118 protein-coding genes, 1 tRNA gene, 1 other RNA gene and 2 pseudogenes (2 of these 122 cut by a window edge) are annotated in these 111,358 nt (G+C 64.9%); 77 read left to right on the forward strand and 45 right to left on the reverse strand.

All coding sequences use genetic code 11. The features are described from left to right. From IC762_RS04940 to IC762_RS04985, 10 genes are all read left to right on the forward strand, one after another. Positions 1-1,872, forward strand: partial view of a xanthine dehydrogenase family protein molybdopterin-binding subunit gene (locus tag IC762_RS04940; RefSeq protein WP_195787509.1) — the 3' portion only. It extends 387 nt beyond the left edge of the window; the window shows 1,872 of its 2,259 coding nt (coding positions 388-2,259); the start codon falls outside the window, past its left edge; its stop codon occupies positions 1,870-1,872. A gap of 4 nt (positions 1,873-1,876) precedes the next feature. Beyond that, positions 1,877-2,326, forward strand: coding sequence for a CoxG family protein (locus IC762_RS04945; RefSeq protein WP_195787510.1), 450 nt, complete (start codon positions 1,877-1,879; stop codon positions 2,324-2,326). A 2-nt stretch (positions 2,327-2,328) separates the two neighbouring features. Beyond that, positions 2,329-3,198, forward strand: a complete 870-nt coding sequence (locus tag IC762_RS04950; protein WP_195787511.1) for an FAD binding domain-containing protein — start codon at positions 2,329-2,331, stop codon at positions 3,196-3,198. Between the two features lies 1 nt (position 3,199). Beyond that, the gene (locus tag IC762_RS04955) at positions 3,200-3,703 is read left to right on the forward strand and encodes a (2Fe-2S)-binding protein (RefSeq protein ID WP_195787512.1); all 504 of its coding nucleotides are present in this window, start codon (positions 3,200-3,202) and stop codon (positions 3,701-3,703) included. Between the two features lie 23 nt (positions 3,704-3,726). Further along, a complete protein-coding gene (locus IC762_RS04960; protein WP_195787513.1) occupies positions 3,727-4,938 on the forward strand; it encodes an FAD-dependent monooxygenase in 1,212 nt (403 codons plus the stop codon). A 33-nt stretch (positions 4,939-4,971) separates the two neighbouring features. After that, on the forward strand, positions 4,972-5,688 hold the full coding sequence (locus IC762_RS04965; RefSeq protein WP_195787514.1) for an isochorismatase family protein: 717 nt from the start codon (positions 4,972-4,974) through the stop codon (positions 5,686-5,688). After that, a complete protein-coding gene (locus IC762_RS04970) occupies positions 5,685-6,554 on the forward strand; it encodes an alpha/beta fold hydrolase (protein ID WP_195787515.1) in 870 nt (289 codons plus the stop codon). Before IC762_RS04965 ends, IC762_RS04970 begins: the two co-directional genes overlap by 4 nt. Position 6,555: 1 nt before the next feature. After that, the gene (locus IC762_RS04975) at positions 6,556-7,608 is read left to right on the forward strand and encodes a leucyl aminopeptidase (RefSeq protein ID WP_195787516.1); all 1,053 of its coding nucleotides are present in this window, start codon (positions 6,556-6,558) and stop codon (positions 7,606-7,608) included. 180 nt (positions 7,609-7,788) lie between these two features. Beyond that, a complete protein-coding gene (locus tag IC762_RS04980) occupies positions 7,789-9,069 on the forward strand; it encodes an MFS transporter (protein WP_246801427.1) in 1,281 nt (426 codons plus the stop codon). Positions 9,070-9,354: 285 nt separating this feature from the next. Continuing rightward, on the forward strand, positions 9,355-10,983 hold the full coding sequence (locus IC762_RS04985; protein WP_195790000.1) for a methyl-accepting chemotaxis protein: 1,629 nt from the start codon (positions 9,355-9,357) through the stop codon (positions 10,981-10,983). 618 nt (positions 10,984-11,601) lie between these two features. Here IC762_RS04985 and IC762_RS04990 read toward each other — a convergent pair. Together IC762_RS04990 and IC762_RS04995 are read right to left on the reverse strand one after the other, a co-directional pair. Then, a complete protein-coding gene (locus tag IC762_RS04990) occupies positions 11,602-12,972 on the reverse strand; it encodes a tyrosine-type recombinase/integrase (RefSeq protein WP_195787518.1) in 1,371 nt (456 codons plus the stop codon). Positions 12,973-13,183: 211 nt separating this feature from the next. Further along, positions 13,184-13,268: transfer RNA gene (locus IC762_RS04995), tRNA-Leu, on the reverse strand. Between the two features lie 192 nt (positions 13,269-13,460). On the opposite strand from IC762_RS04995, the gene IC762_RS05000 reads away from it, so the two are divergent. Further along, complete coding sequence (locus tag IC762_RS05000) at positions 13,461-13,997, forward strand: disulfide bond formation protein B (RefSeq protein ID WP_195787519.1); 537 nt, start codon at positions 13,461-13,463, stop codon at positions 13,995-13,997. Between the two features lie 16 nt (positions 13,998-14,013). On the opposite strand, the gene IC762_RS05005 is transcribed toward IC762_RS05000, so the two are convergent. Both IC762_RS05005 and IC762_RS05010 read right to left on the reverse strand, forming a co-directional pair. Beyond that, positions 14,014-15,099, reverse strand: coding sequence for an AbrB family transcriptional regulator (locus IC762_RS05005; protein ID WP_433995874.1), 1,086 nt, complete (start codon positions 15,097-15,099; stop codon positions 14,014-14,016). 238 nt (positions 15,100-15,337) lie between these two features. After that, positions 15,338-15,613 (reverse strand): PsiF family protein, encoded by a 276-nt coding sequence (locus IC762_RS05010; protein WP_195787520.1) that lies wholly within the window; start codon positions 15,611-15,613, stop codon positions 15,338-15,340. 177 nt (positions 15,614-15,790) lie between these two features. Between IC762_RS05010 and IC762_RS05015 the strand changes: the two genes are divergently transcribed. After that, positions 15,791-16,282 (forward strand): hypothetical protein, encoded by a 492-nt coding sequence (locus IC762_RS05015; protein WP_195787521.1) that lies wholly within the window; start codon positions 15,791-15,793, stop codon positions 16,280-16,282. A gap of 50 nt (positions 16,283-16,332) precedes the next feature. Here the strand turns inward: IC762_RS05015 and IC762_RS05020 are convergent, their stop codons facing one another. Next, positions 16,333-16,890 carry a TetR/AcrR family transcriptional regulator gene (locus IC762_RS05020; protein ID WP_195787522.1) on the reverse strand — a complete coding sequence of 186 codons (558 nt, stop codon included), beginning with the start codon at positions 16,888-16,890 and terminating at the stop codon, positions 16,333-16,335. Positions 16,891-16,997: 107 nt separating this feature from the next. Here IC762_RS05020 and IC762_RS05025 point away from each other — a divergent pair, with 107 nt between their 5' ends. The 6 genes from IC762_RS05025 (at position 16,998) to IC762_RS05050 (ending at position 20,797) form a co-directional block, all read left to right on the forward strand. Next, on the forward strand, positions 16,998-17,429 hold the full coding sequence (locus IC762_RS05025) for an acyl-CoA thioesterase (protein ID WP_195787523.1): 432 nt from the start codon (positions 16,998-17,000) through the stop codon (positions 17,427-17,429). Positions 17,430-17,434: 5 nt separating this feature from the next. Next, a complete protein-coding gene (locus IC762_RS05030) occupies positions 17,435-17,878 on the forward strand; it encodes a PaaI family thioesterase (protein WP_195787524.1) in 444 nt (147 codons plus the stop codon). Positions 17,879-18,102: 224 nt separating this feature from the next. Continuing rightward, positions 18,103-18,489: a CidA/LrgA family protein gene (locus IC762_RS05035; protein ID WP_195787525.1), complete on the forward strand. Its 387-nt coding sequence runs from the start codon at positions 18,103-18,105 to the stop codon at positions 18,487-18,489. After that, positions 18,486-19,208: an LrgB family protein gene (locus tag IC762_RS05040; protein WP_195787526.1), complete on the forward strand. Its 723-nt coding sequence runs from the start codon at positions 18,486-18,488 to the stop codon at positions 19,206-19,208. Before IC762_RS05035 ends, IC762_RS05040 begins: the two co-directional genes overlap by 4 nt. Positions 19,209-19,302: 94 nt before the next feature. Next, positions 19,303-20,082 carry a sulfite exporter TauE/SafE family protein gene (locus IC762_RS05045; protein ID WP_195790002.1) on the forward strand — a complete coding sequence of 260 codons (780 nt, stop codon included), beginning with the start codon at positions 19,303-19,305 and terminating at the stop codon, positions 20,080-20,082. A 37-nt stretch (positions 20,083-20,119) separates the two neighbouring features. Beyond that, positions 20,120-20,797: a DsbA family protein gene (locus IC762_RS05050; RefSeq protein WP_195787527.1), complete on the forward strand. Its 678-nt coding sequence runs from the start codon at positions 20,120-20,122 to the stop codon at positions 20,795-20,797. A gap of 3 nt (positions 20,798-20,800) precedes the next feature. Here IC762_RS05050 and IC762_RS05055 read toward each other — a convergent pair whose 3' ends face one another. Then, a complete protein-coding gene (locus tag IC762_RS05055; RefSeq protein ID WP_195787528.1) occupies positions 20,801-21,403 on the reverse strand; it encodes a CGNR zinc finger domain-containing protein in 603 nt (200 codons plus the stop codon). Positions 21,404-21,477: 74 nt separating this feature from the next. On the opposite strand from IC762_RS05055, the gene IC762_RS05060 reads away from it, so the two are divergent. Both IC762_RS05060 and IC762_RS05065 read left to right on the forward strand, forming a co-directional pair. Next, the gene (locus IC762_RS05060) at positions 21,478-22,155 is read left to right on the forward strand and encodes an AzlC family ABC transporter permease (protein WP_195787529.1); all 678 of its coding nucleotides are present in this window, start codon (positions 21,478-21,480) and stop codon (positions 22,153-22,155) included. Continuing rightward, positions 22,148-22,453 carry an AzlD domain-containing protein gene (locus IC762_RS05065; RefSeq protein WP_195787530.1) on the forward strand — a complete coding sequence of 102 codons (306 nt, stop codon included), beginning with the start codon at positions 22,148-22,150 and terminating at the stop codon, positions 22,451-22,453. The genes IC762_RS05060 and IC762_RS05065 overlap by 8 nt, the downstream gene beginning before the upstream one ends. A 14-nt stretch (positions 22,454-22,467) precedes the next feature. Here IC762_RS05065 and IC762_RS05070 read toward each other — a convergent pair whose 3' ends face one another. Together IC762_RS05070 and IC762_RS05075 are read right to left on the reverse strand one after the other, a co-directional pair. After that, positions 22,468-22,665: a hypothetical protein gene (locus IC762_RS05070; RefSeq protein ID WP_195787531.1), complete on the reverse strand. Its 198-nt coding sequence runs from the start codon at positions 22,663-22,665 to the stop codon at positions 22,468-22,470. 61 nt (positions 22,666-22,726) lie between these two features. After that, positions 22,727-23,614 (reverse strand): LysR family transcriptional regulator, encoded by an 888-nt coding sequence (locus tag IC762_RS05075; protein WP_195787532.1) that lies wholly within the window; start codon positions 23,612-23,614, stop codon positions 22,727-22,729. A 119-nt stretch (positions 23,615-23,733) separates the two neighbouring features. On the opposite strand from IC762_RS05075, the gene IC762_RS05080 reads away from it, so the two are divergent. Continuing rightward, positions 23,734-24,474, forward strand: coding sequence for an SDR family oxidoreductase (locus IC762_RS05080; protein WP_195787533.1), 741 nt, complete (start codon positions 23,734-23,736; stop codon positions 24,472-24,474). 58 nt (positions 24,475-24,532) lie between these two features. Then, positions 24,533-25,432, forward strand: coding sequence for an SDR family oxidoreductase (locus IC762_RS05085; protein WP_195787534.1), 900 nt, complete (start codon positions 24,533-24,535; stop codon positions 25,430-25,432). 264 nt (positions 25,433-25,696) lie between these two features. On the opposite strand, the gene IC762_RS05090 is transcribed toward IC762_RS05085, so the two are convergent. From IC762_RS05090 to IC762_RS05100, 3 genes are all read right to left on the reverse strand, one after another. Next, the gene (locus tag IC762_RS05090; protein WP_195787535.1) at positions 25,697-26,779 is read right to left on the reverse strand and encodes a phospholipase; all 1,083 of its coding nucleotides are present in this window, start codon (positions 26,777-26,779) and stop codon (positions 25,697-25,699) included. A gap of 21 nt (positions 26,780-26,800) precedes the next feature. Next, on the reverse strand, positions 26,801-27,772 hold the full coding sequence (locus IC762_RS05095) for a S1C family serine protease (protein ID WP_195787536.1): 972 nt from the start codon (positions 27,770-27,772) through the stop codon (positions 26,801-26,803). Between the two features lie 195 nt (positions 27,773-27,967). Beyond that, positions 27,968-29,485, reverse strand: coding sequence for an AMP-binding protein (locus tag IC762_RS05100; RefSeq protein WP_195787537.1), 1,518 nt, complete (start codon positions 29,483-29,485; stop codon positions 27,968-27,970). A 304-nt stretch (positions 29,486-29,789) separates the two neighbouring features. On the opposite strand from IC762_RS05100, the gene IC762_RS05105 reads away from it, so the two are divergent. After that, the gene (locus tag IC762_RS05105) at positions 29,790-30,110 is read left to right on the forward strand and encodes a PilZ domain-containing protein (RefSeq protein ID WP_195787538.1); all 321 of its coding nucleotides are present in this window, start codon (positions 29,790-29,792) and stop codon (positions 30,108-30,110) included. A gap of 26 nt (positions 30,111-30,136) precedes the next feature. Here IC762_RS05105 and IC762_RS05110 read toward each other — a convergent pair whose 3' ends face one another. Next, positions 30,137-30,388, reverse strand: a complete 252-nt coding sequence (locus tag IC762_RS05110) for a hypothetical protein (protein ID WP_195787539.1) — start codon at positions 30,386-30,388, stop codon at positions 30,137-30,139. 296 nt (positions 30,389-30,684) lie between these two features. Here IC762_RS05110 and IC762_RS05115 point away from each other — a divergent pair, with 296 nt between their 5' ends. Then, on the forward strand, positions 30,685-30,891 hold the full coding sequence (locus IC762_RS05115; protein WP_195787540.1) for a hypothetical protein: 207 nt from the start codon (positions 30,685-30,687) through the stop codon (positions 30,889-30,891). Between the two features lie 187 nt (positions 30,892-31,078). Here IC762_RS05115 and IC762_RS05120 read toward each other — a convergent pair whose 3' ends face one another. From IC762_RS05120 to IC762_RS05135, 4 genes are read right to left on the reverse strand one after another with little or no spacing between them, the layout of a single operon-like run. Continuing rightward, the gene (locus tag IC762_RS05120) at positions 31,079-31,570 is read right to left on the reverse strand and encodes a GNAT family N-acetyltransferase (protein WP_195787541.1); all 492 of its coding nucleotides are present in this window, start codon (positions 31,568-31,570) and stop codon (positions 31,079-31,081) included. Then, positions 31,571-32,599, reverse strand: coding sequence for a peptidoglycan -binding protein (locus IC762_RS05125; protein WP_195787542.1), 1,029 nt, complete (start codon positions 32,597-32,599; stop codon positions 31,571-31,573). Positions 32,600-32,611: 12 nt separating this feature from the next. Next, a complete protein-coding gene (locus IC762_RS05130) occupies positions 32,612-32,983 on the reverse strand; it encodes a VOC family protein (protein ID WP_195787543.1) in 372 nt (123 codons plus the stop codon). Between the two features lie 15 nt (positions 32,984-32,998). Next, entirely contained in the window at positions 32,999-33,997 is a 999-nt protein-coding gene (locus IC762_RS05135) for a flagellar motor protein MotA (protein WP_246801431.1), read from the reverse strand. A gap of 476 nt (positions 33,998-34,473) precedes the next feature. Here IC762_RS05135 and IC762_RS05140 point away from each other — a divergent pair, with 476 nt between their 5' ends. The 5 genes and pseudogenes from IC762_RS05140 (at position 34,474) to IC762_RS05160 (ending at position 41,845) form a co-directional block, all read left to right on the forward strand. Then, positions 34,474-35,676 carry an efflux RND transporter periplasmic adaptor subunit gene (locus IC762_RS05140; protein WP_195787544.1) on the forward strand — a complete coding sequence of 401 codons (1,203 nt, stop codon included), beginning with the start codon at positions 34,474-34,476 and terminating at the stop codon, positions 35,674-35,676. Positions 35,677-35,682: 6 nt separating this feature from the next. After that, positions 35,683-38,835, forward strand: a complete 3,153-nt coding sequence (locus IC762_RS05145; RefSeq protein ID WP_195787545.1) for a multidrug efflux RND transporter permease subunit — start codon at positions 35,683-35,685, stop codon at positions 38,833-38,835. Positions 38,836-38,875: 40 nt separating this feature from the next. Next, a pseudogene (locus tag IC762_RS05150) lies at positions 38,876-39,108 on the forward strand (AAA family ATPase); the annotation flags it as partial. Between the two features lie 155 nt (positions 39,109-39,263). Then, positions 39,264-40,226, forward strand: a complete 963-nt coding sequence (locus IC762_RS05155; RefSeq protein ID WP_195787546.1) for a glycosyltransferase family 2 protein — start codon at positions 39,264-39,266, stop codon at positions 40,224-40,226. Continuing rightward, positions 40,226-41,845, forward strand: a complete 1,620-nt coding sequence (locus tag IC762_RS05160; RefSeq protein WP_195787547.1) for a hypothetical protein — start codon at positions 40,226-40,228, stop codon at positions 41,843-41,845. The genes IC762_RS05155 and IC762_RS05160 overlap by 1 nt, the downstream gene beginning before the upstream one ends. 12 nt (positions 41,846-41,857) lie before the next feature. Here IC762_RS05160 and IC762_RS05165 read toward each other — a convergent pair whose 3' ends face one another. From IC762_RS05165 to tkt, 8 genes are all read right to left on the reverse strand, one after another. After that, positions 41,858-42,652, reverse strand: a complete 795-nt coding sequence (locus IC762_RS05165; protein ID WP_195787548.1) for an inositol monophosphatase family protein — start codon at positions 42,650-42,652, stop codon at positions 41,858-41,860. A 220-nt stretch (positions 42,653-42,872) separates the two neighbouring features. Then, on the reverse strand, positions 42,873-43,955 hold the full coding sequence (locus IC762_RS05170; RefSeq protein WP_195787549.1) for a tetratricopeptide repeat protein: 1,083 nt from the start codon (positions 43,953-43,955) through the stop codon (positions 42,873-42,875). Between the two features lie 7 nt (positions 43,956-43,962). After that, positions 43,963-44,640: a thiamine phosphate synthase gene (locus tag IC762_RS05175; RefSeq protein ID WP_195787550.1), complete on the reverse strand. Its 678-nt coding sequence runs from the start codon at positions 44,638-44,640 to the stop codon at positions 43,963-43,965. After that, a complete protein-coding gene (locus IC762_RS05180) occupies positions 44,641-45,666 on the reverse strand; it encodes a class I fructose-bisphosphate aldolase (protein ID WP_195787551.1) in 1,026 nt (341 codons plus the stop codon). 177 nt (positions 45,667-45,843) lie between these two features. Continuing rightward, the gene (gene fba / locus IC762_RS05185) at positions 45,844-46,911 is read right to left on the reverse strand and encodes a class II fructose-bisphosphate aldolase (protein WP_195787552.1); all 1,068 of its coding nucleotides are present in this window, start codon (positions 46,909-46,911) and stop codon (positions 45,844-45,846) included. A 48-nt stretch (positions 46,912-46,959) separates the two neighbouring features. After that, positions 46,960-48,156 carry a phosphoglycerate kinase gene (locus IC762_RS05190; protein WP_195787553.1) on the reverse strand — a complete coding sequence of 399 codons (1,197 nt, stop codon included), beginning with the start codon at positions 48,154-48,156 and terminating at the stop codon, positions 46,960-46,962. A 128-nt stretch (positions 48,157-48,284) separates the two neighbouring features. Then, positions 48,285-49,292, reverse strand: coding sequence for a type I glyceraldehyde-3-phosphate dehydrogenase (gene gap / locus IC762_RS05195; protein ID WP_195787554.1), 1,008 nt, complete (start codon positions 49,290-49,292; stop codon positions 48,285-48,287). 162 nt (positions 49,293-49,454) lie between these two features. Next, complete coding sequence (gene tkt / locus IC762_RS05200) at positions 49,455-51,437, reverse strand: transketolase (RefSeq protein WP_195787555.1); 1,983 nt, start codon at positions 51,435-51,437, stop codon at positions 49,455-49,457. A gap of 333 nt (positions 51,438-51,770) precedes the next feature. Here tkt and IC762_RS05205 point away from each other — a divergent pair, with 333 nt between their 5' ends. The 7 genes and pseudogenes from IC762_RS05205 to IC762_RS05235 all read left to right on the forward strand — a co-directional run bounded on the left by IC762_RS05205 (position 51,771) and on the right by IC762_RS05235 (position 56,603). Next, the gene (locus IC762_RS05205) at positions 51,771-52,091 is read left to right on the forward strand and encodes a DUF4164 domain-containing protein (protein WP_195787556.1); all 321 of its coding nucleotides are present in this window, start codon (positions 51,771-51,773) and stop codon (positions 52,089-52,091) included. Beyond that, on the forward strand, positions 52,088-52,471 hold the full coding sequence (locus tag IC762_RS05210) for a cell division protein ZapA (protein ID WP_195787557.1): 384 nt from the start codon (positions 52,088-52,090) through the stop codon (positions 52,469-52,471). Before IC762_RS05205 ends, IC762_RS05210 begins: the two co-directional genes overlap by 4 nt. A gap of 173 nt (positions 52,472-52,644) precedes the next feature. Continuing rightward, positions 52,645-52,806, forward strand: a non-coding RNA gene (gene ssrS, locus IC762_RS05215) — 6S RNA. Between the two features lie 164 nt (positions 52,807-52,970). Further along, positions 52,971-53,610 (forward strand): annotated as a pseudogene (locus tag IC762_RS05220) (5-formyltetrahydrofolate cyclo-ligase). Continuing rightward, positions 53,552-54,379 (forward strand): TIGR00282 family metallophosphoesterase, encoded by an 828-nt coding sequence (locus IC762_RS05225; RefSeq protein WP_195787559.1) that lies wholly within the window; start codon positions 53,552-53,554, stop codon positions 54,377-54,379. The pseudogene IC762_RS05220 and the gene IC762_RS05225 overlap by 59 nt, the downstream one beginning before the upstream one ends. A gap of 73 nt (positions 54,380-54,452) precedes the next feature. Further along, positions 54,453-56,195: an adenylate/guanylate cyclase domain-containing protein gene (locus IC762_RS05230; protein WP_246801432.1), complete on the forward strand. Its 1,743-nt coding sequence runs from the start codon at positions 54,453-54,455 to the stop codon at positions 56,193-56,195. A gap of 18 nt (positions 56,196-56,213) precedes the next feature. Further along, positions 56,214-56,603 (forward strand): ester cyclase, encoded by a 390-nt coding sequence (locus IC762_RS05235; RefSeq protein ID WP_195787560.1) that lies wholly within the window; start codon positions 56,214-56,216, stop codon positions 56,601-56,603. A 364-nt stretch (positions 56,604-56,967) separates the two neighbouring features. Here the strand turns inward: IC762_RS05235 and IC762_RS35650 are convergent, their stop codons facing one another. From IC762_RS35650 to IC762_RS05270, 7 genes are all read right to left on the reverse strand, one after another. After that, positions 56,968-57,174 (reverse strand): hypothetical protein, encoded by a 207-nt coding sequence (locus IC762_RS35650; RefSeq protein ID WP_195787561.1) that lies wholly within the window; start codon positions 57,172-57,174, stop codon positions 56,968-56,970. 6 nt (positions 57,175-57,180) lie between these two features. Continuing rightward, positions 57,181-57,453, reverse strand: coding sequence for a hypothetical protein (locus tag IC762_RS35655; RefSeq protein ID WP_195787562.1), 273 nt, complete (start codon positions 57,451-57,453; stop codon positions 57,181-57,183). A 208-nt stretch (positions 57,454-57,661) separates the two neighbouring features. Continuing rightward, positions 57,662-59,005: a cytochrome c gene (locus IC762_RS05250; RefSeq protein WP_195787563.1), complete on the reverse strand. Its 1,344-nt coding sequence runs from the start codon at positions 59,003-59,005 to the stop codon at positions 57,662-57,664. After that, complete coding sequence (locus tag IC762_RS05255; RefSeq protein WP_195787564.1) at positions 59,002-61,197, reverse strand: xanthine dehydrogenase family protein molybdopterin-binding subunit; 2,196 nt, start codon at positions 61,195-61,197, stop codon at positions 59,002-59,004. The genes IC762_RS05250 and IC762_RS05255 overlap by 4 nt, the downstream gene beginning before the upstream one ends. 9 nt (positions 61,198-61,206) lie before the next feature. Continuing rightward, a complete protein-coding gene (locus IC762_RS05260; protein WP_195787565.1) occupies positions 61,207-61,671 on the reverse strand; it encodes a (2Fe-2S)-binding protein in 465 nt (154 codons plus the stop codon). A gap of 247 nt (positions 61,672-61,918) precedes the next feature. Continuing rightward, a complete protein-coding gene (locus IC762_RS05265; protein ID WP_195787566.1) occupies positions 61,919-63,343 on the reverse strand; it encodes a methyl-accepting chemotaxis protein in 1,425 nt (474 codons plus the stop codon). Between the two features lie 150 nt (positions 63,344-63,493). After that, positions 63,494-65,251, reverse strand: a complete 1,758-nt coding sequence (locus tag IC762_RS05270) for a methyl-accepting chemotaxis protein (RefSeq protein WP_195787567.1) — start codon at positions 65,249-65,251, stop codon at positions 63,494-63,496. 210 nt (positions 65,252-65,461) lie between these two features. Here IC762_RS05270 and IC762_RS05275 point away from each other — a divergent pair, with 210 nt between their 5' ends. The 4 genes from IC762_RS05275 to ruvB all read left to right on the forward strand — a co-directional run bounded on the left by IC762_RS05275 (position 65,462) and on the right by ruvB (position 68,868). Continuing rightward, complete coding sequence (locus IC762_RS05275) at positions 65,462-66,208, forward strand: YebC/PmpR family DNA-binding transcriptional regulator (RefSeq protein WP_195787568.1); 747 nt, start codon at positions 65,462-65,464, stop codon at positions 66,206-66,208. A 207-nt stretch (positions 66,209-66,415) separates the two neighbouring features. Beyond that, positions 66,416-66,943: a crossover junction endodeoxyribonuclease RuvC gene (gene ruvC / locus IC762_RS05280; RefSeq protein WP_195787569.1), complete on the forward strand. Its 528-nt coding sequence runs from the start codon at positions 66,416-66,418 to the stop codon at positions 66,941-66,943. A 136-nt stretch (positions 66,944-67,079) separates the two neighbouring features. Beyond that, a complete protein-coding gene (ruvA, locus tag IC762_RS05285) occupies positions 67,080-67,697 on the forward strand; it encodes a Holliday junction branch migration protein RuvA (protein WP_195787570.1) in 618 nt (205 codons plus the stop codon). A 118-nt stretch (positions 67,698-67,815) separates the two neighbouring features. Beyond that, complete coding sequence (gene ruvB / locus IC762_RS05290) at positions 67,816-68,868, forward strand: Holliday junction branch migration DNA helicase RuvB (protein ID WP_195787571.1); 1,053 nt, start codon at positions 67,816-67,818, stop codon at positions 68,866-68,868. A 3-nt stretch (positions 68,869-68,871) separates the two neighbouring features. Here the strand turns inward: ruvB and IC762_RS05295 are convergent, their stop codons facing one another. Continuing rightward, the gene (locus IC762_RS05295; protein WP_195787572.1) at positions 68,872-69,390 is read right to left on the reverse strand and encodes a hypothetical protein; all 519 of its coding nucleotides are present in this window, start codon (positions 69,388-69,390) and stop codon (positions 68,872-68,874) included. Positions 69,391-69,725: 335 nt separating this feature from the next. Between IC762_RS05295 and IC762_RS05300 the strand changes: the two genes are divergently transcribed. The 3 genes from IC762_RS05300 to IC762_RS05310 all read left to right on the forward strand — a co-directional run bounded on the left by IC762_RS05300 (position 69,726) and on the right by IC762_RS05310 (position 71,714). Beyond that, the gene (locus tag IC762_RS05300; protein WP_195787573.1) at positions 69,726-70,643 is read left to right on the forward strand and encodes a metallophosphoesterase; all 918 of its coding nucleotides are present in this window, start codon (positions 69,726-69,728) and stop codon (positions 70,641-70,643) included. Positions 70,644-70,713: 70 nt separating this feature from the next. Next, positions 70,714-71,163, forward strand: coding sequence for a tol-pal system-associated acyl-CoA thioesterase (gene ybgC, locus IC762_RS05305; RefSeq protein WP_246801434.1), 450 nt, complete (start codon positions 70,714-70,716; stop codon positions 71,161-71,163). Between the two features lie 83 nt (positions 71,164-71,246). Further along, positions 71,247-71,714, forward strand: coding sequence for a DUF1348 family protein (locus tag IC762_RS05310; RefSeq protein ID WP_195787574.1), 468 nt, complete (start codon positions 71,247-71,249; stop codon positions 71,712-71,714). Between the two features lie 149 nt (positions 71,715-71,863). Here the strand turns inward: IC762_RS05310 and IC762_RS05315 are convergent, their stop codons facing one another. Continuing rightward, positions 71,864-72,508 (reverse strand): glutathione binding-like protein, encoded by a 645-nt coding sequence (locus IC762_RS05315; RefSeq protein WP_195787575.1) that lies wholly within the window; start codon positions 72,506-72,508, stop codon positions 71,864-71,866. Positions 72,509-72,605: 97 nt separating this feature from the next. Here IC762_RS05315 and IC762_RS05320 point away from each other — a divergent pair, with 97 nt between their 5' ends. From IC762_RS05320 to IC762_RS05335, 4 genes are all read left to right on the forward strand, one after another. Next, positions 72,606-73,262: a TetR/AcrR family transcriptional regulator gene (locus IC762_RS05320; RefSeq protein WP_195787576.1), complete on the forward strand. Its 657-nt coding sequence runs from the start codon at positions 72,606-72,608 to the stop codon at positions 73,260-73,262. Between the two features lie 89 nt (positions 73,263-73,351). Then, positions 73,352-74,005 carry a dihydrofolate reductase family protein gene (locus IC762_RS05325; protein ID WP_195787577.1) on the forward strand — a complete coding sequence of 218 codons (654 nt, stop codon included), beginning with the start codon at positions 73,352-73,354 and terminating at the stop codon, positions 74,003-74,005. 103 nt (positions 74,006-74,108) lie between these two features. Then, positions 74,109-74,513 carry an ArsR/SmtB family transcription factor gene (locus IC762_RS05330; RefSeq protein WP_246801598.1) on the forward strand — a complete coding sequence of 135 codons (405 nt, stop codon included), beginning with the start codon at positions 74,109-74,111 and terminating at the stop codon, positions 74,511-74,513. Continuing rightward, positions 74,506-74,985 (forward strand): SRPBCC family protein, encoded by a 480-nt coding sequence (locus tag IC762_RS05335; RefSeq protein WP_195787579.1) that lies wholly within the window; start codon positions 74,506-74,508, stop codon positions 74,983-74,985. The genes IC762_RS05330 and IC762_RS05335 overlap by 8 nt, the downstream gene beginning before the upstream one ends. 194 nt (positions 74,986-75,179) lie before the next feature. Here the strand turns inward: IC762_RS05335 and IC762_RS05340 are convergent, their stop codons facing one another. Next, positions 75,180-76,145 (reverse strand): 2-hydroxyacid dehydrogenase, encoded by a 966-nt coding sequence (locus IC762_RS05340; RefSeq protein ID WP_195787580.1) that lies wholly within the window; start codon positions 76,143-76,145, stop codon positions 75,180-75,182. 366 nt (positions 76,146-76,511) lie between these two features. On the opposite strand from IC762_RS05340, the gene IC762_RS05345 reads away from it, so the two are divergent. The 5 genes from IC762_RS05345 to IC762_RS05365 all read left to right on the forward strand — a co-directional run bounded on the left by IC762_RS05345 (position 76,512) and on the right by IC762_RS05365 (position 79,902). Beyond that, a complete protein-coding gene (locus IC762_RS05345) occupies positions 76,512-76,880 on the forward strand; it encodes a YciI family protein (RefSeq protein ID WP_195787581.1) in 369 nt (122 codons plus the stop codon). Beyond that, positions 76,877-78,154 carry an RNA polymerase sigma factor gene (locus IC762_RS05350; protein ID WP_195787582.1) on the forward strand — a complete coding sequence of 426 codons (1,278 nt, stop codon included), beginning with the start codon at positions 76,877-76,879 and terminating at the stop codon, positions 78,152-78,154. The genes IC762_RS05345 and IC762_RS05350 overlap by 4 nt, the downstream gene beginning before the upstream one ends. 337 nt (positions 78,155-78,491) lie before the next feature. After that, positions 78,492-78,902: a DoxX family protein gene (locus IC762_RS05355; RefSeq protein ID WP_195787583.1), complete on the forward strand. Its 411-nt coding sequence runs from the start codon at positions 78,492-78,494 to the stop codon at positions 78,900-78,902. A 33-nt stretch (positions 78,903-78,935) separates the two neighbouring features. Beyond that, positions 78,936-79,472, forward strand: a complete 537-nt coding sequence (locus IC762_RS05360; RefSeq protein WP_195787584.1) for an SRPBCC family protein — start codon at positions 78,936-78,938, stop codon at positions 79,470-79,472. Between the two features lie 19 nt (positions 79,473-79,491). Further along, complete coding sequence (locus tag IC762_RS05365) at positions 79,492-79,902, forward strand: VOC family protein (protein WP_195787585.1); 411 nt, start codon at positions 79,492-79,494, stop codon at positions 79,900-79,902. A gap of 108 nt (positions 79,903-80,010) precedes the next feature. Here the strand turns inward: IC762_RS05365 and IC762_RS05370 are convergent, their stop codons facing one another. From IC762_RS05370 to cobT, 3 genes are all read right to left on the reverse strand, one after another. Then, the gene (locus tag IC762_RS05370) at positions 80,011-80,433 is read right to left on the reverse strand and encodes a hypothetical protein (protein ID WP_195787586.1); all 423 of its coding nucleotides are present in this window, start codon (positions 80,431-80,433) and stop codon (positions 80,011-80,013) included. A 112-nt stretch (positions 80,434-80,545) separates the two neighbouring features. After that, positions 80,546-80,836: a hypothetical protein gene (locus IC762_RS05375; RefSeq protein WP_195787587.1), complete on the reverse strand. Its 291-nt coding sequence runs from the start codon at positions 80,834-80,836 to the stop codon at positions 80,546-80,548. 168 nt (positions 80,837-81,004) lie between these two features. Further along, complete coding sequence (cobT, locus tag IC762_RS05380; RefSeq protein ID WP_195787588.1) at positions 81,005-82,018, reverse strand: nicotinate-nucleotide--dimethylbenzimidazole phosphoribosyltransferase; 1,014 nt, start codon at positions 82,016-82,018, stop codon at positions 81,005-81,007. Positions 82,019-82,171: 153 nt separating this feature from the next. On the opposite strand from cobT, the gene cobS reads away from it, so the two are divergent. The 3 genes from cobS (at position 82,172) to IC762_RS05395 (ending at position 83,878) form a co-directional block, all read left to right on the forward strand. After that, the gene (gene cobS, locus IC762_RS05385; RefSeq protein WP_195787589.1) at positions 82,172-82,924 is read left to right on the forward strand and encodes an adenosylcobinamide-GDP ribazoletransferase; all 753 of its coding nucleotides are present in this window, start codon (positions 82,172-82,174) and stop codon (positions 82,922-82,924) included. A gap of 3 nt (positions 82,925-82,927) precedes the next feature. Beyond that, positions 82,928-83,497, forward strand: a complete 570-nt coding sequence (locus IC762_RS05390; RefSeq protein ID WP_195787590.1) for a histidine phosphatase family protein — start codon at positions 82,928-82,930, stop codon at positions 83,495-83,497. Between the two features lie 81 nt (positions 83,498-83,578). Next, positions 83,579-83,878: a DUF3551 domain-containing protein gene (locus tag IC762_RS05395; protein ID WP_246801435.1), complete on the forward strand. Its 300-nt coding sequence runs from the start codon at positions 83,579-83,581 to the stop codon at positions 83,876-83,878. Between the two features lie 97 nt (positions 83,879-83,975). Here the strand turns inward: IC762_RS05395 and IC762_RS05400 are convergent, their stop codons facing one another. Further along, a complete protein-coding gene (locus IC762_RS05400) occupies positions 83,976-84,761 on the reverse strand; it encodes an SDR family NAD(P)-dependent oxidoreductase (RefSeq protein WP_195787591.1) in 786 nt (261 codons plus the stop codon). Between the two features lie 541 nt (positions 84,762-85,302). Further along, complete coding sequence (locus tag IC762_RS05405) at positions 85,303-86,970, reverse strand: methyl-accepting chemotaxis protein (protein ID WP_195787592.1); 1,668 nt, start codon at positions 86,968-86,970, stop codon at positions 85,303-85,305. 449 nt (positions 86,971-87,419) lie between these two features. Between IC762_RS05405 and IC762_RS05410 the strand changes: the two genes are divergently transcribed. The 18 genes from IC762_RS05410 (at position 87,420) to IC762_RS05495 (ending at position 101,540) form a co-directional block, all read left to right on the forward strand. Then, positions 87,420-88,073, forward strand: coding sequence for a glutathione S-transferase family protein (locus tag IC762_RS05410; protein WP_195787593.1), 654 nt, complete (start codon positions 87,420-87,422; stop codon positions 88,071-88,073). 126 nt (positions 88,074-88,199) lie between these two features. Then, entirely contained in the window at positions 88,200-88,571 is a 372-nt protein-coding gene (locus tag IC762_RS05415) for a nuclear transport factor 2 family protein (RefSeq protein WP_195787594.1), read from the forward strand. Positions 88,572-88,695: 124 nt separating this feature from the next. Continuing rightward, entirely contained in the window at positions 88,696-89,112 is a 417-nt protein-coding gene (locus IC762_RS05420; RefSeq protein WP_195787595.1) for a YciI family protein, read from the forward strand. A 24-nt stretch (positions 89,113-89,136) separates the two neighbouring features. Next, complete coding sequence (locus IC762_RS05425) at positions 89,137-89,562, forward strand: YciI family protein (protein ID WP_195787596.1); 426 nt, start codon at positions 89,137-89,139, stop codon at positions 89,560-89,562. A 37-nt stretch (positions 89,563-89,599) separates the two neighbouring features. Continuing rightward, positions 89,600-89,965, forward strand: a complete 366-nt coding sequence (locus IC762_RS05430; RefSeq protein ID WP_195787597.1) for a YciI family protein — start codon at positions 89,600-89,602, stop codon at positions 89,963-89,965. Between the two features lie 221 nt (positions 89,966-90,186). Continuing rightward, positions 90,187-90,918, forward strand: coding sequence for a TetR/AcrR family transcriptional regulator (locus IC762_RS05435; RefSeq protein ID WP_195787598.1), 732 nt, complete (start codon positions 90,187-90,189; stop codon positions 90,916-90,918). Between the two features lie 130 nt (positions 90,919-91,048). Beyond that, the gene (locus IC762_RS05440) at positions 91,049-91,546 is read left to right on the forward strand and encodes a DUF2852 domain-containing protein (RefSeq protein WP_195787599.1); all 498 of its coding nucleotides are present in this window, start codon (positions 91,049-91,051) and stop codon (positions 91,544-91,546) included. A 314-nt stretch (positions 91,547-91,860) separates the two neighbouring features. Further along, complete coding sequence (locus IC762_RS05445; protein WP_210338395.1) at positions 91,861-93,153, forward strand: IS4 family transposase; 1,293 nt, start codon at positions 91,861-91,863, stop codon at positions 93,151-93,153. 242 nt (positions 93,154-93,395) lie between these two features. Beyond that, positions 93,396-94,157 (forward strand): serine O-acetyltransferase, encoded by a 762-nt coding sequence (locus IC762_RS05450; RefSeq protein ID WP_195787600.1) that lies wholly within the window; start codon positions 93,396-93,398, stop codon positions 94,155-94,157. Positions 94,158-94,652: 495 nt separating this feature from the next. Further along, positions 94,653-94,838, forward strand: coding sequence for a hypothetical protein (locus tag IC762_RS05455; protein ID WP_195787601.1), 186 nt, complete (start codon positions 94,653-94,655; stop codon positions 94,836-94,838). A 3-nt stretch (positions 94,839-94,841) separates the two neighbouring features. Next, positions 94,842-95,597, forward strand: coding sequence for a metal ABC transporter ATP-binding protein (locus IC762_RS05460; RefSeq protein WP_195787602.1), 756 nt, complete (start codon positions 94,842-94,844; stop codon positions 95,595-95,597). A 5-nt stretch (positions 95,598-95,602) separates the two neighbouring features. After that, a complete protein-coding gene (locus IC762_RS05465) occupies positions 95,603-96,472 on the forward strand; it encodes a metal ABC transporter permease (protein WP_195787603.1) in 870 nt (289 codons plus the stop codon). Positions 96,473-96,474: 2 nt separating this feature from the next. Then, positions 96,475-97,347 carry a metal ABC transporter substrate-binding protein gene (locus IC762_RS05470; protein ID WP_195787604.1) on the forward strand — a complete coding sequence of 291 codons (873 nt, stop codon included), beginning with the start codon at positions 96,475-96,477 and terminating at the stop codon, positions 97,345-97,347. A 56-nt stretch (positions 97,348-97,403) separates the two neighbouring features. Then, positions 97,404-98,450, forward strand: a complete 1,047-nt coding sequence (locus tag IC762_RS05475; protein ID WP_195787605.1) for a CobW family GTP-binding protein — start codon at positions 97,404-97,406, stop codon at positions 98,448-98,450. Then, positions 98,450-99,466, forward strand: coding sequence for a WD40 repeat domain-containing protein (locus IC762_RS05480; protein WP_195790007.1), 1,017 nt, complete (start codon positions 98,450-98,452; stop codon positions 99,464-99,466). Before IC762_RS05475 ends, IC762_RS05480 begins: the two co-directional genes overlap by 1 nt. An 86-nt stretch (positions 99,467-99,552) precedes the next feature. Further along, positions 99,553-100,269, forward strand: a complete 717-nt coding sequence (locus IC762_RS05485; RefSeq protein ID WP_195787606.1) for an MgtC/SapB family protein — start codon at positions 99,553-99,555, stop codon at positions 100,267-100,269. Positions 100,270-100,351: 82 nt separating this feature from the next. Continuing rightward, positions 100,352-100,684 carry a hypothetical protein gene (locus IC762_RS05490; protein WP_195787607.1) on the forward strand — a complete coding sequence of 111 codons (333 nt, stop codon included), beginning with the start codon at positions 100,352-100,354 and terminating at the stop codon, positions 100,682-100,684. A 115-nt stretch (positions 100,685-100,799) separates the two neighbouring features. Then, positions 100,800-101,540, forward strand: coding sequence for an acetoacetate decarboxylase (locus IC762_RS05495; protein WP_195787608.1), 741 nt, complete (start codon positions 100,800-100,802; stop codon positions 101,538-101,540). A gap of 168 nt (positions 101,541-101,708) precedes the next feature. Here IC762_RS05495 and IC762_RS05500 read toward each other — a convergent pair whose 3' ends face one another. From IC762_RS05500 to IC762_RS05525, 6 genes are all read right to left on the reverse strand, one after another. After that, positions 101,709-103,151 carry a homospermidine synthase gene (locus IC762_RS05500; RefSeq protein WP_195787609.1) on the reverse strand — a complete coding sequence of 481 codons (1,443 nt, stop codon included), beginning with the start codon at positions 103,149-103,151 and terminating at the stop codon, positions 101,709-101,711. Positions 103,152-103,196: 45 nt separating this feature from the next. After that, positions 103,197-103,586 (reverse strand): RidA family protein, encoded by a 390-nt coding sequence (locus IC762_RS05505; RefSeq protein WP_195787610.1) that lies wholly within the window; start codon positions 103,584-103,586, stop codon positions 103,197-103,199. A 95-nt stretch (positions 103,587-103,681) separates the two neighbouring features. After that, positions 103,682-103,849 (reverse strand): hypothetical protein, encoded by a 168-nt coding sequence (locus IC762_RS05510; protein WP_195787611.1) that lies wholly within the window; start codon positions 103,847-103,849, stop codon positions 103,682-103,684. 10 nt (positions 103,850-103,859) lie between these two features. After that, the gene (locus tag IC762_RS05515; protein ID WP_195787612.1) at positions 103,860-104,462 is read right to left on the reverse strand and encodes a GNAT family N-acetyltransferase; all 603 of its coding nucleotides are present in this window, start codon (positions 104,460-104,462) and stop codon (positions 103,860-103,862) included. Positions 104,463-104,592: 130 nt separating this feature from the next. Then, positions 104,593-105,735 (reverse strand): type III PLP-dependent enzyme, encoded by a 1,143-nt coding sequence (locus tag IC762_RS05520; RefSeq protein ID WP_195787613.1) that lies wholly within the window; start codon positions 105,733-105,735, stop codon positions 104,593-104,595. Between the two features lie 667 nt (positions 105,736-106,402). Then, the gene (locus IC762_RS05525; protein WP_195787614.1) at positions 106,403-106,663 is read right to left on the reverse strand and encodes a hypothetical protein; all 261 of its coding nucleotides are present in this window, start codon (positions 106,661-106,663) and stop codon (positions 106,403-106,405) included. A gap of 130 nt (positions 106,664-106,793) precedes the next feature. On the opposite strand from IC762_RS05525, the gene IC762_RS05530 reads away from it, so the two are divergent. From IC762_RS05530 to IC762_RS05545, 4 genes are all read left to right on the forward strand, one after another. Further along, the gene (locus tag IC762_RS05530; RefSeq protein ID WP_195787615.1) at positions 106,794-108,881 is read left to right on the forward strand and encodes a M3 family metallopeptidase; all 2,088 of its coding nucleotides are present in this window, start codon (positions 106,794-106,796) and stop codon (positions 108,879-108,881) included. Next, complete coding sequence (locus IC762_RS05535; protein ID WP_433995875.1) at positions 108,878-109,528, forward strand: DUF1007 family protein; 651 nt, start codon at positions 108,878-108,880, stop codon at positions 109,526-109,528. The genes IC762_RS05530 and IC762_RS05535 overlap by 4 nt, the downstream gene beginning before the upstream one ends. After that, on the forward strand, positions 109,525-110,652 hold the full coding sequence (locus tag IC762_RS05540) for a nickel/cobalt transporter (protein WP_195787616.1): 1,128 nt from the start codon (positions 109,525-109,527) through the stop codon (positions 110,650-110,652). The genes IC762_RS05535 and IC762_RS05540 overlap by 4 nt, the downstream gene beginning before the upstream one ends. A 449-nt stretch (positions 110,653-111,101) precedes the next feature. After that, positions 111,102-111,358, forward strand: the start of a protein-coding gene (locus tag IC762_RS05545; protein WP_195787617.1) for a hypothetical protein. 2,986 nt of this gene lie beyond the right edge of the window; 257 of the gene's 3,243 nt are visible here — the first part of the coding sequence; it begins with the start codon at positions 111,102-111,104; its stop codon lies beyond the right edge, outside the window.

Genomic DNA, 111,358 nt, shown 5'->3' on the forward strand with positions numbered 1-111,358 from the left:
ATCCAGGAAGCCCTGGCGAAAGATGCGCCGCTCATCCACGAGCGCCACGAAAACCTCGAAGACTTTTACTTCAGGGGTGGGGCACGGCCGACCGAGAGCAGCAACGTATTCCATACTTACCGGAGCAACGTCGGGGACGTCGACGCTGCTGAGGCAGCCGCGGCTTTTATCCACGAAGACCATTTCACCTTCCCGGCCATTTCTCACTTCGCAATGGAGCCGCATGCGGTCATTGCTGATTTCCAGGGCGGTTCCCTCACGGTCTGGGCGGGCGCACAAACGCCGAGCGCTGTTCAGAAGGTGCTCTCGCGCCTCTTCGGACTGCAGTTGGCCAAGGTCCGGGTGATCGTTCCATTTGTCGGCGGAGGGTTTGGCGGCAAGGCCTCGGTGAAGATCGAGCCTTTGGTTGCCGCTGCTTCGTGGAAGGTGCAACGCCCAGTCCGCGTTGCCCAATCCATAGTTGAATCGATGCTCACGTGTCGAAGGTTGGGCGCCGACATTACGATTCGAACCGCCGTGGACGCTGAGGGACGGATTCTCGCCAACAGCGCCAAACTGCTGCTCGATGGCGGGGCATATTCCGACACAGGCTCGGCCGTCGCCACTAAAGCGGCAAATCGCATCATGGGCCCCTACGCGGTGCCCAATCTGCGTCTCGAGGCCTGCGCGGTCTACACGAACACCGTTCCAGGTGCAGCATTCCGCTCGATCGGGGGACCGCAAGCTGTTTGGGCCAAGGAATCGCACATGGATAATGTCGCCGCGGCAATCGGCATGGATCCGGCGGAGTTTCGGTTGCTGAATTTGGCGTCCCGCGGTGAGCGCATCCGCCCCGATTTGCGGGCGCTCGATATGGATATGAGCGAGCTGATAGGCCGGGTGACCCAGTCGTTCGCATCGGAGGTGAAGGCCTCCAACCGGCAGGCGTGTGGACTGGCAGTCGCCGCAACCGATCCGGCCAATACGCCGATCAGCAACGCGATCGTACGTCTTAAGATCGATGGGTCGATCCTAGTTTCGGTCTCCAGCATTGAAGTCGGCCAGGGCGCGCACGCGGCCATGGCGCGCATCGCATCGCAGACCTTGAAGCAGCCGGCCTCCGCGGTAACCGTCTTGCGCACCGATACGGCCGTCGCCCCTTACGACTGGGGCACAGGCGCAAGCCGATCGACCGTGGTCGTGGGCCTTTCCGTCGAGAATGCCGCAATCGACGCAGCCGATCAGATCCTCGAAATGGTTGCTGATGTTTGGGAGCTTCCCCGGGAGAACCTGTCACTTGTTGAGGGGGGTGTCTCTACCGGATCAGAGGTTCTCACTTTCCATCAGATTTTTCACCGCACGCTGGGTGTCGACTCGGGAGAGGTCATCGGCCGCGGCGCGATTACGCCGCGCTCGAAGAAGGGCGCCCTGGCCGAGTCCCCTCTGTTCTGGGAGACTTCCGCGGGCCTTGCTGAAATCGTTGTCGATGAAGGCACCGGCGAGATCCGTGTCCCCCGATATGCCAGCGCCGCTGACGTCGGCCGCGTGATCAATCGCGTCGCCGCGGAAGGGCAGGATGAGGGGGCTGCCGTCATGGGTCTCGGACACGCGCTTTATGAAGTGTTGGAGTTCGAGGATGGGCAGCCGATCAACGCGACGCCTATCGATTATTGGATCCCGCGCATCTCTGACGTCCCCGCCGTGTTTGACACCATTCTTGTCGAAAACGGCGACGGTCCTGGCCCAGGCGGCGCCAAGGGTATGGGCGAGGGAGCAATCCTTCCCGTTGCGCCAGCAATCGCCAACGCACTGTTCTCCACCTACGGCATTCGGATCACCGATCTGCCGATGACGCCAGAAAAAGTGTGGCGAGCCCTGCAGAAGAGGAACTGAATTCATGGAATTCAATATGTCGATGGTAGTGCCAGCGACGCCGGCTGAGCTTTGGAGCACGCTGCTCGACGTCCCTCGCATATCGAGCTGCATCCCCGGCTGCGAAAACGTCGAGGAAATCGAGCGGCTTGCGACTTACAAAGCGACGGTCAAACAGAAGATCGGTCCTTTCAAGGTCGAAGTCCCGGCCGAGATCCTTGTCGAGGCGGTGACGGAGCCGTCTCACGTCCGCACCCGCGCCACGGGACGAGACAAACTCACCGGGACAAGGCTCGCCGTTATCCTCGACGTGTCTGTGACGCCGGAAGGCGCGGGGTCTACATTCGCTGTCGACGCGAAGGTCGACGTGCAAGGCCGCCTCGCAACTATGGGGTTCGGCGTCATCAAGCGTCGCGTCGATCAGAATTTCGAGGAGTTCGAGAGGCGGCTCAGAGAAATGTTGGGCGCGGCCTGATCATGTTGCCTTCACCTTTTGTATTCGCGAGACCTTCGACGATCGTCGACGCCGTGCGTGCGGTCGGGGAAACCGACGATGGCATGTTCTACTCCGGCGGAACCGAACTGTTGCTGGCAATGAAGATGCGTGTCATCCATACGGACCGGCTTATCGACATCAAGGGAATCCCCGGGCTTGACCGCATTGTCCTGAACGATGCGAATGACATCGAAATTGGTGCGCGCTGTACGCACAACAAGATCGCCAGTGATCCTGTTATCCGCGAGTACGTGCCAGCGCTGTCCTCGCTCAGTGCAAACGTCGCGAACATCAGGGTCCGCAGCGTCGGAACGATCGGAGGCAATCTGTGCTTCGGAGAGGCTCACGCCGATCCGCCGACTATGCTCGCGGCCTTGGGAGCACGGCTGGTGCTTAATCGCCCCAGCGGTACGCGTGTCGTAAACGCCGACGATTTCATCCGGAGCGAACTGGAAACGGTGCGGGCGCCGGACGAGCTACTAACGGTCATTGCGTTTCCCCGCCCTACCGGACCAGTGACCTATCGGCGGTTCAAGCATGGCGAGAGGCCCTCGGTGAACGTCGCGATGGCCTGGTCGCTGGGCGTCGGCGGAAGGACGATCACAAGCGCACGTGTGCGGGTCGGAGCGCTAGGTTCGCGACCTCAGCCCTTGAAGGCTGTTGAAGACGCCCTCAAGGGCATATGCGTCGCCGAAGTTCGCCCGGCTATTGAGGCGGTGCTCCCGACGGCGCTGGATGAGCTTGAAGTCAATGAAGATAGGCATGGTGGGGCCGACTATAAGCGCCACCTTGCAGGTGTTTTACTTCTGCGAAACGCCGAAGAGGCAATCGCAGCAGGCGGGAGCGCATGAAATGACACATGTGATGCCTATTTCATTCTCGTTGAACGGTCAGGCGATCGCCATAGACGTTCCAACCCATACCCTATTGATCGACCTTATACGGGATCACCTTGGCTTAAAGGGAACGAAGCGATCCTGTGACATGGAGGTGTGCGGCGCCTGCACTGTTCTGCTCGACGGTGAGCCGATCTCAAGTTGCACCACACTCGCCGTCGATGTCGATCAGCGAGAGATCACTACAATTGAGGGCGTTACGCCGCCCGACGGCCTGTCGCGGATTCAAAAGGCGTTCGTCCTTCATGGTGGCCTTCAGTGCGGCTTCTGCACGCCGGGCTTCATCATGGCGGTCACAGCGTTGCTGAAGGCGACAGCGCATCCGACCGACGAACAAATCCGTCACTACCTGCACGGCAACCTCTGCCGTTGCACCGGATACACCAAGATTTTCGAGGCCGTAAGGAGTCTTGCCGCAGAGCAAGTCTCCGAAGGAGCCGCCGAACCCCTTGCGACATAGCGTAATTATCGTTTGGAGATGTCATGAGCGTTGAACAGGTCGGTAAATCAAGCGTCCTCATTGCCGGCGCCGGTATTGGCGGCTTGGCGATGGCACTATCGCTGCTTCGTCGAGGCATCGACTGTGACGTGTTTGAGCAAGCGTCCGAGTTGCGGGAGGTGGGAGCGGGTCTTTGGATCTCCATGAACGGCGTGCGCGTTCTTCGGGATCTCGGCCTCACCGAACAGGTTGAGCAGAACTGCATCGCGGCGGAGCGCCGCTCGATCCGTCTCTGGAACACCGGTGATAGGTGGCCCCTCTATAACCGCAGCTCCGACGCGGCGCGCAATCAGCCCTATTTGCTGCTGCGTGCTCACCTGCTGAAGATCCTCGTTGACGGCGTACGCCAGTTGAAGCCGAGCGCCATCCATCTGAACGCCCACGTTGTCGGGTTCAGTCAAAACGACGAAAGGGTTCGGGCAAAGCTCGCTGACGGCTCCGAAGTCGAAGGGCGCGCCCTGATCGGCGCCGACGGTGCTCATTCGAAGGTCCGGCTTGGCCTCGTCGGCAACATCGATAGCCAGTATACGAAGGCCATCGCCTGGCGTGGTCTCGTGCCGGTCGACCGCCTTGCGCCGCATCAGCGCGAACCCGAAGTGGCAACCTGGATCGGGCCCACCGCGCATGTCACGGCCTATCCGGTGCGTTGGCAGGACACGGTCATGATGACCTTTTCGGGCCAGGTCGACCATGACGACTGGCTGCTCGAATCCTGGTCGGAGAAGGGCTCGGTCGAGGAATGCCTGAAGGACTTCGAGGGCTGGCATCCCGACATCATCGAACTGGTCCAGAACGTGGATACTTTGAACAAGTGGGGCCTGTTCGTGCGGCCGTCGTTGGGTACGTGGTCGAATGGACGCATTACCCTGCTCGGCGATGCCTGCCATTCGATGCTGCCCTACCTCGGGCAGGGTGTGAACATGGCCCTGGAGGATGCATCCGTCCTCGCCCGCTGCTTCGGGAAGAATCCCGATGACATCCCGGCGGCATTCAAGACGTATCAGGGTCTGCGGCTCGATCGCACCACCAAGGTCGTGAAGTCCGCGGCCGGCATGCTGCCGATTTTCCATAATCAGGCGCTGTGCAAGCCGGAGACGGCGGGTGGCTACATCAAGACCCAATGGGCACCGGAAGCGACGGCTGTGCGATACGATTGGATCTACCAATACGACGCGACCGCCGTCCCGCTTCACTGACATGTTCACGATTGTGACCGCTGGAGCGCAACAGTGACTGGCAGTAAGCAACCCTGGGACGATGTGATACCGCTGGACGAGCGCGAGACCTATGCCCTTGCCGGGCTGGGTGGCGCGGCGGGATTCGGCACACGACCGGCATTGCTGGTCATCGACGTGCAATATCGTTCGGTCGGCAGCCGGCCGATGCCGATCCGCCAAGCGATCAAGGAATACCCCACCAGTTGTGGCGAGGCCGGTTGGCATGCTATCGCACAAATCGCCGAATTGGTGTGGCTGTTTCGCGAGAAAATGTGGCCGGTGATCTTCCCGCATGTTGCGCCGAAGATAGGCCAGGACCAGGGCGCGTTCTCCGCGAAGATCCCGGGTATCATGCGGATCCCGCCCGAGGGCTATGACTTCGTTCGCGAGGTGGCTCCGGCGCCCGGCGAGTTGGTCCTGCCGAAGACGCAGGCGAGCGCGTTCTTCGGCACTCCGCTTGCGACGTATCTGATCGGTGCCGGCGTCGACTCGCTGGCGGTGACCGGCTGCACGACCAGCGGCTGCGTGCGGGCCTCGGTCGTGGATGCGTGCGCGTTGAACTTCAAATCAATTGTGCCAAGCGACGCGGTCTACGACCGCTCGCCCACGTCGCATGCCGTTAACCTGTTCGATATTGCGAGCAAATACGCGGATGTCATGCCGACGGAGGCCGCCATTGAGCGGCTTCGCGCGCTGTCGGATGACCACATCAAGGATCAGCAGACGTGAGCAGTGCCGCGACATCCGGATTGCTTTACGGCGCCAATGTGCGAGCCAACGGCATTCGGCAGCATTACCTGCGGTTCGGCGGAGCCGGGCCGGCGATCATCATTGTCCCCGGCATCTCGACGACTGCGGCGCAATGGGCCTTCATCGCAGAGCGTCTGTGCTCCGGACACGACGTTTTTGTGCTCGATGTCCGCGGTCGCGGCCTTTCCGAAAGCGGCCCGCATCTCGACTACTCGCTCGACGCATGCGCATCCGACCTCATCGGGTTCGCTGAAGCGCTCGGAATGGGTCCTTATACGCTGATGGGCCACTCGATGGGTGGCCGCATCGGGATCCGCGCCTCGCGTTGGCGGCCGTCGTCCATGGACCAATTGATACTGGTCGACCCGCCAGTTTCCGGTCCTGGACGTCGCGCCTATCCGATTCCGGTCGAACCGCTTCTCAAATTGCTGCAAAGCGCGAAGCGCGGAGAAGCGGACGCGGCGCTACGGAGCCCCTCTGCTCCACGGTGGCCCGAGCAGCACATCCGCACCCGGGCCGAGTGGATGCACACCTGCGACGAGCGAGCGCTCATCGAGAGCCACAAGGGGTTTCATCACGATGATATTCACCGCGACCTCGCCCATCTCAGCGTTCCGACTGCATTGATCGTTGCAGGACGCGGAGGGGTCATTCGGCCCGAAGATGAAGAAGAATTTCGCAGATTGCTGCCGTCGATCGCGACCAGGACGCTGGAAAGCGCGGGTCACCAAATGCAAGTCGACGATACCGAGGGTTTCCTTTCAATCGTTGAAGAGCTTCTAGCGCGACCGCTCGATCGGTTCGACGATCGCGTGTCTACGTTCGGCAAACAGGAGGTCAGTTAAGATGTCCCGACAAATCGTTGATGTTGAAATGCTCGAACTCTTCAAGGCCGAACTGACGCTCTGCAAGGTGAAGAAGGACGAGGTCGTTGCGGTCCTGAGTGGCGGCGAGGATCAGCAGGAATATGCTCACGCTTTCATGCTGGCCGCGCGGAGCCTGGGCGCAACAACCTTTCATCTGAATGTGCCGAAGTACGGCCAGGGCAAGGTCGCGGGCTTGCAGGGCCGGCATGCGCTCACGGGCAACCAGCCGGCGATCGATACGCTCAAGCGCGTGGATATGGTGATCGATCTCCTCGGGTTGCTATTCTCTCGTGAGCAAGCCGAAATTCAGGAAGCTGGCACGCGCATCTTGCGCGTGATGGAGCCATTCCACATCCTCAAGAAGATGTTCCCGACTGAAGATCTGCGTCGGCGAACCGAGCTCTCTCGAACCCTTCTCCAGTCAGCCAGAAAAATGCGGATCACGTCGCCGGGCGGAACGGACGTAACTTATGGCCTGAAGCAATACCCGGTCATTTCCGAATACGGATACACGGATGAGCCCGGGCGCTGGGATCACTTCCCGTCAGGCTTTGCCTTCACTCAGGCGACCGACGGCGAGGTTAACGGCACGGTGGTGCTGATGCCAGGTGATATCCTCTGCGCGTTTAAGCGTTATATCCAGTCGCCGGTCACCTTGACCGTAAAGGACGGTTACATCGTCGATCTCAAGGGCGAGGGGACCGACGCGGTCCTCATAAAAAGCTATATCGACAGTTTCGGCGATCCGCGCGGTTGGGCGATCTCTCATATCGGCTGGGGATCGAACGAGCGTGCCACCTGGCACCACATCGCGGCCTCCCAGGAACTCGCGTCGGAGCACATCATGAATGCGCTTTCGTTCTACGGGAACGTCCTGTTCTCGACGGGTCCGAACACGGAGCTCGGCGGCACGAATGACACGCCGTGTCATTTGGACATCCCGCTTCGCGGCTGCAGCCTGTGGCTCGACGATATCCACATCCTCGACAAAGGCGATTTTGCTTATCCGGAATTGAGAGCGCTGGGCCGCTAGGCCTAGCTCATCAAAATCTGTGCCCGGAGCCGCATTTGCGACTCCCAATGACGCGGAAAGCGCTCGGTAACGACCATCACTTGTCCAGTTTCTTTTCGGGAAGCGCACCACATGTCTACGACTATCAGAACTGCGGAAGATTACACGGCGAGGCAACGGTATTCGATTATGATCTCAGCGATGCTGGGCTACATTCTCGACTTCTACGACGTTCTGATCTTTCCGTTCCTTTTGCCCGCGATCCAACGGTCGATGTCGCTATCGCTCGCCGAGATCGGTTCACTGCAGGCTCTCACATTGTTCGGATCGGCCATTGGCGGCGCTTTATTCGGCGTCATCGGCGACCGACTTGGCCGAAAGACCTCGCTTCAGCTCACGATCGCATTGTTTTCCGTTGCCGCGATTGTTTCCGCATTCGCATGGAATTACTGGTCGCTTGCCGTGCTGCGGTTGATCACGGGCATCGGTCTTGGCGGCGAGTATGGCGTAGGCATGGTGCTCTTCAACGAGGCTTGGAAAAAGAGCAGCCGAGGTTTGGGCGCGGCCGCGCTCCAAGGCTGTGCCGTGATCGCGTCATCCACGGCTTCAATCGTTGGCATCTGGCTGATTGCGACGTTCAGCGACGAGTGGAGCTGGCGCATCGGCCTACTGAGTGGCGGTGTGCCCATCCTGCTGATCATCTTCATTCGTTTCTTTATGCCTGAATCCAAGATCTGGCTGGAGTATGAGGCGCAACGCAAGGCCGGTCAGGTCACCGCAGAAGCCCGCACACTTCCCCTTGCGGATCTCTTCCGCAATGGGCTGGCACGGCAGACCGTCATCGCCTTCGTATGGCTGATGAGCTACATGCTCTGCTACTACAGCGTAGTCTCCTTTATTCCAACACTGCTGCTGCGCGATATGCATACGCCAGGTGATGTCGTTCGCACGACAGCCGTTCTGCTCTCGGTGGTCAGCGGCATTTGCTACCTCGCGAACGGCTTTTTCAACGACAGGGCTGGCCGCCGCTTCGGAGCCCTCGTGCCCGCGCTGTTCTGGGTCGGGTCTTTGGTCGGTATGGCTGTGTGGGGGAGCCAGCTCTACGTGGGATCGAAGACTGAGTGGCCGATGTTCTGGCTCTACATCGGCTTCGGCATTGGCAACGTCGCGCTGGGTGTGACGGGCGTCTGGATCTCGGAGCTCTATCCGGTCAACCTGCGTGCGACAGCGGTGTCTACATTCTATATGGGAGGTCGCGGGCTCGGCAGCATAGCCCCTGTGATCGTGCCACTTGCGGCCGCCCATTTCGGCGGAAGCCTTCTCAACGGCATGGTTGCGGTGGCCCTTCCCGCTGCGGCCGTCTTCATTCTCGCCTCTCTTTTGCTGCCCGAGACCCTCGGCCGGGATTTGTCCGCGAAGGGCTTCAAGGTCGACACGGAAACGGAGGCCACGATGAAGGCTGCGTCGGTGTCGAGCGTTTGACGCTGGTGGAAGGGCTTGACCGGCGAGATGAGGGTTGTCGACCTGCTCATCTCGTCGATGCATGCGCAGTGGAAAGGAGTTGGCACTCCGTCATCCTATCCTGGTCAACATGGCGCAAGTGTTGGCCGACTTGTAGCGGCTGTAACAAAACCTAAACCGATCACTTGTATACAAGCAATAATCTATGCGCCTGAGCCCGCCGGGCAGTTGCCTTGGAGACGTTCCTTGAAATCACTCAATAACCTGCCGATCACTCCCAAGATCAGCATTCTAGTTGCGATCTCGATGCTGGGCCTCTTCTCAGCTGGATTGCTTGCGGGCTATTTGATGCAGAAGGAAATGATCAATTCGCGTGTCGAACAGACCCGCGCCATCGTCGAGATCGCCAAGAACTTTGCATTAGGCTTGCAGAAGCAAGTCGAGGCAGGCCAACTCACCAAAGAGGCGGCAATTGCTGAATTCTCCCGCCGTGCTCAGACGATGACGTATGACAAGGGCGCGGGCTATATTTTCGCAAATACGATGGAAGGTGTCGCGGTCGCCTCTCAGGATCCAAAGACAATTGGGGTCAATCGTCTTGACGGCAAGACCAACGGACGTGCGCTGATCCGCGAACTGCGGGACGGCGTGGCGGCGAACGGCGATGTCGTGCTGCGTTACGAGTTTATGAGGCCCGGCGAAAAGGAGCCGATCAGGAAGCTGTCCTACGCGGTAGGGATTCCCGGATGGGACATGTTCGTCGGTTCCGGTGCGTATCTGGATGATCTTGATGCCAAGCTGCAACCGATCATGTGGTCGCTCGGGGGTGCCATCATCGTGATCGGACTGGTCTCGGGTGTCATCGCCTGGTTCCTCGGCCGCAGCATCACTAAACCGTTGGCAGTACTTGGCACGTGCATGAGGCGGCTCGCCGACGGCGAACTCGAACAGGACATTCCAGGTGTAGGTCGGAAAGATGAGATCGGCGCAATGGCCGCGACCGTCCAAGTGTTCAAGGACAACGCGATTCGCATTCGGGGGCTGGAGCAGGTCGAGGCCGAAGCTCAACGACGCACGGCTGCCGAGCGCCGTGCCACCTTGGAGAGCATTGCGAATGATTTTGAGCAAAGCGTCGATGGCATCGTTCGTGCGGTCGCCGCTTCAGCCGCCGATATGCAGGGCACAGCGGATATTATGACCACGACCGCCAGCGATGCTAGTCTGCGCGCATCCACCGTCGACGCTGCGTCAGAAAAAGCGTCCGGGAACGTCGAAATGGTAGCCGCCGCCGCCGAAGAATTAACTGCGTCGGTAAGGGAGATATCGCAACAGGTGTTGCAGTCGACTGAGGTCGCGCGCCAAGCTGTTGGTGACGCTGAGCGCACAGACGCTACGGTGCAGGTCTTGGCAAGCGGAGCCGAAAAGATCGGCGAAGTCGTCCAGCTCATCCATAGTATCGCCACGCAGACCAATCTCCTGGCCCTCAACGCGACGATCGAAGCGGCGCGTGCCGGCGACGCCGGACGCGGATTTGCTGTCGTGGCAGCCGAGGTTAAAGCGCTTGCCAATCAGACGGCAAAGGCAACGGAGGAGATCTCCGCGCAGATTGAGACCATGCAGGCAACTACAAACGACGCAGTTCTCGCCATTAACGGAATTACGCAAACGATCGCCAGGATGAGTGACATCACGCTGAGCATTTCCTCCGCGGTCGAGGAGCAGAGTGCTGCGACAAGCGAAATTGCGCGCAACATCCAGTCCGTTGCCGCGGGTTCCAGCGAAATCAGAGGCCATATAGGCAGCGTCAGCACCGCAGCGGCCGCCACCGGTACAGCAGCCCGCGACGTTCTCACTAACGCGCGCGGGTTGGAGAATCAGTCGGATATGCTGCGTACGGCGGTAGACCAATTTCTGACCAAAATGCGAGCCGCCTGACCGGACGTTCCTGCCAGCGGCGCATCGCTCGTGGGCACTTGAGACGTCCGCGCCCAACGCGAGGCAACTCCGCCTTTCACATGGCGGTTGGGTGGGAAGTTCTTACGTGATGATCACGCGACCATTGGATGTTTTGATGCGTTGGGTCGCCATTTTTAAGAGAATGTTTCTTTTTCCCTGTCGAGGTTGACAGTTTTATCTTGTGCTCCATAGGAATGCCCGGTTGCAGGTGCCATCCCGCCCCAACGGGTCGCGGTCTCAAGAACGTCGCAACGAATTGGTGAAACGACCGTGAACAAAGCGTGACGGAAACGCCTATTGCTATCAGTGAAATCAATAGCTTAGAGGATGGCCACTGCGTTCGAAAGGCGGGGGGCTCGGTCAGATCGCAACTTGAACCGAATGTCGGTATCGGTGGTTGCGCCTCGGCGATTTGACCTACAATTTGAATTCTGATGAGGGCACCGCGCGCCTTACGGTACGATTGGCATCCCGCTCTCGATCTTCCGCAACAGAGGTCGTTTTTGCGTCCGGCAGCGCGGGCCTTTCAACATTCCACTTTGTGAGCCCAAGGCTGCACTTCCGCCGAGAGGCGCAACCAAGCCTGAAGACAGTGATTCAGGTTTGCGTGTCGCGCTTTATCGGCGTCACCTTCTTGGGATCGAGCCAGTCGTCGATCCGATCAGCCCAATGCTGCATCAGCTTCGTACGCGAGCCGATCAGCGCGAGCGGTCCGTGCCTTTTGTACAGACCTTCCACGGTGGAGTTATCTAGATGCGCAAGCTGCAACTCGACGACATCGCCATCCCATGCCTTGGCGTCCTTGATCTCTTCGTGGTGAGACAAGGTCGAAAAGGTGGTCCGGAATCCGTGGGCACAATGATCAGTCTTCGTGTCAATGCCAAGCAGCCGCAAGCGTTTGTTGAGCGTGTTGTTTGATAGCGGCGCATCCTTCGAGCAGGAAAACGCGTAGCGGCGATGGCCGGTCAGCTTCTGAACGCTGCGCAAGATTGCAAGTGCCTGCCTTGACAAGGGCACGACATGGTCCCAACCGGTCTTCATCTTGGCGGCTGGAACAGTCCAGCGTTGTGTATTCCAATCGACCTCGCTCCACTCCATTTCATTGACCATGCCAGGGCGGGGAATGGTCAGTGCATCGAAGCGCAAGGCAAGGCCAACAACGTCTCCAAACCTCGCTCTCGTCCACGGTGCGCTAATGAGCTTGAAGACGCGCGTCACATCACGTGGTTCGGTGACACCGGGACGCGGGGTCGAAATGTTGGCAATCATCTGCCCATTCAGGTTACGGAATGGATTGTAGCCATCGCCTTCAACATCGGCATAATCGCAGATTTGCTCCCCGATGCTGCGCACGCGGTCGCGGGTTTCCAGCTTTCCCTCGGCTTCATATGAACGCATGAAAGCGAGCACGTCCGGACGCTTGATGTCCTGTCTGCTGAGTTTACCGAAGCGCGCCTTGACGTAGCCGACGCGCAGTTCGAGCACCTCGATGGTCTTGGGGTCCCGCACCGCGACGATCCTGCCGCGTTTGACTTTCTCGACCTTCTTCTTCGCCAGCCACTCATCGGCCCATTGCCCGAAAGGCCGGGCGGCGGCCTGCCTGTGCTTGTCGAGCTGCTTCTCGATGCTCGGGTCTTTGCCTTCCTTGAGCAGGTCTTTGGCCTTGTCGCGCTCGCGCCGCGCGTCTGCGAGCGAGAACGTGCCATCCTTGCCGTTGCCGTAGGGGCCGATGGAGTAGGTTTTCTGCCGGCCGTGCAAACGGTAGTCCATCCGCCAGAGCTTGGAGGCAGCGTTGCCAGGCCTGCTCACGTCCGGCGTGACGAATAGATAGAGCCAGCCGCCGGTCACGTCGGAAATCTTGGCGGGTCTCCACGCGCCATTGTCGAATTTCGGTCGGGCGGCGCGGCAATCGACGTCGGTCCTGATCTGCTTGGGGTTGGCGCACGCGCCGTCGTTCTTGCCGGCCATCTGCTCAATTCCTTCGTTCGGAAAAGCGAAGGTCACCGTGAACGTTTGTTCTCCCGATACCAGCAAAAATACCAGCAAATCCGGCGGCTGAGATCGGACGAGAACAAACGGTGACGAACACCGATGTACGCGCAAGAGCCTATTTTTCAAGGGCTTCCGAGCACTGTACGGACGGTTGCGAACGATTTGGAACGGGCTTGAACAGCCTAGTTGGTGCCCCTGGCCGGAATCGAACCAGCACTCCTTGCGGAACTCGATTTTGAGTCGAGCGCGTCTACCAGTTCCGCCACAGGGGCCTTCGTGGCCCGGGCCAGCGAAAATGGCCGAGGTTGCGAAGCGCGGCGGACTATAGCGGCCGGTCCGTCACGGTCAACCCGCGCGGAAGTGATTGTCCCGCGCCTCGACAGCGGTATTTTCGCGCGATACGACCCGCTTCGAGCTCGGAATAAGACGATGGCCGTTCCGATCATGTGCGCAGGAGGATCACCGTGACCGTTGCCGCCGCCCAGCCGTCGCATGTCCACACGGCCGGCAGCCCCGCGCTGACCGCGTCAGCGGCGGTTGCCGTGATCGCAGCCGCGACGCTCGCCGGCGCCTGGTTCTTCCAGCTGGTGCTGGAGATCCTGCCCTGTCCGCTCTGCCTCGAGCAGCGCTATGCCTATTATCTCGCGGTCCCGCTCGGCGCCGTGGTGGCGTTGGCGGCCGCCCGCGGCGCGCCGCGCCCGGTGCTGCTCGCGGGGCTTGCGCTGCTCGGCCTCGCCGCGCTCGCCAATGCCGGGCTCGGGACCTACCACGCCGGTGTCGAATGGGGGTTCTGGCCGGGGCCGACCGATTGCACCGGTCCGATGGTGGATTTCGGCAAGGCCGGTTCGCTCTTGGATCAGCTCGACAAGGTCAAGGTGGTCCGCTGCGACGAGGTGCAGTTTCGCTTCCTCGGCATCTCGCTCGCCGGCTACAACGTGCTGATCTCGCTCGTGATGGCCGCGATCGCGGCGTGGGGCGTGGTGAAGACCGCGAGGGCGTGACCCCTGATCGTCGACGTCAATCGTCGACGTCGTCCTGCGGCCGTCCGAACAGATGGATGATGCCCGGCGTCGAGACCGTGACGAAGACGAAGCGCGAGAGATGATGCGCGCCGACGAAGATCGGGTCGATGTGCAGGGTCAGCGCCAGCGCCAGCATGGCGTCCATCGCGCCGGGCGCGAAGGCGACCACGACGTCGGCCAGCCGCACGCTGGTCGTGAGGCCGATCACCCCGACGAAGGCGGCCGAGATCAGGATCGCGATCGCGAACGAGCCGAGCCCGGCATTGATGTGGCTGAGCAGGGTCGAGGTCTTCATCCGCGCGAATCGGGTGCCGATCAGCGCGCCGATGCCGACCAGCGCCACGTTACGGACCCAGGGTGGCAGGCCGCCATCGACCCAGCCCGCGCCGTGCAGCAGGCTCGAGGCAAGCATCGCGCCGAACATCCAGCTCGCCGGAAATTTCACCCAGCGCAGCAACAGCGAGGCGGCGATCGACGCGCCGATCAAGGCGGCGAGGCCAAGCGGCGTGGCGGCCGTCGTCAGTTGCGGCAGCGGTGCGGCATGCGTCATGCCGGTCAGCGCCAGCACCAGCGGCAGGGCCGCGGTCAGGATGATCACGCGGATGGTCTGCACCACCGCGATCGCCGCGACGTCGGCGCCCTTCTCGGCGGCCAGGATGGTGATCTGCGATAGCGCGCCGGGGCTGCCGGCGAGGAAGGCCGAGGTCTGGTCCCAGCCGTGGACGCGCTGCAGATAGTAGCTCGAGCCGAAGGTCGAGCAGAAGGTGGCGAGCGCCAGCAGGGCGATCGTGATCGGATAGGAGCTCATATGCTGAAGCAATTGCTGCGACATCAGCGAGCCCAGCGAGATGCCGAGCAGCAGCAGCACCGATTGCGTCAGCACCGGCGGCACCGCCAGCGGCCGGCCCGCGAGCGCTGCGATTGCGACCGCGGCCATCGCACCCGAGATCAGGCCGCCCGGCAACTCCGCCCACAGAAACAGCAGGCCGCCGGCGGCGCCGATGACTGATGTCTCGAGCCCGTTCAGGACTTTGCTGCGGTCGGGAATGGCCGGTGCCATCGAAGCGCGGATCGGGGTCACGCCGCCTTATGGCAAATTCGCACCCGCGGGACAATTGCATCTCGCGATTGCAGCAATGCGCGCCGGCACTCGGCCGGCGCACAATGTTTCGCATCCCCGCCTCGTCATGCCCGGGCTTGACCCGGGCATCCACGTCCTGGCTTTCGCGTCGAGGAAGACGTGGATGGCCGGGACAAGCCCGGCCATGACGGTGCTAGAGGTCGGCGGGAAGGGCGAAGGACGTCAATGTGTCCGAGTATTACTTCGCAGCCGGGGCGGCGCCGCCGCTCATCTTTCCCTTCTTGCATTCGGAGCGGAATTTCTTGCGCTCCTTGCCGTGCAGGCCCTTGGCGTCGGCTTCCTTCGAGCACTCGATCGACTCGGCGCTGTGCGGCTTCTTGTCCGCCGGCGCCTTGGTCGCGGCCGCCGGGGCGGCGTCCTTGGCGGCGGGCGCCGTGGTTTGCGCGAAGGCTCCGCCCATCAGCAGGAAGGAGGCAACGGCGGTTGCGGTCGCAAGTGAGGAAATCTTCGTCATGGTGCACCTCGTAGGGAAGGGAGCGGAACCGTTGCGCGGCGATGCTGAACCGTGGATGAACATGCGGCACTCCACCCGCCACAATATTTTGACAGGACAGCACGCCCGCGCGTTGTCGCAAGTGCGGGTTGCGCTAGGATAATGATCTTACGCCATTTCCCCCAAGGGAGACCAAGGATGACGATCCAGACCAGATTGTTCTGCGCAGTTGCGCTGTCGGGCTTTGCAGCCATTGCGCTGAGCGCGCCGGCGCAGGCCCTGACCTCACAGGAGTGCAGCGCCAAGTATCAGGCCGCCAAGTCGGCCGGCACCCTGAACGGCCAGAAGTGGAATGATTTCCGCAAGGCGCAATGCGGCGCCGACGCCACCCCGGCCGCTGCACCCGCTGCGCCGCCGCCCGCTGCCGCCGCACCCGCCCCGGCTGCGCCGAAGGAGGCCAAGCAGGCGCCGGCACCGGCTCCGATGGCGCCGGCCGCCACCGGCAACGCCGTATTCCCGAACGCGGTCGATCCCAAATACGCCCAGGAATCCGCCGGCAAGCAGCGCATGCATACCTGCGACGACCAGTACAAGGCCAACAAGGCCACCGGCGGCAATGGCGGCCTGAAGTGGATCCAGAAGGGCGGCGGTTACTGGAGCGAATGCAACAAGCACCTGAAGGGCGCCTGAGCCCCTCGACGTGAATTTCCCGAGCGGCCGGCGCTGAGCCGGCCGCTTTTCTATTGGCTCTCCGCGATCAGCTTGTCCGCCGACTGCGACAGCAGTTGCGCGCGCTTGCGCGGGCCGCGGTCGGGAAACAGCAGGCTCTGGCCGAACAGGAAGCCGTAGAACAGGAACGCCTGCGCATCCGCTTGCTCGGCCGACAGCCCGGTGGCGCGGTAGAGCTGGCCGACATTTTTCAGCCGCGCGGCGTCGACGCCGGCGACGGCGCCCGCCGCCGCCTCATCGCCGCGCGCCCACTGCCGGATCGCAAGCTCGATCGCCATCGCCTCGGCATTCATGCGTTCGGTGTACAGCGTGATGATCGCCCGTAGCCGCTCGCGCGCGGTCGCGCCGTCGAGCGCCGTCTGCTTCTCGATCGCGGCAATGCGGCCGTCGCGCCAGCGCGTCAGCATCGCCTCCAGCAGCGCGGCGCGATCGCGGAAGCGGCGGTAGAAGCCGCCCTTGGTGACGCCGAGATTCTTCGCCAGCACCTCGACCCGCACGCCGTCGATGCCGGAATGCGCGAGCTCGGCAAAGCCGGCCGCGACCCAGACGTCACCCTTGCTCTCGGTCATCCAGTCTTTCATGCACCCTCGATACGGTACCGTATTGCTAGCCTGCTTGCCTGGTGATACGCTACCGTATCGCAAATGAAAATCAGACGAGAAACAGGAGCGGCACGATGGAGGAGGCGACCTATCGCGGCACGGTCTACCCCTGGCATTGCGACCACATCGGCCACATGAACGTGATGTGGTATGTCGGCAAGTTCGACGAGGCGAGTTGGAACATGTTCGCGCGCCTCGGGCTGACGCCAAGCTATCTGCGCGAGTCCGGCCGCGGCATGGCCGCCGTGCAGCAGAACATCTCCTACAAGCGCGAGCTGTTGGCCGGTGACCTCGTCGAGGTCAGGAGCAGCCTTGCCGAATTTCGCGACAAGTCGATCCGCGTCCTGCATGAGATGCGCAATGCGGAGACCGGCGACCTCGCCGCGACCTGCGAGATCACGGCCGTGCATATCGACCGCGCCGCGCGCAAATCGACGCCGTTCGCGCCGGCGATCCGCTACGCGGCGATGCCGCACCTCGTGCCTGCCGAACCCGCAACCGTGTGACCGCCATGCCCCGTTTCGAGCCGAAGAATCCCGATTACCGCGCCGCTGCGAACGCAATGTTCGAGCGCCAGCGCGCGATGCAGACGTTCGGCGTCTCGGTCGCGCGGATGGAGCCGGGCGAGGCCGATCTCGCGATGCCCTATGCGGCCGAGTTCTGCCAGCAGCACGGCTTCGTCCATGCCGGCGTCATCACCGCGGGCCTCGATAACGCCTGCGGCATGGCCGCCTTCACGCTGATGCCTGAACGCACCGACATCCTCACCGTGGAGTTCAAGACCAATCTGCTGGCGCCGGCCAAGGGCGAGCGTTTCGTGTTCCGCGCCGTCGTGGTCAAGCCCGGCCGCACGCTGACCGTCTGCGACGCCCAGGCCTTTGCTGTGCAGGACGGCGCGGAGACGCTGGTCGCCACCATGACCGGCACGCTGATGGCGCTGCAGCGGCGGGAGTAGAAGAGGGGTACGCGCAACTCTATCCCCGTCATCCTGAGGTGGCCGCTCCTTCAGCGGCCCTCGAAGGATGAATCGGCCCGGCTGGTGGCCGTCGATCCTTCGAGGCTCGCTCCGCTCGCACCTCAGGATGACGGGGCTGGCGGCGGCGCGCCGATAGCGACGAGCATTGACAAGCCTCACGCGCGCCGACCTGATAGGCGCATGCCCCACGCGCCCGCCTCATCATGATCGCCAGCCTCAGCCTGATCCTGCTCTGCCAGCTCGTCGGCGAGGTCATCGTGCGCGCGCTTGCCGTGCCGGTGCCCGGCCCGGTGGTCGGGTTGGTCCTGCTGCTCGTCCTGTTGCTGGCGCGCGACCGCTTTCCGCTGCTGGCACGCGGGCCGCTCGGCAATGACGGCGTCGAGAGCGCCAGCCGCGGCATGCTGGCCAATCTCTCGCTGCTGTTCATCCCCGCCGGCGTCGGCGTGGTGCAGAAGCTCGATCTGATCGCCGCGCACGGCATCGCCATCGTCGCGGTGCTCGCGATCTCGGTCGTCATCACGCTATTGGTGACGGTCGCGACCTTCGCGGTGGTGAGCCGCGTGCTCGCGCGCCGGGACGAGACGCCGTGAGCGACAATCCGTTCTCGCTCTGGGTCTATCTCTCGCAGTCGCCGCTGCTCTGGCTGACGGTGACGCTGTCGACCTATGCGGTCGCCGACGCGGTGTCGCTCAAGACCGAACGCCATCCGCTCGCCAATCCGGTGCTGCATTCGGTGTGGATCATCGGCATGTTCCTGCTCGCGACCAAAACCTCCTACACCACCTATTTTGCCGGGGCACAGTTCGTGCATTTCCTGCTCGGACCGGCAACGGTTGCGCTCGCGGTACCGCTCTACGAGAACCGCAAGATGGTTGCGGCGGCGATCCTGCCGATGCTGATCGCGCTGGTGATCGGCTCACTCGCCGCGATCGTCTCGGTGGTGCTGCTGGCCGAGGCCTTCGGCCTGCCGCGCGACGTGGTGCTGTCGCTGGCGCCGAAGTCGGTTACCGCCGGTGTCGCGATGGGGATCAGCGAATCCCTGCACGCCGATCCGTCGTTGACCGCGGTGTCGGTGATCCTGACCGGCATCATGGGCGCCATCATCGTCACGCCGCTGATGAACCGGTTCGGCATCACCGATTTCCGCGCCCGCGGCTTTGCCGCCGGCATCGCCGCGCACGGCATCGGCACCGCCCGCGCCTTCCAGGTCGACGAGATCGCCGGTGTCTTCGCCGGCATCGCGATGGGCCTGAATGCGCTGGTCACCGCGCTGCTGGTGCCGCTCGCCGTGACATTTTTGGTGCGTTGACGTCCAGTTGCAGTGCAGTTTTGTGCTGTGAGCATGGCATCCGGCAGCAAATTCTTCTAGGGTCGCGGCCTCAAACGCGAGTCTGTTCCCCTTGATCTTCTCCGCAACGCAGAGTGTGCTTGGACTGGCATCGGGCATGCTGGTCGGATTTTCGCTGGGCCTGGTCGGCGGCGGCGGGTCGATCCTGGCCGTGCCGCTGATGGTCTATGTGGTCGGTGTGCCCGAACCGCATGTCGCGATCGGCACCTCGGCGATCGCGGTCGCGGCCAATGCCGCGATCAACCTTTCCAACCATGCCCGCGGCGGCACCGTGATCTGGTCCTGCGCGCTGGTGTTCGCGCTGTCGGGCATCTGCGGCGCGTTCGGCGGCTCGATCCTCGGCAAGATGCTGGAGGGCCAAAAGCTGCTGGCGCTGTTCTCGCTGGTGATGCTGGTGATCGCCGCCCTGATGCTGAAGACCCGGGCGCGGGTCGGGCTTACCGATGTCAAGATCTCGATGGCCAACATGCCGGCGATCATCGGCCTCGGGCTCGCCACCGGCACCATGTCCGGCTTCTTCGGCATCGGCGGCGGCTTTTTGATCGTGCCGGCGCTGATGCTGGCGACCGGGATGCCGATCATGAACGCGGTCAGTTCCTCGCTGGTCGCGGTCACCGCCTTCGGCATGACCACGGCGCTGAGCTATGCGTGGTCCGGGCTGGTGTCCTGGGGCCTGGCGGGGCTATTCGTCGCCGGCGGCATCGCCGGAGGACTGTTGGGCACACGCAGCGCCCGGCATTTGTCGGAACGGCGCGGCGCCCTGAATATCGTCTTTGCGACTGTCATTATCGTCGTGGCGATCTATATGCTGATGCGTAACATCAACGTGTCCTGAGCGTAGAGCAGGCGAGGGACAAGCGCGAAAGCCGGATATGAACCAGTTGAAACCATCGAGGGGCGATTTCGCTCCCACCCGCCGCGGCGCGCTCGGCCTGCTGGGCGCCGGCATCGCGCTGCTGGCCGCGCGAGGGGCGCGCGCCGAGGAGGAAGAAAAGGTCCTGACCGAGGCGCTGGTGCTGCGCGATCCCGACATTCCGGTGGTCGGCAATCCCAAGGGCGATATCACCATCGTCGAGTGGTTCGACTACAACTGCCCCTATTGCCGCAAGCTCGAGCCGGAACTGCGCCAGGTGATCCAGGACGACGGCAAGGTCCGCCTGGTGCAGAAGGACTGGCCGATCCTCGGGCCGGTGTCGAAGGTCGCGGCCCGGATGGCACAGGCGGCCAAATATCAGAACAAATTCCATGAAGCGCATGACGCGATGATGGGCGTCAATTCGCGCATCACCGAGCCGCGCATCGCAGAGTTGCTGTCGGGCGCCGGCCTCGACATGGACCGCCTGAAGAAGGATCTCGACGCCAACGCGCAGGCGATCGATGCTGTGCTCGCGCGCAACAACGATCAGGCGGAAGCGTTCGGCTTCAACGGCACGCCTTCCTTCATCGTCGGCAAATACCGCGTGCCCGGCGTGCTCAGCATGGACCAGTTCGAGCAGGTGATCGCCGACGCCCGCAAGGCCAATATGGGCCGCAAGATCGAGAAGAATTAGGGCTCAGGTCGAGCCCTTGCGCTTCGCATAGGCGCGCCGCGCGCGTTCGCGGTTGCCGCAGACCTCGCTCGAGCACCAGCGGCGGGTGCGGTTCGGGCTTTCGTCGACAAAGAACCAGCCGCAGCCTTCGGCCTCGCAGCAGCCGATGCGCCGCGAATCGTCGGACGCCAGCAGCGCCGTCAACGACCACAGCACCGGCCATAGCGGCTCGTTGATGTCGGTCCCCGCCAGTGCATGGCGGTAGCCGCGGTCCTGCCGCATCAGCTCGGGCTGCCGGGGAGCAGCCGACAGCATCTGATTGACGAGACGAAGCTCGGCATGGCCGCCGCCGCGCAGCGCATCCGACACCGACCAGATGTCGCGACGGAGCGCGTAAGCCTGCTGCAGCGTGGCCTCGGCTTCGCGGCTTGCCGCGCGCGGCTTCAGCTTCCTGATCGCGGCCTGCGGCAGCGTCCCGCGGCGCTCGCTCCATGCGAGCCAGGACGCATAGTCCGGGATCAGCTCCTGCGGCTCGTCCGAGGTGCGCCAGTCGAGCGTGTTGGCAAAATCAAGGCAGACGCGTCCGCCGAAGAATTGCGTCGCTGCCCGCGCGGGGTCCCTTGACATGACGGCCTCTCACAAAGTCTAATCTAATGCTCATGACCATTACAAGTGTTCAGGCTTCGTCTCGCGCTCCTACCATGACGGCCGCCGGATTCCGGCGCGGCCTGGTCGCGGCGCTGCCCTTCCTCCTCAGCAACGGCGCCGCCGGCCTCGTGATGGGACTGACTTACAAGGGGCTCGGGCTTGGCGCGCCGCAAGCGGTCCTGTTCAGCCTGTTGGTCTACTCGGCCACCGCGCAAGCGATCACGCTGAGCCTGTGGGCCAATCCGTTGCCGGTGTTCGCTATGGTGGTCGCCTGCATCGCCACCAATTCGCGATATCTACTGATGGGCGCGCATTTGCGCCAGCTGTTCGGCAGCCTGCCGGCCCGGAAGATGCTGCCGACGCTGTTTCTGCTGGCCGATGCGTCGTGGCTGATGACGAGCTCGGATGCCGAGCGCAACGGGCCGGACGCCGGCTATCTCTTGGGAGCGAGCATTCCGATGGCGGTCGGATGGAGCGGCGGCACCGCGCTGGCCTATGCCGCGCCGCTTGCGGCAAGCGGCCCGCTCAGCCTCGCCGGCGCGCTGCTGCCGACGATGTTCATCGCGACCCTGCTGCCGAGCCAGTGGAAGAAGACCAAAACCGTCTGGCCATGGCTGGTCTCTGCCCTCACGGCCCTCCTGGTCGCGCGCCTGGTCGGGCCGAGCTGGTCGATGTTGATCGGCGGCGGATGCGGCACGCTGGTGAGCATGATGGGGCGGACCGATGAATGACGATCTCACGGTGTTCGGCGTCATCTTCATCCTGGGCGTGACGTGCTACGCCATGCGCGCCGGCGGATATGTCGTTGCCGCCTCGCTGCGCGACGACGGCATCACGGCCCGTTTCCTGCGCCTCGCGCCCGGCAATCTCTTCGTCGCCTTCATCGTCGGCGGCTGCCTGTCGAGCGGGCTGACGGCTCTTGTGGGCATCATCGTTGCCGTAGCGACGATGGCCGTCACCGACCGGGAATGGGCCGCTCTCGGTGCCGGCTTCGCCGCCGCATTGGCGACATCAGCGCTCGGGATGTGACGGGCGCGATAGCCTCACTTTGCGGCGACCTTTGTCCACTCCTGATGAGCGCGCGTCTTCAGCGCATTCCAGTCATGGGCTGCGACATCCCAATTGACGATATTGCGATTCTCTTCCGCAACCTGCCTGTCCGTCGACTGCATGGAATCATGAACGTAGACGCCGCAAACCAAGAGCAGCGCGCCAAGAATCATTCCGAGAAACACTCGCATCGCATATCCTCCGGTGTTGGCCGGATAACGTCGTTGACGCGGTGCTGGTTCCGGCGATCAATCACCCCTGCCCAAACGCCCGCATCACATAGTCGATGAAGACGCGGACGCGCGGCGAGAGCTGGCGGTTGCGGGGGTAGAGCAAGTGCACCGGCACGGATGGCGGCCGGCAGTGCTGCAGCACCTCGACCAGTGTTCCCTGCGCCAAATCGGCCTCGGCGTGAAAGCGCGGCACCTGCACCAGGCCGAGACCGAGCTTGGCCGTCGCCAGATAGCTTTCCGGCCCGGTGATCGACATCGGGGCGGGCAGCGGAAATTCCTTCAGCACGCCGTCGATCAAAAACTCCATCGGACGCAGCCGTCCCGTTGTCAGCGAGCGAATGCCGATCATGCAGTGGCCGTCGAGCTTGAGCGGATCGGTCGGCGTCCCGTAGCGCGCGAAATAGTTCGGCGCGGCGCAGGTCAGCCGATCCAGCATCACCACTTGCCGCGCGATCATGTCGCTGTCGGTCAGTTGGCCGAAGCGCAGCACGCAATCGACGCCCTCGCGGATCAGGTCGATCCAGCGGTCGCTCTCGCTCATGTTGATCTCGATGTCAGGATATTCGGCGAGGAAGCCCGGCAGGTTCGGCAGCAGGAAATGCCGCGCCAGCGTGCCCTGCACTTCGAGCCGCAAAAGCCCTTTCGGCCTGGCGCCGCCGAACGCGCCCTCGGCATCTTCGAGATCCGCGATCAGCGACACGCAGCGCCGGTAATGCGCTTCGCCGTCGAGCGTCGGGCGCACCGTGCGCGTGGTGCGCTCGAGCAACCGCACGCCGAGACGCGCCTCGAGGCCCTTTACCGCATCGGTCACGGTCGAGCGCGGCAGGCCGAGATCGTCGGCGGCATCCGAAAAGCTGCGTCGCTCCACCACCCGGGTGAACACGCGCATCGCATCGAACCGATCCATCTATTGTCCGGAATTTACGAATAGTGATGTCAGAAGATGCATGATTATCCGGAGGATGCCAAGGACTAGGGTCTCTCCATCGAACGCGGCTCGGCCGCACAACCCGATGGGAGACGAAAATGACCAACCAATCCAACAAGGTAGCTCTGGTGACGGGCGCCTCGCGCGGAATCGGCGCGGCGGTGGCCGAACGGCTCGCCAAGGACGGCTTCACCGTCGTCATCAACTACGCCGGCGACGCCAGGCCGGCCCAGGCCGTCGCCGACCGGATCGAGGCTGCCGGAGGCCGGGCGCTGACGGCGAAGGCCGATGTCAGCGACGCCAACGCGGTGCGCGGCCTGTTCGACGCGGCGGAAGCAGCCTTCGGCGGCGTCGACGTGCTGATCAACAATGCCGGCATCATGAAGCTCGGCAGGATTGCCGACAGCGACGATGCCAGCTTCGACCAGCAGGTCGCGGTCAATCTGAAGGGCAGTTTCAACACCATGCGCGAGGCGGCGCGGCGGCTGCGCAACGGCGGACGCATCGTCAACTTCTCGACCAGCGTGGTCGGCACCAAGCTCGAGACCTACGGCATCTATGTCGCGACCAAGGCCGCGATCGAATCCCTGACCGCGATCCTGTCGAAGGAATTGCGCGGTCGCGGCATCACCGTGAATGCCATCGCACCCGGCCCGACTGCGACCGACCTGTTCTTGCATGGCAAGTCGGACGAATTGATCGAGCGCTTCGCCAAGATGGTGCCGCTGGAGCGGCTCGGCACGCCCGACGACATCGCCTCCGCCGTGTCGTTCCTCGCCGGTCCCGACGGCTCCTGGATCAACGGCCAGTCGCTGCGCGCCAATGGCGGGCTGGTCTGACGCTTTCGCACATTCATCCCAACTCTCGTTCAACCCAACACCGCAAGGATATGTTGTCATGAAACAGGTCATCGTCATCACCGGCGCCTCCAGCGGCTTCGGCCGCCTCACCGCCAACGCGCTCGCCAAGGCCGGCCACACCGTCTACGCCTCGATGCGCCACACCACGAGCCGCAACGCCGCGGCGGTCGCCGATATCGAGGAATTCGCCCGCGACAACCATGTCGACCTGCGCGCGCTCGAGCTCAATGTCGGCTCACAGGCCTCGGTCGATGCGGCGATTGCAGAGATCGTCAGCGAGGAGGGCCGCCTCGATGTCGTCATGCACAATGCCGGCCACATGGTGTTCGGCCCGGCGGAAGCGTTCACGCCCGAGCAGCTCGCCGAGCTCTATGACGTCAACGTGCTTTCGACCCAGCGCGTCAACCGCGCGGCGCTGCCGCAGTTGCGCAAGCAGGGCAGGGGGCTCGTGGTCTGGGTGTCGAGCTCCAGCTCGGCCGGCGGCACGCCGCCCTATCTCGCGCCGTATTTCGCGGCCAAGGCCGGCATGGATGCGCTTGCGGTGATCTATGCCCGCGAGCTGTCGCGCTGGGGCATCGAGACCTCGATCATCGTGCCCGGCGCCTTCACCGGCGGCACCAACCATTTTGCGCATTCCGGCCGTCCGGCCGACCAGGCGCGGGTCGCCGAGTATGAGGCGGGGCCGTATGCCGGCTTCGGCGAGCAGATCATGAAGGCGTTTGCGGCGATCGTGCCTGAGGATGCCGACGCCTCCGCGGTCGCGGACGCGATCGTCAAGGTCGTCGACACGCCGTTCGGCAAGCGGCCGTTCCGCGTCCATATCGATCCGACCCAGGACGGCGCCGAAGTCGCATTCGCGGTGATCGACCGCGTCCGCAACGAGATGCTGCACCGGGTCGGCTTCTCGGACCTGCTGAAGCCGCGCGATAACAGGTAAGGCAGCCTGCATCGAATCCAGGATAGCGCCCGCGCGCTCGATCCATCATCGTCATCATGAGGAACGAAGGGCGCCATATGCTGCATTGTCGTCCCGGCGAAGGCCGGGACCCATCACCACCGATCGCCATTGTTGCGCACCGGAGCGATCACGAGTCGCGCCCACAACGTCCGCCGCGGCGTATGGGTCCCGGCCTTCGCCGGGACGACAGCGGAGAGTGTGACGCCGTTCGCATCTCTGGGGTGGCGGGAGGTTGCGGGGGTCTCAAGTGCCGCCAACAGGTGCCCCACTCAGCCATCGCAAGATCTCCGCATTGATCTCGCGCGGGTAGCAGTGGCTGAGATCCTCGATCTCGCGATAGGTGACATTGGCGCCCGCGGCCGACAGTAGTCCCTGCGTCTGCCGCGCGGTCTGCACCGGGAACATCCAGTCGAGCCGGCCATGCGTGATGAAGACAGGCAGGCCGCGCAGCCGCTCCGCATCGGCGACCTCGGCCATCAGCGGATGGAAGGTTGCCGAAACCGGCGCAAGATGCGTGAAGCGGGAGGCGCCGTCGAGCCCGCTGACATAGCTGAAGGTGCCGCCGTCGCTCATGCCGGTGAGCAGCATGCGCGTCTCGTCGATCCGCCAGCGGGCGTGGATCTGGTCGAGGATGCGGTTGAGGTTCGGCGTGTCGGTGTCGTCGCCCATCAGCGCCCAGGTCTGCCCCGTCGCGGTCGGCGCGACCAGGATGGCGCCGCGGCTGCGGGCGTCGCGCAGCCAGCTCCACAGGAAGCCGCGGCCATTGCCGCTGCCGCCATGCAGCGCCATCACCAGCGGCCAGCTGCTTTCAGGCGTGTAATATTCCGGTACGTACATCGAGAAGCCGCCGCGGCTGCCGGGCTCGTTGCGCTCGTGGAAGATGCCGGTGTCCGCCTTGGGCGTGGCCGCGAGCCTGGCCTGCAAAGCGGCGTCCTCGCGTAACTCCGGTGCGAGGAAGAATCCGCTGACCGGCGGCAGCTCGGTGAGCGGATAGAGCGCCTCCTGCGCCCGCGGCAAATAGCGCAGTGCGCGGAACACGCCGACCAGATCGCCCTGGCCGCCCTCGACCTCGCGCAGGCCGGCATAGCCGGCCAGCGCCGCGTCGATCGATGCTTCGAGTGCCGTCTTGATGTGCGCGAATTTGTCCGGCCATGCGGCAAGCCGCGACCGCACCGCCTGCAGCGCCGCGTCAGGTTCGCCCGCGATCTGCATCACGTTGCCGAACTCGGGCGGGTCGAGATTGCGCGCGACGAAGGCCAGCGCCTCCAGCGTCTGCAGCAGTGGCGGCAGCACGGCCACGATGTCGTCGACCACGGCCTCGTCCATCGCCGCCGCCTCTCTGTTTGCCTAATGCAGCCGCGGGCCCTTCAACATGCGCATGCGGTCGATCGAGGTCAGCGTCACGTCGAAAGTGACGCCCTCGTGGTAGACGGTCAGCGGCACGTCGACGCCGGCGGTGCCGAGCGACCACAGTTTGCGATAATACGCCGTCTGGTTCGTCACCTTCTCTCCGGCGATCGCGAGGATGACGTCGCCGGTCTTCAGCTCGGCGCGCGCCGCCGGTCCCTTGTTGGCGATGCCGACCACCACGATGCGGTTGTCGATCTCGGTGGTGTACATGCCGAGCCACGGCCGCGCCGGCTTGTTGACGCGGCCGAATTTGCGCAGGTCGCTGATCACGGGGCCCAACAGATCGATCGGCACCACCATGTTGACATGCTCGGCGTGGCCGCTTCGTTCGCGCTCGAGCTGCAGCGAGCCGATGCCGATCAATTCGCCGCTGTCCGAGATCAGCCCGGTGCCGCCCCAGTTCGGATGCGACGGATGGGTGAAGATCGCATCGTCGATCAGGTATTCCCAGTAGCCGGCGAATTCCTGCCTCGCCGCGATCTGGCTCGCGACCGAACGGGTGCGCCCGCCGGCGCCGCCGAGCACGACGTTGTCGCCGACCCGCACGGATGCCGACGAGCCGATCGGCAGCGGCGCGATGCCGGGGCGGCCGAGCGCCTGCACCAGGCCGAAGCCGGATTCGAAATCGAGGCCGAGCGCATGCCCTTCGACCACGCGGCCGTCGCCGAGATGCAGCCACACGGTCTCGGCCTCGGTGATCAGATAGCCGATCGTCAGCACCAGCCCGTCGTCGATCAGAACGCCGTTGCCGACGCGCTCGGTGCCGAGCGTTTCCGCGCTGGAGGCGTCCGACGGGATCAGCGAATGCAGGCCGACCACGCTCATCAGCGCGCGGTCGAGATCGAAGCGGTAATCTTCTGGACGGGGCTGGAAGGCCGCCGGCACTTTCCATTCGGTTATCGAGGGCATGGCAGGTCTCCGCTGGATCGCACGACACACATCGACAACGCCGTGCGACCCAAATAGATCACGGTCCGGAACACCGGACGCTTCCGTCCTATATAACAGCGAATTGACATTTTATCGAGATGGCGGATCGCGCGGCGCCGCGTCTGGTGCGATCACAAAGAATAGAAGTTCAGCCGCGCCCTTCCCGGAAAACCGCTAATCCCCTTTCGCATGGCCACGCGCGGGCATGATGCGGAAGGCGCGATTGTCCCTGATCCAGGCGGCGCGCTCGTCGCGCAGCAGGGTACGGCGGACCTTGCCGGAATCGTCGCGCGGCGCGGTGCCTGTGCGCTCGAAGCTCTCCGGATGCTTGTAGCGGCTGAGGCGGTCTTTCAGGAAATCGCCCATGCCGTCGGCGATCGCTTGCGCATCTGCTTCATCGGCAAGCTCGAGGATCGCATGCACGCGCTGGCCGAATTCCGCATCGGGTAGCCCGACCACGACGCAGGAACGCACGTCGGGATGCTCGCTGACGGCGGCCTCGACCTCGGCCGGATAGATGTTGGCGCCGCCGCGCAGCACCATGTCGGCGAGCCGGTCACCGAGATAGAGATAGCCTTCTTCGTCGAGCCGGCCGATATCGCCGAGCGATTCCCAGCCGTCAGGCCGCCGCTTCGGCGCCGCGCCGAGATAGTGATAGGTGGTGCCGGCGCCGTCATTGGGCAGAAAATAGATCTCGCCGGTCTCGCCGGTTGCGACGTCATTGCCGTCCTCGCCGATGACGCGAAGCTTTGCGGTCTCGCCGATCCTGCCGACCGAGCCCCTGTGCGCCAGCCATTCGACGCCTGATATGACGCAGGCGCCCTGTCGCTCGGTGCCGCCATAGAGCTCCCAGACCCGCTCCGGCCCGAGCCATTCGATCCATTTCTCCTTCAGCCAGGGCGGCATCGGCGCAGCCATGTGAAACACGATCTGCAAGCTCGAGACGTCGTAGCGGTTGCGGACGTCCTCGGGCAGCGCCCAGATCCGGTGCATCATGGTCGGCACGAAGTTCACCCATTGCACGCGCTCGCGCTCGATCAGCCGCAGCGTCTCCTCGGCGTCGAACTTCACCATGCCGGTCATCCGCCCGCCGCCGAACAGCGCGGAGTGCGCCAGGATGAAGGGCGCGTTGTGATAGAGCGGCCCCGGATTGAGCAGCGAGGCCTGGTGCGGCATGCCGAGCAGCAGCGGCGCCGTGGTCTCGATCACGGCGGGGCTGTGGTCGAGGATCACCTTGGGTCGTCCGGTCGAGCCACCGCTCGTCATCGCCTTCCAGTAGCGCGCGATCGGCGCCTCGATCGGTTGGTCGGAAAATCCATCCGGCACGAAATTCGCCGGCAGCGAATTCGGCGCGTTCCAGTCGGCCTCGCCGCCGACCACGAGTGCAGGCTTCAAGATGTCGAGCACCGCGGCCGCCTCGCCGCGCGGCAGCCGCCACGACAGCGAGGTCGGCGTCGCGCCGCACTTCCACACCGCAAAGCTGGTCTCGAAGAAGGCGTTGCTGTTGGGCAGCCCGATCGCGACGAAGTCGCCGGGCTTGACGCCCTTGGCCATGAACGCGCGGGCCCGCGCATTGGCGCGGCGCTCCAGTTCGCGCCAGGTCAGCGTGTCGCTGCCATGGCTGACCGCGATCGCATCAGCGGGCTTGCGTTCGGCATACCAGCGCGGCACGTCGGCGAGGGGGAGCAGCATGGGCGTTTCCGAAAGGCGAGGCGGCTTGATGCGCGCTTGTTGCGAGATGGGTTGCCGCCACTTCACCAACAGAGCGGCCGCCAAGTCAAGTCGAAGACCGCCTGCGCGGCCGGTATCTCGCTGATGAAATTGCGGAATCCCCATTGCCTCAAAGGTCGCGGCAAGATTCCGGTAAAGTTCAAGCGATCCCGCTAAGCCGGACTTTACGGGAGGGTAGCATGATGCTGGCAGCGGTCGTGCGCCGAACGAACCTGCGCGTCCATCGATGCGCCCGGCGCCCGATATGTCCTCAGGGATGATGACGATGGCGAGCAACGGCGCACGGACCAAGATCAGCCGCGAACCGCGGCGCCAGCTCAACAACCGCACAGCCTGGATCACGGTCGATGACGGCGCGATCGAGCACGAATGCGCCGTGGTCGACATCTCCCCCGGCGGCGCCAAGATCATGACCGAGGTCGAGCTCGCCGTGACCGACCGCCTCGCGCTGACGCTGCTCGCCGATCATTCCAAGAGCTATGCCTGCGAAGTGGTCTGGCACCGAGGCAAGGCGTACGGATTGAAATTCGTGCTCGCGGAGCCGGCTCCGGCTTCGCCGGCCGCCGAGCAGGCCAGCGTGGTCTGATCCGCCCTGCGTCCTTTCAAAGTGCTTTATCGGTGCAGCGTGCTGGCTCCGCCGCCGACATCGCCAGGGTTGGCCGGAAGCGCCGTGCCACCGGTGCCGGTCGTTCCGACCCGCTGTCCGGCCTTGGCTGGAAGTGCAGAGCCGGATACGCCGGACGGAGGTGCGCGGTCTCCCGGCCGCGACGGCAACGGGGTGCCTCCCGTTCCCTGTGCAAGCAGTTGAACCGGAGCGATCGCGACGCACGTGACGATGATCACGGCGAGTTTGTTCTTGAACATGTGCTTCTCCGCATTGAGTCCGAAAGACGCCGTGGGGCGAGTGTGTTCACCATATCAACGCCTATCATGCAGCTCTCGTTCCCGATCGCTGTCACATCGTCGTGGCTGGAAGACGCGAAGCGCACGCAGCTTCGTGAATTTGCGCGGATGCGCCGCGCTGATGCGACCCTCGCGCACCGGTGACGCGACCGTCGCGCACCGGTGATCGCATGTGATGAAATGATTCCGCGCCGCGCGCGTATTTACGCGATGAGAGCCGGGCCTGCTCGGCTCCGATCATCATTTGGAGAAGATCCATGACCAAACCGACCTTCGCCGCGGCGCTCCTGATTGCTGTCGCCGCATTCGCAACCGGCGCCTCCGCCGCCACCAACCATGCGGCGTCACGCCACGCCGAGACCACGACCGCGCGCAGCATCGACTGCGTGCGTGCACCGGACGTCGGCTCGTTCGCAACGGCTCCCTATCGCATGCCGCCCTGCCTGCCCGGCACGCTGCGCTGATGGCGTGAGCCGTCGTGAGATGAATATGTGAGGTGAGCACGCTGGCCGGGCTTCCGCCCCCGCAAGGGGGCGGGAGCATCGAGAACTATTCCGATCGTCGTCGTGGCGAAAGCGAAGATCATTACCCGGATCGTCGGTTGTCGTGCGACCCCGGGACCACGATCCCGCTCCCAACCGCATTCGGTGGTTATGGGTCCTGGCTTTCGCCAGGACGACGATGCGGTGAGTTCGTGCCACGCCACGCCATCCTCAGCACCGGCCGTCCCGAGGTCGGGTTGACGTCCTCGCCGTCATGCACAAATCCGTTACGCTCGTAGAAGCGGATCGCCCGCGCATTGTCCTTGTTGACCAGTAGCATGATGCCGTCGGACGACAGGCGCTTGGCCTCGTCGACCAGCGCGCCGGCCAGCGGCGAACCCCACTGCGCCGGATCGACGACGAGCTGGTCGAGATAGCCTTTTTTGTCGATCGTGACGAACCCGATCAGCGCGGTGGCCTGCTCGGCGACGACGATTTCGGCCTCAGGCACCAATTCGTTCCGCCAGCGCTCGCGCCACCACGCCACGCGGGCGCCAAAATCGATCGACGGATAGGCCTGCTGCCAGGTCTGCCGCCACAGCTCGATGGCCGCGTCCTCATCCGCGGTGCGATAGGCACGAAGCTGGAAGGCGCTGTCCACTTAGCGTTCCGTCAGCTTCAGCTCGATGCGGCGGTTGCGCTTGTAGGCGTCTTCGTTCTGTCCGGTGTCGAGCGGCTGGAATTCGGCGAAGCCGGCGGCGACCAGGCGCTGCGCCGGCACGCCGAGCGAGACCAGGTCCTGCACCACGGAGATGGCGCGCGCCGAGGACAGCTCCCAGTTCGACTTGAACTGCGGACTGTTGATCGGCCGCGAATCGGTATGGCCGTCGACCCGCAGCACCCAGGCGATCTCGCTCGGGATCTGCTTGTCCAAATCGATCAGCGCGCTCGCGACCGTCTCGAGCTCGGTCTTGCCTTCCGGCAGCAGCGTCGCCTGTCCGGTATCGAAGAACACTTCGGACTGGAACACGAAGCGATCGCCGACGATGCGGATATCGGGGCGGTTGCCGAGGATGGCGCGCAGCCGGCCGAAGAATTCGGAGCGGTATTTCGACAGTTCCTGCACCCGCTGCGCCAGCGCGACGTTGAGGCGCGTGCCGAGGTCGGCGATCCGCCCTTGCGATTCCTTGTCGCGCTTCTCGGACGCGTCGAGCGCCTCCTCCAGCGCGGCGAGCTGGCGGCGCAGCGCGCTGATCTGCTGGTTCAGCACCTCGATCTGTGCCAGCGCGCGCTGCGAGACGCCCTTCTCGGAGTCCAGCGCCTTGCCGAGCTCGGTGGCGCGGCCCTGCGCGTCATTGCCGGAATTAGCGAGCCCCTCATAGAGCCCCTTGACGCGGTCGCGCTCGCCTTCGGCCGAGGCCAGGCCGGCGCGGAGCTGGGCCACCTGGTCGTCGAGGCTGAGCTTGCCGAGCTTCTCCAGTGACAGCAGATCGTTGAGCTGCGCGATCTTGGCGTTGAGCTGCTCCAGCGCCTTGTCCTTGCCGGTGACCTCCTGCGACAGGAAGAACTGCACCACCAGGAACACCGAGAGCAGGAACACGATCGACAGCACCAGCGTCGACAGCGCGTCGACGAAGCCGGGCCAGTAGTTGAAGGCGGTTTCACCGCGGCGGGAACGGGCGAGGGCCATCCGGTTTCTCTCTCAGTCCTGCGGCACGTGGCAGACGGCCTCGATATTGTGGCCGTCGGGATCGAGCACGAAGGCGCCGTAATAATTCGCGTGATAGTGCGGCCGAATTCCGGGCGCGCCGTTGTCGCGACCGCCCGCCTTGATCGCGTCCGCGTAGAAGCGGTCGACGGCGGCGCGGTCACCGGCCGCGAACGCGATATGCGCGCCGGTCTGCGGCGTGCCGCGCGTGCCGATCCAGAAGAACGCCTTGGGGCGGATGCCGTAGCCCGCGAACCGCGTTCCCTCGGCATAGAGGCGGCTGATGCCGAGCGCGCGCAGCGCCTCGTCATAGAACGCCTTGGAGCGTTCGACATCGGTGACGCCGATGGAGACGTGGTCCAGCAAAGAGGCCTCCGTCGTTCAGCTCTTCTCGGGTTGGCGCGTCAGCCGTTCCAACAGCCGCTTGATCTCGCGGTTCTGCTCGCCCTGGCCGTCGGCCCATTCGCGGATCATCTGCTGCTCGGTGCGCATATGCGCGACCAGGCCCTGGATCGCCTCGGCGAGATTGGCCATCGCCGCCGTGGTGCCGCGGTTGCCGCCGCCACCTTCCTCGACCGCGGCACGCAGCCGCTCGATCGCGCCCTGCAGATCGGCGCCGCCGACACCGGCCGGAGCGACCTCGCCGGAGATGCCGCGCACGGTGGTGGCGAGCCAGTCCTCGAGATCGGTGTAGAAGCGGTTCTGGGCCTGGCTCGACTGCAAATCGAGGAAGCCGAGGATCAGCGAGCCGGCGAGGCCGAACAGCGAGGACGAGAACGAGATGCCCATGCCGCCGAGCGGGGCGGCCAGGCCCTCCTTCAGCGTGTCGAACAACGCGCCGGCGTCGCCGCCGACCTTCAGGCCGTCGATCACCTTGCCGACCGAGCCGACCGTCTCGATCAGGCCCCAGAAGGTGCCGAGCAGGCCGAGGAACACCAACAGGCCGGTCATGTAGCGCGAAATGTCGCGGGCCTCATCGAGGCGGGTCGCGATCGAATCCAGCAGATGCCGCATGGTCTGCTGGGTGATCGACATCCGCCCCGAGCGTTCGCCGCCAAGGATGGCCGCCATCGGGGCGAGCAGCCGCGGGCGACGGTCGATCGCAAGCCCGGGATCGGCGATGCGGAAATTGTTGACCCAGGCGACCTCCGGATAGAGCCGGATCACCTGGCGGAAGGTCAGGATGATGCCGACCAGCAGCACCAGGCCGATCAGGGCATTGAGCCCGGGATTGGCGAAGAAGGCGGTGATGATCTGCTTGTAGAGCACGAAGCCGATCAGGCCGCAGAGCACCAGGAACACCAGCATCCGCACCAGGAAGATCCGGGGCGAGGAGAGCTTGCTCAGCTCGATCTCCATGTCGGGGCGGGAAGGGGGCATTGCCGGATCATCCGTGTGCGAGCGCCGTGTCTCGCAGCAATATGGCACAGCGGCCAACGGAGGAAAGTGGGAGGAAAGTGAGGAAAGCCGATTCCTTGGTTCGAAGCACGAACTTTGGGTTGAAACCGGACTGAGGGCACCCGCGTCGCGCACCGATCGCGATGGCACGCCATCGCAGCAATCATCGCCGGCCGCCGTGAGGCACGCGGTCGCACACGCAAAAGGTCGCGTTCCCGTGCACGCAGACCTTAACGTCGTCCCACAGCCTGCGATGGAACCCGCTCACAATCCGGTGACTCCACGAAAGGGCCCGCGAAATCAGTACGATAGTTTTGTGTGACAATGAGCCGCCCGCGAAGTGCGTTGCATCGCAACAAGCAGAATCTATTTTGACCGCAGCAACGCGAGCGATGTCGCCGTGACACCGCCGTTGGGTTGCTCAAACCCTGTTCAAACCGTTGGGGGCGATAATCTCGATGTCTGGACTTCGTGCGCAATCGGCATGCATTGCTCTGATGCTCGCCGTCACGGCGCCATTGCTTGCTGGCTGCGATGAGCCCAATTCCGCAACTGCCGCCGTACAAGCACCCGAGCCGGACGTCAGCGTCGTCACCGTGAAGCCGCAGGCGCGCGCGATGGTGCGCGAGCTGCCGGGCCGCATCGCGCCGACCCGCGTCTCCGAGGTGCGTCCCCGCGTCTCCGGTATCGTCGTCAACCGCATGTTCCACCAGGGCAGCGAGGTGAAGGTCGGCGATCCCCTGTATCAGATCGATCCGCGCCCGTTCGAGGTCGAGTTGCAGGCGACTGATGCTGCGCTGGCGCGTGCCAAGGCCGAGCTCGAGCAAGCCTCGCTGCAGGCTCGCCGCGTCGCGACCCTGACCCAGCAGCGCGCCGCGCCGGAGGCCACCAACGAAAAGGCGATCGCCACGCTGAAGCAGGCCGAGGCCGACGTGCAGGGCCGCGAGGCCGAGGTCGCGCGTGCAAAACTCAATCTGGATTACGCGACGATCCGTGCGCCGATCGACGGTACCATCGGCGCTGCACTGGTGAGCGAAGGCGCGCTGGTCGTACAGAACGACGCGTCGAGCCTTGCCACCATCCAGCAGCTCGATCCGATCTATGCCGACTTCCAGCAGTCGGTCACCGAGATGAACCAGCTCCGCCGCGCCTTCGACAATGGCGATCTCGAGCGTATCGCGGCCGACGCGCTCAAGGTGCGCCTCGTGCTCGACGACGGCTCGATCTATCCGCTGCCGGGCAAGCTGTTGTTCTCTGAGGCCAAGGTCGATGCCTATACCGGGCAGGTCACCCTGCGTGGCGAATTCCCGAATCCGAACCGCATCCTGCTGCCGGGCATGTATGTCCGCGTGCAGATCGAGCAGGGCATCGACTCCGACGCGATCGCCGTTCCCCAGCAGGCGATCCAGCGCAATGGCGGCGGCGGCAGCGAGGTGTTCGTCGTCAAGCCCGACAACCATGTCGCGGTGCAGCCGGTACGCACCGGCTCGCTGCAGGGCGGCCAGTGGTTCGTCAGCGAAGGCCTGAAGGCCGGCGACAACGTCGTGGTCGAAGGCTTCCAGAAATTCGCCGCCGGCGACAAGGTGCGGCCGCAGGCCTGGCGCGAGGTCGACGCGGCCGCGGCGCCGGACGAGCAGCAAACCGCGCATGCGGTGCGGTGAGCCGCCATGCCTGCTTTCTTCATCGACAGGCCGATCTTCGCCTGGGTCGTCGCGCTGTTCATCTGTCTGATCGGCGCGATCTCGATCCCGCTGCTCGCGGTGGCGCAGTACCCGATCATCGCGCCGCCCTCGATCTCGATCTCGACCAGTTATCCCGGCGCGTCGCCGGAAAACCTCTACAACAGCGTGACGCGGCTGATCGAGGAGGAGCTCAACGGCGCCGCCAACATCCTGAACTTCGAATCGACCTCCGACTCGCTCGGCCAGGTCGAAATCATCGCCAACTTCAAGCCGGGCACCGACACCAGCCAGGCCTCGGTCGAGGTGCAGAACCGCCTCAAGCGCGTCGAGGCGCGGCTGCCGCGCGCCGTGATCCAGCAAGGCATCCTGGTCGAGGAAGCTTCCTCCGCGGTGCTGCAGATCATCACGCTGAATTCGACCGACGGCAGCCTCGACGAGGTTGGGCTGGGCGATTTCATGATCCGCAACGTGCTGGGCGAGATCCGCCGCATTCCCGGCGTCGGCCGCGCCACGCTGTATTCGACCGAGCGCTCGCTCCGAATCTGGATCGATCCGGCCAAACTGGTCGGCTATGGTCTCTCGGCTGACGACGTCAACAAGGCGATCACGGCGCAGAACGCCCAGGTCGCCTCCGGCAGCATCGGCGCCGAGCCGAGCACCGACACGCAGAAAATCTCCGCCCAGGTGCTGGTCAAGGGCCAGCTCGCCTCGCCGGACGAATTCGGCGCCATCATCCTGCGCGCCAATGCCGACGGCTCGACGGTGCGGCTGCGCGACGTTGCGCGGATCGAGATCGGCGGCCTCTCCTATCAGTTCAATACCCGCCTGAACGGCAAGCCGACTGCGGGCCTCTCGGTGCTGCTGTCGCCGAAGGGCAATGCGCTGGCGACCGCAAGCGCGGTCGAGGACAAGATGAAGGAGCTGTCGCGCTTCTTCCCGGCCAATATCAGTTACGAGATTCCCTACAACATCACGCCGGTGGTGAAGGCCTCGATCGAGAAGGTGCTGATGACCCTGGTCGAGGCGGTGGTGCTGGTGTTCATCGTGATGTTCTTATTTCTGCAGAACATCCGCTACACCATCATCCCGACCATCGTGGTGCCGGTGGCGCTGCTCGGCGCCTGTGCCACGCTGATGATCGCCGGCTTCTCGATCAACATGCTGACCATGTTCGGCATGGTGCTGGCGGTCGGCATCCTGGTCGACGACGCCATTGTCGTGGTCGAGAACGTCGAGCGCATCATGGCCGAGGAGGGCCTGCCGCCGAAGGAAGCCACCAAGAAGGCGATGTCGCAGATCACCGGTGCGATCATCGGCATCACGCTGGTGCTGATGGCGGTGTTCGTGCCGATGGCGTTCTTCCCGGGTTCGGTCGGCATCATCTATCGCCAGTTCTCGGTCACCATGGTGGCGGCGATCGCGTTCTCGGCGCTGCTCGCGCTGTCGCTGACGCCGGCGCTGTGCGCGACGCTGCTCAAACCCGTGCAGAAGGGCCACGGCCATGCACAACGGGGTGTGTTCGGCTGGTTCAACCGCATGCTCGAATCCGGCCGCGCGGGCTATGTCAGGACGGTGCAGGGTGGGCTGAAGCGCACGGGACGCCTGATGCTGATCTACGCTGTGCTGTTCGGCGCGGTTGGCTACGGCTTCGTGCGGCTGCCCGGCGGCTTCCTCCCGGTCGACGACCAGGGCTTCATCACGACCGACGTGCAGACGCCGTCGGAGTCGTCGTATGCGCGCACCGAGGCGGCGGTCGAGCAGGTCGAGAAATATCTCAGGGATCGTGAAGGCATCGAGAACGTCACGTTCCTCACCGGCTTCAGCTTCCTCGGCCAGGGCATGAACACGGCGCAGGCCTTCATCTCGCTGAAGGACTGGTCGGAGCGTGGCGAGAAGGATACTGCCGCGGCTATTGTCGCCGATATCAACCGCGAATTGTCGTCGATCCGCGACGCCAAGATCTCGGCGCTGCAACCGCCACCGATCGACAACCTCGGCAACTCCTCGGGTTTCTCGTTCCGCCTGCAGGACCGCGGCCAGAAGGGCTATGCGGCGCTGATTGCGGCGTCCGACCGGCTGATCGCGGAGGCCAATGCCAGCCCGGTGCTGCAGAAGGTCTATGTCGAAGGCCTGCCGCCGGCGCCGCAGGTCAATCTGATGATCGACCGCGAGAAGGCCGGTGCGTTCGGCCTTACCTTCGAGGACATCAACAACACGATCTCGACCAATCTCGGCTCGAACTACATCAACGACTTCCCGAACCGCGGGCGGATGCAACGCGTCATCGTGCAGGCCGACAAGACCAGCCGCATGAACGCCGATGACATCCTCAATTACAATGTCAAGAACAGCCGCGGGCAGTTGGTGCCGTTCTCGGCCTTCGCTACCATCGAATGGTCGAAGGGACCGACGCAGATTGCGGGCTTCAACTACTATCCGGCGGTGCGCATCTCCGGCGAGGCGCGGCCAGGCTTTACCTCGGGCGATGCGATCGCAGAGATGGAACGGCTCGCCGACAAATTGCCGCGCGGCTTCGGCTATGAATGGACCGGGCAATCCTTGCAGGAGAAGCTCTCGGGCTCGCAGGCGCCGTTCCTGCTGGCACTCTCGGTGCTGGTGGTGTTCCTGCTGCTGGCCGCGCTCTATGAGAGCTGGACCATTCCGCTCGCGGTGCTGCTGACGATTCCGCTCGGCATCTTGGGCGCGGTGGTGGCGGCGACGATGCGCGGCCTGTCCAACGACGTCTACTTCACGGTCGGCCTGATCACCATCATCGGCCTTGCGGCAAAGGATGCGATCCTGATCATCGAGTTCGCCAAGGATCTGCGCGCGCAGGGCAAGCCGCTGGTGGAAGCAACGATCGAGGCGTGCAGTCTACGCTTCCGCCCGATCCTGATGACGGGTTTGGCCTTCGTCTGCGGCGTGCTGCCGATGGCGATCGCGACCGGCGCCGGCGGCGCCAGCCAGCAGGCGCTCGGCACATCCGTAATGGGCGGTATGATCGCGGTCGTGATCCTGGCGCTGCTGCTGGTGCCGGTGTTCTTCGTCAGCGTCCAGCGCGTGCTGGGCGGCGACCGGGAGAAGGTCGCGCGAGCCGAGGCGTATGGGCCGCCGGCGCCGGCAAGGTCCGGTCACTGATGGCCGAGATCGGCGCTGCTCAATCCGAGCTTGGCGCCGCCTGCCGTGTCCATTCAAGGCCCATGAACTATCGGATGGGACGCTGAAATACATCTGCCTGCTCGCCGTGTTCATGGGTATCGGCTGCCGCCGTACATCGCGCTGAACGAACCCGAGGCCAGCCTGCATCCATCGCTGCTGGCGCCGCTGGCCAGACTGATCGCCAAGGCGTCGCGCCGCGCCGACATCTGGATCGTCACTCATTCGGAACAACTGATGGAGGCGTTGCGAAGTGCAGCGGGTCGTCGTTGCCCTGGATACCGAGAAGGTGCCGCCGGCTTCCCCGACCGTGATCATTCCCGGCAGGTGGAACCGAAGGTGCCATCTGCGATTGATGTTTCCAGCCGGAGCCGGTACATCACCCTTCCGTGATGCCGGGGATACCGATCTTGAGTGGTGCCGATCTACAATCAGACACACTGCCGCTTTCCATTGTGGTGCCGTGCTTCAACGAGGAGCTCGGTCTCGACGAACTCGCGCGCCGCTGCTGCGCCAGTGCGAGCGCCGTGGTCGGCGAGGACTACGAGCTTGTGCTGGTCGATGACGGCTCGAGCGACGGCACCTGGCCGACCATCACCCGCCTGCTCGCGCAGTACCCGCGTATCGTCGCGCTGAAACTGTCGCGCAATTTCGGTCACCAGGTGGCCCTGACCGCGGGCCTGTCCGCCGTCCGCGGCCAGGCCATCCTCGTCATCGATGCCGACCTGCAGGACCCGCCCGAGCTGCTCGGCGACATGCTGAAAGTGATGAGAGAGAAGGGGGCCGACGTGGTCTACGGCCAGCGCAAGAGCCGTGCCGGCGACAGCTGGTTCAAGACCACGACCGCGAGCCTGTTCTACCGCATGCTGGAGCGCGCCACCGACATCATGATCCCCGTGGATACCGGTGATTTCCGCCTGATGTCGCGCCGGGTGTCGGACCTGATCGCATCGATGCCGGAGCGGGACCGCTTCATCCGCGGCATGGTGGCCTCGGTCGGCTTCAAGCAGATCGCATTCCCCTATGATCGCCAGGCGCGCTTCGCAGGCACCACCAAATATCCGCTGTCGAAGATGATCCGCTTCGCCAGCGACGCCTTCCTCGGCTATTCGATGGTGCTGCTGCGGTTCTCCTCGGTCGCCGCGCTGGCGATGCTGCTCGCGCTCGTCGTCGTCGCCGGCTACTCGCTTTATTCCTGGGCTTATCTCGAAGTGGTGCCGGGCTGGACCAGCCTGATGATCACCATCATCATGGTGTCGTTCTTCCAGCTCGTCGCGCTGAGCGTGATCGGCGAGTATGTCGGCCGCATCTATCTCTCGTCGAAGGAGCGGCCGTTGTTCATCGTCGACGCCGTCGAGCGCGGGCACAAGTGATGAATCAGACAGCGGTCACGGAGACGCACGGCGCAACGCCGGGCATGGGCGAGAGGCCGCGCAGGCGCCGCGGCGAGCTGCTCATCGTGTGGGGGATTGCCTGCGCGATCGCGCTGGCCCTCACCGGACGCCAGATCTACTCGGCGGCGTGGGGCATGATCGACGACCACGAGGTGTTCAGCTATCTGGCGGGCCGCTCCCGCCTGCCGTTCACCGAGATCTGGCACACCCTGATGACCAAGACCGAGGTGGGCACGCTGGCGGGCCGCTACCGGCCGACCTTCTATCTCCTGAAGGTCAGCGAGACCTGGCTGTTCGGCAACAACGTCCATCTCTGGTATCTGACGGTCAGCGGATGCTTCGCGATCATCCTCGCGTCGATCGGCTCGTTCGCGCGCCGTTTCGTCGGCGTGTGGGCGGCCGGCATCCTGACCCTCTACGTCGCCATGCTGCCGCTGTGGTCAGGGATCTGGTCCAGGCTCGGGCCGTCCGAGATCTATGGTGCGGCGTGCGTCGGGTTGATGATCTTCGCCACCGAGATCATCCTGTTCTCCGACAAAGCCTCGCGCCGCAACCTGGGCGGCGTTCTGCTTGCCGTCTCGACGGTGCTTCTGATCGGCATGAAGGAGACCTTCGTTCCGATCGCCGGCGGCGCGTTCGCGGTTCTGCTGCTCGCGGTCATCGAACGGAAGCTGTCAGTGCTCGCGTCCCTGCTGCTCGCGCTCGTCATCCTGTTGCCGCTTGCCGGCATCGTGCTGGTCGTGAAGAAACAGGTCGGCGCCAGCGGCACGGACTTCTATGCCCAGTCGATCGGGGTATCGAGCGTGCTCTCGTTCGCTCTGCGCGGCTTGCTGTCCGCGATCCTCAGCTCGGGCTGGATCGTGCTGCTGCCGATCGTGATCTTCTCGCGGCTCGAGGCAACCGGGCAGCGGCCACTGTGGGACTGGCTTCGGCCTGCGCTATTGGCTGTCGGCGCCTGGGCGCTGCTGGTCGTCACTTACGCGCTGCAATGCGCGCTCTACCGTTCCCATTTCCCGATGAACCTGCGCTACGATTTTCCGGCGATGCTGCTGGTGCCGCTGAGCCTGGTCATCGCGGCGTGCTACGTCGCCTACATGCTGCGCCGGTTCTACTCGAACCGGTTCGTCGACAATGCCGCGTTGGCCGCGGGCGCCGTTCTGCTGGTCGCGATCGAATCGAACGCGCTCGCCAGGGAGGTTCAGCTCAGCGCCATGGTCAACGCCAACATTGCCAAGACGCGGGCGTTCTATGGCGCGGTCAGCGGCGCGGCGGAGGCCGCGCGGCGTTCACCCGAAGCCCCGGTCATTCTCGACGCGCTCGGCGCCGGCGCCTACGAGCCGGTCTATTCGCTCAGGACCTATCTGGTCGGCCTCGGGGTCCAGAACCCGATCTCGATCCGCTTGCGCCCCGACGCGATCTCCTACGGGCCGCTCTACGACAATCTGCAAGCTGCGCTTGCCGGGATGGAGAAGAACGGCGGCGAGGGCTTTACCCCGCTCCAGGCCAACCTGGCCCGGCCGCACCAGGGCTGCGTCAGCATCGGCATCAACATGCCCGCCAACGCAGATTGCGCGGGCTTCGTGGTCTCGACGCAGTAGCGGCTCTCGCGCCTACTGCCCGAGCGGCTTCAAAATCTTGATCAGCTCGCCGTGCACGAATTCGTTGCCGCAGACGACGTGGCCGGTCTGCAGCGGGTCGTCACTGCCCTGGATGCCGGAGACGGTGCCGCCGGCTTCGCGCACCATGATCTGGCCGGCCGCGATGTCCCATGGCTGCAAATTGCGTTCCCAGAAGCCGTCGAGGCGGCCGGCGGCGACGAAGGCGAGGTCGAGGGAAGCCGCGCCGAAGCGGCGGAAGCCTGCGACCTTGCTCTGCAGCGCCGCCATCTCCTGCAGCGCCAGCGCGTGGTTGCCGCGACCGATATGCGGCAGGCCGCAGGCGACCACGCATTCATTGAGCTTGCGGCGGCCGGCGACGCGCAACCGCTGGTCGTTGAGGAACGCGCCCTTGCCGCGTTCGGCGATGTAGAGCTCGTCATTGGCGGGGTTGTAGATCACGCCCGCGATCACGGTGTCCTCGCGCTTGAGCCCGATCGAGATCGCGAATTGCGGGATGCCGTGCAGGAAGTTGGTGGTGCCGTCGAGCGGATCGACGATCCAGTTGTGGCTCTTGTCGCTGCCCTCACGCTGGCCGCCTTCCTCGCCGAGGAAGCCGTAGCCGGGCCGGGCCTTTTCGAGGTCGGTGTAGAGCATCTCCTCGGCGCGCTTGTCGGCCAGCGAGACGAAATTCGCCGGCCCCTTCAGCGACACCTGGAGATGCTCGATCTCGCCGAGATCGCGCTTGAGGCTGCGGCCTGCGCGTCGCGCGGCCTTGACCATGACGTTGATGAGGGCGGAGTAGAGCATGATGATTTCTTTGGTGCTGATGTGGAGCGGGTTCGAGCGTAGCCCGTCATCCTGAGGAGCCGCGAAGCGGCGTCTCGAAGGGTCGACGGCCACCGGCCGGGCCGTGCATCCTTCGAGGCTCGCTCCGCTCGCACCTCAGGATGACGGATAACGGGGGAACAGCCTGCGGCGCGAGAGATTTCCGGACTGGGTGCCCTCTGCAGGCGGCGGCGTCAAGGCGTCATTTGACGTTGTTGCCGATCCATTTCCGGGCGGCGGCCTCGCCCTTGGCGCGGTCGTCCGGGGTCATATCGGCGAGGATATCGTCGAGGTCGGGGTCGCCCTTGCCGGCGGTCTTGGCGACCAGATGCCATTTCAGCGCCTCGACCTTGTCCACCGGCGCGCCGGCGCCGGTCGCCAGCACGTGGGCGAGGCGGTTCTGGGCGATCGCGCTGTTCTGCCTGGACGCCTTGCGCAGCAGCGCCACCGCCGCCGGGACGTTCCGTGGCGTGCCGGTGCCGTTGTAGAGGGCGATGGCATACTCGACCTCGGCGTCGACATTGTCGGCCAGCGAAGCCGCCTGCAGCAGGCGCGCCGCCCTTTCGGGGTCCTTCGGCACCCCGGTGCCTTCCTTGTAGAAGGTCGCGAGCGCGTATTGCGCCTCCGGGTTGCCGGCGTCGGCCGCCATGCGCAGCAGCTCGGCAGCGCGCTTGAGGTCCTGCGGCAGGGTCTGGCCGTCGAGGTAGAGCAGCGCCAGATTATAGGCCGCCTTGGGCTCGCCGAGCTTGGCCGACGATGCCAAGAGCTTGACCGCGGCATCCTTGTCCACGGGACCGCCGCGGCCCGCGATCTTCATCATCGCATAGGCGAACATCGCCTCGCGGTCGCCGGCGTCGCTCGCCTTCTTGTACCAGTCGTCGGCCTTGGCGTAGTCGCGCTTGACGCCGAGCCCGTTGGCATAGAGCTCGCCCAGCATCGTCATCGCCTTCGGGTCGTTGTTGTACTGGACCTTGGCGGTCGCAAGCTCGAGCGTGGTCTTGTACATGCCGCGCTGATAGGCGCCGTAGATCAGGTCGACATTGGGGTCGTCGAACACCTGCGGCGTGATCGGCGTAGCCGACGGGGTGGGCGTCGGCGTGGCGGCAGGCTTGGGCGCGGCCTTCTTGGCGGCTGCAGGCGAATGCACCTTCGGCTTCGCCTCCTTCGGCGCTTCCTTTTTCGCAGGCGGCGTCTGCGCCGGGGGCGTGATCGACAGCTGCGCCATCGCGCCGCCCGTCAGCATCATGCAGCCGAGCGCAACACCTATCGGACGCAGGCGCTTCATTCCGGCGTCATCCCTCGGCCTTGGCCTTTCCGAGCGTGTTGGCGTAGGCCTCTGCGATCGCTGTGCCGATCTCGACCAGCGCGGCTTTCGCGCCGCGCGGATCGGCCCAGATGAAGTCGCCGACCAGCACGAAGTCCGCCCCTGCGGCCGCGAACTGCTCGGCTTCCGCGCGCGAGGTGGCGAAGCCGACGCAGGGCGGCTCGAACAATTCGTCCCACCATTCCAGCCGCTCGGCAATCGCCTCGGTCGAGGGCCGCGCTCCCTTGGCGTCGGGCTCGCCGAACAGCACATAATCGGCTCCGGCTTCGCCCGCGGCCATCGAATCGTGGCGCGTCGCGAGCCCGCCGATGCCGGCGATGCGGTCCGGCTTCAGCGACGGCATCGCGTCTTCCATCGCGGCGATGCCGGTCAAATGCGCGCCGTCGGCTCCGGCGCGGGCCACGATCTCAGGGTGGCCGTCGACCAGCAGCGCCGCACCCGCGTTCTGCACGGCAGGCACCAAAGCCTTGATCCGCGAGATCATGGTGCGTTGGTCGGTTTCGCGCAGGCGCACCAGCACCGCGGCGACGTCGGCCGCAGCCAGCAAATCCGGCAGCTCGGCAACGAGCTGCGCGGGGTCATCGACCTCGGGCGTCGCGAGATAAAGCCGCGGGACGGGGCGCGGCGGAACGGGCTTGGTGGCCAACTATGCCGCCTGTTTCTCGAGGCCGGTGTCCCAGTGGCCGGTGCTGGCGAGGCCGTTCATCCTGGCGCGGTGCGAGAAGGCGCGCTGGCCCGCAGGCACGTTGTCGGCCTTGCCGGACCACGCCTTCTGGGGCGCGGCCTGCAGCGCCCGGCCATAGGAGAAGGTGAGATGCCAGGGCAGATTGCCGATCTTGTTCATGGCGTCGAGATGCGCGGTCGCTTCCTCGTCGCTCTGGCCGCCGGAGAGGAAGGCGATGCCGGGGACGGCGGCCGGCACGCAGCTCTTGAGCAGGCGGACGGTCTTCTCGGCGACCTCCTGGACCGAGGCCTGCTTCGGGCACTTCTTGCCAGATATGGCCATGTTCGGCTTCAGGATCATGCCTTCGAGCGCGACCCGCTGCACCCGCAATTCCTGGAACGTCTTGTTCAGCACACGCTGCGTCACCTCGTAGCAGCGGTCGATGTCGTTATCGCCGTCCATCAGCACTTCCGGCTCGACGATCGGCACGATCTGCGCGGCCTGGCACAGCGCGGCATAGCGCGCCAGCGCATGCGCGTTGACGCTGATCGCGGTCATCGTGGGAATTCCATTTCCGATGTCGATCACCGCGCGCCATTTCGCGAAGCGCGCGCCGCGCTCGTAATATTTCTTCAGCCGCTCGGCGAGCTTGTCGAGGCCCGATGTGACGAGTTCGCCCGGGCAGTTCGGCAGCGCCTGCGTGCCCTCGTCGACCTTGATGCCGGGAATGGCGCCGGCCTGCTCGATCAGCTTGACCAGGGGCGTGCCGTCTTTCGCGTTCTGCCAGATCGTCTCGTCATAGAGGATGACGCCGGAGATGTATTTGCTCATCGCTTCCTGCGAACGGAACAGCATCTCGCGGTAGTCGCGGCGGCTATCTTCGGTCGATTCGACCTTGATGGCGTCGAACCGCTTCTTGATGGTGCCGGAGGATTCGTCGGCGGCGAGGAGGCCCTTGCCGGGGGCGACCATGGCGAGGGCAATCTTGTTGAGGTCAGCAAGGTTCATCGAGGCGTCCTCCAGAGCGCATTGCCTTTGCGAGCCAAAATAGGCGGTTCTCGGGCAGTTGCCTAGAAAACGTTCGTCGCGGGCCGGCGGGTTGCCGCCGCCGAGGAAGGCCGGGACACCGTTTCCGATTGCGTCAGAAGCGATGTCCCGCCGTAATGTTTGTCGGGCGACCTGCCGTCAGGCGATCTTGGGGTCGAGTTCGCCCTTGGCGTAGCGCTTGGCCATATCGGCGGTGGTCAGCACCTTCTTGATCTTGCTGGCCTGGCCCGCGGTGTTGAACTCCTCGAGGCGCTGCTTGCACAGCTTGGTCATCGCCTCCATCGCCGGCTTCAAATATTTGCGCGGATCGAACTCTTCCGGATTGTCGTTCAGCACTTTCCGGATCTGGCCGGTCATCGCCATGCGATTGTCGGTGTCGATATTGATCTTGCGCACGCCGTTCTTGATGCCGCGCTGGATCTCGGTCACAGGCACGCCCCAGGTCGGCTTCATCTTGCCGCCATTGGCGTTGATGATGTCCTGCAGATCCTGCGGCACCGACGAGGAGCCGTGCATGACGAGATGCATGTTCGGCAGCTTGCGGTGGATCTCCTCGATCACCTTCATGGCCAGGATGTCGCCGTCCGGCTTGCGGGTGAACTTGTAGGCGCCGTGCGAGGTGCCCATCGCGATCGCCAGCGCGTCGACCTTGGTCTCCTGCACGAACTTCACGGCCTCGTCGGGATTGGTGAGGAGCTGGTCATGCGACAGCTTGCCCTCGGCGCCGTGGCCGTCTTCCTTGTCGCCCATGCCGGTCTCCAGCGAGCCGAGCACGCCGAGCTCGCCTTCCACCGAGATGCCGCCGAGATGGGCCATGCCGGTCACCGTCCTGGTGACGCCGACATTGTAGTCCCAATCGCCGGGGGTCTTGCCGTCGGCTTTCAGCGAGCCGTCCATCATCACCGAGGTGAAGCCGGCCTGGATCGCCGTCATGCAGGTCGCCGGCTCGTTGCCGTGGTCGAGATGCACGCAGACCGGGATCTGCGGATAGATCTCGGTGACGGCGTCCATCATGTGCTTGAGCATGACGTCGTTGGCGTAGGAGCGGGCACCGCGCGAGGCCTGGATGATGACCGGCGCATCGACTTCGGAGGCCGCGGCCATGATCGACAGCGCCTGCTCCATGTTGTTGATGTTGAAGGCAGGTACGCCATATTCGTGCTCGGCCGCGTGGTCGAGCAGTTGCCGCAAGGTGATGCGAGCCATTCCAATTCTCCCTATGCGTAAGGCGCTTGTCGCGCGCGATAACCTAAATCAGCTCTTTTTCAAAACTTCGACGCCGGGCAGGGGCTTGCCCTCCATCCATTCAAGAAACGCGCCGCCCGCGGTCGAGACGTAGGAAAAATCGTGCGCCACGCCGGCCTGGTTCAGCGCGGCCACGGTGTCGCCGCCGCCGGCCACCGACACCAGCTTCTTCGCTCTGGTGCGCTCGGCGGCATGCTTGGCCGAGACCACGGTGCCGCGGTCGAACGGTGTCAGCTCGAAGGCGCCGAGCGGTCCGTTCCAGACCAGCGTTGCCGCATCGTCGATCGCGGAATGGATGCGCGCGATCGATTGCGGGCCGACGTCGAGGATCATGCCGTCGGCCGGGATAGCGTCGAGCCCGTAGGCATGCGACGGCGCATTGGCCGCGAACTGGCTGGCGACGACGGCGTCGACGGGAAGAATGATCGCGCAATTCGCGGCATTGGCCTTGTCCAGGATCTTCAGCGCGGTCGCGGCGAGATCCTTTTCGGCGAGCGATTTGCCGACGCCGATGCCCTGCGCATGCAGGAAGGTGTTGGCCATGCCGCCACCGATCACCAGCGCATCGACCTTGCTCACCAGGTTTTCGAGCAGATCGATCTTGGTCGAGACCTTGGCGCCGCCGATGATCGCGATGACGGGCTTGGTCGGCGCTTCCAGCGCCTTGCCGAGCGCGTCGAGCTCGGCCTGCATGGTGCGGCCGGCATAGGCCGGCAGCTTGTGGCCGAGGCCCTCGGTGGAGGCGTGGGCGCGATGCGCAGCGGAGAAGGCGTCGTTGACCCAGATGTCGCCGAGCTTTGCGAGCTCAGCGACGAAGCCCGGGTCGTTCTTTTCCTCTTCCTTGTGGAAGCGGGTGTTCTCCAGGCAGAGGATGTCGCCGTCCTTCATGGCGCCGACCGCCCTGGCCGCGGCCTCGCCGATGCAGTCCTCGGCGAAACCGACCGGACGCTTGATGACCTTCGACAATTCCTCAGCGACGGGCTTCAGCGAGTCCTTGGCATCGCGGCCCTTGGGCCGGCCGAAATGGGCGAGCAGGATCACCTTGCCGCCCTTGTCCGAAATCTCGGTGATGGTCGGCGCGACGCGCTCGAGCCGGGTCGCGTCGGTGACGCGGCCGCCTTCCATCGGGACGTTGAGGTCGACGCGCAGCAGCACGCGCTTGCCCTTCACGTCGACGTCGTCGAGGGTACGGAATGATTTTGTCATGAAGGGTCCCTTGTCCCGGGCGCTGCGCAGAACCGGGACCCACGCACGGGTCCCGCGGTGGCGTGGGTCCCGGCTCTGCGGAGCGGCGTGAACACACGCCGCACCGCGTCCGGGACGCGAGACGTGAGTTACAGCAGCTTGCCGATCGCAACCGCGGTGTCGGCCATGCGGTTGGAGAAGCCCCACTCGTTGTCGTACCAGGACATCACGCGCACGAAGTTGCCGTTCTGCACCTTGGTCTGGTCCATGTGGAACGTCGAGGAGTGCGGATCGTGGTTGAAGTCGATCGAGACGTTCGGCGCGGTGGTGTAGCCGAGGATGCCCTTGAGCTGCTGCTCGGAGGCGCGCTTCATCGCCTCGTTGATCTCCTTGGCGTCGGTCGGGCGCTTGGCGACGATCTTGAGGTCGATCACCGAGACGTTCGGGGTCGGCACGCGGACCGAGACGCCGTCGAGCTTGCCTTTTAGCTCCGGGAGAACCAATCCGATCGCCTTCGCCGCACCGGTCGAGGTCGGGATCATCGACATCGCCGCGGCGCGGCCGCGATAGAGGTCCTTGTGCAGGGTGTCGAGCGTCGGCTGGTCGCCGGTATAGGCGTGAATCGTGGTCATGAAGCCGGTCTCGATGCCGACGGTGTCGTTCAGGACCTTGGCGACCGGGGCCAGGCAGTTGGTGGTGCACGAGCCGTTCGAGATCACCAGGTGATCCTTGGTCAGCGTCTCGTGGTTGACGCCGTACACGATCGTCGCATCGGCGCCGTCGGCAGGCGCGGAGACGAGCACGCGCTTGGCGCCGGCGGTCAGATGCGCGGACGCCTTGTCCTTGGCGGTGAAGATGCCGGTGCATTCCAGCGCGACGTCGACGCCGAGCGCCTTCCACGGCAACTTGGAGGGATCGCGCTCGGCGGAAACCTTGATCTTGCTGTCGCCGACGGTGATCGTGTCGCCGTCAACGGTCACGGTGCCGGGGAAGCGGCCGTGCACGGAGTCGAAGCGCAGCAGATGCGCGTTGGTCTCGACGGGGCCGAGGTCGTTGATGCCGACCACCTCGATGTCCTTGCGACCGGACTCGGCGATGGCGCGCAGGACGTTGCGGCCGATGCGGCCAAACCCGTTGATTGCGACGCGGATTGCCATTGCTCGTCTCCTCTAAAGCTGCTGCCGGCCCCGCGGGAGGACTCCCACGAGGGTTTTGCGGCGGAACGCCCGGTTCAGCCGGGCGCAAGCGGAAAAGATGGAGCTTTGGTAATCCTTTTTCGCGGCAAGCTCAACCGTCAGCACACGCCCGTCTGGCCGGCGTCAGACGCGCTTCAGCGCAGCGTTAACGGCGGCCTCAGCAGTAATGCCGAAGTGCTTGAAAAGGTCCTTGGCCGGGCCGCTGGCGCCGAATCCGTGCATGCCCACGAATTCACCATCATGGCCGATCACGGCGTCCCAGCCCCAGCGCACCGCGGCCTCGATCGCGATCTTGACCGGCGCGTTGCCGATAATGGCATTTTGCCGCTCGGCCGGCTGCTGCAGCAGCAATTCCAGCGCGGGCACCGAGACCACCCGCGTCGGGATGCCGCGCTGGGCGAGCTGCTTCTGCGCCTCGACGGCAAGCTGGACCTCGGAACCGGAGGCGAACAATGACACTTTTGCGTCACCCTGCGCCGCGACCAGCTCGTACGCGCCGTGGCTGCACGGGTTGTCGTTGGGCGCCGTGGTGCGGAGCTGCGGCAGGTTCTGGCGGGTCAGCGCCAGCACGGTCGGGCCGTCGATGCGGTTGAGCGCCAGTTCCCAGCACTCGGCGGTCTCGACCGCGTCGCAGGGCCGGAACACGCGCATGTTCGGGATCGCGCGCAGCGCCGAGAGATGCTCGACCGGCTGGTGGGTCGGGCCGTCCTCGCCGAGGCCGATCGAGTCGTGGGTCATGACATAGACCACGCCGGTGCCCATCAGCGCCGATAGCCGCATCGCGCCGCGTGCATAGTCGGTGAAGACCAGGAAGGTGGCGCCGTTCGGCGCGAAGCCGCCATGCAGGAAGATGCCGTTGAGGCACGCCGCCATGCCGTGCTCGCGGATGCCGTAGTGGATGAAACGGCCCTTCGGCGTCTTGGCGGCGAACGCCACCGCCGATTTCGCCTTGTTGTTGTTGGAGCCGGTGAGATCGGCGGAGCCCGCGACGAACTCCATCGGCATTGCGGCTGCGATCACTTCGATCGCGGCTTCCGACGATTTGCGGGTCGCGATGTTGAGCGGATTTTCCAGCAGGTTTTTCTTGAAGGCGCGCAGTCCCTTTGCCAGCGCCTGCGGCCGCTCGTGGCGGATGCGGCGCTCGAACTCGGCGCGCTTGCGGCTGCCGAGCTGGTTGAACTGCTCGTCCCATTCCTTGTGCGTGGCGACGCCGCGGGCGCCCGCTTCGCGCCAGGCCTTCAGCACGTCATCGGGCACCGAGAACGGCTCGAGCGAGATGCCGAGCTTTTCCTTCGCCGCTTTGAGCTCGTCGGCGCCGAGCGCTTCGCCGTGCGCTTTCGCGGTGCCGGCCTTGTGCGGCGCGCCGTAGCCGATCGTGGTCTTGCAGGCGATCAGCGACGGCTTGTTCGACTTCTGCGCGCGGGTGATCGCGGCTGATATCGCGTTCTGATCCTGACCGTCGATCAATTCGGCGGCCCAGCCGGCCGACTTGAAACGCTTCACCTGGTCGACCGAGTCGGAGATCGAGGTCGGGCCGTCGATCGAGATGCCGTTGTCGTCGTACAGCACGATCATCTTGTTGAGCCGCCAGTGGCCGGCGAGCGCGATCGCCTCCTGCGAGATGCCTTCCATCAGGTCGCCGTCGGAGGCGAGCACGTAGGTGTGGTGGTTGACGATCTTCTTGCCGAACTCGGCGGCGAGCATTTTTTCCGCGAGCGCCATGCCGACCGCGGTGGCGATGCCCTGGCCGAGCGGGCCGGTGGTGGTCTCGATGCCCTTGGTGTGGAAATTCTCCGGGTGGCCCGGCGTCAGCGATCCAAGCTGGCGGAAATGCTTGAGCTGGTCGAGCGTCATGTCCTTGTTGCCGGTCAAGTACAGCAGCGCATAGAGCAGCATCGAGCCGTGGCCGGCCGACAGCACGAAGCGATCGCGATCGGGCCACGCCGTGTCGGCCGCATCGAATTTCAGGAACTGGGTGAACAGCACCGTTGCGATGTCGGCGGCACCCATCGGCAGGCCGGGATGGCCGGAATTGGCCTTCTCGACGGCGTCCATGGCAAGGCCACGGATCGCATTGGCCATACGGGTGTGATCGACCTGCGTCATGATGAAAATCCGCCTGGAATGAGGAGCTGTTGCGAGATGCATCGGGGCGGGCAGCCGCGACACGCGCGTGATGGCCTTACGGGTTAAGGGGTGGATTAGCACCTCATTTCCGCAAGTCCAAGGCGATGAAACGCCCCAAAACGGGGAAAAGTTGCTCAAAACCGGCCGATTTCATTGAACGGTGCATAGCTCCGCGGCGGCGTTGCGCTCGCCTCGCTCACCACGTAAATTTCATCCCGTAAACGCTTGCCGAAACGCCGGTTTTGCCGTGCGGCAGGCTGAACCGAATCCAACCGAACCAGGCCACCTCGAAGGGGTCAGCGCCAGCGTGTCATGAGTGATCGTCCCGCAAACGGGTCTGCCAATACCGAGGCACCGCTCGCCGATATCGATGCCGCGACCAAGCGGCTGATGGCGGCGCTCGATGCGCTGGAGAGCTCGGTGGAGCGGCGCCGCGAGGCCGACCGCGACGAGAACGAGCTGGCAAGCCGGATTCAGGCGCTCGGCGCCGATCGCTCCAGGCTTGCCGACGAGCTCGACGGCTCGCTGGTGAAGACGCGCAAGCTCGAGCGCGCCAATCGCGAAATCGCGGAAAAGCTCGACGCGGCGATCGGCACCATCCGCGCCGTGCTCGAGGGCGGAGACACCAGATGAGCCACATCAACGTCACCATCAATGGCCGGCAATACCGCATGGCCTGCGAGGAGGGCCAGGAGGTGCGGCTGCTCAAGCTCGCGGAAAACCTCGAGCAGCGCATCGAATCGCTGCGCGGAAAATTCGGCGAGATCGGCGATGCCAGGCTCACCGTGATGGCGGCACTGACCGCGTGCGACGAGATCGTGGACTCGGCCGCGCGCATCCGCAGCCTGGAAGAAGAGCTTGAGCAGCTGCGCAGCGCGCGCACCGCTGCCGCTGACCGCGCCCGCGCCACCCAGATGGCGGTCTCCAACGCGCTCAACGCCGCCGCCGAGCGGATCGAGCGCACCACCCAGGTGCTCAACCGCACCGTCGGCGGCGGCATCGCGATCGGGTAGCCACCGTCGTCCCGGCGAAGGCCGGGACCCATAACTCCGCGGCCCATCGAGTCTGGGCGGTGCAGATCGATACCATCCAGAACAATGAAGAGTTGTGGTTATGGGTCCCGGCCTTCGCCGGGACGACAAGGTGCCGCTGGCGGAACCAGAACTTCGTCGCTACATTACCCCTCGCGAAGCTGCGTCGTGCGTCAGGAGCCATAATATCCCCGGGGCCTTATCGATCCTTTAGGGAACTGTCCCTGGCCGGGTCCGTGGACCCGGACATATGGTGCCCACCTACTTTCGTAGGGAACTCCGGGATCGAGCGCTCCAACGGCCTCTGCGGCTTCGCACTTGATTTCTGCCGATGCCTTTTGTCGCGTCACGGCGGTTCTGAGGTGCAGCACGCCCGCTCTCGCGGGCATTCAATACGCGGCGGCTCGTCCGCATCATAGCTTGCGTCCCTGGAATGAGCGGATCGCACGCAAGGGCGGGCGACCAGAGCGGAAGATGGGTCATGCACGCATCTCCATCGAAGGCCGAGCTTCGAGCCCTTGCGCTAGCCAAGCGTGATGCGCTGAGCGACGCGCAGCGCGCTGCCGCTGCCGAGGCGCTGGCCAAGCGCGGCGCGCCGTTCGAGATCACCGAAGGCATGATCGTCTCCGGCTATGCCCCGATCCGCAGCGAGATCGATCCCAAGCCATTGCTGCTGACGCTCGCCGCCAAGGGCGCGCGGCTGGCGCTGCCCTGTGTCAATGCGCGCGGGCAGTCGCTGACCTTCCGCGCCTGGTCGCCGCAAGACCGGCTGATGCTCGGGCCGCTCGGCATCCCCGAGCCGTCGCCGGCCGCGGCCGAGGTGCATCCTGACGTGATGCTGGTGCCGCTTGCGGCATTCGACAAGCTCGGCCATCGCATCGGTTACGGCGCCGGCTATTACGACTATAGTTTCGCGCATCTGCGCAAGACCAAGCATGTGATCGGGGTCGGGGTCGCCTTCGCGGCACAGGAGACCAAGGTGATCCCGGCGCTGTCGCACGACGTCGCGCTCGATTATGTGCTAACGGAGCGCAAGGCGTTCGATTTCCGGAGTGGCTAGCATTGCGTATTCTGTTCGTGGGCGACGTCGTCGGCAAGACCGGCCGCACCGCCATCAATGACCACCTTCCCGGCATGATCAAGGACTGGTCGCTCGACCTCGTCATCGTCAATGGCGAGAATTCCGCCGGCGGTTTCGGCATCACCGAGGCGATCTATCACGAGCTGCTCGATGCCGGCGCCGATGCGATCACGCTCGGCAACCACGCCTGGAATCAGAAGGAAGCGCTGGTCTTCATCGAGCGCGCACCGCGGCTGATCCGCCCGCTGAATTTCCCGCGGCATTCGCCCGGCCGCGGCTCGGCGCTGGTCGACACCAAGAACGGCAAGCGCGCGCTGGTCATCAATGCGATCGGCCGCGTCTTCATGGAGCCGTCCTCCAACGATCCGTTCGCCGCGATCGAGCGCGAGCTCGAGGCCTGTCCGTTGCGCGAAGGCGCCGATGCCGTCGTGCTGGATTTCCATGCCGAGGCGACCAGCGAGAAGCAGGGCATAGGCTATTTCTGCGACGGCCGCGTCAGCCTCGTGGTCGGCACCCACACCCACGTGCCGACCGCCGATCACCAGGTGCTGACGGCTGGCACCGCCTATATGAGCGACGCCGGCATGACCGGCGACTATGATTCGGTGATCGGCATGCAGAAGGAGGAGCCGCTGCAGCGGTTCCTCACCGGCATCCCCTCCAGCCGCTTCGAGCCGGCCGCAGGCGTGGCGACGCTGTCGGGTGTCGCGGTCGAGACCGACGATGCAACCGGGCTTGCGGTGAAGATCGCGCCGGTCCGCGCCGGCGGGCGGCTGTCGCCCGCGGTGCCGGAGTTCTGGATCAGCTAGCCTTTCCGGAGGGGAAGTGCTCTATTCGACGCGAGCGGAGGCACCCGTGAGCGGCGAGCGTGTTGAGCGGCGATTGGCGGCAATCGTAGCGGCGGATTTGGCTGGCTACAGCCGCATGATGGGCCGCAACGAGGAGCGCACGCTGGCCAACCTCAAGAGCGCGCGCAGTTCGCTGATCGACCCCGCCATCGCGACCCATCGCGGCCGCATCGTCAAGACCACAGGCGACGGCATGCTGATCGAATTCGCGAGCGCCGTCGACGCGACGCGCGCTGCGATCGAGGTCCAGCGCAGCATGGCCGAGCAGAACGCGCCACTGCCGCACGAGTTAAGGCTGGAGTTCCGCGTCGGCATCCATATCGGCGATATCATCATCGATGCGGACGATATCTTCGGCGACGGCGTCAACATCGCCGTGCGCATGGAGCGGATCGCCGAGCCCGGCGGCATTTATCTGTCCGACGATGCGTATCGGCAGGTGCGGGCCAAGGTCGATGTCGTGTTCGACGACATGGGGCTGCAGACCCTGAAGAACATCACCGAGCCGATGCGCGCCTGGCGCGCGCGTGTCCATGACGTGAAGGACGCGGCGCCCGCGGTAAAGCCTGTCCGGCCCGCGCTGCCGCTGCCCGACAAGCCGTCGATCGCGGTGTTGCCGTTCCAGAACATGAGCGGCGATCCAGAGCAGGAGTATTTCGCCGACGGCATGGTCGAGGAGATCATCACCGCGCTGTCGCGGTTCAAGTCGCTGTTCGTCATCGCCCGCAATTCGAGCTTCGCCTACAAGGACAAGGCCATCGACATCAAGCGGGTCGGCCGCGAACTCGGCGTGCGTTACGTGCTCGAAGGCAGCGTGCGCAAGGCCGGCAACCGGGTCCGTATCACCGGCCAGTTGATCGAGGCGGCGAGCGGCAACCACATCTGGGCCGATCGTTTCGACGGCGAACTCGAGGATGTGTTCGGCCTGCAGGACAAGGTGACGTCGAGCGTCGTCGGCCTGATTGCGCCCAGGCTCGAGCAGGCCGAGTTCGAGCGGACCCGGCACAAGCCGACCGAAAAGCTCGACAGCTACGACCTTCATCTGCGCGGCATGGCGCTGATCCACCAGCGTGCCTCGCTCGCCGACGCCTACGACCTGTTCAAGCAGGCGATCGAGCTCGATCCGGACTTTGCCGCGGCGCATGCGATGCTGGCCTGGACCTGGATGGGCCGGCAGGCCACCAGCGGTGCGCCGCTCGACGGCCCGGAGCGGTTCGAGGCCATCAAGCATGCGCGACTGGCGTCGCGGCTCGGCGAGGAGGATGCGCTCGTGCTGTCGACGGCCGGCCACGTGCTGACCTATCTCGGGCATGACTACGACCTCGGCTCGTCGATGGTCGAGGAGGCGATCGTGCTCAACCCCAATCTCGGCTTCGCCTGGTATTCGCGCGGTTGGGTCGCGCTGATGTGCGGGGATACGGAGCGCGCGATCGAGAGTTTCGATCACATGATGCGGCTGAGCCCGCTCGATCCGCTGCGGATCAGCGCCTGGATCGGCACCTCGCACGCCTTCTTCTGGCTCGGGCGCTACGAGGAGGGATGCGAAGCCGCGAAGCGGTCGCTGCGCTTCAACACCAATGCGCATTCGCTGGGCGCTTTCATCATCAATGCGATCCGCGCCGGCCGGACCGATGAGGCGCACAAGGCGATCGCACGGCTGTTGCGGGTCCACCCGGGCTTCCGCACCTCGCATGTCAGCGAAGCGTTTCCGGTCCGCGGCGCCGCGCTGCGCGACCAGATCGGCGTCGCCTTGCGCGACGCGGGGTTGCCGGAATAGGCAAGGCGGGACGGTGTCATGACGAAGAACGAGCTCGCCGAGGTCTACCGCGGCTACATCGCCTGCCTGAACAGGCAGGACTGGCCGCATCTCGCGACGTTCGTCCACGACGACGTGCATTACAACGGCAAGCGGATCGGCCTGTCGGGCTATCGCGACATGCTGGAAGGTGACTTTCGCGCCATTCCCGATCTTCATTTCGAGATCGATCTGCTGATGTCGGATCCGCCGCGGATCGCGAGCCGCTTGCGCTTCGACTGCACGCCGACGGGCGTGCTGTTCGGTCTGCCTGTCAACGGCAAGCGCGTGCGGTTTTGCGAGAACGTGTTCTACGAGTTTGTCGACGGACGCATCGCGAATGTCTGGTCGATCATCGATAAAGCCGCGATCGAAGCGCTGCTCGCGTAGCGCGATGCTGCTCCTTCTCCCCGCTTGCAAGCGGGGCGAGGTCAAGTGAAATGCGTGATCAATCCGTCAGCTTGCGAAACCAGAGAGATCGGCAAGATCTGCAGCGTCGGCAAGAGTTGCCGACTGCAAGACCGAAAATGATTCGCGACATCAGGCAATCGCAGCGTCGATGATGCCGCGCTGCTGGTGTCTTCTCGAAGAAAATCTTGTTTCGATGTTGCTCAAAGCGCGTTCGAAATACTTCGAAACCGCATAGGGCGCTGCAAGAGGAGAAAATTAAACACGATGGCTGATTGTTTTGCCGGGGCTTTCTACGTCTTGGGCAAATCGACATGACAATCACATCCGCAACGAGTGCGAGCAGTTACAGCTCTCCCTTGCAAAGGTTACAGGCTGAACTCCAGTCTGAGGTAACGTCCGGCACCGTCAGCTCGGCCGATGCCAGCGCGCTTTCGACGGCACTGACCAGCATCGACTCTTCGCTCAACGCAGACCGGCAATCGGCGGCAGGCTCATCGTCAAGCTCGTCGTCAAGCGCGACGCCGACCGACATGCAGACGACGATCGACAATCTGATTCAAGCGCAGGTCTCGAACGGCAATCTGACCAGCTCGCAGGCGACCGAACTGCAGAATGTCTTTTCCAATACGTTCGGCAATTCGGGCAGCGGCACGAGTGGTGGGCCGAACGGCGCCGGTGGTCCGCCGCCGGGACCACCTCCAGGACCGCCGCCGTCCGACAGTTCCTCGAGCACGAGTTCTTCGGCGAGCACCTCGTCATCGAGCACCGATTCGTCGAGTGACAGTTCGTCGGCGAGCAGCAGCGACTCGCAGATCCTGCAAGACTTCATCAAGCTGCTGCAGGACATGCAGTCAGGGAGCTCCGGCTACGGCGCAACCGGTTCGAGCACCACGGCCTCGTCGTCAAGCTCCATGCTTCTCAACTATACGGCCTAAACCGGATGGGTTGAGCAGGTCTCATCCACGTTGTTGCGAGCGAAGCGAAGCAATCCATCCAGCCGGGATACGCGGCAACATGAATTGCTTCGCGAGGGGCCGCTATTGCGCCGTTTGCTTGCGCAGCTCGGCCACGTCCTCCGCGGTGAGCTTCGATGCCTTGCTGCCGAACCGTGCGGTCACATAGTTGGCGACCGCCGCGATCTCGTCATCGGAATAGGCGTTGCCGAAAGCCGGCATCGAGAGCGCGCCGTCGGGCGTATGTCGCTTGGTGCCCGAGATCACGATCTGCGCGACGTTGGTGGCGCCGGGATCGTTCACCGCCCATGCGCCGGTCAGGGTCGCCATCGGCGAAACGGCGCTTTCTCCGCTCCAGCCGTGACAACTGACGCAGGCGCCTTCGAACACCATCTTGCCGCGCGCGTCGGCCGTCACGCCGTCCTTGTGCGATGGTGGCGCCGGCGGCGCGGTGGTTGCCGGCAGGTCGGGTGAGGCAACCGGCGGCACGCTGCGCAGAAAGGCCACGACGGCGCGGATATCCTCCGGCGCGAACTGGCTGAAGCTGTGGTCGACGGCTTCACCCATCGGACCCGACGCCGTGCCGTGACCGGTTGCATGCCCGTTCGAGAGATAGGCGACGAGATCCTCATCGCTCCAGTTGCCGAGACCGGTGGCCTTGTCCGAGGAGATGTTGAAAGCGCGCCAGCCTGCGGTCAGCGCGCCACCGAACTTCTTGCGGTTGTTCAGGGCGAAGGCAATGTTGCGCGGCGTGTGGCATTCGCCGCAATGCGCCAGCGCCTCGGCGAGATAGGCGCCTCTGTTCCACTCCGGCGACTTCGAGGTATCAGGCTCGAACCGCGTGTCGGGATTGAACACGGCCGACCAGAACAGCATCCCCCAGCGCTGGTTGAACGGAAATGCCAACGTATTGGCCGGCAGCGTCGCGCGCACCGGCGGCAGGCTGAACAGATAGGCCTTGATCGCCAGCGCATCCGCGTCGGTGACGTAAGTATACGACGTGTAGGGCATCGCCGGATAAAGCCGCGCGCCGTCGCGGCGGATGCCGCGATGCATCGCATTGAGGAAATCCTGGTCGGTGTAATTGCCGATCCCGGTTTCCTTGTCGGGCGTGATGTTGGTCGAATACAGCATGCCGAACGGCAGTTTGAATCCGAGGCCGCCGGCGTATTCCTTGCCGCCCTGGGCGGTGTGGCAGACCATGCAGTCGGCCGCCTTCGCCAGATATTCCCCGCGCGCGACCGCGCTGGCATTGGCCAATTTTGCCGGCACGCCGGTTGGATTGGCTGCCTTGTAGTCGGCGAGCGCGACGTTCGGGCCGGTTCCGAATGCCATCGGACCGGGACCACGGATGATCCAGATCGCGACGATGACGGCGATCGCCGCAATCGCGACCAGGCTCGCCAGAATACGGCGCGCGCGGCTCATGCTTTCTTCCCCGCGGCGATCAGCTTGCGATCGATCGGCAGCCTGCGCAGTGCGACGCCGGTCGCGGCATAGATCGCGTTGCGCAACGCGGGCGGACCCGCTGTCACGCCGGTCTCGCCGATGCCGCCGGGCACTTCGCCGCTCTTGATCAGGTGAACGTCGATCTTCGGCGCCTGATTGATCCGCAGCATGCGATAGTCGTGGAAATTCGACTGCTGCACGCGTCCCTTGCTGATGGTGATCTCGCCGTAGAGCGCGGCCGTCAGGCCGAAGATCAGCCCGCCCTCGATCTGCGCGATGATGGTGTCGGGATTGACCGGGATGCCGGTGTCGACCGCGGTCGTCACGCGGCGCAGCAGCACCTCGCCCTGCTCGTCGACTTCGGCTTCGACGATGGTGGCGAGGAAGCTGCCGAACGAGGGCTGCACGCAAACGCCGCGCCCGACGCGCGCGGGAAGCGGCTGGCCCCAGGCTGATTTTTCCACGGCAAGGTTGAGCGCGGCCAGCTGGCGCGGGTTCTTGCCGAGCATGTCGCGGCGGAAGGTGACCGGATCCTTGCCGGCCTTGCGTGCCAGCTCGTCGATGAAGCATTCCGAGGCGAACACGTTGTTGTTGGGGCCGACGCCGCGCCAGAAGCCGGTCGGCACCGCCGGGGGCTCGGCCCTGACATATTCGACATGGACGTTGGGGATGTCGTAGGGAATGTCCACCGCGCCATCGACGGCGTCGATGTCGACGCCCTTCTGGAACGCCGGCGGCAGCCAGCGCGCGATGATGGCCGCGCCGGCAATGCGATACTTCCACGCGGCGATCTTGCCGCCGGACAGCGTGGCGGCGATGGTGTCGCGGTAGACCGGGCGATAGACGTCGTGCTGGATGTCCTCCTCGCGGGTCCACACCACCTTGACCGGGCCGTCGACCTGCTTGGCGATGCGGACCGCCGCGACCACCATATCGGGCTCGAGCCTGCGGCCGAAACCGCCGCCGAGCAGATGCTGGTTCACGGTCACCTTGTCGACCGGCAGTCCGGCAGCCTTCGCTGCCTCCGACTGCACCCTCGCCATGATCTGCGTGCCGGTCCAGATTTCGCAGGAGTCTCCTTTGAAATGGACGGTGCAGTTCAGCGGCTCCATGGCGGCGTGGGCGAGGAATGGCAGCTCAAAGGCCGCTTCGAGCCTGTCGCCGCCGCCCAGAGCCTTGGCGATGTCGCCTTCGGATCGCGCAATGACGCCGTCCTTTTCACTGGCGGCGCGCAAATCGTCCCAGACCTCGCTGGAACTGAGCCGTGCATTGGCACCCTCGTTCCAGCTCACCTCGAGCGCCTCGAGGCCCTTCTTCGCGGCCCACATGTGGTCGCCGACCACGGCCACCAAATCGTCGAGGACGACGATCTGCCGGACGCCCGCGATCTTCTTCGCCGCGGCGTCCTCGACCCTGCCGATCTTGCCGCCGAACACCGGCGACAATGCCAAAGTCGCGAACTTCATCCCCGGGACCATGGCATCGATGCCGTAGATCGTCGTGCCGTTGACCTTGTCCGGGGTGTCGAAGCGCTTCACGGGCTTGCCGATCAGCACGAAATCCTTGGGGTCCTTGATCGCGACAGCCTTCGGCGGTGTCTGCGCGTTTGCGTCCCGTGCCAGCGCGCCGTATCCGAGCCGGCGCCCGCTCGGCGCATGGATCACCTCGCCATTCGACGCGGAGCATGTGGCGGGTTCGACCTGCCATTGCTGCGCGGCAACCTCGATCAGCATGGCGCGGGCCGCGGCGCCGGCCGCGCGCAGCGGCTTCCAGAACGCGCGCACCGATGTCGAGCCGCCGGTCGCCTGGATCCCGAAAATCGGATTCGCATACAGTTTTTCGTTGGGCGGCGCGTGCTCCAGGATGACGTTCGAAAGATCGGCGTCGAGCTCTTCGGCCAGGATCATCGCGATTGCGGTGTAGATTCCCTGGCCCATCTCGACCTGCGGCATCACCAGCGTGATCTGACCGGTGTGATCGATGCGAATGAAGGCGTTGGGCGCGAATTCGCCGTCGGTCGCATCAGGCGGCTGTGTCGGCTCGTTGACGGCCCGCACCGGGTTGGCAGCGCGGACCGGAATGTGGAAGGCGAGCACGAAGCCGGAGGCGAGGCCGCCGGTCAGCATGGCGCGGCGCGAAACACCGTCGGAAAGCTTTTGAACTGTTGTCATGGCGCGCCCCTACGACTGGCGTCCGGACGCCGCCTGCTTGATCGCAGCGCGAATCCGGACATAGGTGCCGCAGCGGCAGATGTTTCCCGCCATCGCGGCGTCGATGTCGGAATCGTCGGGGTTCGGCGTCGATGCGAGCAGCGCGGCGGCCGCCATGATCTGGCCCGACTGGCAATAGCCGCACTGGACCACCTCCAGATCGAGCCAGGCCTTTTGCACCTTCGCGCCGGCGGGCGATGCGCCGATGCCCTCGATCGTGGTAACGGCCTTGTCGCGCAACGCGCCGACGGGAAGCACGCAGGATCGCACCGGCTTGCCGTCGATATGCACCGTGCAGGCGCCGCATTGCGCGATGCCGCAGCCGAATTTGGTGCCGGTCATGCCAAGAATGTCGCGCAACACCCAGAGCAGTGGCATATCGGCGGGTGCGTCGAAGGATTTCGTTTCGCCGTTGATGGTCAGCGTCGTTGCCATAAGCACCCCCAATTCGACGGCCGCTGACAGCGGTTACGTCGGCGATCTCAATCGAGATTATCGCGCTTGGATCAATTGGGAAGTCCAGATGTCGCCCGCAAGACTGCCTTGCATCGCAGGGCCTGCGTGCCATTTACGCAACCGTGCGGCGCGGCTGCTTCGGTTTTAGGCTGATTTGGATGATGAGCGTCATTTCGGCACGACTTCGATCGGAATCGGCCAATCCCACGCGGGAATGCGGTCGTCTTCAGCCCTGCCGAAAACCCATCCGGAAGGCGCCCCAGTGCTTGCCCTGCACGACGATCGGCGATGACACGTCCTTCATCAGCACGAAATTGCCGCCGCCCATGTCGCGACGGTAGGTCTGTAGCAGGAAAGGCTTGGTGTTGGCCGCGACCTTCTTCACCGCGCGGTCGCTGAACAGGCGGCGATTGCGGCAGTTGGCGTTGTTCCAGACCGGGTCGGGACCCTGCGGCAGCCGGTAGTTCGGGTTGTGGGTCGGCAGATAGCCGCCTTTGGCCCAGGCGACGCAGAACACGATGCGCGGGTCGCTCTTCTGGATCGGGTCCTGGATCGCCGGCAGCACGCGATCGGTGAAGGCGACATAGTCGGTCAGATATTGCTTGGGATCGGTGCCGGCGATCTCGCGATATTTTTCATCCATCAGCTGCGCGAGTGTGATCTCGCCGCGTGCGACCGCGGTCTCGAAAATCTCGGAGATCTGCTTTGCGCTCTCGACCACGACGCGGATCAGCGGCGCATCCGAGGTTTCGACGCCGCTGTCGGCGATCAGCGCGATCAGGTTTTCCGAGGTCTCGAGCAGCTTGGCGACCCGCTGGTCGGCGTGCTTGAGGTCGCGCGAGGAGAGATCGACGCCCTTGGCGAGCTCGTTCAGTTCTGAAATCACGCTGTCGCAATGGCCGAGATTGGAGGTCGCGGCGCGCGCGACGCTGCCGATCTCGGCGCCGACGGAGGAGAAGCCCTCCTGCACGCGCATGATGATGCCGGAGATCTGCTGGGCGCCTTCGCCGGCGCTCTTCGCCCGCAGCGACGCGTCGCTGCTCTCGCCGATCAGGCTGCCGATCTGGCCGTCGAGGTCGCGTACCGTGTCGGAAATCTGATGCGTGGCCTGGCGGGTCGCCTCCGCGAGGCTCTTCACTTCGCTGGCGACGACGGCAAAGCCGCGGCCGGCGGTGCCGGCGCGCGCGGCCTCGATCGTGGCGTTGAGGGCCAGCAGGTTGGTCTGCTTGGCAATCGCCTCGATCGAACCGGAGACTTTTGCGACCTGGCTCAGCGCGGAGCCGACCGCGGCAAGCCGGGTCTCGATCCGTCCGACCGCGGCGACGAGCTCGGCGATGTGACTGACCGCGGTCTCGACCGCATCGCGCGATTGCGCGATCTGCCCGGCCGCGGCCGATGCAGTCGACTGTACCGCCTGCGACGCATTGGCGATGTCGTGATTGGCCGAGACCATGGTCTCGGCGGTCTGCTGCAGATGGTGGAACCGCTCCGACTGGTTCGTGACGCGGTTGGCGACCTCCTGGACGTTGCCGGCGATGTCGGCTAGTTCCACCCCGAGGCCGCCGATCCGGTCGGCGAGCTGGTCAATCAGCCGCTCGGCCAGCGTCCGGTTCGATGACGTGTCCAGAACTGCAAACTGCACGACCGACATTCAAGGTTCCTTCCGTCAGCGCGGGCCCACGACCCGCCACGACATTCCCATTGCAAAACTAAAGCGTGATTCGCACCCTCAGTCTTGCCTGAGCGTGAACTGGTAGCCCGGATGCAGCGCAGCGAAATCCGGGGTTCCGCTACGAAATCACTAAAGCTTGTAGGCGGTTCGAAAACCGCCCCAGTGCCGGCCGCGGACGCGGATCGGCACGTCGATCTCGCGCATCATCACGGTGGTGCCATTGCCCATGTCGCGCGCATAGCTCTGGATCAGATAGGCGCGCTGGTTGCGCGCGGCAGCGAGACCGGCGGCATCGTTGAAGATGCGGCGGTTGCGGCAATTGGCGGTGTTGTAGGCGACATCGCCCGGCCGCTGCGGATGTGAGTACATCTTGTTATGGACGGGCAAATAGCCGTTCTGGTCGACGGTCGCACAGAACGCCATCCGCTTGTCCCTGGCGAGGAAGGCTTCCAGCGGCGCGGGCAAAGCGCGATCCGCCCAATCCAGCATCCTGGTGCGGTATTGCACCGGATTGGTGCCTTGGATCTCGACATAATTGGTGTCGAACAGATCGTCGATCGTGATCGCGCCGCTCTTCAATCCGTCCTCGAAGGTCTTGGCCAGCGCGTGACCGGCCTCCATCGCGCGGGTGACGAGCTCGGTATTCTCCTCGTGGATCGCCCACATCCGGTCTTCGATCTTTTCGCGCAAGGCCGCGGTCGGGGCCTCGAAGCGCGCCTGCGCGCCGGCCTTGGCGCGATCGCCGATCCTGATCCTGATGGCGCCGACGTCCTGCAGCGTCGCGCTCAGGCTTTCGTGGGTCGGCAGCCTGTCGGCGTCGGGGCCGCCGATCAAAATGCCGTCCATCGCGAGCTCGTAGACCGGCGCTGATATCGTCCGCGCCGCCGTCGTGATCTCGATGGTCAGGCTGCAGGGCAGCCGCTCGTTCTTGCGCGGATCGCCGCGCTCGTCCTGGCGCAGCAGCACCGCGCAGCGCGCCTTCAGCTTTTTGGCGAAGGCGGTCACGGCCTTGCCGGCCTGGGCGACGTCGTCGCCATGGGCCTCGGCCTGTCGCGTCGCACTGTCGATCTCGCCGGCGCTGGAGCCGACCGAGACGATGAACTGCGATGCGGACGACGCATTCTGGCCCATCTCGCCGGTGATCTGGTTCTGCTCGGCGACCGCGCCGTTGACGTTCTCGAATACCGGGCGGATCGCCTCGATCGCCTGCGAGATGCGGTGTACGGCGTCGGCCGAACCGGTGGCGTCCTTTTGCAGCGCCTCGATCTTCCTGGTGATTTCTTCAGTCGCGCTCTGGGTCTGCACCGCCAGTGCCTTGACCTCGGTTGCGACCACCGCAAAGCCCTTGCCGGCAGCGCCCGCGCGCGCCGCCTCGATCGTCGAGTTGAGCGCGAGCAGCGTGGTTTGGCGCGCGATCTGCGCGATCAGATTGACGACATTGCCGATCGCGGCCGAGGATTCACGCAACCGGTCGACATTGGCGGTCGCCTCGCGGGCTGCGGCCGCGGCGTCGTCGGCGAGCTGGCTTGCGCTGCGCACCTGCTGGCCGATGCCCTCGGCCGAATGCGTGAAGCGGTCGGCAGCTTGCGAGAACGTGGTCGCGGTGCTCTGCGCGTCGCTGGTGCGGCCGGTCAGCGCGTCGGTGCGGGCGCGGATGGTCGAAAGCGTCGCGGCGGTGGCCTCGGCGCCGTCGGCGACCGAGCTTGCCGCGCGCTCGAGTTGACGGATCATGCCGCCAAGCTCGAGTTCCAGCAGTTCCAGGATTTCCCTGGCCGAATCGATCTCGGCTGAGGCGGCGGTCTCGGGTCCAGCCGCTGCCGGAACCTTCGCTTCGACCACGGGTGCGGCCGGCTCCGGCACTTGCTTTCGAAACAGACCGAACGCCATGGGGTTCTTTGCGGGCTCGTGAGAGTTGGAAGGACGGCCGATCCTCGCACCCGGGCATGAAGTCATGGTTAACAGGTGCCTCATATTCCGGCATGCGGTACTATTACCGGGGAGGGAACGCCCGCCGACGCTTTGATTTTGGCGGGTTGCCGGCCTATAAGGCCGCGTTTTCCATCCCGTTCAGAACCTCCGCTTCCCAAGAGACGACGCATGGCCGGCCATTCCCAATTCAAGAACATCATGCATCGCAAGGGCCGGCAGGATGCCCAGAAGTCGAAGCTGTTCGGCAAGCTGGCCCGCGAAATCACCGTGGCAGCCAAGCTCGGCACCCCCGATCCGGCGATGAACCCGCGCCTGCGCGCCGCCATCGTCGCGGCCCGCGCGGAAAACATGCCGAAGGACAATATCGACCGCGCCATCAAGAAGGCCGCGGGCAATGACGGCGAGAACTATGACGAGATCCGCTACGAGGGCTACGGCCCCGGTGGCGTCGCCGTCATCGTCGAGGCGCTGACCGACAACCGCAACCGCGCCGCCTCCGATATCCGCTCCTTCTTCACCAAATCGGGCGGCAATCTCGGCGAAACCGGCTCGGTCGCCTTCATGTTCGATCGCACCGGCATCATCGAATACGACAAGAGCACAGCCTCCGACGACGCCATGCTGGACGCCGCGATCGAGGCCGGCGCCGACGACGTGGTCTCCAGCGAAGCCGGCCACGAGGTCTACGCCTCGCAGGACACCTTCCGCGAGGTCGCCAAGGCGCTGGAGACCAAGTTCGGCGAGCCGCGCAAGGCGGCGCTGACCTGGAAGCCGCAGAACACCATTTCGGTGGACGACGAGACCGGCGAGAAGCTCTTGAAGCTGATGGACCTGCTCAACGAGCACGACGACGTGCAGAACGTGTTCGCCAATTTCGAGGTATCCGACGCGCTGGTCGCGAAGATGGGCGGGTAGTTTCCCGGGGTTGCCACAAACTCCGGTGTCGTCGCCCGGCTTGACCGGGCGATCCAGTATTCCAGAGACCTGAGTTTCAGCCGAGAGGCCGCGGCGTACTGGATCCCCGCATTCGCGGGGATGACAAGTGTGGGTGGGAACGACCCGGGCAGGGGATGACGTCCCGTTTGTGTTTCGTTCTCCCGGCACAGGCGGTATCACTACCCCATGACAGCCCAGCCGATTCGCACCCCCGTCCGCATCATCGGTATCGATCCGGGCCTCCGCCGCACCGGCTGGGGCGTGATCGAGACCGAGGGCAATCGCCTGGTCTACGTCGCCTGCGGCTCGGTCGAGCCGCCGGATCATTTGCCGCTGGCAAGCCGGCTGCTCGCGATCCATGAGGGGCTCGTCGCCGTGCTCGGCGACTACCGGCCGGCGGAAGCCGCAGTCGAGCAGACCTTCGTCAACAAGGACGGCGTCGCAACGTTGAAACTTGGCCAGGCCCGCGGCGTCGCCATGCTGGCGCCGGCGATGTTCGGCATTTCCGTCGCCGAATATGCGCCGAACCAGGTCAAGAAGACCGTGGTCGGAGCCGGCCACGCGGAGAAGACCCAGATCCAGGTGATGCTGAAGATCCTGCTGCCGAAGGCCGAGCCACCCTCCGCCGACGCCGCCGACGCACTCGCCATCGCCATCACCCACGCCCATCACCGCCAGAGCGCCGCACTGCGGCTGAAGGTGGCGGGGTTATGAGAGGCCGCCACCGACGGCCGTCATGCCCGGCCTTGTGCCGGGCATCCACGTCTTTTCTTGTCTGCAAAGACGTGGATGGCCGGGACAAGCCCGGCCATGACGATGAGGATGCATTTGCCGGACTGGAGTCGCCATTATGATCGGCAAGCTGAAGGGCCTGATCGATTCCTACGGCGAGGATTATGTGATCCTCGACGTCGGCGGTGTCGGCTATCAGGTGCATTGCGCCGGCCGCACCTTGCAGGCGCTGCCGTCGCCGGGCGAGGCCGCGGTGCTGTCGATCGAGACCTATGTCCGCGAGGACCAGATCAAGCTGTTCGGCTTCCGCAGCGATCACGAGCGCGAATGGTTTCGCCTGCTGCAGACCGTGCAGGGCGTCGGCGCCAAGGTCGCGCTGGCGGTGCTCGGCACGCTGCCGCCGAACGATCTGGCGAACGCGATCGCGCTGCGCGACAAGGCCGCGGTGGCGCGCACGCCGGGTGTCGGACCGAAGGTCGCCGAGCGCATCGTGAGCGAATTGAAGGACAAGGCACCCGGCTTTGCGACTGTCGATCCGGCTGTGGTGCATTTGTCAGGGGCGCTCGACAACAACCGGGCGCCGCGTCCGGTGACGGATGCGATCTCCGCGCTGGTCAATCTCGGCTACGGCCAGCCGCAGGCGGCGGCGGCCATAGCCGCCGCCTCGCGCAGCGCGGGTGAGAAGGCGGAGACCGCGCAACTGATCCGGCTCGGGCTGAAGGAGTTGTCGAAGTGAGCGCTCGGATTGTAGGGTGGGCAAAGCGGAGCGTGCCCACCATTGCGAGCAGAGTGCTGATGGTGGGCACGGCGCCAAGCGCCTTTGCCCACCCTACGATCGCCAACGAGCTGTCTACATGAACACGCCTTCCCGCATCGTCACCCCCGAACGCCGTACCGACGATGTCGGCGACACCGCGCTGCGGCCGCAGTCGCTGACCGAGTTCGTCGGCCAGGCGCAGGCGCGCAAGAACCTTTCGATCTTCATCGAGGCGGCGAAGAAGCGCGGTGAGGCGCTGGACCATGTGCTGTTCGTCGGCCCCCCCGGCCTCGGCAAGACCACGCTGGCGCAGATCGTGGCGCGCGAGCTCGGCGTCGGCTTTCGCGCCACCTCGGGCCCTGTCATCGCCAAGGCCGGCGATCTCGCGGCGCTCTTGACCAATCTCGAAGAGCGCGACGTGCTGTTCATCGACGAGATCCATCGCCTCAGCCCCGCGGTCGAGGAGGTGCTCTACCCGGCGATGGAGGACTTTCAGCTCGATTTGATCATCGGCGAGGGCCCTGCGGCGCGCTCGGTGAAGATCGAGCTGGCGAAGTTCACCCTGGTCGGCGCGACGACGCGCGCAGGCCTGCTCACCAATCCGCTGCGCGACCGCTTCGGCATTCCGATCCGGCTGAATTTCTACACCATCGAGGAGCTGGAGAAGATCGTCACCCGCGGCGCTCGTGTGCTCAACATCGGCATGAGCCCTGACGGCGCCAACGAGATCGCCCGCCGCGCCCGCGGCACCCCGCGCATCGCCGGCCGGCTGCTGCGTCGGGTGCGCGATTTTGCCTCGGCCGCGGATGCGGACTCGGTCGACCGCGGCATCGCCGACCGCGCGCTCTCCGCGCTCGAGGTCGACAGCGCCGGGCTCGATGCGATGGACCGCCGCTATCTCACCACGATCGCGCTGAATTACGGTGGCGGCCCGGTCGGGGTCGAGACCATGGCGGCGGCGCTGTCGGAGCCGCGCGACGCGATCGAGGACATCATCGAGCCCTATCTGATCCAGTGCGGCTATCTGCAGCGCACGCCGCGCGGGCGGCTGCTGACCTCGCACGCCTTCCGCCATCTCGGTCTCGCCGAGCCGAACCGCGACACTGCGCAGTTCGGCCTGTTCGGCGGCAATGATGGCGAGGACGACTGATCGTCAGGAATACCCCGTCACGAAGCCGATGAATTGCGGGTTCTTCAGGGCCAGACCTTGCGCAAATTGCAGGGCGGCCGCATTCGTGAATCCGCAATAGCTGATCAGATAGCAGGCAAAGGCTGCCGACGCCCGGTCGCCGGACGAACAGTGCAGCAGGCCTGGCTGCGTCCATCCATTCAGCGTTGCCGCCACGGCATGTCCCTGTTGATTGAACTGCGCTTGCGACATCGCGATATGCGGCAGCGGGATATTGCCGTAAGCGACACCGTTGAGAATCCATTGGTCGGTTTCGGTCAGGTCGAACGGCACCAGCGGCGAGACATATTCGGCAGGATCACGCACCGACAGCGCCGAAGCAATACCAAGCTTGGCCTGCGCGATCGTCTGATAGGGACTGGCGCCGGGCCAGATGTAGACCGGCTGCGAGGTGACGTAGAATGTGTTCGGTCCGGTCAGCTTGAAGCACACATCGTGCGCGACCGGCAGCGTGAATTTGGTGACGGCAAAGTTGATGGTCATGAAAACGTCCTTGCAGGTGGATCGACGCAAACAATACCTGTAGTTGTATGACCTCGCCAGCCTCGTCCGATCTGGCGGTCGCCGGTTTTTCTCTGTGCTCGCGAAGTCGTGAAAAGACGTGTTGTCGCAGCGCGGGGCGTGGCCGGTAACCGTAACGCGTAACCATTGCGGAAGGTCTGCAGGCCTTCTGCACAAACGCGGCCCAATTCCGCTCCAATCACCGGGCCTATGATCGACCAGCATGATCCGGAAAAGTGCGGAGCGGTTTTCCGAACGGATCATGCTCAGAAGAACTGAGAGCGCAGCGTGCGTCAGGCATCACCGATCACACATTCATGATTTCACGTCGCCACTTCTTTCGCAGCATCGGCGGACTGACCGCCGCCGGCGTCTCGACCGCGGCCTATGGCGTCAGCGAGCCGGTCGTCCGGCTCAACCTGACGCGCTACGATCTGTCGCCGCGGCAATGGCCGGCGGATTTCCCGCTGAAGATCGCGGCGCTCGCCGACATCCACGCCTGCGATCCCTGGATGTCGCTCGATCGCATTGCCGAGATCGTCGACCGCACCAATGCGCTGAAGCCTGACATCATCGTGCTGCTCGGCGATTATGTCGCGGGGCTGCGCCATGTCACGCGCTTCATCCCGGCGTCCGAATGGGCGGCGGTGCTCAAAGGCCTCCAGGCGCCGCTCGGCGTGCACGCCGTGCTCGGCAATCACGACTACTGGGAAGACAAGACGGTGCAGCGCCAGGGCGAGGGCGTGCCGCACGCCCGCCGCGCGCTGGAGCGGGTCGGTATTCCCGTCTACGAGAACGATGCGGTGCGGCTGGAGAAAGACGGCCGCCCGTTCTGGCTCGCCGGCCTCGGCGACCAGCTCGCCTTTCTGCCGGCGCGGCGTTTTCGCCACGTCGCGGCGGTCGGCGTCGACGATCTCGGCGCGACGCTCGCCAAGGTCACCGACGACGCACCGGTGATCCTGCTGGCGCACGAGCCGGACGTCGCGCTGCGCGTGCCCTCGCGCGTCGCGCTGCAGCTGTCCGGCCATACCCATGGCGGCCAGGTGCGGCTGCTCGGCTGGTCGCCGGCGGTGCCGGTCAAGCACGGCATGCGGCTCGCCTACGGCCATCTCAGGACCAAGACCGACGTCATCGTCTCCGGTGGCCTCGGCTGCAGTATCATGCCGTTCCGCCTCGGCGTGCCGCCCGAGATTGTCCAGGTGACGCTGGGCGGCAGGGGGCCGGCGGTGTCCTGACCGCGCTTGCGCTGGCCAGCGATTTTGCGCAATACGGGCGAAAGCTTTGCGCAATCGGGGGCTGCAAACATTGACCTCACCCATTCTCGACGGCGAGATCCGCGATGGCCGTCACCATATGCAGATACGGGTCTATTACGAGGACACCGATTTCTCCGGCATCGTCTATCACGCCAATTACCTGCGCTTCATGGAGCGCGGGCGCACCAATCATCTCCGCCTGATGGGCGCCGAGCAGCAGGCGCTGTTCGAGGAAGCGCAAGAGGAGAGCGGCGGCTTCGCCTTCGTGGTGCGCTCGATGACGCTCGACTTTCTCAAGCCGGCGCGGATGGACGACGTGCTCGACATCGTGACCTGGCCGATCGCGGTGAAGGGCGCCTCCATCATGCTGGCGCAGGAGATCCGGCGCAAAGACGACGTGCTGGTCAAGGCCGAGGTCCGCGTCGCCTTCATCAGCGGCGGCCGCGCGCAGCCGATTCCGAAGGCGATCCGCGTGCTGATGAAGGCCGATCTGGCCTAGCTATCGGGCGATAGGGAACGCCCCATCGACTCTTCGTCATGCGGCGCTAGATTTGCGCCAGCCAGCAATCATGAGGGATCGCCATGTCACGTCCGCCGCTGCCGCCCTTCACCCGCGAGACCGCCGCGCAAAAGGCGCGCATGGCGGAGGATGCCTGGAATTCGCGCGATCCCGCGCGCGTTGCGCTCGCCTATACCGAGGACAGCCGCTGGCGCAACCGCTCCGAGGTGTTTTCCGGCCGCGCCGCGATCGAGGCCTTCCTGACCCGCAAATGGGAGAAGGAGCAGGATTACCGCCTGATCAAGGATCTCTGGGCGTTCGACCAGAACCGCATCGCGGTGCGCTTCCAGTACGAGTGGCACGATGCGGCCGGCAACTGGTTTCGCTCCTACGGCAACGAGCAGTGGGAGTTCGACGAGCAAGGCCTGATGCGCCGCCGCGAAGCCTCGATCAACGACATCGCGATCACCGAGAAGGACCGCCGCTTCCACTGGCCGGCCCCCGGCCCGCGCCCGGCGGATGTGCCCGGGCTGGGGACGGAGCCATTCTAGTCTAGTGTGTCGTCCCGGCGAAGGCCGGGACCCATAACCACAACTACGCATTGTTGCGGGAAGTACCAACTCCGACTGCCCAAGATCGAGAGGTTACGGCGTATGGGTCCCGGCCTGCGCCGGGACGACCTCTTGATAGCTCGTCGCCGTTACGCCGCCGCCTTGTGGCGGGCGATCTCGGCCTTGTAGAGCTCGAACTCCTCCGCGATCGCCTTCGCCACCGAGGGGCGCGCGCGCAGGCGCTCGTAGTAGGCCTTCAACGCCGGCCATTTTGCGAGCTCGATCGGCGGCGTCGCCATGGTCCAGTTGATCACGGTGACGAGATAGGCGTCGGCGACGCTGAAATGGTCGAGCAGATAGTCGCGGCCCTTCAGATGGTCCTCGAGATAGTCGAGCCGCGACAGGTATCGTCCCAGCACATAGGTCTTGACCTCCTCCGACGCCTTGCGGTCGAGCAGCGGCACGAACAGGCCCTTGTGCAGCTCGGTGCCGATGAAGCACAGCCACTGATGCAGCTTCGAGCGTTCGGCATTCGACGTCGTGCCGAGGCCGGCGCGCGGAAACTGGTCGGCGACATATTGTAGGATCGCGGCGTTCTCGGTCAGCACCACGCCGTCATCGGTGCGCAACACCGGCACCAGGCCGAGCGGATTGACCTTGGTGAAATCGGAGCCGTCGCTGCGCACCTGCTTGGTCTTCGGATCGATCTCGAAATAGTTGGCGTTCTGGCCCGCTTCGTACAGTGCGACCCGGGTCGCCATCGAGCAGGCGAGCGGCGAGAAATACAGATCCATCAGTGCCTCCTTGGGGTGTTTGGGGCGCCATCGCGCCCATTGCTTATTTTTGTACTGTCCTGCATAATATATCTGCCGTCAATGGATTTAATGCGAAATGGTACAAAAAAATAACAAACCGCCATCTGCTGCCAAAATCTCCACGCCCGTCGAGCCGAAGCGGCGCGGCCGGCCGCGGGCCTATGAGCCCGATGTCGCGCTCGGCAAGGCGCTCGAGCTGTTTCGGCGCGACGGGTTTGCCGCGACCTCGCTCGACGATCTCTCCGCCGCGACCGGCATGAACCGGCCGAGCCTTTACGGCGCGTTCGGCGACAAGCGCTCGCTCTACATCAAGAGCTACCAGCGCTATCGCGACAGCGCGCGCGCGGCGATGGTCGACATCTTCCGCAGCGAAGCGCCGCTTCGCGAACGGCTGAACCGCATCTACGCGATCGCGCTGGATATCTACACCGAAGGGGAATCGCCGCGCGGCTGCTTCACCGTGATGACGGCGGCGTCCGAGGCGGTGTCCGATCCCGGCATCCGCACCATGGTGGTCGAGGGCCTGACCGAGCTCGACCGTGCCTTCGCCACCTGCTTCCGCGTCGCCAAGGAGCGCGGCGAATTGCCTGCGGGCGCCGATCCGACCACGCTCGCGCATCTCGCCTCCGCCACCATCCACACCATCGCGATCCGCGCCCGTGCGCTGACCCCGCGCAAGGAGCTCGAGGCGATCGTGCAGGGCGCGCTCGACCTGATGTGCGCGGCCAAATAGCCATTACCGAATTTTCCGGCACCAAATGTCGGCTTATGGCATTCCTGTCCGTCTTCCCTATGGTGCCTCACTCACGGAAGCGGAACATCATGGGAAAAGTCAGGGCTTCAGCATTCACGGTCTCGATCGACGGTTTTGGCGCGGCTCTGAAGCAGAGCCTGGAAAATCCGTTCGGGGAAGGAGGCCTGGCGCTACCGGGCGCCTGGTTCTTCCCGACGCGCGCGTTTCGCGCCATGACCGGCCAGGAGGGCGGCACCACCGGCCTCGATGACGAGATCGCGCGCAAGTCGATGGAAGGCATCGGCGCCTGGATCCTCGGCCGCAACATGTTCGGTCCCGTGCGCGGGCCATGGCCGGATCATTCCTGGAAGGGCTGGTGGGGTGATACGCCGCCCTACCACACGCCGGTGTTCGTGCTGACGCATCATGCGCGGCCGGACCTAGAGATGCTCGGCGGCACGATGTTTCACTTCGTCAATGACAGCGCCGAAGCCGTGCTGGAGCGCGCACGAGCCGCCGCTGGGGACAAGGACATCAGGATCGGCGGCGGCGTGTCGGTGGTGCGCCAGTTCCTGCAGGCGCGGCTGCTCGATGAAATCAATCTGGTCCAGGTCCCCGTCGTGCTCGGAGCCGGCGAGAGCCTGTTCGCCGGCCTCGATCTGCCGGCCCTCGGCTACACCGTGACCGCACGCGTCGCGAGCCCGAACGCAACCCATCTCACGCTGACGCGCACGCAGGCCTGAAATCGCCGATCGCGCGTCACGGCAAAATTGCCGCTTGACGCGCATGAAGGCTGGCCGTATTTAACCCAAAGGTTATTTAACCGATGAGCTAAACAAGATGGCGCTGGACCCCCTGAGCTCGACTTTCGCCGCGCTGGCCGATCCGACCCGGCGCGCGATCCTGGCGCGGCTCGCGCTGGGCGAGACCTCGGTGATGGCGCTGGCCGAGCCGTTCGACATGAGCCTGCCGGCAATCTCGAAGCATTTGAAGGTGCTCGAGCATGCCGGCCTGATCTCGCGCGGGCGCGAGGCGCAATGGCGGCCGTGCCGGATCGCGCCCGTCGCGTTCAAGGAGGTCGACGGCTGGCTCGGCAATTTCCGCCGCTTCTGGGACGAAAGCTTCAACCGCCTCGACGGCCTGCTCGAGGAGATGAAGGCGGAGGAGGCCGCAAAGGCCTCGCCGCGCCGCAAAGGCAAAGTGAGAGTCAAAGTAACCAAGGAGAAGCAAGGTGGACGCACGCGTGGATAGGAAACTGAAGGTCACCACCCCGTCGGATCTCGAGATCGCGATGACGCGCGAGTTCGACGCGCCCCGGCACCTGGTGTTCGACGCCATGACCAAGCCGGAATTCGTGGTCCGCTGGCTCGGCTGCGCCGAGATGGCGATGCCGGTCTGCGAGATCGATCTGCGCGTCGGCGGCACCTATCGCTTCGTGTTCCGCTCATCCGACGGCATCGAGCACGTGCTGACCGGGACCTACCGCGAAGTGGTGCGTCCGGAATACGTCGTGTTCGGCGAGGTCTTTGCGATGCCCGGCTTCACCAGCGAGGAATACCAGGTGACGTCGATCTTCACGGAGACCGGCGGCAAGACCAAGCTGACCACGATCATCGAGCACCCCAACAAGGAAGCCCGCGACGGCCACCTCCATTCCGGCATCGAGAAGGGCGTCGAGCCGGCCTACGATCGGCTTGCGGAGGTCGTCGCGTCGATGGGGTGAGCCCATCCGGATTACATATTCGTCGTTGTGGTGCGGGTCGCGCGCCACAAACACGATGTCGTCCCGGCGAAGGCCGGGACCCGTAACCACAGGGAGGAGTCGTTCAGCACAATGTCTCCCCGCGTGCCCTAAGATAAGCCGCGGCGTATGGGTCCCGGCCTTCGCCGGGACGACGATGAATACTGCCGCGGCCCTCAATATCCCCGCGTGCGATCCACCACATTCTCCAGCGCGCCACCGGCCTCGAACCGCGCGAGCTGCTGTGCCACGTATTTCGAGATCTCGTCGGCGTCGGTGTCGGCGGCGTTGTGCGGGGTCAACACCACTTTTGGATGGCTCCAGAACGGGCTGTCGGTGGGCAACGGCTCGGTCTCGTAGACGTCGAGCGAGGCCGCGCCGAGCGTGCCGTCGTCGAGTGCGCGCAGGATGTCGGGCTCGTTCTGCAAGCCGCCGCGGCCGGCATTGATGATCACGGGTGCTCGAAGCGGGCTGTCGCGGTTCAGCCGGGTGAAGAGGTCGCGGTTGAGGATGTGCCGGGTCTGCGGCGTCAGCGGCAGCAGGCAGACCAGGATGTTGCTCTGGCGCAGGAAGGCGTCCAGCCCGTCCATGCCGTGGAAGCAGGCGATGCCCTCGATCTGCTTCTCGCTGCGGCTCCAGCCGACGACGCGGAAGCCGAGCGCACGCAGCGCCTGCGCCGAAGCGGCGCCCAGCGTGCCGAGCCCCATCACGCCGACCGTGAGCGCGCCCGCCGCCCACTGCACTTTCGGCGCCCAGCGCCTGGCGCGCTGCGACTCCCGCAAGTAGGGCTCCTGGCGGTGATGCATCAGCACATGCAGCACGACATATTCGGTCATGCGGTCGGTGAGGTCGCCGACCGCGACCCGCACCAGCGGCACGTCGGGCAGCGAGCGGTCGGCCATCAGCGCGTCGACGCCGGCGCCGAGATTGAAGATCACGCGCAGCTTCTTGAACGCCGCGAGCTCGCCCGGCTTCGGCTTCCACACCGCGGCATAGTGCACCTCGGCCGGATCGAGCGCGCCGTTCGGCAGCAGCACCACGCGGCGGTCGGGGCACACCTCCTCGAACCGCGCCTGCCAGCGCGATGAGGACCAGTTTTCCGTACCGCCGTTCACCAGCAGCGCGAGCGCGCCTTTATCCATTCAGATCCCTCCAAGGAATGTGTGACATATATCACACAGTGAAGCAGGCCAATGCCGTAGTCTCCTGCCATCAACGGGGGAGAACCTCCATGCGTCAACCGGCCTCGATGTCTGCTGTCGTGCATGTGCCCCATCGGCCCATGCGGTGCCGTCTGACGAATGCGCTCAAGCATCTGCTCATCATCGTCTGCCTCTGTAGCGCCTGCACCAGGATCGCGGTCCACACCTACCGGCATTTTCATCCGCATCCAGCCGTCGTGATCGGTCCGTAGCGATCGGAACTGGCGGAGAAAGATTTCTTTCGCGCCCCCTGTCGGCAGCAGGCATAATCCTTCGTTCTTGCAAATGAACGGAGACGCCTTCGCGATGCTGTACGCCATCCTCTGCTATCACGACGAAGACATGGTCGGTTCCTGGAGCAAGGAGCACGACGCCGACGTCATGCAGAAACTGACCGTGGTGCAGGACAAGCTCGCCAAGCAGGGTCGGCTCGGCCCGGTGGCGCGGCTGCTGCCGACCACGGCCGCGACCACGCTGCGCAAGGAAAATCCGCCGCTGGTGCTGGATGGCCCGTTCGCCGAGACCAAGGAACAGCTGCTCGGCTTCTATCTGGTCGAGGGCAAGAACCTCGACGACGTGCTCGACGTCGCGCGCGAGCTCGGCGAGGCCAATCCCGGCGGCACCTACGAGATCCGCCCGGTCGGCTATTTCAATCAGGGAGGCGGCAAGCCGTGAGCGTGACCGACACCGCCTGGATCGACGCCGCGCTGACGTCTGCGCGTCCCCAGGCGGTCGGCGCGCTGCTGCGCTACTTCCGCAATCTCGACACTGCCGAGGAAGCCTTCCAGAACGCCTGCCTGCGGGCGCTGAAGAGCTGGCCGCAGAACGGCCCGCCGCGCGATCCGGCGGCGTGGCTGATCATGGTCGGCCGCAACGTCGCGATCGACGATCTCAGGCGCAGCAAGAAGCAGCAGCCGCTGCCCGAGGACGACCAGGCGATCTCCGACCTCGACGATGCCGAGGACGAGATCGCCGAGCGGCTTGACGGCTCGCACTATCGCGACGACATCCTGCGGCTGTTGTTCATCTGCTGCCACAAGGACCTGCCGGCGACCCAGCAGATCGCGCTGGCGCTGCGCATCGTCTCGGGCCTGTCGGTGAAGCAGATCGCGCGCGCCTTCCTGGTCTCGGAAGCCGCGATGGAGCAGCGCATCACCCGCGCCAAGGCGCGCGTGGCCGACGCCAAGGTGCCGTTCGAGACGCCGGGCGCGGTCGAACGCAGCGACCGGCTCGCCTCGGTTGCCGCGATGATCTATCTGATCTTCAACGAGGGTTATTCGGCGAGCGGCGACACCGCTGATATCCGTGCTCCCTTGTGCGAGGAGGCGATCCGGCTGGCGCGACTGCTGCTGCGGCTGTTCCAGAGCGAGCCGGAGATCATGGGCCTGACCGCGCTGTTGCTGTTGCAGCATGCCCGCGCCGCCGCGCGTTTCGATGCCGACGGCCAGGTGATCCTGCTCGACGATCAGGACCGCACCGTGTGGAATCAGAAGCTGATCGCCGAGGGGCTGGCGCTGATCGACAAGGCGATGCGCCACCGCAAGAGCGGGCCCTATCAGGTGCAGGCCGCGATCTCGGCGCTGCACGCCCGCGCCGAGAAGCCGGAAGACACCGACTGGACCCAGATCGACCTGCTCTATGGCGCGCTCGAGGTGATGCAGCCGTCACCGGTGATCACGCTGAACCGTGCGGTGGCGGTCTCCAAGGTGAGGGGGGCGGAAGCCGCGCTCGAGATGATCGAGCCGTTGGCGCCGCGGCTTGCCAACTACTTCCATTATTTCGGCGTGCGCGGCGCCTTCCTGATGCAGCTTGGCCGCAACGACGAAGCCCACGTCGCCTTCGACCGCGCCATTGCGCTCGCCAACACCACGGCAGAGGCCGCCCACATCCGCATGCACATCGACCGCCTGATGCGCGACAGCAAGCCGCGCAACAAGAAGGCGAAGTAGTCGCTGCTCGGTCGTGCGTCGTCCGAGTTCAAGTTGAGAAACCTCCCGTGTGGCACCCCTCTCCCTAGCCCTCCCCCGCAAGGGGGGAGGGAACCCATTCGCCTCTGCGTCCCTCACTTCGCACGTCGTAATGAGTTGCCCTAAGCGTGAGGTGACCACACTGGTCAGGCTCCCTCCCCCCTTGCGGGGGAGGGTTGGGGAGAGGGGTGGCCTCGGGCGAGATAAGCGACGTAAGCGTCGGTCTCGCAAATCTCGAAAAATTCTTGCGCCCCTGTCGGCCGCGCACCCGCCCGTTCGTCTTGATGGCAGAGCATCACCACGCGTTACGGAGCCTGCCATGTCCACGATCGCGGACACCGAGAGTTCAAAGCCTGCCCGCATCACCGGCCGCATCCTGAGCGGCCTCGTCATCGTCTTCCTGCTGTTCGACGGCGCGATCAAGCTGGTGCCGCTGCAGGTCGTGACCGAGACGATGGACAGGATGGGCTATGGCGCGAGCGAGACATTGGCGCGCAGCCTCGGCATCATCACCATCGTCTGCACGCTCTTGTATTCGGTGCCGCCGACCTCGATCCTCGGCGCGATCCTGCTCACCGGTTATCTCGGCGGCGCCATCGCGTCCCACGTACGGATCGGCAGCCCGCTGCTCACACACACGCTGTTCGGCCTCTCACTGGGCCTGATGGTCTGGGGTGGGCTCTATCTGCGCGACGGCAACCTGCGCGCACTGCTGCCGTTTCGCCGCTAAGCTGTTCGTCAAATTATTCCAACGGAGATCATCATGCTCGAGACCATTGCCATCGTTGCGATCGTCCTTGCGGTCGCGATTGCGGTCGTCCTCATCCTGGCGGCGACCAAGCCGAACACCTTCCGGGTTACTCGCGCGATCAGCATCGCGGCGCCGGCCGAGCGGATCTTTCCGCTGATCGACAACTTCCATCAATGGGTCGCGTGGTCGCCCTACGAGACGCGGGATGCGGCAATGAAGCGCACTTACGACGGCGCGCAGAGCGGGCAGGGCGCGGTCTATGCCTGGGACGGCAACAAGAATGTCGGCTCCGGCCGCATGGAAATCCTCGAATCCCAGGCGTCGTCGAGGATCGTGATCAAGCTCGATTTCCTCAAGCCGTTCGAAGGCCACAACACCGCCGAATTCACAATGCTGCCGCAGGGGGATGCGACCAACGTCACATGGACCATGTACGGTCCGGCCGTCTTCATCTCGAAGGTGATGCAGGTGTTCATGAACCTGGATCACATGATCGGCAGGGATTTCGAGGTCGGTCTCGCCAATCTGAAAAAGCTGACAGAAAAGTAGTTGTCCCAAGGAGGATGCGATGCAGGTCAATCCCTATCTCTCGTTCGACGGCAATTGCGGCGACGCGCTGAAATTCTACCAGAAGGTGCTCGGCGCGCAGGTCGAGGCATCATTCCCCTACGGGGAGGGCAATGCGGAGATGCAAACCCCGCCCGGCTGGCAGGACAAGATCATGCACGCCACGATCACGATCGACGGCGAGGTCCTGATGGCGTCCGATTCGCCACCCGGCCATTTCCAGAAGCCGCAGGGTTTTCATGTCGCATTGCAGGTCGAGGATCCCACCGAGGCCGAGCAGCGGTTCAAGGCGCTCGCCGAAGGCGGCGCGGTGACGATGCCGTTCGGCAAGACCTTCTTCTCCAACGGCTTCGGCATGTGCGTCGACCAGTTCGGCATCCCCTGGATGGTGAATTGCTCGGCCGAGATGTAGGGCCGCAGGCGTAGGGTGGGCAAAGCGTAGCGTGCCCACCTGTCTTGCTCCGTGCTTGTGATGGTGGGCACGCTGCGCTTTGCCCACCCTACAATATCTACGAAACCCTCACCTGCACCGCGGATAGATCGCCGCAAGCTCGCGGCCGCGCAGCAGCAGCAGGTGTGAGGTCAGGCCGCCGCGGCGGACGATCCAGCCGCGCACCGGCTCGGGATAGGCCTCCAGCACCGCCTCCGAGGCTTCCGGCTCGGCATAGGTCCGGCCGCGGCGGTCGATCGAGCGGGCGGCGTGGAAGCCGAGCACCGCGCGCCGCGTCACGCAGATGCGGTCGCCCGGTACGATCGAGAGCACCAGCGTGCAGGCCGACAGGCATGGGCCGTCGATCACGACGCGTTCGCCGGACTCACGCACCTTGTCGAACAGATCGAGGAACGGGCCGACCTGTCCGCCCGGACTGGCGAGGATGCGCACGTCGGCATGCACGGCAGAGACCGTTGCGAGCAACCCGGCTGCAGCGAGAAGCATCTTCATCGGCGCAATCCCACCCTCGGCGCGATCGTGATCGCACCGCATCAGTCGCGTGCAAGAGATGCGCGCGGATCGGGGCATCATCAAGACCGCTCCGCGCCGAGTCAAGAAACGGTCAGGCTGTCCGGTTCTTGAGCGCGCCCACGATCGCGGTGAGCACGGCGCCGGCAACGCCGCCGCCGGCGACCTGGCCGATGATGCTGCCGATATCAGGTGTTGCACCGGAATTGGCGAGCAGCGGAATCAGCATGCCCAGCAGCTGCCCGCCGGCGCCGCCGCCGATGGCGCCCGCAATGGTGTTGCCGAGCGTGCCGAGATCGATGTTCTTGGCCGCTCCCGCGGCGACATTGCCGCCGATGGCTCCGCTGATGATCTGGATGATCAGATTGACGAGAACTCCCGACATGACGTGATTCTCCCCGACGCTGGTTTCCGCGCGGCCGTGGCGCCTGCTGGCGCCTTGCCGGCGTCAAAGGTTAGGCCGTTCGGAGGCAGAGGTCATGCTGCGCACGCGAAGATTGCGGGCGATATGGTTCATATGCACCGTCTTTCGGCAGTCCTTTCCGATGGCAGCTCAGTCCGCGCCGGACACACCGGCCTCGGCAAAGGTCGCCATGCCGGCGTGACAGGCGAGCGCGGCGCGCAGCAGGAGGATCGCAACGCCGGCCCCGGACGCTTCCCCGAGCCGCATGTCGAGATCGAGCAGCGGCGCAAGCGCAAGCTCGCGCAGCAATTCGCGGTGGCCGAGCTCGGCCGACACGTGCCCGGCGCGGCAATGCGCGAGCGCGTCGGGCGACAGCCGCGCCAGCGGCAGCACCGCGGATGTCGCCACGAAGCCGTCGAGCAGCACCGGGATATGCCGCGCGCGCGCCGCCAGCACGGCGCCGGCGATGGCCGCGAGCTCGCGCCCGCCCAGCGCCACCGCGACGGCCAGCGGATCGTCCAGCAGGTTGCGATGGATCTTCAGCGCGGTATCGATCGCGGTGCGCTTGCGCAGCAGACCGGCGTCATCGACCCCGGTGCCGCGGCCGGCCCAGCGCGCGCCGCGCCCGCCCATCAGCGCCGCGCACAGCGTCGCCGCCACGGTGGTGTTGGCGATACCCATCTCGCCGACCACCAGCAGGTCGCATTGTTCGGGCACCGCGCGCCAGCCGGTGTCGAGGGCGACGAGGAAATCGGCGCCGTCCATCGCCGGCGCCAGGGTGAAATCCCGCGTCGGCCGGTTGAGCTCGAGCGCCTCGACGCGCAGCTCGGCCCCGGCAAGCTTGGCGATCTGGTTGATCGCAGCACCGCCCGCGGCGAAGTTCGCCACCATCTGCGCGGTGACGTCGGATGGAAAGGCGGAGACGCCGCGCTCGGCGATGCCGTGATTGCCGGCGAACACGGCGATGGTGACCTGGTCGAGCCGCGGCAACGCGCGCCGCTGCCAGCGCGCGAGCCAGATCGCGACCTCCTCCAGCCGGCCGAGGCTGCCCGGCGGCTTGGTCAAACTCTGCTGGCGCTGGGTCGCGGCCTCCGCGGCTGCCTCGTCGCCCTGCGGCAGCTCGCGACAAAAGCTGCGGATGTCGTCTAGAGTGTTGAACTGCATGCGATTCCCTCGTCGAGCGGGCCGCAAACTAAAGCATGATCCGGAGAAGTGTGAAGCGTTTTTCCGAAACATCATGCTCAAACAAGGCGCTCAAGCGCGATGACGATCACGGCCGATCTCAGCGCGCTTTAGTTCAATTTTCAGGCGTTCACCATGAATCAATGGCTCGACGATCTCAGGACAGCCACCGCGTTTCTGACCCGGCTGCCGATGCCGCATCCGGCCGGCGCGGGACACGAGAATTTTGCGCGGGCGCAGCGGATGTTTCCGCTGGTCGGCGCGCTGATCGGAGCCTTGGTTGGGCTCGTTTGCCTCCTGCTGCGCGGCATCGGCGTGCCGGATCTCGCCGCGGCGGCGCTTGCGCTCGGCTTCGGTGCGCTTCTGACCGGGGCGTTGCATGAGGACGGGCTTGCCGACGTCGCCGATGGCTTCGGCGGCGGGTGTGACGTGGCGGCAAAGCTCGAGATCATGCGCGACAGCCGGCTAGGCACCTATGGCGCACTGGCGCTGGTCGTGAGTTTTTCCGCCAAGCTGTCGGCGCTCGCCGCGATTCCGGATCATTTTGTGGTCCAGGGATTGATCTCCGCGCATGCGCTCGGCCGCGGCGTGCTGCCCTGGCTCGCGATCAGCCTGCCCAATGCGCGCAAGGACGGGCTAGCCGCCAGTGCCGGCCGGCCCGACAGCACGATCGCGGCGGTTGCGGCCGGCATTGCGCTGGTGATCGCGTTGCTGGCGTTGCCGTTCGCCAGCGCGCTGCTGGCGGCGATTGCCGCGGGCGTTGCCGCATCGATCGTGGGGTGGCTCGCAAGGCGGCAGATCGGCGGCGTGACCGGTGACGTGCTCGGCGCCGCCGAGCAGGTCGCGGAGACCGCGATCCTGCTGCTGCTCGCGGCACGGTTGGCGTGAGCGATGACGGACGGTGAAACCCATCTCTGGCTGATCCGTCACGCTCCGGTCGACGGGCCGCGCGGCGTGATCCACGCGCCCGACGCGCCGGCCGATCTCGGCGATGCCGCAGCGTTCGCGGCGCTGAAAGCGCGGTTGCCGGCCGGGGCATTTGCGGTGTGCAGCCCTGCGCGGCGCACCCGCGAGACCGCGGTGCGGCTCGGCCTCGATGCGGCCGCGGACGATGCGTTCGGCGAGCAGGATTTCGGCGTTTGGACCGGACGCCGCCACAGCGAGCTGGAGGCGGAGTTCGGCGTGGCCTACCACGCCTTCTGGCAATCGCCAGGAACCAACCGCGCGCCCGGCGGCGAAAGCTTCGCCGATCAGATCGCGCGGGCAAGGGGTGGGCTCGCACGGCTGCCCGCGGGCAATGCCGTGCTGGTCGTACACTCCGGTACCATCCGCGCCATCCTCGCGATCGCGCTCGATCTCGCGCCAGACACCGCGCTGCGTTTCGTGATCGATCCGCTGTCGCTGACCCGGATCGACCGGTTGCAGGATGCCTGGCGTGTGGCCGCGGTGAACGGACGGTGATACCGCCGTGAACCTGGGCTGCCTTCAGTCGTTATGTGTAATAACAACGAAGAAGACCGAAGAGCACTTGCCAGATCGGTCATGAGCGGGAGACACGATGTGAAGTTGATTGGAGTGAAGTTATTTGGCGCATTGATGCTTGCGCTTGGCGTGCTCTGGATGATCCAGCCGGCATCCGCGCAAATGTACGATCCTCGTTACCCCGTCTGCATGCATGTTTACGGTTCGCTGATCGGCGAGCGGATGGACTGTAACTTCACCTCGATCGAGCAGTGCCAATTCGGCGCGCAAGGGCTGCCGGCGACCTGTCTGGTCAATCCCTATTACGCGGGCGGATCTTACACGCCAAGATCGCCGCACCCACGCCGATATGAGCGCTAGAGCAGGATCCTGAAAAGTGTGAAGCGGTCTTCCGAAAAGATCATGCTCAAGCAAAGAGCTAAAGCGCGATGACGATTCAACCCGATCTCATCGCGCTTTAGCCGTTGCGCCGCCGGCCGCGCAGCGTCGGCAGCCCGATGCCGGCGGCGTCGAAGCCGCCGTCGACGGCGAGAATCTGGCCGGTGATGTAGCTTGAGCGGTCCGAACACAGGAAGAAGATCGCGTCCGCCAGTTCCTCTTCCAGCCCGTAACGGTTGAGCGGGATCGCGTCGTGGTAGTCGGCGCGGATCTCGGGCGTGTGCACCGCCTTCGCCATCGCGGTCTCGACCGGCCCGGGGGCGACGCCATTGACGCGGATGCCGAGCGCGGCGAGCTCGACCGCGAGCTGCCTGGTGAGATGTGCGAGGCCCGCCTTGCTGGTCCCGTAGGCCGCGCGCAAGGTCGAGGCGCGCACCGCCGAGATCGAGGTGACGTTGACGATTGCGCCGCCGCCATTGTCGCGCATCACGGGCGCCGCCGCCTTGGTGCACAGGAACGGGCCGGTGAGGTTGACCGCCATGATCCGGCTCCAGTCGGCATCCGACGTCTCCAGCACCGGCGCGAACACCGCGACGCCGGCGTTGTTGACCAGCGCATCGAGCCGGCCGAACCGGCTCGCGATGGTCGCGATCGCCGCCGCGACGCCATCGGCATCGGAGACGTCGCAGGTCAGCGCCACCGCGTCGTCATTGTTCAGCGCCGCGACCGCCGCGCGGAGCAATTCGCCTTCGATGTCGAGCAGCGCGACGCGCCAGCCCTCGGCAAGAAAGCGCTTTGCGGTCGCAAGCCCGATGCCGCGCGCGGCGCCGGTGACGAGTGCGACTTTTTGTGCGGGAGGATTCATCGGGCGGTCCTTTCGAAGGCCCGATCCGTCTGAGACCTTTGCTAGGGGATGTCAACCGGAGGTGTGAACGGAGCCACATACTCCGTTGTCGTCCCGGCGAAGGCCGGGACCCATACTCCGCGGCGGAAGCTGTGGGGACTCGTCATTCCACCGACACGCAACAATGTCTATCGGTGGTTACGGGTCCCGGCCTTCGCCGGGACGACCTTGAATGTTTGGTGCCGCTTGTGAATCATGCATTCACATGCTCCGGGCTGACAGGCCTCGAAGGATAAACGGCCACCAGCCTTGCCGTGCACCCTTCGAGGCTCGCAAGAGCTCGCATCCCAGGATGACGGGGTTGGTCTACCCGTCTCATTCGGTGTCATCACCCGCGCATGCGGGTGATCCAGTATTCCAGAGGCGGCTGTGCTTGAGCCGACGGGCCGCAGCGTACTGGGTCGCCCGGTCCATGTGCGCAATTGCGCACAGGCCGGGCGATGACAGCGGTGGATGAGGACATAGCCTCACATCCTCTCAGGATGGGAGAAATTGCGCAGCGTCACGCCGCGAGCTCCGCCGAGGCGCGCTGCATGTTGGTCGACATGTCCTGCGTCACGATGCTCTGCTCCTCGACCGCGGCCGCGGTGGAGGTGATGTACTCGTTGACCCCGGCGATCGCGGCCTTGATCTCGGACAGCGAGCTCGCCACCTCGCCGGCGATATTGTTCAGCGCGTCGATCTCGGACGAGATCGTGTCGGTCGCCTGCTTGGCCTGGTTGGCGAGGCTCTTCACCTCGGAGGCGACCACGGCGAAGCCGCGGCCGGCTTCGCCGGCGCGCGCGGATTCGATGGTGGCGTTGAGCGCGAGCAGGTTGATCTGGCCGGTGATGCTCGAGATCAGATCGACGATACCGCTCATCGCTTGTGCCGCGGCGTTGAGTTTTTGCGCCTGCGCATCTGCCGCCTCGACGCGGCCGGAGGCGACCGCGGCATTTTGCTTGGACTTGGTCATGGTCTCGGAGATCTCGCGGATCGAGGCGCTCATCTCCTCGCTGCCGGCGGCGACCGCTTCGATCAGGCCGCGGGCGGAGTCGGCCTTCTTGCGGCCGATCGCCTGGGCGGTGATGTCGGTGGCGTATTTCACCACCTTGTAGGGCTTGCCGTTGAGATCGAGGATCGGATTGTAGGACGCCTGGATCCAGATCTCGCGGCCACCTTTGGCGATCCGCTTGTATTCGGCGGCCTGAAATTCGCCGCGATTGAGCGAAGCCCAGAACTCGCGATAGGCCATCGAGCTCGCCTCGACCGGCTCGACGAACACGCTGTGGTGCTTGCCCTGGATCTCGCCCAGTGAATAGCCCATCGCGGCGAGGAAGTTGCCGTTCGCGTTGCGGATGGTGCCGTCCATGTTGAACTCGATCACCGCCTGCGACTTGCCGATCGCGTCGATCTGACCGTCATTGTCGGCGGCCTTCAGTTTCTGCTGTGTCACGTCGGTCGCGAACTTGACGACCTTGAACGGCCGGCCGCGCTCGTCGAGGATCGGGTTGTAGGTGGCGAGGATCCAGATCTCCTTGGCGCCCTTGGCGAGCCGCTTGAACTCGCCGGCCTCGAACTCGCCGCGATTCAGCCGCGCCCAGAACTCGCGATAGGCCGCGCCGTCGCGGTCGGCCGGCGGCATGAACATGCTGTGATGCTTGCCCCTGATCTCGTCGAGCGCATAGCCCATCGCGCCGAGGAAGTTCTCGTTGGCGTTGACGATGGTGCCGTCCATGTTGAACTCGATCACCGCCTGCGCCCGGCCGATCGCGGCGATCTTGCCGGCATCTTCCATGCTGTGGATCTTCTGCTGCGTGATGTCGGTCGCGAACTTGATGACGCCGACCGGCTTGCCGTTCTTGTCCATGATCGGGTTGTAGGAGGCCTGGATCCAGATCTCGCGACCGCCTTTGGCGATGCGCTTGTACTGCGCGGCCTGGAATTCGCCGCGGTTCAGGCTCGCCCAAAACTCGCGGTATTCGCGGCTGTCGCGCACGGCCGGTTCGACGAACATGCTGTGATGCTTGCCCCTGATCTCGTCGAGCGCGTAGCCCATCGCGTTGAGGAAATTCTCGTTCGCGGTGACGATGGAGCCATCGAGCTTGAACTCGATCACGGCCTGCGACTTGCCGATCGCGGTGGCCTGCGCCAGCGCGTTCTGCACCTTTGCGTTGTTGAACGTGAACATTTGCGAGGGCTCCGTGAAGGTTCAATCTGGAAACGGCATTCGAAAAAGCGGACGGCGAGGGAACTCACGGAAAAATTGCAGCGCGCCGGTTTAGCAAGCGTAAAGCCTGTTGCACGCGCGATCGCGGCGACGTTGCAGCGCCAGCGATCATGTGCATGCGCATGTTGCTCAAGTTGCGGGATAATTCTTGGCGTGTGCACGTTATCATCCAGATGTCGGATGCGATGTGCACCGTAATCTTACGGGCGAGATTGCGTAGCAATTTTAGGCGGTTGCACCGTCGATCACCAGGAAGATTGATAGGTATATTACAGAGCCTGATAGCGTGCGTCCGTTTGGCGCAGCGACGTGACGACTGAAAGTATCGCGAGGCGAAAAACCGCGCGCGGGTTTGTCGGCAGTGCGAGGTCGCGTTCGTCCTCGGGCTGCCACTTACCGATGGAGTTCCGATGTCGCTGACATTGCATTACCACCCGCTGCCCTCGTTCTGCTGGAAGTCGCTGATCGCACTTTACGAGAACGCCACGCCGTTCACGCCGAACAATGTCGATCTCACCGATCCCGCCGAGCGGGCCGCGCTACGCGCGCTGTGGCCGATCGGCCGCTTTCCGGTGCTGCGCGACGAAGCGCGCGGCGAGACCGTGCCGGAGTCCAGCGTCATCATCGAATATCTCGATCGGCATTATCCCGGCACCGTCAGGTTTCTGCCCGACGATCCCGATCAGGCGCTCGCGACGCGGCTGCGCGATCGCTTCCTCGATCTCTATGTCCACCTTCAGGTCCAGAAGATCGTCGGCGACCGGCTGCGGCCGGCCGAGCGCAAGGATCCCCATGGCCTGGCCGAGGCGAGGGCGCAGGTGCACTCCTCCTACGCGATCCTCGACCGGCAGCTCGCGCATGGCGGCTGGATGATGGGCGAGCGCTTCTCGCTGGCCGATTGCGCTGCGGCACCGTCGCTGTTCTACGGCAACAAGGTCGAGCCGATCGGAGCCGATCACCGGCACCTCGCCGCCTATTTCGAGCGGCTGAAGGCGCGTCCCTCCTTTACGCGCGTGCTCGTGGAAGCCGAGCCCTATTTCGGCTTTTTCCCGAGCGAGGGCTAACGCTCGACCGAGCCCCGGAAAATAATCGCGGCGCGATGTCGAATTCGCGCCATGCCGTTCGTCTTCCATGCAACAGCCCGGATTCTGGAGCAACCTCCAGTATCCGGGCGTGCATTTGGAGACGGCATGGCAGCAACTGGCAACAGAGCCGAGATCATCCGCGCACTCTTCGCCGCCTATCTCGCCAACGACCGGGCCGCGGTCGAAGCGGCGTTCGCGGAGGATTTCCGCTTCACCTCGCCCTATGACGAAGGTCTCGACAAGAAGACCTATTTCTCGATCTGCTGGCGCGATACCGATTGGATCGGCCGCCACGAGATCGAGCGCATCCTGGTCGATGGCGCTGAGGCGTTCGTCACCTATCGCTGCGTCGGCAAGGACGGCAAGAGCTTTCGCAACACCGAGTTCTTCGCCTTCGACGGCGACAAGATCGCGCGCATCGACGTCTATTTCGGCCCGTCCTACGAGGGCGGCGCCTTCGTCAAGCAGCAGCGTTGAGCACGGGCACGTCAATGACCCCTGGGATAATTTTGCGAAGCGTGTCGGCACGGCAAAGTGAGCTCCGTCTTGCAAGCGAGCGCCGGCGAGGCCGGCCCGCAACGACGGACAACGGAGCACGACGATGAAGTTCATGGTGATCGTGAAGGCGAACAAGGAGACCGAGGCCGGCGTGATGCCGTCGACCGAGCTGCTCGCCGCGATGGGCAAGTTCAACGAGGAGATGGTCAAGGCCGGCGTGATGCAGGCCGGCGAGGGCCTGCATCCGACCGCGAAGGGCGCGCGCGTCGAGTATGCCGGCGGCCGGAGCACCGCGACCCGCGGCCCGTTCAGCCTCTCGAGCGATCTCGTCGCCGGCTTCTGGCTGATCGAGACCAAGTCTCTCGACGAAGCCATCGACTGGATGAAGCGCGCGCCGTTCGACGGCGGCTCCGAGATCGAGATCCGCCAGGTGTTCGCACCCGAGGATTTCGGGGAGGCGCTGACGCCTGAGCTGCGCGAGCAGGAAGAGCGGCTGCGCGCGCAGTCTGCGAAGAAGTGACGCGAACAGAAGGAAATCCATTCCATGCGTTTCATGATGCTGATGATCCCGCACGGCTACGAGAGCGCGCCGGCCAAGCTCGAGCTCGATCCCGAACGCGTCGCCGCGATGATGCGCTACAACCAGGAGCTCAAGGACGCCGGCGTGCTGATCACGCTGGAGGGCCTGCATCCGCCGGCGACCGGCGCGCGGGTCTCCTTCGCCTCCGGCAAGCCCGTCGTCACCGACGGTCCGTTCACCGAGGCCAAGGAGGTGATCGGCGGCTTCTGGATGATCGACGTCGCCTCGCGCGCCGAGGCGATCGAATGGGCGAAGAAGTGCCCGGCCTCCGCCGAGGAGACCATCGAGATCCGCCAGGTCCAGGAGATGGCCGACTTCTCCGACGAAGTGCAGCAGGCGGCATCGAGCTTCGAGCACCCGCAGGGCGGCTGGGGCAAGGCGCTGCGCTGATTCACAAGGCAATCAACCACCAGCAAGGAGAGCACCGATGAGCAACAACGACACTTATCTGGCCGTCTATCTCGGCAGCATGAACGGCGCGCGCATGCAAGCCTGGATGGCCCTGCCGGAAGCCGAGCGGCGCGCCAAGGAGCAGCAGGGCATGGCCGCCTGGGGCGCCTGGGTCGAGAAGCACAAGGACGTCATCGTCGAGCTCGGCGGCCCGGTCGGCAAGACCAAGAAGGTCGACGCCAACGGCATCGCCGACATCAAGAACCTCTTGACCGGCTTCACCGTGGTGCGCGCGCCCTCGCACGAAGCCGCCGCCAAGCTGTTCGAGAACCATCCGCACTTCACGGCCTTCCCGGGCGAGGGCGTCGAGATCATGCCGGTGCTCCCGATTCCGGGACGGTGAGGAGCGGAACGAAAGAGCTCTCGATCTTTCCACACCGTCATGGCCGGCTTGTCCCGGCCATCCACGTCTTCCTTGATGCGGAAACCAGGACGTGGATGCCCGGGACAAGCCCGGGCATGGCGGTTGGGAGGATGGACACGCCACCCGATCCGTTAATCTTGATCGGCGTCCACGCCCGCCGCTAGTGACCTTCACCGCCGGCTCATGTAAACGTCTTTCACATGAGCTGGCGCAAGGACCAAGGCCGCACCGAGCGCGGTTATCATCACGGCAATCTCAAGGAGGCGCTGCTGCAGGCAGCCCTCGATTTGATCTCGAAGAAGGGGCCGGCCGGCTTCACCTTCGCCGATGCCGCGCGCATGGCCGGCGTCAGCCCCGCGGCGCCCTACCGGCATTTCCGCGACCGCGACGAGCTGATCGCCAGCATCGCGCAGCGCGGCTTCGAGCAGTTCGAATCTGCCCTGACCCAGGCCTGGGACGACGGCCGCCCCGACACCGTCACGGCGTTCGAGCGGGTCGGCAAGGCCTATCTCGCCTTCGCCCGCGAGGAGCCGGCATTCTACTCCGCGATGTTCGAATCCGGCCTGCCGCCCGACGCCAATCCGGCGCTGATGGCCGCGGGCGAACGCGCCTTTGCCATCATCCGCGCCGCTGCCGAGCGCCTTGCGGCGCTGGCGCCGCCAGGCCAGCCGCGGCCGCCGGCGATGATGATGGCGCTGCACATCTGGTCGATGTCGCACGGCGTCGCCTCGCTGTTCGGCCGCGGCGACGCCGCGCGGCGCAAGCTGCCGATGTCGCCGGAGGAGCTGCTGGAGGCCGAGGTGCTGATCTATCTGCGCGGCCTCGGCTTCCCGACCGAGCGCCGCCCCGGCGCCACGCCGCCGCCGCTGAACGATACGCCGGCCGGCGACAGGTCAGGCGAAAAGTCAGGTCCCTGGGGCAAACCGAAATAAGGTTCAAACGAACCCCAAAAATAATCTCCGGGGTGCGTCACCCGCGCTGCTTGACTTTCCCGGGGGATCGGCTACCTATGTAAATGTTATTTACATTCACAACGGCGTGATTGCCGTGATGGAGAGTGAAATGGCCTACACCGCAGATGCCGATCGCTGGCGCGGTCCCGTCCAAGACCCGTATCCCCCGCACATGCACATGCATTGGGCGCCGTGGCACCCCCTCAAGATCGCCCTGATCATCCTCGGTTTCATGATCTGGTGGCCGGTCGGCCTCGCCGTTCTCTTTTTCACACTCGGGAGCAGAAAGATGGCCTGTTGGAGTCACAACGACATGGATCGCTGGCAGAACAAGATGGAGCGGATGCAGTACAAGATGGACCGCATGCGCAACCACATGGAGCGCCGCGGCTTCGGGTTCGGCTTCGGCCCGCCCTCGAGCGGCAACCGCGCCTTCGACGAATACCGCACCGAGACGCTGCGCCGTCTGGAAGACGAGCAGAAGGAGTTCAAGGATTTCCTGAACCGCCTGCGTCACGCCAAGGACAAGGAAGAGTTCGACGCCTTCATGGCCCAGCAGAAGACCCGTCCGACCCCGCCGCCGACCGACGAGCCGCATCAGGGCTGAACGCGCCAGAGCCAAGCCTTCAGGCGATGTGCCCCCATAGAACCTGATGGCCCCGAGCCGCCCGTTTGCAAACCGCAAGCGGGCGGTTCCGCGTTTGGGGGGTGTTGTATTCTTTGATGCGTTGAATAAGCGCTGTTAGGTGAGCACGCCAGTCCGGCTCCCTCCCCCCTTGCGGGGGCTACGGGAGCCCCGAAAGTGATTCCCCGGAGTTTGTGAATGTGATTCAAGGCCTTTCGACCTGTTTGGACGAGAGGCCTGCGATGTCTTTTGGCGATGTTCGGGTTGCGGAGCGGGCTGATTGGCTGATCGAGCGGGTGGCGACGGCGGGGACGCTGGTGCTACGCAAATTGGGGGAGACGCGCGCGGGCGAGAAGGCCGTGCATCGGTTTCTGTCTTCGCCCCATGTTTCGGTCGATCGGATTGTGGAAACGTTGGCCGGGCGGACTGCGGTTCAATGCGCCGGTCGCCGCATTCTGGCTGTCCAGGACACGACCGAGATCAATTTTGGCGGTCGTGACAAGAAGCGGCGGGGCTTCGGACCTGCCGGCGATGGCCAAACCCCTGGCTTCTTCATCCATCCAGTGATTGCCGTCGATATCGAAAGCGAAGCCGTGGTCGGTCTTGTCGATGCGGCGATCTGGACGCGGTCTGCGGATCGCGTCACGTCGCGCCGCAATCGCGCGATCGAGGATAAGGAATCGGCGCGTTGGCTGTTGGGCTGTCAGGCCACGGCAAGCGTGCTGTCCGATGCCGCCGAGGTGACAATGGTGGCCGATCGCGAAAGCGACATTTACCTGCTGTTTGCCCGCAAACCGGAGCGGCTCGATCTGATCGTGCGCGCCGGTCAGGATCGATCTTTGCTCGGTGGGGGAACGCTCTTTGGGGCGCTTGCCAGTGCTGAAGTGCTGAGCAGAAGCGAGGTCCGCGTGGCGCCGCGCGGGCCTGGTGACAAAGGGCGCGTCGCGACCGTCGAACTCCGCGCGGGCTCGGTGCACATCGCCCGCTCACAAAGTCTGGGGCAATCCGAGGCGGCCGGCAGCGTCGAACTCACCTTGGTGGAAGCACGAGAGGTCGATGCGCCGTCAGGCAAGACGCCGTTGTTGTGGCGCCTACTCACGACCCGCACCGTCACTTGTGCGACCGAGGCTGAACACGTCGTCCGCCTCTATCGCTTGCGCTGGCGCATCGAACAAGTCTTCCGCGCCCTCAAGAGCGACGGCTTGGCCCTCGACGACAGCCAAGTCGTCGACGCCGAGCGGATGTTTAATCTGACCGCCATCGCGCTCGCTGGCGCGATTCGGACGATCCAGCTTGTCGATGCCAGAGACGGCAGCCTCCGCCCGGCAACCGATGTCATTGACGAAAGCTTCGCCGTCGCGCTCGAGCACCTGTCAAAAAAGCTCGAGGGCAAAACGCTACGGCAGAAAAACCCGCATCCTATCGGCTCGCTTGCCTTCGTCTCATGGATCGCGGCCCGTCTCGGCGGATGGAATTGCTACTACAAGCCTCCAGGACCAAAGACCATGCGCGACGGCTGGAACCGCCTTGCCGCAACACTCGACGGCTATGCCCTTGCTACACAGTCACAAAATCCGGGAATCCCCTAGCTTGCGGGGGAGGGGTGGGGAGAGGGGCGGCCCCGGGCGCCGGCACCAGACATCGTATGACATCACATCAACGGTATGTCGTTCGCGAAGCGCACTTCGTCTTCAAAGCACAGCGGAGCAAGCGGTACCCCTCTCCCTACCCCTCTCCCGCAAGGGGAGAGGGAACCCGCGCACCGTTGCGTCCCTCACTTGCGCTTCAGTGCAGTCGTGCTCAATTCTGAGTCCGGCGAAGAGGGCACGTCATGGCAACGGCCGAATTCCTGTCGACGTACGATCTCTGGGATCAGATCTGCCGCGAAGCGGAGGCTGCGACGGCCGCGGATCCGTTTCTCAAAGCGACCTCCACCGTCCTCCTCCATCATCGCGATCTCGCCGGCGCGCTCGCCGCCCTGATCGGCCAGCGCATCGGCAGCGCCGTGGCCGATCGCATCCAGTTCACGCGCACCGCGCGCGAGGCGTTCGCCGCCGAGCCCGCGCTGGTCGACGCCGCGAGCCGTGACCTGCAGGCCATCGTCCGCCGCGATCCCGCGATCGCCGGCCTCCTGCAGCCGCTGCTGAACTTCAAGGGCTACGTCGCGTTGCAGGCCTGGCGCGTGTCGAACTGGTTGTGGCGCCGTGGCCGCGCCGATCTCGCGCGGCTGATACAAAGCGCCGCCGCCGACCAACTCCAGGTCAGCATTCATCCATCGGCCGCGATCGGCACCGAAGTCTTCCTCGACCACGGCACCGGCCTGATCATCGGCGCGCTGGTGACGATCGGTGACGAGGCCACGATCCTGCAGAACGTCACCATCTCACGCCACCGGGACGATCCGCGCCACGCCCCGACGGTCGGCCGCGGCGTCCTCGTCAGCGCCGGTGCAACTGTTATCGGCGACGTCAGCATCGGCGCTTTTGCCAAGATCGGCGCCGGCGCGCTGGTGACGGCAGACGTTCCGTCCGGCTGCACCGCGGTCGGCGTCCCCGCGCGGCTGACCAATTGCGCGGAAGCGGCGATGGCGTAGGCCGCGCAGCGAGATCGTAGGATGGGTAGAGCGAAGCGAAACCCATCAATGCTGACGCGCGGATACGATGTGATGGGTTTCGCTGCGCTCTACCCATCCTACGTTGCGACGAAATTCCCCTTGTCATCCGGGGCGACGCGCAGCGTCGAGCCCGGAATCCATCCGGCCGCGGAGTTGGTGGAGGAATGGATTCCGGGCTCGCGCTTCGCGCGCCCCGGAATGACGAGGGAAGACGACCTGGGGAGGGATCCGTGCGTCAAATCCTCGGTGTCGTCCTGGCGAAAGCCAGGACCCATTACCCCAAAAAGCAAATGGTTGCGCGGCGCTGGGGCCGCGATCCCGTTCACAATCAAACTCGGAGGCTATGGGTCCTGGCTTTCGCCAGGACGACGTGGGAGGGGCCCGCCGTAATGCAAATCTCCCCATTTTTGCGTGCCCGCCATAACCCCGCCGGTTGATAGACTCCCGTTATGTTATAATATAACACTGCCCCTCATGACCCACACCCATACCCACGATCACGCCCATTCCCACCACGGCCACAGCCACGGCCCGGCGTCGCCGCATCCGGCGCAGGTCGCGCCGTGGTCGATCCTGCGCATGACCGTGCCGGCACGGCTGGTGGCGGCCGCTGCGGTCAGCGTCGGCCTGTGGGGCGTGGTCTGGCTGGCGATGAGGTGAGCCATGGCCGCGCTCGTCACCTTCCGCGATGTCACGCTCGGTTATGACCGCCACCCGGCGGTGCATCATCTCAATGGCGCGGTGGAAGCCGGCGCGCTGCTGGCCGTGATCGGCCCGAACGGCGCCGGCAAGTCGACATTGCTGCGCGGCATTGCCGGCGTGCTGAAGCCGCTGTCCGGCGTGATCGATCTCGACGGGCTGGACCATCGTGACATCGCCTATCTGCCGCAGTCGGCCGATATCGACCGCACCTTCCCGATCTCGGTGTTCGATTTCGTCGGCACCGGGCTGTGGCGTTCGACCGGCTTCTTCGGCGGCATCGGCCGGGCCGCGCGCGACAAGATCCTGGCGGCGCTGGCCGCGGTCGGTCTCAACGGCTTTGAGAATCGCCCGATCGGCACGCTTTCCGGCGGCCAGATGCAGCGCATGCTGTTCGCGCGCGTGCTGCTGCAGGACGCCCGCCTGATCGTGCTCGACGAGCCCTTCAACGCCATCGACGCCAAGACCACCGCCGACCTGCTGGCGCTGGTCAAGCGCTGGCACGGCGAGGGCCGCACGGTGCTGGCCGCGCTGCACGACCTCGACATGGTGCGCAACAATTTCCCGGAAACGCTGCTGCTCGCCCGCGGGCCGGTCGAATGGGGGCCGACCGCGCAGGCGCTGACGCCCGACAATCTGGTGGTGGCGATGCGGATGTGCGAGGCCTTTGACGACCAGGCCGCCGCCTGCGCCGTCGACCCGAACGCGCGGGCCGCCTGACGCCGATGCTGACGGACGCGCTGATCACGCCCTTTACCGAATTCGAGTTCATGCGCCGCGCGCTCGCGGCCGTGATCGCGCTGTCGCTCGGCGGCGCGCCGATCGGCGTGTTCCTGATGCTGCGGCGGATGAGCCTGGTCGGCGACGCCATGGCGCATGCGATCCTGCCTGGAGCGGCGATCGGCTTCCTGGTCTCCGGACTCAATCTGTTCGCGATGACGACCGGCGGCCTGATCGCGGGCTTTACCGTGGCGCTGCTCGCCGGCCTCGTTGCCCGCACCACCGAACTGAAGGAGGACGCCTCGCTGGCGACCTTCTACCTGGTCTCGCTCGCGCTCGGCGTCACCATCGTCTCGATCAAGGGCACCAATGTCGACCTGCTGCATGTGCTGTTCGGCAACATCCTGGCGATGGACGATCAGACCTTGCTGGTGATCGCCTTCAACGCCACGCTCACGCTGCTGGTGCTCGCGGTGATCTATCGGCCGCTGGTGATCGAATGCGTCGATCCGGTGTTCCTGCGCACCGTCAGCCGCGCTGGCGCCCCGGCCCATCTCGCCTTCCTGGCGCTGGTCGTGATCAACCTCGTCAACGGCTTTCATGCGCTCGGCACGCTGCTCGGCGTCGGGCTGATGATCCTGCCCGCCGGTATCGCCCGGTTCTGGTCGCGCGATGTCACCACCATGATCTGCATCGCGGTGGCGAGTGCGATGGTTTCGGGCTATTCAGGCCTCGTGCTGTCGTACCAGACCAGAATCCCGTCCGGCCCCGCGATCATCCTGGTCGCGGCCGGGCTCTATATCGTGTCGCTGCTGTTCGGCAATGTCAGCGGCCTGGTGCGGCAACTGTTCCCCGGCCGGCATCTCGAGGCGTGACGATGCGGCGGTTGTTCGGGTTGATCGTTCTGGCGCTGGTGATGGCGAGCGGCGCGGCGCGGGCCGAGGGTCGCATCAACGTCGTCACGAGCTTCTCGATCCTTGCCGACATGGTGCGCAATGTCGGCGGCGACAGGGTCGACGTAGCAGCCCTGGTCGGCCCCGACGGCGATGCGCATGTCTACGCGCCGACGCCGGCCGATGCCAAGAAGGTCGCCGATGCCCGCCTGCTGGTCGTCAACGGCCTCGGCTTCGAGGGCTGGCTGCCGCGGCTGCTCGAGGCGTCCGGCAGCAAGGCGCCGGTCGTCGTCGCGACCAACGGGATCATGCCGCGCAAGACCGGCGGCCATGACGATCCGCATGCCTGGCAATCCGCCGCCAATGCGAAGATCTACGTCGTCAATATCCGCGACGGGCTGATCGCCGCGGATCCCGACCATGCCGACATCTTCAAGGCCAATGCCGATGCCTATCTGGCCCGGCTGGAGGCGCTCGACCGCGAGGTGCGTGCGGCGGTGGCGAAAATACCGGAGCCGCGGCGCAAGGTGATCTCGACCCATGGCGCCTTCGGCTATTTCGCCGACGCCTACGGGGTCACGTTCTTCTCGCCGCTCAGCGTCTCCACCGATTCCGAGCCGAGCGCGCGCGATATCGCCGCCATCATCGCCCAGATCAGGGTTGCAAAAATTCCAGCAGTTTTTCTCGAAAACATCAGCGATCCGCGCCTGATCCAGCGGATCGCGGCCGAGACCGGTGCAAAGGTCGGCGGTACCCTGTATTCCGACAGTCTGACGGGCGAAAAGGGGGCAGCACCCACTTACATTGATATGGTCAGGCACAATATAAAGGCCCTGACCAGCGCGCTCGCCGAATAGGGCAGGGGCCTCCCTGCCAGGTTGAGTGCCCTACAACAGGTTCCCTCGGAGTTGCCATGGTTGAAGCTTCCCAGAAAATTCCCGTGACCGTGCTGACGGGCTATCTCGGCGCCGGCAAGACCACGCTGCTCAATCGCATCCTGTCGGAAAACCACGGCAAGAAATACGCCGTCATCGTCAACGAATTCGGCGAGATCGGCATCGACAACGACCTCATCATCGGTGCCGATGAGGAAGTGTTCGAGATGAACAATGGCTGCGTCTGCTGCACGGTGCGCGGCGACCTCGTCCGCATCATGGACGGGCTGATGAAGCGCAAGGGCAAGTTCGACGCCATCATCGTCGAGACCACCGGCCTCGCCGACCCGGCGCCGGTGGCACAGACCTTCTTCGTCGACGAGGACGTGCAGAAGAATGCCCGCCTCGATGCCGTCGTCACCGTGGCCGATGCCAAATGGCTGAGCGACCGGCTGAAGGACGCGCCGGAAGCCAAGAACCAGATCGCCTTCGCCGACGTCATCGTGCTGAACAAGACTGATCTGGTCTCCAAGCCCGAACTCGCCGAGGTCGAGGCCCGCATCCGCGGCATCAATCCTTACGCCAAGCTGCACCGCACCGAGCGTTGCCAGGTCGGCATATCGGACGTGCTGGAGCGCGGCGCGTTCGATCTCGACCGCATCCTGGAGATCGAGCCTGATTTCCTCGAGGCCGGCGACGATCACGACCATGATCACGATCATCATCACCACGACCATGATCACCACCATCATGACCACGGCCATGGGCTGAAGCACTATCACGACGAGGACATGCAATCGCTGTCGCTGCGCTCGGACAAGCCGCTCGACCCGACCAAATTCATGCCCTGGCTGCAGAACCTGGTCGCCACCGAGGGCCAGAAGATCCTGCGCTCGAAGGGCATCCTCGCCTTCACCGGCGACGATGACCGCTACGTGTTTCAGGGCGTCCATATGATGCTGGAGGGCGACCACCAGCGGAAATGGAAGGACGGCGAGAAACGCGAGAGCCGCGTCGTGTTCATCGGTCGCGAGTTGCCGGAGCAGGCGATCCGCGACGGTTTTGAGAAGTGCATCACGACGTGATTGATGATTTCGACGCCCCCGACGGGCCTTCCATCGTTTCGATCACCGACCGCGTCAAGCTGCTCGCCCTCGGGTCAGCGGTCGGCTCGGTGCATTTCCTCGGCGACCGCGCCTTCTTTGTCGGCGCCGAGGAGAGCGTCGCGATCGCGACTGCCGACGGCGAGATCACCCGAACCGAAACACATTTCGGCGCCATCCTGTGCGCGACCTCCGACGGCAAGCGGATCGTCACCGGCGGTGACGACGGCAAGCTGATCGCGATCGACGCCAAGGGCGAGACCTCGACGATTGCGACCGACGCCAAGCGGCGCTGGATCGACAATGTCGCGCTGCATTCTGATGGCACGGTGGCGTGGTCGGCCGGCAAGACCGCCTTCGTTCAGAGCGCCAAGGGTGAGGCCAAGACCTTCGACGTGCCCTCGACCGTTGGCGGGCTTGCCTTCGCGCCGAAGGGACTGCGGCTCGCAATCGCGCATTACAACGGCGTGACGTTGTGGTTTCCCAACATGGCGGCCAATCCGGAATTCCTGGAATGGGCCGGCTCGCACCTCGCCGTCACCTTCAGCCCGGACAACAAATTCCTGGTCACGGCGATGCATGAGGCGGCAATGCATGGCTGGCGGCTTGCCGACAACAGGCACATGCGGATGAGCGGCTATCCCGGCCGGGTCCGTTCGATGTCGTGGAGCGCGGGCGGCAAGGGGCTTGCGACCTCGGGCGCCGACAGCGTGATCGTCTGGCCGTTCAACAGCAAGGACGGGCCGATGGGCAAGGAGCCGGCGATGCTGGCGCCGATGCCGGCGCGGGTCACGACGGTGGCCTGCCATCCGAAGAACGACATCATGGCGGTCGGCTACAATGACGGCACCGTGCTGATGGTCCGGCTCGAGGACGCCGCCGAGATCCTGGTGCGCCGGAACGGCGGCGCGCCGGTCGCGGGGCTGGCGTGGAATGCCAAGGGCACGCTGCTCGCCTTCGGCGCGGAAGATGGTGACGCGGGCATCCTGGAAATGTAAGAGGACGCTGCATGCATGGCGTTTTCGAGCGAAGTGGGTACCGGTTCGCGTAAGGAAAACGCGTCAAAAGAAGAAGCTGGCATCCCATGCGCTTTCTCACCACGTTCCAGCTCGCCGATTTCTTCGACACGCTGGTCAGCCTGTTTTCGGCCTTCGTGCTGGGCACGCTGATCGGCGCCGAGCGCCAGTATCGCCAGCGCACCGCCGGGCTGCGTACCAACGTGCTGGTCGCGGTCGGGGCTGCGGCCTTCGTCGATCTGGCGATGCATCTGGCCGGCGCCGACGGCGCGGTGCGGGTGATCGCCTATGTGGTCTCCGGCATCGGCTTCCTCGGTGCCGGCGTCATCATGAAGCAGGGCATGGATGTGCGCGGCCTCAACACCGCGGCGACCTTGTGGGCCTCGGCCGCGGTCGGCTCCTGCGCCGGCGCCGACATGGTGGCGCAGGCGGCGGCGCTGACCGTGTTCGTGATCGCCGGCAACACGCTGCTGCGGCCGCTGGTCAATGCCATCAACCGCATCCCGCTGAACGAGAAGGCGTCGGAAGCAACCTACTACTTCAAGCTCGCCGTCACGCCCGAAGCGCTGCCCGACATGCGCGACCTCCTGGTCGAGAAGCTCGAGGCGGCGAACTATCCGGTCGCCGATGTCGACGTGGTCGAAGCCGGTGACGAATTCCTCGAGATCGTGGCGACGCTGGTCTCGACCGCGGTCGAGCCCAACGAGCTGAACGCCGTGGTGGTCGATCTGCAGCACCAGCCCGGCGTGCGCCATGCGACCTGGGAGGTCAGCACCACCGATTGAGCCTGAGTTCCCGCGGCCGGACGTCTCGGAACCATGCCGCCGCCGGATCGTTGACCTCACGGACAATGCGCGGGTGAACGAGATGGCAGCGGACGACATCAAGCGAATGCGAGGCGACATGCTGATCGCCGCTCTCCTGCTGGTGGCAGGCGTCTCGCTGATCGGTCTCTCGCTGCACGAGATCTCCGCCGAGCCGGAGCAGCAGGTGGCGCAGGCCACCCAGCCGCTGCAATCGTCACCGGATGCGCAGAAGACCGCGCCGCCGGCGGAATCGAAGCCCGGTGGCGCGCGTCCGACCACGCCGGCGCCGGAGCCCGCGGTGCCCGATGCCGATGCGCAGAAGGCCGGTGCCAAGCCGGTGCTGCCGCCGGCGCCCGCCGAGAAGACCGCGCCGCCGATCCAGCAGAAGAAGTAGCCCCTTGCGGGCATTGTGACGCGCATTTGACGATCGCTGCCGAAACTACGCTCTCGCCTCCGCCGTCACCTCGCTCCATAATTGGCCGTCACGCCAAACGACAGATGGGGCTTTCATGAAGATCGAGGACGTCCGGCGCACCGCCTATTCGATGCCGCTCACCAACCCGTCATTCCCGCCTGGGCCCTATCGATTCTTCGACCGCGAGTATTTCATCATCACCTACCGGACCGACCTGGAAGCGCTCGCCGCCGTGGTGCCGGAGCCGCTCGAGGTGACCGAGCCCATCGTGAAATACGAGTTCATCCGCATGCCCGACTCCACCGGCTTCGGCGATTACACCGAAACCGGCCAGGTGATCCCGGTCCGCTTCAGGGGCGAGGAGGGCGCCTATACGCATGCGATGTATCTCGACGACGAGGCGCCGATCGCCGGCGGCCGCGAGCTGTGGGGCTTCCCGAAGAAGCTGGCGCGGCCGAAGATCGCGGTCGAGAGCGACACGCTGGTCGGCTCGCTGCATTACGGCTCGGTGCTCTGCGCTTCCGCCACGATGGGCTACAAATACCGCAAGGTCGACCACGACACGCTGGTCGGCGCGATGAAGGCGCCGAACTTCATCCTCAAGATCATCCCGCATGTCGACGGCAGCCCGCGGATCTGCGAGCTGGTGCGGTTTCATCTCGACGACATCGTGCTGAAGGAGGCCTGGACCGGCCCCGCCGCGCTCGGCCTGTTTCCGCACGCGCTGTGCGACGTCGCCCGCCTGCCGGTGCGCGAGGTGATCTCGGCGCTGCACTACAAGGCCGACCTGACGCTCGGCCTCGGCTCGGTGGCGTTCGACTACATGGCCAAATAGCTGCCGTCATTCCGGGGCGCGCCTCCTTGGCGCGAGCCCGGAATCCATCAAGCCACCTGTTCCATTGCGAAATGGATTCCGGGCCCGGCCCTCCGGGCCATCCCGGAACGACGCGCGCGCCGGCCACTGTGCATGGGGTTGTTTTCGAGGTTTTTGCCGGAGGGCCCCTTACCGCACCAGGATGTTCTTGAACTGCCACGGATCCGACGTGTCGATGTCCTCCGGAAACAGCCCCGGACGATCCGTCAGCGGGGTCCAGTCGGTGTAGTAGCCCTTGACCGGGCCAAGATACGGCAGCTGGATTTCCAGCAGGCGATCGAAATCCATCTCGTCGGCTTCGACGATGCCTTCGTTCGGGTTCTCCAGCGCCCACACCATGCCGCCGAGCACGGCGGAAGTCACCTGCAGGCCGGTGGCGTTCTGATAGGGCGCGAGTTGGCGGGTCTCCTCGATGGAGAGCTGCGAGCCGTACCAGTAGGCATTGTTGTCATGGCCGAACAAGAGCACGCCGAGCTCGTCGATGCCGTCGACGATTTCGTTCTCGTCGAGGATGTGATGCTTCTCCTGCATCTTCGCGGCGCGGCCGAACATTTCATGCAGCGACAGCACGGCATCGTCGGCCGGATGATAGGCATAATGGCAGGTCGGCCGATAGACTGCCTTGCCGGATGAATCACGCACCGTGAAGTAATCGGAGATCGAGATCGACTCGTTGTGCGTGACCAGGAAGCCGTACTGCGCGCCGCGGGTCGGGCACCAGGTGCGCACCCGCGTGTTGGCGCCGGGCTGCATCAGATAGATGGCGGCACCGCAGCCGGCTTCGTGGGTATGGGCATTCTCGGGCATCCATTTCTCATGGGTGCCCCATCCGAGCTCGGACGGCTGCACGCCCTCCGACAGGAAGCCTTCCACCGACCAGGTGTTGACGAAGACATCAGGCTCTTTCGGCGTCTTGGAACGCTGGGTGTCGCGCTCGGCGATGTGGATGCCCTTGATGCCGGCCTGCCGCATCAAGTCCGCCCATTCGGCCTTGGTCTTCGGCTTGGGGGCATTGAGCTTCAGATCGGCGGCGACATTGAGCAGCGCCTGCTTGACGAAGAACGAGACCATGCCGGGATTGGCGCCGCAGCAGGAGACGGCCGTGGTCGAGCCGGCAGGGCGCGCCTTCTTGGCGGCCAGCGTCACTTCGCGCAGCGCGTAGTTGGAGCGCGCTTCCGGGCCCTTCGACGCATCGAAATAGAAGCCGAGCCAGGGTTCGTTGACGGTGTCGATATAAAGCGCGCCAACTTCGTTGCAGAGCTCCATGATGTCGGTCGAGCCGGTATCGACCGACAGGTTGACGCAAAAACCCTGGCCGCCGCCTTCGGTGAGCAGCGGGGTCAGCAATTCGCGGTAATTGTCCTTGGTCACGGCCTTCTGGATGAACCTGACATTGTGCTTCTCACAATGCGCCTTGCGGCCCTCGTCCTTGGGATCGATCACGGTGACGCGCGACTTGTCGTAGTCGAGATGCCGCTCGATCATCGGCAAGGTGCCTTTGCCGATCGAGCCGAAGCCGACCATGACGATGGGACCGGTGATTTTCGCGAGGATCTGCGAGGAGGGGCTCATCAATTATCTCCAGGAGAGCGCCGGACGGCGGGTCGTTAGAGTGGATCAGGCGCTGCGGCGCTTGGCGGTGACTTCGATCTCGACCTTCATCTCGGGTTTGGCGAGCGCGGTGACGACCAGCAACGTCGCAGCCGGCCTGATGTCACCGAGAACCTCGCCGCAGACGGCGAAGTGGGCATCGATGTCGTTGGTGTTGGTGACGTAATAGGTCGCGCGGACGATATCGGCCATCGCGAAGCCGCCCTCCTTGAGGGCCGCCTCGATGGTCTTGAAGCAGTTCCGTGACTGGCTCGTGACATCCGATGGCATCGTCATGGTCGCGTAATCGTAGCCGGTGGTTCCGGCGACGAAGGCGAAATCGCCGTCGATGACGGCACGGCTGTAGCCGACGGTCTTCTCAAGGGGAGCGCCGGTGGAGATCAGGCGGCGGGACATGTTCGGACCTCGACTGAGAAAGGGCTTTGCGGAGGGGTTTACGGGCATTCTTGACGCCCGTGCAACCCCTCGGATTCCAATCCTGACGGCTTGCGTCAGCGGGAGTGCTGGGTGGCGTCCGGCGGGGACGGCGGCGTGCCGGTCCAGCGCCGCATCAGGATGTCCCTGACGATCATGACCGAGATCAGCAGCAGCATGATCGTGGTGACGAGGCCGCGCCAACGCGGGCGTGCGCCATCGATGGCAGGAAGGTTCTCCGACATGGCGCCGCCCCTACGCCGCGTGGGGCACGGTAAGGGGTGCCTTCCGGATGCGGGCTGCCTTCGCTTTGGCGAGCCTGCCGGTCGGCATGATCATGCCCCAGGCACCGTCCAGCGCGCCTTCGACGAGTTCGAGGCCGAGCAGCCGCTCGCGCTCGAACGCGCCGGGCAGCGACAGCTCGCCGGTCTTGGCGGCCGAGAAGCCATAGCGGGCGTAATACGGCGCATCGCCAAGCAGGATCACCGCGCCATGGCCGCGCGACTCGGCGACACCGAGTGCGCGCTGCATGAGGGCGGCGCCGACGCCGAGGCCGCGGCTGTCGTCATCGACAGCCAGCGGCCCCAGCATCAGCGCGCTGCGGCCCCCCGCGCTGACGTGCCACAACCGCACGGTTCCAACCAGCCGGCCGTCCTGGCGCACGGCCGCAAGGCTCAGGCCTTCGGCGGGCGCGCGTCCGTCGCGCAGGCGCTGGCAGGTGCGCGCATGGCGGTTGTCGCCAAAGCAGGCATCCAGCAGCGCTTCACGCGCGACGACGTCCGAGGCTCGCTCCGCGCGGATCACGAACGGAGCGGCATTTCGGATGAGGGCAACGGGGGTGTTCCGTTTTGCAGTCATGGCACGTCAGTCCTCGCTTGCAACGGCATGTCGAGCGCCGCGGCAAGCGTCGTTCAGAGAATCAAAAATGATCGGGAAGGAGCCGGCGGGGCCGGCTCCCGGTTCAGTCAGGCCTCAGATCGGAGGCAGTTCAGATGTGGTAGGTGCGCAGCGGCGGAATGCCGTTGAACGCCACCGACGAGTAGGTCGACGTATAGGCGCCGGTGCCTTCGATCAGCAGCTTGTCGCCGATCTCGAGCGTCACCGGGAGCGGATACGGCAGCTTCTCGTACATCACGTCGGCGCTGTCGCAGGTCGGGCCTGCGAGCACGCACGGCGTCATGTCCGCCCCGTCATGCGGGGTGCGGATGGCGTAGCGGATCGACTCGTCCATCGTCTCGGCGAGGCCGCCGAACTTGCCGATATCGAGATAGACCCAGCGCACCTCGTCCTCGTCGCTCTTGCGCGAGATCAAGACCACCTCGGTCTCGATGATCCCGGCATTGCCGACCATGCCGCGGCCCGGCTCGATGATCGTCTCCGGGATCTGGTTGCCGAAATGCTTGCGCAGCGCGCGGAAGATCGACCGGCCATATTGCAGGACCGGAGGAACGTCCTTGAGGTACTTGGTCGGGAATCCACCGCCCATGTTGACCATGGTGAGGTTGATGCCGCGCTCGGCGCAGTCCCGGAACACGGTCGAGGCCATCGCGAGCGCGCGGTCCCACGCCTTCACCTTGCGCTGCTGCGAGCCGACATGGAACGAGATGCCGCACGGCTCCAGCCCAAGGCGCTTGGCGAGGTCGAGCACGTCGACCGCCATCTCCGGGTCGCAGCCGAACTTGCGCGACAGCGGCCACTCGGCGCCGGCGCAGTCATAGAGGATGCGGCAGAACACCTTGGCGCCGGGGGCGGCGCGGGCGATCTTTTCGACCTCGGCAGCGCAATCGACCGCGAACAGCCGAATGCCGAGCGCGAAGGCGCGCGCGATGTCGCGCTCCTTCTTGATCGTGTTGCCAAACGAGATGCGGTCCGGCGTCGCGCCGGCGGCCAGCGCCATTTCGATCTCCGCGACGGTCGCGGTGTCGAAGCAGGAGCCGAGCGAAGCCAGCAGCGACAGCACTTCGGGCGCCGGGTTGGCCTTCACCGCGTAGAACACGCGGCTGTCCGGCAGCGCCTTCGCGAAGGTCTGGTAGTTGTCGCGCACGACCTCGAGGTCGACGACGAGGCACGGCTCGGTGTCGAGACCTTCGCTGCGGCGGTGACGCAGGAATTCCTGGATACGTTCGGTCATAGCACTCTCCCGGTCCCAGCGACGGGATCCGTATCAACGTGACGTCGGGTGAGAGCGCTCCGGCCACATCGCGCGATGGAGGCGCGTTGAGGCCAAAAAACTCAGACCAGACTGTGCTGCCGTGGATTGGTTGGGAGAGTTTCCCGCCCGCACACCTGGCAATGAAGGACAAGCCTTTTCAGTAGCCCGCGCCGGCGTTGGACTGCCGGTAGAGACCAAAAAAGCCCGATCCGTCGTTGCTTTAAGTCGCGTCCCCCGTTGAGAGCGGGGTGCGCCGGTTCGCCTCCGGCTGCCAGTCACGGTTGCAAAGAGTGGTGAGACCTTCAACGGCATCCCTGGAGAGGGAGGCTGGCCGCCTCGTGTCCTGATGGACGTAAGCGACCCTCGGTTCTTCCACCCCTTGGCGGCTGTCCGGCCTCTTGTCCGGATACCTACCGACTGACACACGACCACAGGCACGTGCGAAATTGGGCAAGGCAGGAAATAAGTCTTTTGAATTGGCTTCGCAAGATTTTTTTTGCGATCGCGACAAATTTCCCTAACGCGTGCTTGCGATCTCGCGCGCAGCACGTGTGAGAACGTCGAGAAGATGAACGGCTGTTAAGATTGCCTAACGAAGCGTGTGCGTTTTAGCCCTGTGCCGCAGCGCTATCTTGAATCGCTGCCGTCACGCGCGACGCGTGAACGGCTCGACGCGCTGAGCTGCGCGGACGAAGGCGATCATGATCAGGACGCCGATGCCGAACAGCACCGCCTGCAGGATGTGCGCGCCGGTGTCGTCGAGCCCGAACAGGATTGCGAGCGCCCAGCCGCCGGCGAACGCCGCGCCGAACACCTCCGCGCCGATCAGGATCGCTGCCGAGAGCACGGTGACGACGCTCGGCCAGGCGATGGTGCGGTTGGCGGACGTGGTGGGCTGCATGGTCATGAAAACTGTCCTGTTCAGGGGGCGCAATGTCTCCGAAAAGGGCCCATCTATCAAGCGTAAAAGGCCCAAAAATGCCGTATCGCGTGATATAGATTGGGCCATATTTTGAAGGCAAAAAGCGGGATATTCGATGTCAGAAACCAGTGCACCGGCCGCTGTCCAGAATTTGGCCAACCCCCTCCTCAAAGCGTGGCAGACGCCGTTCGAGACGCCGCCTTTCGCCGAGATCGAGCCGGAGCATTTCCTCCCCGCCTTCGAGCAGGCCTTCGCCGACCATTCGGCCGAGGTCGCCGCGATCACCCATGATCCGGCGCTGCCCGACTTCGACAACACCATCACGGCGCTGGAGCGCTCCGGCAAGCTTTTGTCGAAGGTCGCGGCCGTGTTCTACGACCTGGTCTCGGCGCACTCCAACCCCAAGATCCTGGAGATCGACAAGGAAGTGTCGCTCCGGATGGCGCGGCACTGGAATCCGATCATGATGAACGCCGTGCTGTTTGGCCGCATCGCCATGCTGCACGAGAAGCGCGCCTCGCTCGGCCTGACCGGCGAGCAGCTCCGGCTGCTGGAGCGGACCTACACCCGCTTCCACCGTGCCGGCGCCGGGCTCGACGACACCGCAAAAACACGGATGGCCGAGATCAATGAGCGTCTCGCCCATCTCGGCACCTCCTTCAGCCACCATCTGCTCGGCGACGAGCAGGACTGGTCGATGGAGCTCGGCGAGGACGACCGCGCCGGCCTCTCCGACACCTTCGTGGCGGCCGCCAAGGCTGCGGCGGAACAGCGCGGCAAGCCGGGCAAGGCGATCGTGACGTTGTCGCGCTCCTCGGTCGAGCCGTTCCTGCAGAGCTCTGAAAGCCGCGACCTGCGCGAGAAGGTCTACAAGGCATTCACCGCCCGCGGTGACAATGGCAACGCCAACGACAACAACGCGACCATCGTGGAGATCCTCGCGCTCCGCGAGGAGAGCGCCAAGATCCTGGGCTTCCCGACCTACGCGGCCTACCGGCTCGAGGACTCCATGGCCAAGACGCCCGAGGCGGTGCGCGGCCTGCTGGAGCGGGTCTGGAAACCGGCGCGGGCCCGGGCGCTCGCCGACCGCGACGCGCTGCAGGCGCTGATCGCGGAAGAGGGCGGCAATTTCACGCTGGCGCCGTGGGACTGGCGCTATTACGCCGAGAAGCTGCGCCAGCGGCGCGCCAATTTCGACGATGCGGCGATCAAGCCGTATCTGGTGCTCGACCACATGATCGAGGCGGCCTTCGACTGCGCCACCCGCCTGTTCGGCGTCACCTTCGCCGAGCGCAAGGACGTCCCGGTCTGGCATCCGGACGTCCGGGTCTGGGAGGTCAGGGGGCGCGACGGCAAGCACAAGGCGCTGTTCTACGGCGACTACTTCGCCCGGCCTTCGAAACGTTCCGGCGCCTGGATGACCTCGCTGCGCGACCAGCAGAAGCTCGACCACGACGTCGCGCCGCTGGTGCTGAACGTCTGCAACTTCGCCAAGGGCGCCGACGGTGCACCGTCGCTGCTGTCGCCGGACGATGCGCGGACCCTGTTCCACGAGTTCGGTCATGGCCTGCACGGCATGATGTCCGATGTGACCTATCCGTCGCTATCGGGGACTTCCGTGTTCACCGATTTCGTCGAGCTGCCCTCGCAGCTCTACGAACATTGGCAGGAGCGGCCGGAGGTGCTGCAGCGCTTCGCCCGGCACTACCAGACCGGCGAGCCGCTGCCCGACGATCTGCTCAAACGCTTCCTCGCCGCGCGCAAGTTCAACCAGGGCTTTGCCACCGTGGAGTTCGTCTCCTCGGCGCTGGTCGACCTCGAATTCCACACCCAGCCGGCTTCGGCCAGCCGCGACGTCCGTGCCTTCGAGAAGCAGGAGCTGGAGAAGATCGGCATGCCCGCGGAAATCTCGCTGCGGCACCGGCCGACCCAGTTCGGCCACATCTTCTCCGGTGACCACTATGCTTCCGGCTATTACAGCTACATGTGGTCGGAGGTGATGGACGCCGACGCGTTCGGCGCGTTCGAGGAAGCCGGCGACATCTTCGATCCCGCCACCGCCAAGCGGCTGCTCGACGACATCTATTCGTCGGGCGGCTCGCGCGACCCCGAGGAGGCCTATGTCGCCTTCCGCGGCCGCGAGCCCGAGCCGGACGCGCTGCTGCGCCGTCGCGGGCTGCTCGAGACGCCCGAGGCGGCTTGACGGTGCGGCCGGTGCTGGACCGCCTGATCGCCTGCTTCGTGCTGGTGGCTGCAGCGCTCGGCGCGGCGGCGGCGGAAGCCCATCCGCATGTCTGGATCACCGCCCGGAGCGAGCTGATCTATGCGCCTGACGGCACCATCACCGGGGTTCGCCACGCCTGGACCTTCGACGACATGTTCTCGTCCTACGCGCTGCAGGGCATCGAGACCAAGGTGAAGGGCGCCTATAGCCGCGAGGAGCTGGCGCCGCTGGCCCAGACCAATGTCGAGTCGCTGAAGGAATACGCCTACTTCACCTTCGCCAAGGGCGACGGCAAGAAGCAGAAATTCACCGAGCCGGTCGACTATTTCCTCGAATACAAGGATACGGCGCTGACCTTGCACTTCACGTTGCCGCTGAAGACCCCGTTCAAGGCCAAGCAGCTTTCGCTCGAAGTGTTCGACCCGAGCTACTTCATCGACTTCCAATACGCCGACAAGGACCCGATCAAGCTGGTCGGCGCGTCCGCCGACTGCAAGATGGAGTTCCAGCGGCCGAACGATGGCACCGTTGCCGCGCAGAAGCTCGGCGAGCAGAACTTCCTCGACGGCAGCGCCGGCAATTTCGCGATGATGTTTGCCAACAAGATCACGGTGGACTGCCCATGACGCCAATCGTCTCCCGCATGACGCGCGGCCTCGCCATGTCAGCGGCCGTGCTGGCCGTTGTCGCAATCCTCGACGGCACCCTCCACGCGCTGCTGGCGCAAAATCCGTTCGGCGCGCCGCGCACCGCACCCGAGCCGCAGGGCGGCGTGATCGGCTGGCTCCTGGCCAAGCAGTCGGAGTTTTACCGCGAGATGTCGGGAACCATCCGCGCCGCCAAGTCGGACGGCTCGGCGGTCTGGACGCTGCTTGCGATCTCCTTTGCCTACGGCATCTTCCACGCCGCCGGGCCCGGCCACGGCAAGGCGGTGATCTCGTCCTATCTGGTTGCCAATCGCGAGACCGCGCGGCGCGGCATCGTGCTGTCGTTTGCCTCGGCGCTGATGCAGTCGCTGGTCGCGGTCGTGATCGTCGGGATCTGCGCCTGGCTGCTCAATGCCACGGCGAAGACGATGTGCGGGGCGGAGAAGGCGGTCGAGATCGCAAGCTACGCGCTGATCGCGCTGTTCGGCGCCCGGCTGGTCTGGGTCAAGGGCGGCGGCTTCATGCGGGCGCTGCAACTGCCGCGGCCGGCGCTGGCAATGGCCGGCGCGCCCCACGCCGCGCACGATCATCATGACCACGCCGCGCATGAGCCTGATCATCACCATCGTCATGCCCATGACGAGCACGATCATCATCATCACGATCATGGCCATGACCATGATCACGGCGACGATCCGCACCACGTCCACGACGAGCACTGCGGCCATTCGCACGGGCCGACACCGGCCGAGCTCGCCGGCCCCGGCGGCTGGCGGCGTGGCCTGGGTGCGATCCTGACCGTCGGCATCCGGCCGTGCTCGGGCGCGATCCTGGTCTTGGTGTTCGCGCTGGCGCAGGGCCTGTTCTGGGCCGGCATCGCCGCGACCTTCGTGATGGGGCTCGGTACTGCGATCACGGTGGCGACGATTGCCATCGTCGCGGTCTCGGCGCGAGGCATGGCGGAGAAGCTGAGCGGGGCGCGCGACGGCGGCGGCATGCTGGTCATGCGCGGCCTGGAATTCGCAGCCGCCGGCCTGGTGTTGCTGTTCGGGCTGGGGCTGCTGTTCGGCTACGTCGCGGCGGAGCGGGCGACGTGTCTTTAGAATCTGAACCAAGGAATAAATTCAGTTGATTCCGTGGGCGCCTGCTCCATGCCAAAATGGCGGTACCAAACCCGACGGAACGTTGGCCATCCGTCTGGACGACGCCAAGGTAGCCCCTGCGGGCCAGTCTCTGATCGATTGCTACGATTGTCCATCCGCTGATCGCTTGATGTTTGTCTCTCCACCGTGACATGCTTAATGATTGGCAATACCAGACTGCGCCGACGTCTTGGGTGATCGAAGAGCACAGCGTTTGGAGAATGCCTCTAACGCATTTTCGCTCGATCAGCGCGGCATGATGCAGGATCGACTTTCGTGGAGAAAGAAAGTGATGAGGAGATCGGGTTGTCGGCGGGAGCATTGATGCTTCGTCGTGAGGAGGCATGCTGCATTGAGAAGTGAGGGGAAACGACAGTTTCTCAAAGGAGCGCAGTTGTATGATAAAAACCTTGAATGAACTTGATGACGCGCTACTTCGGTGCCTTCGTTCGCGCAGGGTTGCGCTGTGGATTGAGGGTACGGTTCAAAGTGGCATCCTGAATGAAGCTGCAGGCCTCCCTTGGGTCAAGATTTGGAGCTCAGTATCTCGTGCATCTCTCAGCTCGGCCCTTGCACATGCCAAAAATCGAAAGCCGCTATTCTTCGATCGACCAGACGACGCTCCGCAAGCGTGGAACGAGTCGGAATACATTGTAGTCTACGATGT

Source organism: Bradyrhizobium genosp. L (genome assembly GCF_015624485.1).
Lineage (GTDB): Bacteria > Pseudomonadota > Alphaproteobacteria > Rhizobiales > Xanthobacteraceae > Bradyrhizobium.

Bases quoted from the DNA above. Each gene is read 5' to 3' on its own strand.
- IC762_RS04945 (WP_195787510.1), top strand. From the start codon at position 1,877: ATGGAATTCAATATGTCGATGGTAGTGCCAGCGACGCCGGCTGAGCTT.
- IC762_RS04950 (WP_195787511.1), top strand. From the start codon at position 2,329: ATGTTGCCTTCACCTTTTGTATTCGCGAGACCTTCGACGATCGTCGAC.
- IC762_RS04955 (WP_195787512.1), top strand. From the start codon at position 3,200: ATGACACATGTGATGCCTATTTCATTCTCGTTGAACGGTCAGGCGATC.
- IC762_RS04960 (WP_195787513.1), top strand. From the start codon at position 3,727: ATGAGCGTTGAACAGGTCGGTAAATCAAGCGTCCTCATTGCCGGCGCC.
- IC762_RS04975 (WP_195787516.1), top strand. From the start codon at position 6,556: ATGTCCCGACAAATCGTTGATGTTGAAATGCTCGAACTCTTCAAGGCC.
- IC762_RS04980 (WP_246801427.1), top strand. From the start codon at position 7,789: ATGCTGGGCTACATTCTCGACTTCTACGACGTTCTGATCTTTCCGTTC.
- IC762_RS04985 (WP_195790000.1), top strand. From the start codon at position 9,355: ATGCTGGGCCTCTTCTCAGCTGGATTGCTTGCGGGCTATTTGATGCAG.
- IC762_RS04990 (WP_195787518.1), bottom strand. From the start codon at position 12,972: ATGGCCGGCAAGAACGACGGCGCGTGCGCCAACCCCAAGCAGATCAGG.
- IC762_RS05010 (WP_195787520.1), bottom strand. From the start codon at position 15,613: ATGACGAAGATTTCCTCACTTGCGACCGCAACCGCCGTTGCCTCCTTC.
- IC762_RS05015 (WP_195787521.1), top strand. From the start codon at position 15,791: ATGACGATCCAGACCAGATTGTTCTGCGCAGTTGCGCTGTCGGGCTTT.
- IC762_RS05020 (WP_195787522.1), bottom strand. From the start codon at position 16,890: ATGACCGAGAGCAAGGGTGACGTCTGGGTCGCGGCCGGCTTTGCCGAG.
- IC762_RS05025 (WP_195787523.1), top strand. From the start codon at position 16,998: ATGGAGGAGGCGACCTATCGCGGCACGGTCTACCCCTGGCATTGCGAC.
- IC762_RS05030 (WP_195787524.1), top strand. From the start codon at position 17,435: ATGCCCCGTTTCGAGCCGAAGAATCCCGATTACCGCGCCGCTGCGAAC.
- IC762_RS05035 (WP_195787525.1), top strand. From the start codon at position 18,103: ATGATCGCCAGCCTCAGCCTGATCCTGCTCTGCCAGCTCGTCGGCGAG.
- IC762_RS05050 (WP_195787527.1), top strand. From the start codon at position 20,120: ATGAACCAGTTGAAACCATCGAGGGGCGATTTCGCTCCCACCCGCCGC.
- IC762_RS05055 (WP_195787528.1), bottom strand. From the start codon at position 21,403: ATGTCAAGGGACCCCGCGCGGGCAGCGACGCAATTCTTCGGCGGACGC.
- IC762_RS05060 (WP_195787529.1), top strand. From the start codon at position 21,478: ATGACGGCCGCCGGATTCCGGCGCGGCCTGGTCGCGGCGCTGCCCTTC.
- IC762_RS05065 (WP_195787530.1), top strand. From the start codon at position 22,148: ATGAATGACGATCTCACGGTGTTCGGCGTCATCTTCATCCTGGGCGTG.
- IC762_RS05070 (WP_195787531.1), bottom strand. From the start codon at position 22,665: ATGCGAGTGTTTCTCGGAATGATTCTTGGCGCGCTGCTCTTGGTTTGC.
- IC762_RS05075 (WP_195787532.1), bottom strand. From the start codon at position 23,614: ATGGATCGGTTCGATGCGATGCGCGTGTTCACCCGGGTGGTGGAGCGA.
- IC762_RS05080 (WP_195787533.1), top strand. From the start codon at position 23,734: ATGACCAACCAATCCAACAAGGTAGCTCTGGTGACGGGCGCCTCGCGC.
- IC762_RS05085 (WP_195787534.1), top strand. From the start codon at position 24,533: ATGAAACAGGTCATCGTCATCACCGGCGCCTCCAGCGGCTTCGGCCGC.
- IC762_RS05090 (WP_195787535.1), bottom strand. From the start codon at position 26,779: ATGGACGAGGCCGTGGTCGACGACATCGTGGCCGTGCTGCCGCCACTG.
- IC762_RS05095 (WP_195787536.1), bottom strand. From the start codon at position 27,772: ATGCCCTCGATAACCGAATGGAAAGTGCCGGCGGCCTTCCAGCCCCGT.
- IC762_RS05100 (WP_195787537.1), bottom strand. From the start codon at position 29,485: ATGCTGCTCCCCCTCGCCGACGTGCCGCGCTGGTATGCCGAACGCAAG.
- IC762_RS05105 (WP_195787538.1), top strand. From the start codon at position 29,790: ATGGCGAGCAACGGCGCACGGACCAAGATCAGCCGCGAACCGCGGCGC.
- IC762_RS05110 (WP_195787539.1), bottom strand. From the start codon at position 30,388: ATGTTCAAGAACAAACTCGCCGTGATCATCGTCACGTGCGTCGCGATC.
- IC762_RS05115 (WP_195787540.1), top strand. From the start codon at position 30,685: ATGACCAAACCGACCTTCGCCGCGGCGCTCCTGATTGCTGTCGCCGCA.
- IC762_RS05125 (WP_195787542.1), bottom strand. From the start codon at position 32,599: ATGGCCCTCGCCCGTTCCCGCCGCGGTGAAACCGCCTTCAACTACTGG.
- IC762_RS05135 (WP_246801431.1), bottom strand. From the start codon at position 33,997: ATGCCCCCTTCCCGCCCCGACATGGAGATCGAGCTGAGCAAGCTCTCC.
- IC762_RS05140 (WP_195787544.1), top strand. From the start codon at position 34,474: ATGTCTGGACTTCGTGCGCAATCGGCATGCATTGCTCTGATGCTCGCC.
- IC762_RS05145 (WP_195787545.1), top strand. From the start codon at position 35,683: ATGCCTGCTTTCTTCATCGACAGGCCGATCTTCGCCTGGGTCGTCGCG.
- IC762_RS05160 (WP_195787547.1), top strand. From the start codon at position 40,226: ATGAATCAGACAGCGGTCACGGAGACGCACGGCGCAACGCCGGGCATG.
- IC762_RS05165 (WP_195787548.1), bottom strand. From the start codon at position 42,652: ATGCTCTACTCCGCCCTCATCAACGTCATGGTCAAGGCCGCGCGACGC.
- IC762_RS05170 (WP_195787549.1), bottom strand. From the start codon at position 43,955: ATGAAGCGCCTGCGTCCGATAGGTGTTGCGCTCGGCTGCATGATGCTG.
- IC762_RS05180 (WP_195787551.1), bottom strand. From the start codon at position 45,666: ATGAACCTTGCTGACCTCAACAAGATTGCCCTCGCCATGGTCGCCCCC.
- fba (WP_195787552.1), bottom strand. From the start codon at position 46,911: ATGGCTCGCATCACCTTGCGGCAACTGCTCGACCACGCGGCCGAGCAC.
- IC762_RS05190 (WP_195787553.1), bottom strand. From the start codon at position 48,156: ATGACAAAATCATTCCGTACCCTCGACGACGTCGACGTGAAGGGCAAG.
- gap (WP_195787554.1), bottom strand. From the start codon at position 49,292: ATGGCAATCCGCGTCGCAATCAACGGGTTTGGCCGCATCGGCCGCAAC.
- tkt (WP_195787555.1), bottom strand. From the start codon at position 51,437: ATGACGCAGGTCGATCACACCCGTATGGCCAATGCGATCCGTGGCCTT.
- IC762_RS05205 (WP_195787556.1), top strand. From the start codon at position 51,771: ATGAGTGATCGTCCCGCAAACGGGTCTGCCAATACCGAGGCACCGCTC.
- IC762_RS05210 (WP_195787557.1), top strand. From the start codon at position 52,088: ATGAGCCACATCAACGTCACCATCAATGGCCGGCAATACCGCATGGCC.
- IC762_RS05235 (WP_195787560.1), top strand. From the start codon at position 56,214: ATGACGAAGAACGAGCTCGCCGAGGTCTACCGCGGCTACATCGCCTGC.
- IC762_RS35655 (WP_195787562.1), bottom strand. From the start codon at position 57,453: ATGAAGTCTTGCAGGATCTGCGAGTCGCTGCTGCTCGCCGACGAACTG.
- IC762_RS05250 (WP_195787563.1), bottom strand. From the start codon at position 59,005: ATGAGCCGCGCGCGCCGTATTCTGGCGAGCCTGGTCGCGATTGCGGCG.
- IC762_RS05255 (WP_195787564.1), bottom strand. From the start codon at position 61,197: ATGACAACAGTTCAAAAGCTTTCCGACGGTGTTTCGCGCCGCGCCATG.
- IC762_RS05260 (WP_195787565.1), bottom strand. From the start codon at position 61,671: ATGGCAACGACGCTGACCATCAACGGCGAAACGAAATCCTTCGACGCA.
- IC762_RS05265 (WP_195787566.1), bottom strand. From the start codon at position 63,343: ATGTCGGTCGTGCAGTTTGCAGTTCTGGACACGTCATCGAACCGGACG.
- IC762_RS05270 (WP_195787567.1), bottom strand. From the start codon at position 65,251: ATGGCGTTCGGTCTGTTTCGAAAGCAAGTGCCGGAGCCGGCCGCACCC.
- IC762_RS05275 (WP_195787568.1), top strand. From the start codon at position 65,462: ATGGCCGGCCATTCCCAATTCAAGAACATCATGCATCGCAAGGGCCGG.
- ruvC (WP_195787569.1), top strand. From the start codon at position 66,416: ATGACAGCCCAGCCGATTCGCACCCCCGTCCGCATCATCGGTATCGAT.
- ruvA (WP_195787570.1), top strand. From the start codon at position 67,080: ATGATCGGCAAGCTGAAGGGCCTGATCGATTCCTACGGCGAGGATTAT.
- ruvB (WP_195787571.1), top strand. From the start codon at position 67,816: ATGAACACGCCTTCCCGCATCGTCACCCCCGAACGCCGTACCGACGAT.
- IC762_RS05295 (WP_195787572.1), bottom strand. From the start codon at position 69,390: ATGACCATCAACTTTGCCGTCACCAAATTCACGCTGCCGGTCGCGCAC.
- IC762_RS05300 (WP_195787573.1), top strand. From the start codon at position 69,726: ATGATTTCACGTCGCCACTTCTTTCGCAGCATCGGCGGACTGACCGCC.
- IC762_RS05310 (WP_195787574.1), top strand. From the start codon at position 71,247: ATGTCACGTCCGCCGCTGCCGCCCTTCACCCGCGAGACCGCCGCGCAA.
- IC762_RS05315 (WP_195787575.1), bottom strand. From the start codon at position 72,508: ATGGATCTGTATTTCTCGCCGCTCGCCTGCTCGATGGCGACCCGGGTC.
- IC762_RS05320 (WP_195787576.1), top strand. From the start codon at position 72,606: ATGGTACAAAAAAATAACAAACCGCCATCTGCTGCCAAAATCTCCACG.
- IC762_RS05325 (WP_195787577.1), top strand. From the start codon at position 73,352: ATGGGAAAAGTCAGGGCTTCAGCATTCACGGTCTCGATCGACGGTTTT.
- IC762_RS05340 (WP_195787580.1), bottom strand. From the start codon at position 76,145: ATGGATAAAGGCGCGCTCGCGCTGCTGGTGAACGGCGGTACGGAAAAC.
- IC762_RS05345 (WP_195787581.1), top strand. From the start codon at position 76,512: ATGCTGTACGCCATCCTCTGCTATCACGACGAAGACATGGTCGGTTCC.
- IC762_RS05355 (WP_195787583.1), top strand. From the start codon at position 78,492: ATGTCCACGATCGCGGACACCGAGAGTTCAAAGCCTGCCCGCATCACC.
- IC762_RS05360 (WP_195787584.1), top strand. From the start codon at position 78,936: ATGCTCGAGACCATTGCCATCGTTGCGATCGTCCTTGCGGTCGCGATT.
- IC762_RS05365 (WP_195787585.1), top strand. From the start codon at position 79,492: ATGCAGGTCAATCCCTATCTCTCGTTCGACGGCAATTGCGGCGACGCG.
- IC762_RS05370 (WP_195787586.1), bottom strand. From the start codon at position 80,433: ATGAAGATGCTTCTCGCTGCAGCCGGGTTGCTCGCAACGGTCTCTGCC.
- IC762_RS05375 (WP_195787587.1), bottom strand. From the start codon at position 80,836: ATGTCGGGAGTTCTCGTCAATCTGATCATCCAGATCATCAGCGGAGCC.
- cobT (WP_195787588.1), bottom strand. From the start codon at position 82,018: ATGCAGTTCAACACTCTAGACGACATCCGCAGCTTTTGTCGCGAGCTG.
- cobS (WP_195787589.1), top strand. From the start codon at position 82,172: ATGAATCAATGGCTCGACGATCTCAGGACAGCCACCGCGTTTCTGACC.
- IC762_RS05390 (WP_195787590.1), top strand. From the start codon at position 82,928: ATGACGGACGGTGAAACCCATCTCTGGCTGATCCGTCACGCTCCGGTC.
- IC762_RS05395 (WP_246801435.1), top strand. From the start codon at position 83,579: ATGAGCGGGAGACACGATGTGAAGTTGATTGGAGTGAAGTTATTTGGC.
- IC762_RS05400 (WP_195787591.1), bottom strand. From the start codon at position 84,761: ATGAATCCTCCCGCACAAAAAGTCGCACTCGTCACCGGCGCCGCGCGC.
- IC762_RS05405 (WP_195787592.1), bottom strand. From the start codon at position 86,970: ATGTTCACGTTCAACAACGCAAAGGTGCAGAACGCGCTGGCGCAGGCC.
- IC762_RS05410 (WP_195787593.1), top strand. From the start codon at position 87,420: ATGTCGCTGACATTGCATTACCACCCGCTGCCCTCGTTCTGCTGGAAG.
- IC762_RS05415 (WP_195787594.1), top strand. From the start codon at position 88,200: ATGGCAGCAACTGGCAACAGAGCCGAGATCATCCGCGCACTCTTCGCC.
- IC762_RS05420 (WP_195787595.1), top strand. From the start codon at position 88,696: ATGAAGTTCATGGTGATCGTGAAGGCGAACAAGGAGACCGAGGCCGGC.
- IC762_RS05425 (WP_195787596.1), top strand. From the start codon at position 89,137: ATGCGTTTCATGATGCTGATGATCCCGCACGGCTACGAGAGCGCGCCG.
- IC762_RS05430 (WP_195787597.1), top strand. From the start codon at position 89,600: ATGAGCAACAACGACACTTATCTGGCCGTCTATCTCGGCAGCATGAAC.
- IC762_RS05435 (WP_195787598.1), top strand. From the start codon at position 90,187: ATGAGCTGGCGCAAGGACCAAGGCCGCACCGAGCGCGGTTATCATCAC.
- IC762_RS05440 (WP_195787599.1), top strand. From the start codon at position 91,049: ATGGCCTACACCGCAGATGCCGATCGCTGGCGCGGTCCCGTCCAAGAC.
- IC762_RS05450 (WP_195787600.1), top strand. From the start codon at position 93,396: ATGGCAACGGCCGAATTCCTGTCGACGTACGATCTCTGGGATCAGATC.
- IC762_RS05455 (WP_195787601.1), top strand. From the start codon at position 94,653: ATGACCCACACCCATACCCACGATCACGCCCATTCCCACCACGGCCAC.
- IC762_RS05460 (WP_195787602.1), top strand. From the start codon at position 94,842: ATGGCCGCGCTCGTCACCTTCCGCGATGTCACGCTCGGTTATGACCGC.
- IC762_RS05465 (WP_195787603.1), top strand. From the start codon at position 95,603: ATGCTGACGGACGCGCTGATCACGCCCTTTACCGAATTCGAGTTCATG.
- IC762_RS05470 (WP_195787604.1), top strand. From the start codon at position 96,475: ATGCGGCGGTTGTTCGGGTTGATCGTTCTGGCGCTGGTGATGGCGAGC.
- IC762_RS05475 (WP_195787605.1), top strand. From the start codon at position 97,404: ATGGTTGAAGCTTCCCAGAAAATTCCCGTGACCGTGCTGACGGGCTAT.
- IC762_RS05485 (WP_195787606.1), top strand. From the start codon at position 99,553: ATGCGCTTTCTCACCACGTTCCAGCTCGCCGATTTCTTCGACACGCTG.
- IC762_RS05490 (WP_195787607.1), top strand. From the start codon at position 100,352: ATGGCAGCGGACGACATCAAGCGAATGCGAGGCGACATGCTGATCGCC.
- IC762_RS05495 (WP_195787608.1), top strand. From the start codon at position 100,800: ATGAAGATCGAGGACGTCCGGCGCACCGCCTATTCGATGCCGCTCACC.
- IC762_RS05500 (WP_195787609.1), bottom strand. From the start codon at position 103,151: ATGAGCCCCTCCTCGCAGATCCTCGCGAAAATCACCGGTCCCATCGTC.
- IC762_RS05505 (WP_195787610.1), bottom strand. From the start codon at position 103,586: ATGTCCCGCCGCCTGATCTCCACCGGCGCTCCCCTTGAGAAGACCGTC.
- IC762_RS05510 (WP_195787611.1), bottom strand. From the start codon at position 103,849: ATGTCGGAGAACCTTCCTGCCATCGATGGCGCACGCCCGCGTTGGCGC.
- IC762_RS05515 (WP_195787612.1), bottom strand. From the start codon at position 104,462: ATGACTGCAAAACGGAACACCCCCGTTGCCCTCATCCGAAATGCCGCT.
- IC762_RS05520 (WP_195787613.1), bottom strand. From the start codon at position 105,735: ATGACCGAACGTATCCAGGAATTCCTGCGTCACCGCCGCAGCGAAGGT.
- IC762_RS05525 (WP_195787614.1), bottom strand. From the start codon at position 106,663: ATGACCATGCAGCCCACCACGTCCGCCAACCGCACCATCGCCTGGCCG.
- IC762_RS05530 (WP_195787615.1), top strand. From the start codon at position 106,794: ATGTCAGAAACCAGTGCACCGGCCGCTGTCCAGAATTTGGCCAACCCC.
- IC762_RS05540 (WP_195787616.1), top strand. From the start codon at position 109,525: ATGACGCCAATCGTCTCCCGCATGACGCGCGGCCTCGCCATGTCAGCG.